At 59.9% G+C, this 112,753-nt stretch carries 119 protein-coding genes (2 of these 119 cut by a window edge); 25 read left to right on the top strand and 94 right to left on the bottom strand.

Annotated features, from left to right (window positions below):
- Positions 1–349: the 5' portion of a peptide-methionine (R)-S-oxide reductase MsrB gene (gene msrB / locus AC1DIH_RS03275; protein WP_477770577.1), read on the bottom strand. Its footprint begins 47 nt before the window's first position; the window shows 349 of its 396 coding nt (coding positions 1–349); it begins with the start codon at positions 347–349; its stop codon lies off the left edge, out of view.
- Positions 350–573: 224 nt separating this feature from the next.
- On the opposite strand from msrB, the gene AC1DIH_RS03280 reads away from it, so the two are divergent.
- Both AC1DIH_RS03280 and htpX read left to right on the top strand, forming a co-directional pair.
- Positions 574–1,785: a pyridoxal phosphate-dependent aminotransferase gene (locus tag AC1DIH_RS03280; protein WP_054596362.1), complete on the top strand. Its 1,212-nt coding sequence runs from the start codon at positions 574–576 to the stop codon at positions 1,783–1,785.
- A gap of 455 nt (positions 1,786–2,240) precedes the next feature.
- On the top strand, positions 2,241–3,128 hold the full coding sequence (gene htpX, locus AC1DIH_RS03285; RefSeq protein WP_427532814.1) for a protease HtpX: 888 nt from the start codon (positions 2,241–2,243) through the stop codon (positions 3,126–3,128).
- Between the two features lie 66 nt (positions 3,129–3,194).
- Here htpX and AC1DIH_RS03290 read toward each other — a convergent pair whose 3' ends face one another.
- Positions 3,195–3,851, bottom strand: coding sequence for a thiopurine S-methyltransferase (locus AC1DIH_RS03290; protein ID WP_477770578.1), 657 nt, complete (start codon positions 3,849–3,851; stop codon positions 3,195–3,197).
- A 103-nt stretch (positions 3,852–3,954) separates the two neighbouring features.
- On the opposite strand from AC1DIH_RS03290, the gene AC1DIH_RS03295 reads away from it, so the two are divergent.
- Complete coding sequence (locus AC1DIH_RS03295) at positions 3,955–4,722, top strand: DODA-type extradiol aromatic ring-opening family dioxygenase (protein ID WP_477770579.1); 768 nt, start codon at positions 3,955–3,957, stop codon at positions 4,720–4,722.
- Positions 4,723–4,910: 188 nt separating this feature from the next.
- Here AC1DIH_RS03295 and AC1DIH_RS03300 read toward each other — a convergent pair whose 3' ends face one another.
- A complete protein-coding gene (locus tag AC1DIH_RS03300) occupies positions 4,911–6,584 on the bottom strand; it encodes a DEAD/DEAH box helicase (protein WP_477770580.1) in 1,674 nt (557 codons plus the stop codon).
- A gap of 421 nt (positions 6,585–7,005) precedes the next feature.
- On the opposite strand from AC1DIH_RS03300, the gene AC1DIH_RS03305 reads away from it, so the two are divergent.
- Positions 7,006–7,797, top strand: coding sequence for a crotonase/enoyl-CoA hydratase family protein (locus AC1DIH_RS03305; RefSeq protein WP_477770581.1), 792 nt, complete (start codon positions 7,006–7,008; stop codon positions 7,795–7,797).
- Between the two features lie 117 nt (positions 7,798–7,914).
- Here AC1DIH_RS03305 and AC1DIH_RS03310 read toward each other — a convergent pair whose 3' ends face one another.
- Complete coding sequence (locus AC1DIH_RS03310; RefSeq protein WP_427543522.1) at positions 7,915–8,670, bottom strand: spermidine synthase; 756 nt, start codon at positions 8,668–8,670, stop codon at positions 7,915–7,917.
- A 156-nt stretch (positions 8,671–8,826) separates the two neighbouring features.
- Between AC1DIH_RS03310 and AC1DIH_RS03315 the strand changes: the two genes are divergently transcribed.
- Positions 8,827–10,173, top strand: coding sequence for a class II 3-deoxy-7-phosphoheptulonate synthase (locus AC1DIH_RS03315; protein ID WP_103315665.1), 1,347 nt, complete (start codon positions 8,827–8,829; stop codon positions 10,171–10,173).
- A 134-nt stretch (positions 10,174–10,307) separates the two neighbouring features.
- Here AC1DIH_RS03315 and AC1DIH_RS03320 read toward each other — a convergent pair whose 3' ends face one another.
- The gene (locus tag AC1DIH_RS03320; RefSeq protein ID WP_477770582.1) at positions 10,308–11,537 is read right to left on the bottom strand and encodes a winged helix-turn-helix domain-containing protein; all 1,230 of its coding nucleotides are present in this window, start codon (positions 11,535–11,537) and stop codon (positions 10,308–10,310) included.
- Between the two features lie 64 nt (positions 11,538–11,601).
- Positions 11,602–11,817, bottom strand: a complete 216-nt coding sequence (locus tag AC1DIH_RS03325) for a DUF1127 domain-containing protein (protein ID WP_477770814.1) — start codon at positions 11,815–11,817, stop codon at positions 11,602–11,604.
- Between the two features lie 97 nt (positions 11,818–11,914).
- Between AC1DIH_RS03325 and AC1DIH_RS03330 the strand changes: the two genes are divergently transcribed.
- A complete protein-coding gene (locus AC1DIH_RS03330) occupies positions 11,915–12,769 on the top strand; it encodes a LysR substrate-binding domain-containing protein (RefSeq protein WP_031319598.1) in 855 nt (284 codons plus the stop codon).
- Here AC1DIH_RS03330 and AC1DIH_RS03335 read toward each other — a convergent pair.
- Positions 12,759–13,493, bottom strand: a complete 735-nt coding sequence (locus AC1DIH_RS03335) for a sulfite exporter TauE/SafE family protein (protein ID WP_477770815.1) — start codon at positions 13,491–13,493, stop codon at positions 12,759–12,761. The genes AC1DIH_RS03330 and AC1DIH_RS03335 overlap by 11 nt on opposite strands.
- 121 nt (positions 13,494–13,614) lie before the next feature.
- Between AC1DIH_RS03335 and AC1DIH_RS03340 the strand changes: the two genes are divergently transcribed.
- Together AC1DIH_RS03340 and AC1DIH_RS03345 are read left to right on the top strand one after the other, a co-directional pair.
- The gene (locus tag AC1DIH_RS03340) at positions 13,615–14,076 is read left to right on the top strand and encodes a MarR family winged helix-turn-helix transcriptional regulator (RefSeq protein WP_477770583.1); all 462 of its coding nucleotides are present in this window, start codon (positions 13,615–13,617) and stop codon (positions 14,074–14,076) included.
- 242 nt (positions 14,077–14,318) lie between these two features.
- Entirely contained in the window at positions 14,319–14,738 is a 420-nt protein-coding gene (locus AC1DIH_RS03345) for an organic hydroperoxide resistance protein (RefSeq protein WP_477770584.1), read from the top strand.
- 76 nt (positions 14,739–14,814) lie between these two features.
- On the opposite strand, the gene AC1DIH_RS03350 is transcribed toward AC1DIH_RS03345, so the two are convergent.
- Both AC1DIH_RS03350 and earP read right to left on the bottom strand, forming a co-directional pair.
- On the bottom strand, positions 14,815–15,384 hold the full coding sequence (locus AC1DIH_RS03350; protein WP_007943632.1) for an elongation factor P: 570 nt from the start codon (positions 15,382–15,384) through the stop codon (positions 14,815–14,817).
- 48 nt (positions 15,385–15,432) lie between these two features.
- Complete coding sequence (gene earP / locus AC1DIH_RS03355) at positions 15,433–16,566, bottom strand: elongation factor P maturation arginine rhamnosyltransferase EarP (protein WP_477770585.1); 1,134 nt, start codon at positions 16,564–16,566, stop codon at positions 15,433–15,435.
- 122 nt (positions 16,567–16,688) lie between these two features.
- Here earP and AC1DIH_RS03360 point away from each other — a divergent pair, with 122 nt between their 5' ends.
- Both AC1DIH_RS03360 and AC1DIH_RS03365 read left to right on the top strand, forming a co-directional pair.
- Entirely contained in the window at positions 16,689–17,090 is a 402-nt protein-coding gene (locus AC1DIH_RS03360) for a hypothetical protein (RefSeq protein WP_477770586.1), read from the top strand.
- A 2-nt stretch (positions 17,091–17,092) separates the two neighbouring features.
- Positions 17,093–17,575 carry a GreA/GreB family elongation factor gene (locus AC1DIH_RS03365; protein WP_019692926.1) on the top strand — a complete coding sequence of 161 codons (483 nt, stop codon included), beginning with the start codon at positions 17,093–17,095 and terminating at the stop codon, positions 17,573–17,575.
- A 5-nt stretch (positions 17,576–17,580) separates the two neighbouring features.
- Here the strand turns inward: AC1DIH_RS03365 and cysB are convergent, their stop codons facing one another.
- The 5 genes from cysB to AC1DIH_RS03390 form a co-directional block, all read right to left on the bottom strand.
- Positions 17,581–18,555: an HTH-type transcriptional regulator CysB gene (gene cysB / locus AC1DIH_RS03370; protein WP_007955684.1), complete on the bottom strand. Its 975-nt coding sequence runs from the start codon at positions 18,553–18,555 to the stop codon at positions 17,581–17,583.
- Positions 18,556–18,668: 113 nt separating this feature from the next.
- Complete coding sequence (locus tag AC1DIH_RS03375) at positions 18,669–19,169, bottom strand: universal stress protein (protein ID WP_054596346.1); 501 nt, start codon at positions 19,167–19,169, stop codon at positions 18,669–18,671.
- Between the two features lie 93 nt (positions 19,170–19,262).
- Positions 19,263–20,168: a 5'-nucleotidase gene (locus AC1DIH_RS03380; RefSeq protein ID WP_477770587.1), complete on the bottom strand. Its 906-nt coding sequence runs from the start codon at positions 20,166–20,168 to the stop codon at positions 19,263–19,265.
- Positions 20,169–20,192: 24 nt separating this feature from the next.
- On the bottom strand, positions 20,193–21,155 hold the full coding sequence (locus tag AC1DIH_RS03385; protein WP_477770588.1) for a putative 2-dehydropantoate 2-reductase: 963 nt from the start codon (positions 21,153–21,155) through the stop codon (positions 20,193–20,195).
- Complete coding sequence (locus AC1DIH_RS03390; protein WP_427533080.1) at positions 21,152–21,538, bottom strand: thioredoxin family protein; 387 nt, start codon at positions 21,536–21,538, stop codon at positions 21,152–21,154. Before AC1DIH_RS03390 ends, AC1DIH_RS03385 begins: the two co-directional genes overlap by 4 nt.
- On the opposite strand from AC1DIH_RS03390, the gene AC1DIH_RS03395 reads away from it, so the two are divergent.
- Positions 21,537–21,968: a PilZ domain-containing protein gene (locus AC1DIH_RS03395; protein ID WP_477770589.1), complete on the top strand. Its 432-nt coding sequence runs from the start codon at positions 21,537–21,539 to the stop codon at positions 21,966–21,968. The genes AC1DIH_RS03390 and AC1DIH_RS03395 overlap by 2 nt on opposite strands.
- Before the next feature lie 143 nt (positions 21,969–22,111).
- Positions 22,112–23,188: a 3-deoxy-7-phosphoheptulonate synthase gene (locus AC1DIH_RS03400; protein ID WP_427543492.1), complete on the top strand. Its 1,077-nt coding sequence runs from the start codon at positions 22,112–22,114 to the stop codon at positions 23,186–23,188.
- Positions 23,189–23,253: 65 nt separating this feature from the next.
- On the opposite strand, the gene AC1DIH_RS03405 is transcribed toward AC1DIH_RS03400, so the two are convergent.
- The gene (locus tag AC1DIH_RS03405) at positions 23,254–23,535 is read right to left on the bottom strand and encodes a GNAT family N-acetyltransferase (RefSeq protein ID WP_019692933.1); all 282 of its coding nucleotides are present in this window, start codon (positions 23,533–23,535) and stop codon (positions 23,254–23,256) included.
- Between the two features lie 635 nt (positions 23,536–24,170).
- Between AC1DIH_RS03405 and oprI the strand changes: the two genes are divergently transcribed.
- Positions 24,171–24,422 (top strand): outer membrane lipoprotei OprI, encoded by a 252-nt coding sequence (oprI, locus tag AC1DIH_RS03410; protein WP_002553018.1) that lies wholly within the window; start codon positions 24,171–24,173, stop codon positions 24,420–24,422.
- 124 nt (positions 24,423–24,546) lie between these two features.
- Here the strand turns inward: oprI and AC1DIH_RS03415 are convergent, their stop codons facing one another.
- The 3 genes from AC1DIH_RS03415 to AC1DIH_RS03425 all read right to left on the bottom strand — a co-directional run bounded on the left by AC1DIH_RS03415 (position 24,547) and on the right by AC1DIH_RS03425 (position 26,575).
- Positions 24,547–25,515: a L,D-transpeptidase family protein gene (locus AC1DIH_RS03415; protein ID WP_477770590.1), complete on the bottom strand. Its 969-nt coding sequence runs from the start codon at positions 25,513–25,515 to the stop codon at positions 24,547–24,549.
- 103 nt (positions 25,516–25,618) lie between these two features.
- On the bottom strand, positions 25,619–25,912 hold the full coding sequence (locus tag AC1DIH_RS03420; RefSeq protein WP_427533087.1) for a hypothetical protein: 294 nt from the start codon (positions 25,910–25,912) through the stop codon (positions 25,619–25,621).
- A 57-nt stretch (positions 25,913–25,969) separates the two neighbouring features.
- A complete protein-coding gene (locus tag AC1DIH_RS03425) occupies positions 25,970–26,575 on the bottom strand; it encodes an arylesterase (RefSeq protein WP_477770591.1) in 606 nt (201 codons plus the stop codon).
- A gap of 10 nt (positions 26,576–26,585) precedes the next feature.
- Here AC1DIH_RS03425 and AC1DIH_RS03430 point away from each other — a divergent pair, with 10 nt between their 5' ends.
- Genes AC1DIH_RS03430 through greB form a run of 3 tightly spaced genes read left to right on the top strand, consistent with a single transcriptional unit; the run spans position 26,586 to position 30,308 of the window.
- A complete protein-coding gene (locus tag AC1DIH_RS03430) occupies positions 26,586–27,272 on the top strand; it encodes an ABC transporter ATP-binding protein (protein WP_477770592.1) in 687 nt (228 codons plus the stop codon).
- Complete coding sequence (locus AC1DIH_RS03435; protein WP_477770593.1) at positions 27,272–29,776, top strand: ABC transporter permease; 2,505 nt, start codon at positions 27,272–27,274, stop codon at positions 29,774–29,776. Before AC1DIH_RS03430 ends, AC1DIH_RS03435 begins: the two co-directional genes overlap by 1 nt.
- Before the next feature lie 34 nt (positions 29,777–29,810).
- Positions 29,811–30,308 carry a transcription elongation factor GreB gene (gene greB / locus AC1DIH_RS03440; protein WP_054596336.1) on the top strand — a complete coding sequence of 166 codons (498 nt, stop codon included), beginning with the start codon at positions 29,811–29,813 and terminating at the stop codon, positions 30,306–30,308.
- A gap of 14 nt (positions 30,309–30,322) precedes the next feature.
- Here greB and AC1DIH_RS03445 read toward each other — a convergent pair whose 3' ends face one another.
- From AC1DIH_RS03445 to AC1DIH_RS03455, 3 genes are all read right to left on the bottom strand, one after another.
- On the bottom strand, positions 30,323–30,631 hold the full coding sequence (locus AC1DIH_RS03445; RefSeq protein WP_477770594.1) for a class I SAM-dependent methyltransferase: 309 nt from the start codon (positions 30,629–30,631) through the stop codon (positions 30,323–30,325).
- Positions 30,632–30,881: 250 nt separating this feature from the next.
- Positions 30,882–31,316 carry a DoxX family protein gene (locus AC1DIH_RS03450; RefSeq protein ID WP_477770595.1) on the bottom strand — a complete coding sequence of 145 codons (435 nt, stop codon included), beginning with the start codon at positions 31,314–31,316 and terminating at the stop codon, positions 30,882–30,884.
- A 103-nt stretch (positions 31,317–31,419) separates the two neighbouring features.
- The gene (locus tag AC1DIH_RS03455) at positions 31,420–32,841 is read right to left on the bottom strand and encodes an MltF family protein (RefSeq protein WP_477770596.1); all 1,422 of its coding nucleotides are present in this window, start codon (positions 32,839–32,841) and stop codon (positions 31,420–31,422) included.
- Positions 32,842–33,074: 233 nt separating this feature from the next.
- On the opposite strand from AC1DIH_RS03455, the gene AC1DIH_RS03460 reads away from it, so the two are divergent.
- The 3 genes from AC1DIH_RS03460 (at position 33,075) to AC1DIH_RS03470 (ending at position 36,028) form a co-directional block, all read left to right on the top strand.
- Positions 33,075–33,881, top strand: coding sequence for a TatD family hydrolase (locus AC1DIH_RS03460; RefSeq protein ID WP_477770597.1), 807 nt, complete (start codon positions 33,075–33,077; stop codon positions 33,879–33,881).
- A 101-nt stretch (positions 33,882–33,982) separates the two neighbouring features.
- Positions 33,983–35,464, top strand: a complete 1,482-nt coding sequence (locus AC1DIH_RS03465; RefSeq protein ID WP_477770598.1) for a methyl-accepting chemotaxis protein — start codon at positions 33,983–33,985, stop codon at positions 35,462–35,464.
- Between the two features lie 201 nt (positions 35,465–35,665).
- A complete protein-coding gene (locus AC1DIH_RS03470; protein WP_477770599.1) occupies positions 35,666–36,028 on the top strand; it encodes a terminase in 363 nt (120 codons plus the stop codon).
- A 5-nt stretch (positions 36,029–36,033) separates the two neighbouring features.
- On the opposite strand, the gene AC1DIH_RS03475 is transcribed toward AC1DIH_RS03470, so the two are convergent.
- The 3 genes from AC1DIH_RS03475 to AC1DIH_RS03485 all read right to left on the bottom strand — a co-directional run bounded on the left by AC1DIH_RS03475 (position 36,034) and on the right by AC1DIH_RS03485 (position 38,097).
- Positions 36,034–36,831 carry an acyl-CoA thioesterase gene (locus AC1DIH_RS03475; RefSeq protein WP_477770600.1) on the bottom strand — a complete coding sequence of 266 codons (798 nt, stop codon included), beginning with the start codon at positions 36,829–36,831 and terminating at the stop codon, positions 36,034–36,036.
- A gap of 122 nt (positions 36,832–36,953) precedes the next feature.
- Positions 36,954–37,721: a CHAD domain-containing protein gene (locus AC1DIH_RS03480; protein WP_477770601.1), complete on the bottom strand. Its 768-nt coding sequence runs from the start codon at positions 37,719–37,721 to the stop codon at positions 36,954–36,956.
- 97 nt (positions 37,722–37,818) lie between these two features.
- Positions 37,819–38,097, bottom strand: a complete 279-nt coding sequence (locus AC1DIH_RS03485; protein WP_054596327.1) for a hypothetical protein — start codon at positions 38,095–38,097, stop codon at positions 37,819–37,821.
- 224 nt (positions 38,098–38,321) lie between these two features.
- Between AC1DIH_RS03485 and AC1DIH_RS03490 the strand changes: the two genes are divergently transcribed.
- A complete protein-coding gene (locus tag AC1DIH_RS03490; protein ID WP_477770602.1) occupies positions 38,322–39,359 on the top strand; it encodes a patatin-like phospholipase family protein in 1,038 nt (345 codons plus the stop codon).
- Positions 39,360–39,493: 134 nt separating this feature from the next.
- On the opposite strand, the gene AC1DIH_RS03495 is transcribed toward AC1DIH_RS03490, so the two are convergent.
- From AC1DIH_RS03495 to kdpF, 6 genes are all read right to left on the bottom strand, one after another.
- On the bottom strand, positions 39,494–40,192 hold the full coding sequence (locus tag AC1DIH_RS03495) for a response regulator (RefSeq protein ID WP_477770603.1): 699 nt from the start codon (positions 40,190–40,192) through the stop codon (positions 39,494–39,496).
- A 48-nt stretch (positions 40,193–40,240) separates the two neighbouring features.
- Positions 40,241–42,892 carry a DUF4118 domain-containing protein gene (locus tag AC1DIH_RS03500; protein ID WP_477770604.1) on the bottom strand — a complete coding sequence of 884 codons (2,652 nt, stop codon included), beginning with the start codon at positions 42,890–42,892 and terminating at the stop codon, positions 40,241–40,243.
- Between the two features lie 131 nt (positions 42,893–43,023).
- On the bottom strand, positions 43,024–43,569 hold the full coding sequence (gene kdpC / locus AC1DIH_RS03505) for a potassium-transporting ATPase subunit KdpC (protein ID WP_477770605.1): 546 nt from the start codon (positions 43,567–43,569) through the stop codon (positions 43,024–43,026).
- A 54-nt stretch (positions 43,570–43,623) separates the two neighbouring features.
- Positions 43,624–45,702, bottom strand: coding sequence for a potassium-transporting ATPase subunit KdpB (kdpB, locus tag AC1DIH_RS03510; RefSeq protein ID WP_477770606.1), 2,079 nt, complete (start codon positions 45,700–45,702; stop codon positions 43,624–43,626).
- Between the two features lie 11 nt (positions 45,703–45,713).
- Positions 45,714–47,408, bottom strand: coding sequence for a potassium-transporting ATPase subunit KdpA (gene kdpA / locus AC1DIH_RS03515; protein WP_477770607.1), 1,695 nt, complete (start codon positions 47,406–47,408; stop codon positions 45,714–45,716).
- 8 nt (positions 47,409–47,416) lie between these two features.
- Positions 47,417–47,506: a K(+)-transporting ATPase subunit F gene (kdpF, locus tag AC1DIH_RS03520; RefSeq protein ID WP_019692955.1), complete on the bottom strand. Its 90-nt coding sequence runs from the start codon at positions 47,504–47,506 to the stop codon at positions 47,417–47,419.
- Between the two features lie 386 nt (positions 47,507–47,892).
- Here kdpF and eat point away from each other — a divergent pair, with 386 nt between their 5' ends.
- Entirely contained in the window at positions 47,893–49,257 is a 1,365-nt protein-coding gene (eat, locus tag AC1DIH_RS03525; RefSeq protein WP_477770608.1) for an ethanolamine permease, read from the top strand.
- Positions 49,258–49,422: 165 nt separating this feature from the next.
- A complete protein-coding gene (locus AC1DIH_RS03530; protein ID WP_427538990.1) occupies positions 49,423–49,590 on the top strand; it encodes a DUF2897 family protein in 168 nt (55 codons plus the stop codon).
- Positions 49,591–49,635: 45 nt separating this feature from the next.
- On the opposite strand, the gene AC1DIH_RS03535 is transcribed toward AC1DIH_RS03530, so the two are convergent.
- The 12 genes from AC1DIH_RS03535 to ccmA all read right to left on the bottom strand — a co-directional run bounded on the left by AC1DIH_RS03535 (position 49,636) and on the right by ccmA (position 58,599).
- A complete protein-coding gene (locus tag AC1DIH_RS03535) occupies positions 49,636–50,487 on the bottom strand; it encodes an urea carboxylase-associated family protein (protein WP_477770609.1) in 852 nt (283 codons plus the stop codon).
- Between the two features lie 15 nt (positions 50,488–50,502).
- Complete coding sequence (locus AC1DIH_RS03540) at positions 50,503–51,156, bottom strand: GntR family transcriptional regulator (RefSeq protein WP_477770610.1); 654 nt, start codon at positions 51,154–51,156, stop codon at positions 50,503–50,505.
- 126 nt (positions 51,157–51,282) lie between these two features.
- The gene (locus AC1DIH_RS03545; protein ID WP_427529987.1) at positions 51,283–51,684 is read right to left on the bottom strand and encodes a hypothetical protein; all 402 of its coding nucleotides are present in this window, start codon (positions 51,682–51,684) and stop codon (positions 51,283–51,285) included.
- A 14-nt stretch (positions 51,685–51,698) separates the two neighbouring features.
- A complete protein-coding gene (ccmI, locus tag AC1DIH_RS03550; protein ID WP_477770611.1) occupies positions 51,699–52,907 on the bottom strand; it encodes a c-type cytochrome biogenesis protein CcmI in 1,209 nt (402 codons plus the stop codon).
- Entirely contained in the window at positions 52,900–53,373 is a 474-nt protein-coding gene (locus AC1DIH_RS03555) for a cytochrome c-type biogenesis protein (RefSeq protein ID WP_477770612.1), read from the bottom strand. The genes ccmI and AC1DIH_RS03555 overlap by 8 nt, the downstream gene beginning before the upstream one ends.
- Positions 53,370–53,906: a DsbE family thiol:disulfide interchange protein gene (locus tag AC1DIH_RS03560; protein ID WP_019692351.1), complete on the bottom strand. Its 537-nt coding sequence runs from the start codon at positions 53,904–53,906 to the stop codon at positions 53,370–53,372. Before AC1DIH_RS03560 ends, AC1DIH_RS03555 begins: the two co-directional genes overlap by 4 nt.
- Positions 53,903–55,891: a heme lyase CcmF/NrfE family subunit gene (locus tag AC1DIH_RS03565; protein ID WP_477770613.1), complete on the bottom strand. Its 1,989-nt coding sequence runs from the start codon at positions 55,889–55,891 to the stop codon at positions 53,903–53,905. Before AC1DIH_RS03565 ends, AC1DIH_RS03560 begins: the two co-directional genes overlap by 4 nt.
- Positions 55,892–55,894: 3 nt before the next feature.
- Entirely contained in the window at positions 55,895–56,350 is a 456-nt protein-coding gene (gene ccmE / locus AC1DIH_RS03570; RefSeq protein WP_427529977.1) for a cytochrome c maturation protein CcmE, read from the bottom strand.
- The gene (gene ccmD / locus AC1DIH_RS03575) at positions 56,347–56,523 is read right to left on the bottom strand and encodes a heme exporter protein CcmD (RefSeq protein ID WP_019692354.1); all 177 of its coding nucleotides are present in this window, start codon (positions 56,521–56,523) and stop codon (positions 56,347–56,349) included. Before ccmD ends, ccmE begins: the two co-directional genes overlap by 4 nt.
- Positions 56,523–57,275, bottom strand: a complete 753-nt coding sequence (locus tag AC1DIH_RS03580; RefSeq protein WP_054596312.1) for a heme ABC transporter permease — start codon at positions 57,273–57,275, stop codon at positions 56,523–56,525. Before AC1DIH_RS03580 ends, ccmD begins: the two co-directional genes overlap by 1 nt.
- 77 nt (positions 57,276–57,352) lie before the next feature.
- A complete protein-coding gene (gene ccmB / locus AC1DIH_RS03585; RefSeq protein ID WP_054596311.1) occupies positions 57,353–58,021 on the bottom strand; it encodes a heme exporter protein CcmB in 669 nt (222 codons plus the stop codon).
- A complete protein-coding gene (ccmA, locus tag AC1DIH_RS03590; protein WP_477770614.1) occupies positions 58,018–58,599 on the bottom strand; it encodes a cytochrome c biogenesis heme-transporting ATPase CcmA in 582 nt (193 codons plus the stop codon). The genes ccmB and ccmA overlap by 4 nt, the downstream gene beginning before the upstream one ends.
- Positions 58,600–58,848: 249 nt before the next feature.
- Between ccmA and fliK the strand changes: the two genes are divergently transcribed.
- Complete coding sequence (gene fliK / locus AC1DIH_RS03595) at positions 58,849–60,420, top strand: flagellar hook-length control protein FliK (protein WP_477770615.1); 1,572 nt, start codon at positions 58,849–58,851, stop codon at positions 60,418–60,420.
- On the top strand, positions 60,417–60,746 hold the full coding sequence (locus AC1DIH_RS03600; protein ID WP_477770616.1) for an EscU/YscU/HrcU family type III secretion system export apparatus switch protein: 330 nt from the start codon (positions 60,417–60,419) through the stop codon (positions 60,744–60,746). Before fliK ends, AC1DIH_RS03600 begins: the two co-directional genes overlap by 4 nt.
- A gap of 132 nt (positions 60,747–60,878) precedes the next feature.
- Here the strand turns inward: AC1DIH_RS03600 and AC1DIH_RS03605 are convergent, their stop codons facing one another.
- From AC1DIH_RS03605 to flhA, 14 genes are all read right to left on the bottom strand, one after another.
- Positions 60,879–61,271: a DUF2802 domain-containing protein gene (locus AC1DIH_RS03605; protein ID WP_477770617.1), complete on the bottom strand. Its 393-nt coding sequence runs from the start codon at positions 61,269–61,271 to the stop codon at positions 60,879–60,881.
- Positions 61,272–61,757, bottom strand: coding sequence for a chemotaxis protein CheW (locus AC1DIH_RS03610; RefSeq protein ID WP_019692361.1), 486 nt, complete (start codon positions 61,755–61,757; stop codon positions 61,272–61,274).
- A gap of 76 nt (positions 61,758–61,833) precedes the next feature.
- Positions 61,834–62,730, bottom strand: coding sequence for a CheW domain-containing protein (locus AC1DIH_RS03615; protein WP_477770618.1), 897 nt, complete (start codon positions 62,728–62,730; stop codon positions 61,834–61,836).
- Between the two features lie 33 nt (positions 62,731–62,763).
- Positions 62,764–63,552: a ParA family protein gene (locus tag AC1DIH_RS03620; RefSeq protein ID WP_054596306.1), complete on the bottom strand. Its 789-nt coding sequence runs from the start codon at positions 63,550–63,552 to the stop codon at positions 62,764–62,766.
- Between the two features lie 50 nt (positions 63,553–63,602).
- Positions 63,603–64,490, bottom strand: coding sequence for a flagellar motor protein MotD (gene motD / locus AC1DIH_RS03625; RefSeq protein WP_477770619.1), 888 nt, complete (start codon positions 64,488–64,490; stop codon positions 63,603–63,605).
- A gap of 12 nt (positions 64,491–64,502) precedes the next feature.
- Positions 64,503–65,243 carry a flagellar motor protein gene (locus AC1DIH_RS03630; RefSeq protein WP_054596304.1) on the bottom strand — a complete coding sequence of 247 codons (741 nt, stop codon included), beginning with the start codon at positions 65,241–65,243 and terminating at the stop codon, positions 64,503–64,505.
- On the bottom strand, positions 65,243–66,370 hold the full coding sequence (locus AC1DIH_RS03635) for a protein-glutamate methylesterase/protein-glutamine glutaminase (protein ID WP_054596303.1): 1,128 nt from the start codon (positions 66,368–66,370) through the stop codon (positions 65,243–65,245). Before AC1DIH_RS03635 ends, AC1DIH_RS03630 begins: the two co-directional genes overlap by 1 nt.
- Before the next feature lie 49 nt (positions 66,371–66,419).
- Complete coding sequence (locus AC1DIH_RS03640; protein WP_477770620.1) at positions 66,420–68,654, bottom strand: chemotaxis protein CheA; 2,235 nt, start codon at positions 68,652–68,654, stop codon at positions 66,420–66,422.
- A gap of 53 nt (positions 68,655–68,707) precedes the next feature.
- A complete protein-coding gene (locus AC1DIH_RS03645; protein WP_477768447.1) occupies positions 68,708–69,496 on the bottom strand; it encodes a protein phosphatase CheZ in 789 nt (262 codons plus the stop codon).
- A 31-nt stretch (positions 69,497–69,527) separates the two neighbouring features.
- The gene (locus AC1DIH_RS03650) at positions 69,528–69,899 is read right to left on the bottom strand and encodes a chemotaxis response regulator CheY (RefSeq protein ID WP_003183998.1); all 372 of its coding nucleotides are present in this window, start codon (positions 69,897–69,899) and stop codon (positions 69,528–69,530) included.
- Positions 69,900–70,065: 166 nt separating this feature from the next.
- Complete coding sequence (gene fliA / locus AC1DIH_RS03655; protein ID WP_007894214.1) at positions 70,066–70,806, bottom strand: RNA polymerase sigma factor FliA; 741 nt, start codon at positions 70,804–70,806, stop codon at positions 70,066–70,068.
- On the bottom strand, positions 70,803–71,633 hold the full coding sequence (gene fleN, locus AC1DIH_RS03660) for a flagellar synthesis regulator FleN (protein WP_019692370.1): 831 nt from the start codon (positions 71,631–71,633) through the stop codon (positions 70,803–70,805). The genes fliA and fleN overlap by 4 nt, the downstream gene beginning before the upstream one ends.
- A 114-nt stretch (positions 71,634–71,747) precedes the next feature.
- On the bottom strand, positions 71,748–73,079 hold the full coding sequence (gene flhF / locus AC1DIH_RS03665; protein ID WP_477770621.1) for a flagellar biosynthesis protein FlhF: 1,332 nt from the start codon (positions 73,077–73,079) through the stop codon (positions 71,748–71,750).
- Between the two features lie 11 nt (positions 73,080–73,090).
- Positions 73,091–75,220: a flagellar biosynthesis protein FlhA gene (gene flhA / locus AC1DIH_RS03670; protein ID WP_427539037.1), complete on the bottom strand. Its 2,130-nt coding sequence runs from the start codon at positions 75,218–75,220 to the stop codon at positions 73,091–73,093.
- Between the two features lie 590 nt (positions 75,221–75,810).
- Here flhA and AC1DIH_RS03675 point away from each other — a divergent pair.
- Positions 75,811–76,098 (top strand): DUF3077 domain-containing protein, encoded by a 288-nt coding sequence (locus AC1DIH_RS03675; protein WP_477770622.1) that lies wholly within the window; start codon positions 75,811–75,813, stop codon positions 76,096–76,098.
- 233 nt (positions 76,099–76,331) lie between these two features.
- Here the strand turns inward: AC1DIH_RS03675 and flhB are convergent, their stop codons facing one another.
- From flhB to AC1DIH_RS03865, 38 genes are all read right to left on the bottom strand, one after another.
- Positions 76,332–77,471: a flagellar biosynthesis protein FlhB gene (flhB, locus tag AC1DIH_RS03680; protein WP_477770623.1), complete on the bottom strand. Its 1,140-nt coding sequence runs from the start codon at positions 77,469–77,471 to the stop codon at positions 76,332–76,334.
- Positions 77,472–77,474: 3 nt separating this feature from the next.
- Positions 77,475–78,257: a flagellar biosynthetic protein FliR gene (gene fliR / locus AC1DIH_RS03685; protein WP_477770624.1), complete on the bottom strand. Its 783-nt coding sequence runs from the start codon at positions 78,255–78,257 to the stop codon at positions 77,475–77,477.
- Positions 78,258–78,260: 3 nt separating this feature from the next.
- Positions 78,261–78,530 (bottom strand): flagellar biosynthesis protein FliQ, encoded by a 270-nt coding sequence (gene fliQ / locus AC1DIH_RS03690; protein ID WP_477770625.1) that lies wholly within the window; start codon positions 78,528–78,530, stop codon positions 78,261–78,263.
- A 24-nt stretch (positions 78,531–78,554) separates the two neighbouring features.
- The gene (gene fliP / locus AC1DIH_RS03695; protein ID WP_071551272.1) at positions 78,555–79,304 is read right to left on the bottom strand and encodes a flagellar type III secretion system pore protein FliP; all 750 of its coding nucleotides are present in this window, start codon (positions 79,302–79,304) and stop codon (positions 78,555–78,557) included.
- Positions 79,304–79,735: a flagellar biosynthetic protein FliO gene (gene fliO / locus AC1DIH_RS03700; RefSeq protein ID WP_103315621.1), complete on the bottom strand. Its 432-nt coding sequence runs from the start codon at positions 79,733–79,735 to the stop codon at positions 79,304–79,306. The genes fliP and fliO overlap by 1 nt, the downstream gene beginning before the upstream one ends.
- Positions 79,736–80,197 (bottom strand): flagellar motor switch protein FliN, encoded by a 462-nt coding sequence (fliN, locus tag AC1DIH_RS03705; protein ID WP_054598271.1) that lies wholly within the window; start codon positions 80,195–80,197, stop codon positions 79,736–79,738.
- Between the two features lie 69 nt (positions 80,198–80,266).
- Positions 80,267–81,235 carry a flagellar motor switch protein FliM gene (fliM, locus tag AC1DIH_RS03710; RefSeq protein WP_054596292.1) on the bottom strand — a complete coding sequence of 323 codons (969 nt, stop codon included), beginning with the start codon at positions 81,233–81,235 and terminating at the stop codon, positions 80,267–80,269.
- A gap of 9 nt (positions 81,236–81,244) precedes the next feature.
- Positions 81,245–81,745 carry a flagellar basal body-associated protein FliL gene (gene fliL, locus AC1DIH_RS03715; protein WP_477770626.1) on the bottom strand — a complete coding sequence of 167 codons (501 nt, stop codon included), beginning with the start codon at positions 81,743–81,745 and terminating at the stop codon, positions 81,245–81,247.
- A 170-nt stretch (positions 81,746–81,915) separates the two neighbouring features.
- Positions 81,916–83,334 carry a flagellar hook-length control protein FliK gene (locus AC1DIH_RS03720; protein ID WP_477770627.1) on the bottom strand — a complete coding sequence of 473 codons (1,419 nt, stop codon included), beginning with the start codon at positions 83,332–83,334 and terminating at the stop codon, positions 81,916–81,918.
- Between the two features lie 105 nt (positions 83,335–83,439).
- Positions 83,440–83,784 (bottom strand): Hpt domain-containing protein, encoded by a 345-nt coding sequence (locus AC1DIH_RS03725; RefSeq protein ID WP_477770628.1) that lies wholly within the window; start codon positions 83,782–83,784, stop codon positions 83,440–83,442.
- A 30-nt stretch (positions 83,785–83,814) separates the two neighbouring features.
- Positions 83,815–85,521, bottom strand: a complete 1,707-nt coding sequence (locus AC1DIH_RS03730; protein WP_477770629.1) for an ATP-binding SpoIIE family protein phosphatase — start codon at positions 85,519–85,521, stop codon at positions 83,815–83,817.
- A 5-nt stretch (positions 85,522–85,526) separates the two neighbouring features.
- A complete protein-coding gene (locus tag AC1DIH_RS03735; RefSeq protein ID WP_477770630.1) occupies positions 85,527–85,835 on the bottom strand; it encodes an STAS domain-containing protein in 309 nt (102 codons plus the stop codon).
- A gap of 77 nt (positions 85,836–85,912) precedes the next feature.
- A complete protein-coding gene (gene fliJ / locus AC1DIH_RS03740; protein ID WP_216741855.1) occupies positions 85,913–86,362 on the bottom strand; it encodes a flagellar export protein FliJ in 450 nt (149 codons plus the stop codon).
- A gap of 6 nt (positions 86,363–86,368) precedes the next feature.
- Positions 86,369–87,727, bottom strand: coding sequence for a flagellar protein export ATPase FliI (fliI, locus tag AC1DIH_RS03745; protein ID WP_103315615.1), 1,359 nt, complete (start codon positions 87,725–87,727; stop codon positions 86,369–86,371).
- Entirely contained in the window at positions 87,717–88,526 is an 810-nt protein-coding gene (gene fliH, locus AC1DIH_RS03750; RefSeq protein ID WP_477770631.1) for a flagellar assembly protein FliH, read from the bottom strand. Before fliH ends, fliI begins: the two co-directional genes overlap by 11 nt.
- 4 nt (positions 88,527–88,530) lie before the next feature.
- Positions 88,531–89,550, bottom strand: coding sequence for a flagellar motor switch protein FliG (gene fliG, locus AC1DIH_RS03755; RefSeq protein WP_019692390.1), 1,020 nt, complete (start codon positions 89,548–89,550; stop codon positions 88,531–88,533).
- Entirely contained in the window at positions 89,543–91,330 is a 1,788-nt protein-coding gene (gene fliF / locus AC1DIH_RS03760; protein WP_477770632.1) for a flagellar basal-body MS-ring/collar protein FliF, read from the bottom strand. Before fliF ends, fliG begins: the two co-directional genes overlap by 8 nt.
- 14 nt (positions 91,331–91,344) lie before the next feature.
- Positions 91,345–91,674: a flagellar hook-basal body complex protein FliE gene (fliE, locus tag AC1DIH_RS03765; protein WP_427529933.1), complete on the bottom strand. Its 330-nt coding sequence runs from the start codon at positions 91,672–91,674 to the stop codon at positions 91,345–91,347.
- Positions 91,675–91,841: 167 nt separating this feature from the next.
- The gene (locus tag AC1DIH_RS03770) at positions 91,842–93,242 is read right to left on the bottom strand and encodes a sigma-54-dependent transcriptional regulator (protein WP_477770633.1); all 1,401 of its coding nucleotides are present in this window, start codon (positions 93,240–93,242) and stop codon (positions 91,842–91,844) included.
- Positions 93,242–94,441, bottom strand: a complete 1,200-nt coding sequence (locus tag AC1DIH_RS03775; protein WP_477770816.1) for a sensor histidine kinase — start codon at positions 94,439–94,441, stop codon at positions 93,242–93,244. Before AC1DIH_RS03775 ends, AC1DIH_RS03770 begins: the two co-directional genes overlap by 1 nt.
- A 128-nt stretch (positions 94,442–94,569) precedes the next feature.
- Positions 94,570–96,045 (bottom strand): sigma-54 dependent transcriptional regulator, encoded by a 1,476-nt coding sequence (locus AC1DIH_RS03780; protein ID WP_103315610.1) that lies wholly within the window; start codon positions 96,043–96,045, stop codon positions 94,570–94,572.
- 170 nt (positions 96,046–96,215) lie between these two features.
- The gene (gene fliT, locus AC1DIH_RS03785; RefSeq protein ID WP_477770634.1) at positions 96,216–96,512 is read right to left on the bottom strand and encodes a flagellar protein FliT; all 297 of its coding nucleotides are present in this window, start codon (positions 96,510–96,512) and stop codon (positions 96,216–96,218) included.
- A 10-nt stretch (positions 96,513–96,522) separates the two neighbouring features.
- A complete protein-coding gene (gene fliS / locus AC1DIH_RS03790) occupies positions 96,523–96,918 on the bottom strand; it encodes a flagellar export chaperone FliS (protein WP_477770635.1) in 396 nt (131 codons plus the stop codon).
- Positions 96,919–97,047: 129 nt separating this feature from the next.
- Positions 97,048–98,475, bottom strand: coding sequence for a flagellar filament capping protein FliD (fliD, locus tag AC1DIH_RS03795; RefSeq protein WP_477770636.1), 1,428 nt, complete (start codon positions 98,473–98,475; stop codon positions 97,048–97,050).
- 82 nt (positions 98,476–98,557) lie between these two features.
- Complete coding sequence (locus AC1DIH_RS03800; RefSeq protein ID WP_477770637.1) at positions 98,558–98,920, bottom strand: flagellar protein FlaG; 363 nt, start codon at positions 98,918–98,920, stop codon at positions 98,558–98,560.
- A 73-nt stretch (positions 98,921–98,993) separates the two neighbouring features.
- Entirely contained in the window at positions 98,994–99,845 is an 852-nt protein-coding gene (locus AC1DIH_RS03805) for a flagellin domain-containing protein (protein ID WP_477770638.1), read from the bottom strand.
- 231 nt (positions 99,846–100,076) lie between these two features.
- Positions 100,077–100,352, bottom strand: coding sequence for a hypothetical protein (locus tag AC1DIH_RS03810; protein WP_477770639.1), 276 nt, complete (start codon positions 100,350–100,352; stop codon positions 100,077–100,079).
- A complete protein-coding gene (locus AC1DIH_RS03815; protein ID WP_477770640.1) occupies positions 100,349–101,641 on the bottom strand; it encodes a motility associated factor glycosyltransferase family protein in 1,293 nt (430 codons plus the stop codon). Before AC1DIH_RS03815 ends, AC1DIH_RS03810 begins: the two co-directional genes overlap by 4 nt.
- Before the next feature lie 81 nt (positions 101,642–101,722).
- Complete coding sequence (locus tag AC1DIH_RS03820; RefSeq protein WP_427529919.1) at positions 101,723–102,649, bottom strand: ketoacyl-ACP synthase III; 927 nt, start codon at positions 102,647–102,649, stop codon at positions 101,723–101,725.
- 226 nt (positions 102,650–102,875) lie between these two features.
- Positions 102,876–103,928 (bottom strand): pseudaminic acid synthase, encoded by a 1,053-nt coding sequence (gene pseI, locus AC1DIH_RS03825; RefSeq protein ID WP_477770641.1) that lies wholly within the window; start codon positions 103,926–103,928, stop codon positions 102,876–102,878.
- 1 nt (position 103,929) lies between these two features.
- Entirely contained in the window at positions 103,930–105,426 is a 1,497-nt protein-coding gene (gene pseG / locus AC1DIH_RS03830) for a UDP-2,4-diacetamido-2,4,6-trideoxy-beta-L-altropyranose hydrolase (protein WP_477770642.1), read from the bottom strand.
- The gene (pseF, locus tag AC1DIH_RS03835; RefSeq protein ID WP_477770643.1) at positions 105,423–106,130 is read right to left on the bottom strand and encodes a pseudaminic acid cytidylyltransferase; all 708 of its coding nucleotides are present in this window, start codon (positions 106,128–106,130) and stop codon (positions 105,423–105,425) included. The genes pseG and pseF overlap by 4 nt, the downstream gene beginning before the upstream one ends.
- On the bottom strand, positions 106,127–106,747 hold the full coding sequence (locus tag AC1DIH_RS03840) for a pseudaminic acid biosynthesis-associated methylase (RefSeq protein ID WP_477770644.1): 621 nt from the start codon (positions 106,745–106,747) through the stop codon (positions 106,127–106,129). The genes pseF and AC1DIH_RS03840 overlap by 4 nt, the downstream gene beginning before the upstream one ends.
- 31 nt (positions 106,748–106,778) lie before the next feature.
- The gene (gene pseC, locus AC1DIH_RS03845; protein ID WP_477770645.1) at positions 106,779–107,936 is read right to left on the bottom strand and encodes a UDP-4-amino-4,6-dideoxy-N-acetyl-beta-L-altrosamine transaminase; all 1,158 of its coding nucleotides are present in this window, start codon (positions 107,934–107,936) and stop codon (positions 106,779–106,781) included.
- The gene (gene pseB / locus AC1DIH_RS03850) at positions 107,933–108,934 is read right to left on the bottom strand and encodes a UDP-N-acetylglucosamine 4,6-dehydratase (inverting) (RefSeq protein ID WP_477770646.1); all 1,002 of its coding nucleotides are present in this window, start codon (positions 108,932–108,934) and stop codon (positions 107,933–107,935) included. The genes pseC and pseB overlap by 4 nt, the downstream gene beginning before the upstream one ends.
- A 30-nt stretch (positions 108,935–108,964) precedes the next feature.
- Positions 108,965–111,880 (bottom strand): TIGR00180 family glycosyltransferase, encoded by a 2,916-nt coding sequence (locus AC1DIH_RS03855; protein ID WP_477770647.1) that lies wholly within the window; start codon positions 111,878–111,880, stop codon positions 108,965–108,967.
- Positions 111,881–111,936: 56 nt separating this feature from the next.
- Entirely contained in the window at positions 111,937–112,674 is a 738-nt protein-coding gene (locus AC1DIH_RS03860) for a cephalosporin hydroxylase family protein (protein ID WP_477770648.1), read from the bottom strand.
- Positions 112,675–112,690: 16 nt separating this feature from the next.
- Positions 112,691–112,753, bottom strand: partial view of a class I SAM-dependent methyltransferase gene (locus tag AC1DIH_RS03865; RefSeq protein ID WP_477770649.1) — the 3' portion only. 1,008 nt of this gene lie beyond the right edge of the window; the window shows 63 of its 1,071 coding nt (coding positions 1,009–1,071); the start codon falls outside the window, past its right edge; the stop codon is at positions 112,691–112,693.

Below are 112,753 nucleotides of genomic sequence, written 5' to 3' on the forward strand. Positions count from 1 at the left end.
GCAAGCCGGTCGGTGGCGGGCCATCCGGGAATACATGCCCCAGGTGCGCGTCGCACTTGGCGCAGACCACTTCGGTACGAATCATGCCGTGGCTGATATCGCGAATCTCGACCATGGCGCCCTCGCCGATCGGCTCATAGAAGCTCGGCCAGCCACAGCCTGAATCGAACTTGGCGTTTGAGTCGAACAGCGGTTCGTCGCAGCAGATGCAGTGATAGACACCATCGGTCCTGGTGCCGTTGTACTTGCCCGAGAACGGCCGTTCGGTGCCCTTCAGACGACAAACGTTGTACTGCTCCGGGTCGAGCATCGCGCGCCATTCTTCCAGGGTTTTTTCCAACTTTTCCATTGTCATACCTCTGCATCTGAAAAAGCCTGATCTGTATCTTTTCCACGGATCAGGCGGCACGTATGATTGCGCCTCGTTAAACGCCAGTCTGGCAGCCGCGTTACCCGCATTCAAACGGATTTTGGTGCGGTGACCCCAGGCACCAGGCCCGTGTGAAAACGCAGGATTCCCAGTACGGTAGTTCAAACAGCGTCTGGATCGTTCATTTTCGGGAACACATCGCCATGCAGGTCAGCAAATCGAACAAGCTCGCCAACGTCTGCTACGACATTCGCGGCCCAGTGCTCAAGCACGCCAAGCGCCTGGAAGAGGAAGGCCATCGCATCCTCAAGCTGAACATTGGCAACCCGGCGCCTTTTGGTTTCGAAGCGCCCGATGAAATCCTCCAGGACGTGATCCGCAACCTGCCGACCGCCCAGGGCTACAGCGACTCCAAAGGCCTGTTCAGTGCGCGCAAGGCCGTCATGCAGTATTACCAGCAGAAACAGGTAGAAGGTGTCGGCATCGAAGACATCTACCTGGGCAACGGCGTTTCCGAGCTGATCGTGATGTCGATGCAGGCGCTGCTCAACAACGGCGACGAAGTGCTGGTCCCGGCCCCCGACTATCCGCTGTGGACCGCTGCGGTCAGCCTGGCAGGCGGTAATCCGGTGCACTACCTGTGCGACGAACAAGCCAACTGGTGGCCGGACCTGGCCGACATCAAGGCCAAGATCACCCCGAACACCAAGGCGTTGGTCATCATCAACCCGAACAACCCGACCGGTGCGGTGTACTCCAAGGAAGTCCTGCTGGGCATGCTGGAACTGGCTCGCCAGCACAACCTGGTGGTGTTCTCCGACGAGATCTACGACAAGATTCTGTACGACGATGCCGTGCACATCTGCACCGCGTCCCTGGCGCCGGACCTGCTGTGCCTGACCTTCAACGGCCTGTCCAAGTCCTATCGGGTTGCCGGTTTCCGCTCCGGCTGGATCGCCATTTCCGGCCCCAAGCATCACGCCCAAAGCTACATCGAAGGCATCGATATGCTGGCCAACATGCGCCTGTGCGCCAACGTGCCAAGCCAGCATGCAATCCAGACCGCACTGGGCGGTTATCAGAGCATCAATGATCTGGTGCTGCCGCAAGGTCGCCTGCTGGAACAGCGCAACCGCACCTGGGAACTGCTCAACGACATCCCGGGCGTCAGTTGCGTCAAACCGATGGGCGCGCTCTACGCGTTCCCGCGGATCGACCCTAAAGTCTGCCCGATCCACAACGATGAAAAGTTCGTCCTCGACCTGCTGCTCTCGGAAAAACTGCTGGTGGTCCAGGGCACGGCCTTCAACTGGCCATGGCCGGACCACTTCCGTGTCGTGACCCTGCCGCGGGTGGACGACCTGGACATGGCTATCGGTCGGATCGGCAACTTCCTCAAGTCCTATCGCCAGTAAGCGCGATGACGCCGAGGGCTTCTAGGGTCTGTACGAAAACTCGCCGAGCGGCGATCAGGCAAGGCAAAAACAGGCGAGGAAGCGGAGTTTAGGCCCCTAAATGAGCATTCCGAGCCTGTTTTTAACGCAGCCTGGTCGACGCGCAGGCAGTTGTCGTACAGAGCCTAAAAGCCCTCGGCGATTAATTCAGCAACACATCTCCACTCTTCGACTGCGACAGCGCCTTGAGTGCTGGCGGATTTACGCGACTGCCGGTTACGCCCAATAGAGGCGGGACTTGTGAAAGCAAAATCCAGCCAAATATCTCTTCAGGTGACGTCGGAAATGCCCTGCAAGCATCTAGAATCCAGCTGTAGGACACAGTTTGAAATAGTCACCCGGTTGAATAGCCTGGTGCGGCACCTTATATACCCCGCTGTACGCTACATATTTAGCACGAGGAGATTTCTACAACCATGATGCGCATCCTGCTGTTTTTGGCCACTAACCTGGCGGTCGTGCTGATTGCCAGCATCACCCTGAGCCTTTTCGGCTTCAACGGGTTCATGGCGGCCAACGGGGTTGATCTCAACCTCAATCAGCTGCTGATTTTCTGTGCGGTCTTTGGTTTCGCCGGCTCGCTGTTCTCACTGTTCATCTCCAAGTGGATGGCGAAGATGAGCACCAGCACCCAAATCATCAGCCAGCCGCGCACTCGCCATGAACAATGGCTGCTGCAAACCGTCGAGCAACTGTCTCGTGAAGCCGGAATCAAGATGCCTGAAGTCGGGATTTTCCCGGCCTACGAGGCCAACGCCTTCGCCACCGGCTGGAACAAGAACGACGCGCTGGTCGCGGTCAGCCAGGGCTTGCTCGAGCGTTTCTCGCCCGATGAAGTGAAAGCCGTCCTGGCCCACGAAATCGGTCACGTGGCCAATGGCGACATGGTGACGCTGGCACTGATTCAGGGTGTGGTGAACACCTTCGTGATGTTCTTCGCGCGGATCATCGGTAATTTCGTCGACAAGGTGATCTTCAAAAACGAAGAAGGCCAAGGCATTGCCTATTATGTCGCGACCATCTTCGCCGAGCTGGTACTCGGTTTCCTGGCCAGCGCGATTGTCATGTGGTTCTCGCGCAAACGCGAATTCCGTGCAGACGCAGCCGGCGCCCAATTGGCCGGCACCAGCGCCATGATCGGCGCCCTGCAGCGCTTGCGCTCGGAACAGGGTCTGCCGGTGCACATGCCGGACACCCTGAATGCCTTCGGCATCAACGGTGGCATCAAACAAGGGTTCGCTCGCATGTTCATGAGCCACCCGCCACTGGAAGAGCGGATCGACGCCTTGCGTCGTCGCGGCTGAGTGGTTCTGCAGTGATACTAAAGGGGCGATCTGATCGCCCCTTTTTTATGCCGATGCTTTTGCTGTTTAGCGAGCCATCAATCTATATACCCGCTCTTCAAGGCGCGTAACGCCCGCCTGGAGGAACTTCCAGCTCTCCCCCAGAATGTCCCGCACCTCACAGAAATCAAGCTGCCAGCGACCGCCCAGCAACGCCTGCACGTTTTCATCCGTCACGGCAAAGGGCGGCCCGTCCATCTGCGCCTGGTCGTAGTCCATCGTAATCAACAAGCCTTCACAGGCTGACGGCAAAATCCGGCTCAGGTGCGCTGCGTATTGCTCGCGCATGAGCGGTGGCAAGGCAATCAGCGCCGCCCGATCATAGACGGCCACACAATCTGTCACATCGTCTGCGGTCAGCCCGAAAAAATCTCCGCACCACACTGCCAAGGGCCCCGCCTGGTAGACCTTGAACGCACCCTGTTCGGTGATCTGCGGTGTGAGTTGCTGCTCGCGAAAAAACTCCTCCACGGCTTTTTCCGATAACTCGACACCCAACACCCGATGCCCCTGACCGGCCAGCCACATGAGATCAAGACTTTTCCCACAGAGCGGCACCAGCACCTGCGAGCCCTTCGTCAGATTCAATTGCGGCCAGTATTGCTGTAAATAAGGATTAACCTCTGACTGATGGAAACCGATCTGATTGAGCTCCCAACGCTTTTGCCAAAACTCCGGCTGCATAAATCCCCCTGATAATTCGATCTATATGCCCTAAAACTTATATTAGATTTAGATCAATGATCTGACTGAAGATGCTCCTATCTTAACGCTCAGGACGTTACTCATGTTCCCCAGCCTGTTTATCTCTCACGGTTCACCCATGCTGGCGCTGGAGCCCGGTGCCAGTGGCCCGGCGCTGGCACGCCTGGCCAGCGAGCTGCCGAAACCCAAGGCCATCGTGATCGTTTCCGCACACTGGGAAAGCCAGGACCTGCGCGTCGGCAGCGCTGAGCAACCGGAAACCTGGCACGACTTCGGCGGATTCCCCGCCGCGCTGTTCGCGGTGCAATACCCCGCACCCGGCCAGCCGGAACTCGCGGCGCAGGTCGCCGAATTACTCAAGGCTGATGGCTTGCCGGCACAGCTCGATAACCAGCGCCCGTTCGATCATGGTGTTTGGGTGCCATTGTCTCTGATGTATCCGCGAGCCGACATTCCGGTGGTGCAGGTGTCGCTGCCGAGTCGTCTTGGCCCAGCCCTGCAAACCCGCGTCGGTCGCGCGCTGTCCAGTCTGCGCGAGCAAGGCGTGCTGTTGATTGGTTCCGGCAGCATCACCCATAACCTGCGCGAGCTGGACTGGCATGCCGGCCCGGAAAGCGTCGAGCCCTGGGCCAAGGCCTTTCGCGACTGGATGATTGAAAAGCTCGCCGCAAACGATGAAGTCGCCCTGCACGATTATCGCCAGCAAGCCCCGAATGCCGTGCGCAGCCATCCCAGCGACGAGCATTTGCTGCCGCTGTACTTCGCCCGCGGCGCCGGTGGCGATTTCAGCATCGCCCACCAGGGATTCACCATGGGTGCGCTGGGGATGGACATCTACCGATTCGGCTGACCGATATACCGCGTCGCCCCTATCGCGAGCAGGCTCGCTCCCACACTTGAACTGCGGCACCTGTGGGAGCGAGCCTGCTCGCGATGGGGACGACACCGCTCGAAAGGCCAGACACAAAACTGCAGGCAAAAAAAATCCCCGAACCAGTCGGGGATTTTTTATGTGCGATCAATCAGCCCGAAAGCGGATCAATCTTCGCGATAGCGACGCAGTTTCAGCTGCTTACCGGCAACGCGAGTGTCCTTCAGTTTGGTCAGCAGACGCTCCAGACCATCTTCCGGCAACTCGACCAGGCTGAAGCTGTCACGCACCTGGATACGACCGATTGCTTCACGCGCCAGACCACCTTCGTTGAGGATGGCGCCCAGCAGGTTCTTGGCAGCGATACCATCACGCGCACCCAGCGCGGTACGGCAACGAGCACGGCCTTCGGCCAATGGGATCGGAGCGCGACGCTCACGGTCACCACGTTCCGGACGATCACCGGAACGCTCTGGACGATCGCCACGCGGTGCATTGTTCGGCACCAGCGGACGTTCTTTCTCGATGGCAGCCAGGGTCAATGCCTGACCGTTGGTTGCCTTGCGCAGCAGCGCAGCAGCCAGTGCACGCGGGGTGCAACCGATGTCGGCAGTCAGGCGATCCAGCAGGTCACCGTGAGTCGATTCGGCATCGGCCACCAGCGGCGACAGGCTGTTGGTCAGTTTCTTGATGCGTGCATCGAGAACGGCTTGAGCGTCTGGCAGGCGAACTTCAGCAACCTTTTGACCGGTTACACGCTCGATCACTTGCAGCATGCGGCGCTCACGCGGAGTCACCAGCAGCAGTGCACGACCTTCGCGACCGGCACGGCCAGTACGGCCGATACGGTGAACGTAGGACTCTGGGTCGTACGGCATATCAACGTTGAAAACGTGAGTGATACGCGGAACGTCCAGACCACGAGCAGCAACGTCGGTCGCCACAACGATGTCCAGACGGCCATCCTTGAGGGAATCGATCACGCGCTCACGCTGGTTCTGGGCAATGTCACCGTTCAGCGCAGCGGCTTTGTAGCCTTTGGCTTCCAGGGCGCTGGCCAGGTCCAGGGTCGCTTGCTTGGTACGCACGAACATGATCAGCGCGTCGAAGTCTTCCACTTCCAGCAGGCTCAATACAGCCGAGGTCTTCTGGTCAGCGTGAACCAACAGGTGAGCCTGTTCGATCGCGGTAACGGTCTGAGTCTTGGTCTGGATCTTCACGTGCTGCGGATCACGCAGATGACGCTCGGCGATGGCACGGATCGACTGCGGCAGGGTAGCCGAGAACAATACGGTCTGACGGGTTGCCGGCAAGGCCTTGAAGATAACTTCCAGGTCGTCCATGAAGCCCAGTTTGAGCATTTCGTCAGCTTCGTCGAGAACCAGGTGGTTCACGGTTGCCAGTACTTTTTCGTCACGACGCAGGTGGTCGCACAGACGGCCCGGAGTGGCGACAACGATCTGTGCGCCATTACGGATTGCTTTCAGTTGCGGGCCCATAGGCGCGCCGCCGTAAACGGCCACAACGGTAACGCCCGGCATTTGCTTGGCGTAGGTTTCGAAAGCGGTTGCTACTTGCAGCGCCAACTCACGGGTTGGCGCCAGGATCAGGGCTTGCGGTTCGCGCTTAGCAGGATCGATGCGGTGCAGGATCGGCAGGGCGAACGCGGCGGTTTTACCCGTACCGGTTTGCGCCTGACCAATCATGTCGTGACCGGCCATGATGATCGGGATCGATTGCTGCTGAATAGCCGAAGGCTCTTCGTAGCCAGTCGCGATGACGGCTGCAAGAATATTCGGATTAAGGTTAAAAGCGGCGAAGCCGCCGGTTTCCTGGGTCATGGGTCTGCCTCTAAGTGCATCCGCAAAGACCCATGCTCCAAAGCTGCGCATGCCGTGTAAGACTCAAGAGTCGCCCTGGCTGCTTTGTCGGCGGGGATTTGCGAAAACGAATGAATGAAAAAGATTCGTCAAGGAAGAGTCCGCTGTGCGGACGTGCAGCCGAAGCTGACTTCGGGGAATTGCGCTACCTAAACGCGGCCTGGCTAAAGACCGGCGCGCACTATACCGGAATTCGCCAAAAAAGGGAGCTTTATTTGTCGGAAAAAACCCGCATACACCGTTGTGTCGCAGGCTTTGCGGATAATCGCGCAACGGTCTATTTTTCAAAGGCCCGGCCCTGTTGGTCATGACGCTTAAACGGTTCATCTTTCAGGCCATGACCTTTGGCCTGTAGCCCCCTCCCCGCCCGAGGAAATACCCCATGAAGCAAGCAGATTGCAGTCGCGTCAGCCGGGAACGACGCGGACATGTCCTGTTGATCGGGCTGGACCGGGTGGCCAAGCGCAATGCATTTGACCTCGATCTGCTCAACGCRCTGAGCCTGGCCTATGGCGAGTTCGAAGCCGACAGCGAGGCTCGCGTTGCGGTGGTGTTCGGTCATGGCGAGCACTTTACCGCCGGACTGGACCTGGCGAGCGTCAGCGCTGCATTGGCCGAAGGCTGGCAAGCACCGGCCGGCGGTTGCGATCCGTGGGGGGTGTTCGTTGGCCCCAGGGTCAGCAAACCGGTGATTGTTGCGGCCCAGGGCTATTGCCTGACCATTGGCATCGAACTGATGCTGGCCGCCGATATCAACCTCTGCGCCAGCAACACCCGCTTTGCGCAAATGGAAGTACAGCGCGGCATCTTCCCCTTTGGCGGGGCAACCTTGCGCCTGCATCAGGTAGCCGGCTGGGGCAACGCCATGCGCTGGCTGCTGACCGGCGATGAGTTCGATGCCCACGAAGCGCTGCGCCTGGGGCTGGTGCAGGAGGTCATGGCCAGCGAAGACCTGTTACCGCGTGCGATCGAGCTGGCAGAACGCATTGCCAGGCAGGCGCCGCTGGGGGTTCAGGCGACCTTGCAGTCCGCGCGCCAGGCTCATCTGGAGGGCGAAACAGCGGCGGCATTGGCTTTGCCACCGCTGGTCAAGAAGTTGCTCAACAGTGAAGACGCCAAGGAAGGCGTGCGATCGTTGATCGAGAAACGCCCGGGCGTGTTCAAAGGGCTTTGAGGGATGTGTTGGCAGTTAAAAAGGCATCGCGAGCAGGCTCGCTCCCACAGGGTTTTGTGAACACCGAAAATACACTGTGGGAGCGAGCCTGCTCGCGATGGCGATCTGACAAACGACTCAGGTCGCCGGGCGAATCGCCTTGATCAGCGGCTGCAACGAATAACCCAATCGCGGCGCCAGCGCTTCGGCACGGGCGGTCAATCCTTGCATGTCCAGTTCCTGGTCAAGGTCGGCTGGCACTATCAGGATCACGTTGCCCTCCTTCACCGGCAGCTCCCAATAATGCCGGTGATAGAGCCCACGCAGTAATGCTGCACCCAACGGCTTGCCGTCATCGGTCGCCCATTGATTGATCACCAGCCAGCCGCCCGGATTCAGGCGTTTCTGACAGTTTTCCAGAAAGCCCCAGGCCAAATGGCCGACGCCCGGCCCGACATCGGTATAAAGGTCGACGAAAATCAGATCCGCCGACTCAGCCGTCTCGAGCAACTCGAGGGCGTCGCCGATGCGGATATACAGACGAGGATCGTCGTCCAGCCCCAGGTACTCGATGGCCAGGCGCGGTACATCCGGGCGCAACTCGATCGCTTCGACGTCTTCCAGCGGCAGGAACTTCAGGCACGCCTGAGTCAGGGTGCCCGCCCCCAGACCGAGAAACAGCGCGCTTTCCGGCTGTTCATGGCACAGCGCACCAATCAGCATCGCGCGGGTGTAGTCGTACTCGAGCCAGCTCGGATCGGCAGTGAACACGCAGCTCTGCTCGATGGCATCGCCAAATTCGAGAAAACGGTAATCCGCCACTTCCAGCACCCGGATCATGCCGAATTCATCGTGCACCTCGGCGAGCAGATGCTCGACGCGCTCCTCAGTCATTTCGTCTCCTGGTCGTTGTCGGGCTGATCCCCGGCAACGCAATCATTCGTTCCGCTTGGCGCGGCAAAGGCGCGATTGTCCGCCAAGCGTCGGGAACAGGTCACGCACTAATTGCTGATAACATAAACGTCCGATCGTAAAACATTAGAGTCCACGATGAGCCAACCCTGGAGTCCTGACAGCTGGCGCGCCCTGCCGATCCAGCAACAACCCCATTACCCTGACGCTGCGCATTTGCAACAGGTCGAGCAAAGCCTGGCCAGCTATCCGCCATTGGTGTTTGCCGGTGAGGCCCGGGAGTTGCGCCGTCAGTTTGCCGAGGTGACCCAGGGCCGGGCGTTTCTGCTGCAAGGCGGTGATTGCGCGGAAAGCTTCGCCGAGTTTTCGGCGGCGAAAATCCGCGACACCTTCAAAGTCCTGTTGCAAATGGCGATTGTCATGACCTTCGCCGCCGGTTGTCCGGTGGTAAAAGTCGGGCGTATGGCCGGGCAGTTCGCCAAACCGCGCTCGTCCAATGACGAAACCATCAACGGCGTGACCTTGCCGGCCTACCGAGGCGACATCGTCAACGGTATCGGTTTCGACGAAAAAAGCCGCGTACCCGACCCGGATCGCCTGTTGCAGTCCTATCACCAGTCCACTGCGACCCTGAACCTGCTGCGGGCCTTTGCCCAGGGCGGTTTTGCCGATTTGCATCAAGTGCATAAATGGAACCTGGACTTCATCGCCAACTCGGCGCTGGCCGAAAAGTACAGCCACCTGGCCGACCGTATCGATGAAACCCTGGCGTTCATGCGCGCCTGCGGCATGGACAGCTCGCCGCAATTGCGCGAAACCAGTTTCTTCACCGCCCACGAAGCGCTGCTGTTGAACTACGAAGAAGCCTTCGTACGCCGCGACAGCCTGACCAACGATTACTACGATTGCTCGGCACACATGCTGTGGATCGGCGATCGCACGCGTCAGCTCGACGGCGCTCATGTCGAGTTCCTGCGCGGGGTGAACAACCCGATCGGGGTCAAGGTCGGCCCGTCCATGAACACCGAAGAACTGATTCGCCTGATCGATGTGCTCAACCCTGACAACGATCCAGGCCGCCTGAACCTGATCGCGCGGATGGGCGCAAACAAGGTCGGCGACCATCTGCCGCAGCTGATTCGTGCAGTCGAACGCGAAGGCAAGAAAGTGCTCTGGAGCAGCGACCCGATGCACGGCAACACCATCAAGGCCAGCAGTGGCTACAAGACCCGGGATTTTGCGCAGATCCTTGGCGAGGTGAAGCAGTTCTTCCAGGTTCACGAGGCGGAGGGCACCTATGCCGGTGGCATCCATATCGAAATGACCGGGCAGAACGTCACCGAATGCATCGGCGGTGCACGACCGATTACCGAAGATGGTTTGTCGGACCGTTACCATACTCACTGCGACCCGCGGATGAATGCCGATCAGTCGCTGGAGCTGGCGTTCTTGATTGCCGAGACCCTGAAGCAGGTTCGGCGTTGAGTCAGTAAGTCTTTGGTTGACTGATACACCGCCATCGCGAGCAGGCTCGCTCCCACATTCGATCTATGTTGCTCGCAAATTTGCGACTCTACTCGGTCAATTGTGGGAGCGAGCCTGCTCGCGATGGCGTCAGATCAGGCACCGCCAATCTGCGCCAACGCCACCCGCAACCGCGCTGCACTGGCCCTTGGGCAATTGAGCTGAATCTGTTCCAACCCCAACCAATCGGCCATCTGCCGAAGATTCGCCGCCAACGCACACATCCCCTGCTCATCCAAACCTTGTTCCTCTTCATGCACCGCATGCACCGCCAACCGACCCAACGCCCTTTCCGCTCGAAGGTCAACCCGCGCGGCAATCCGCTCGTTGTGCAAAAACGGCAGTACGTAATAGCCGTAAACCCGTTTGCCCGGCGGCGTGTAGATTTCCAGTCGATAACGAAAATCGAACAACCGCTCGGTTCGACTGCGTTCCCAGATCAACGAATCAAACGGTGAAAGCAACGCGCTGGCTTCAACCTTGCGCGGCACTTTTGGCTCCGGCAGGCAGTACGCCGGCTGCTTCCAGCCCTGCACCCCGCACACCCGCAACTCACCATTTTCAACCAGCTCGGCCAGGCCGTTGCGGCACTCTGCCAGGCTCAAGCGAAAATAGTCGCGCAGATCCTTTTCCGTGCCGACACCCAGCGCATTGGCTGCATGCAACAGCAATCCGCGTTGCGCCTCGGTTTCGCCGAGCAGCGGTTGCTTGAGTATCGATTCGGGAATCACCCGCTCCGGCAAATCGTAAAGACGCTCGAAGCCGCGACGCCCCGCCACCGTCACTTCGCCGGCCGCGAACAACCATTCCAGCGCATGCTTTTCAGCGCTCCAATCCCACCATGGACCGGCCCGTTCCTGGCGCGTCGACAAACTGCCGGCACCCAGCGCGCCCAACTCCTGGACCGAAGCCAGAACACGGCGAATGGTCTCTGGCTGTTCGCGACCGAAACGCGCCATCTGCTGATAAATCCCCTCGCCTTGCGCCGCGCGCTGCATGCGCCAACGCATCAAGGGATACATCGACAGCGGTAACAACGATGCTTCATGCCCCCAATACTCGAACAACGTACGCCGTCGGCCCTGGCTCCAGGCGGCCTGGTCGAGCAAGTCGGCGGAGTAGTTGCCAAGACGCGAGAACAGCGGAAGATAGTGCGAGCGCACCAGTGCGTTGACCGAATCGATTTGCAGAATACCCAAGCGTTCGATCAGGCGGTTGAGCTGAGCGGGCTTGATCGCCGCTGGCGGCTGGCGCCCGGTGAAACCCTGGGCGGCCAGTGCCAGACGCCGAGCCTGTTTGAGGGATAAGGACAGTTCTGCGGGCATGTGCTTCTCCTTGTCTGCTCGCAAACTACCTCAGTGTGAAGCTGCTTGTGTAGCGGTTCGGTACTCATTTGTGCATCGGGTCATCCCAGAATGGCCGGACGACTTCATGCTCGACATCGGCGCGGCTGATACCGATATCCTTGAGCGCTTCGTCACTCATGCTCGCCAGCAATGCGCGCTCACGGTGGAGTTGATGCCAGCGGAGGATTTTCTCCAGCCAATGGCTCATAGAAAACCCGTGAAACTTCCCAACCAGCACATAACCTTTTTGACCTTTCATCATCTTGCCCTCCGTTGTAGATGACTGAAGTCTCGCGCCGGAGCTAAGATCAATCCAACGAATGTTTCTTATGCAATACATCTCGGAGATTGATGAATTGAGCCACTACCCGAGTATCGATACGGAAGTCCTGCGCACCTTCGTTGCCATTGCCGACCAGGGTGGTTTCACCCGCGCTGGCGAACTGGTCAATCGCACGCAATCGGCGGTGAGCATGCAGATGAAACGGCTGGAAGAGGACGTGCTGCAACGCCAGTTGTTTCAGCGCGACGGCCGTCAGGTGAAGCTGACCGCCGAGGGTCAGGTGTTGCTCGGCTATGCCCGGCGGATCCTGAAACTCCACAGCGAAGTGTTCAACACCCTGCGTGAGCCGCACATGGTCGGCACGGTGCGCATCGGCACTCCGGATGACTATGTCATGCGCTTCCTGCCGGGCATCCTCTCGCGCTTTGCCCAGGCCTACCCGCTGATCCAGATCGAGGTCCATTGCGAGTCGTCCAAGCAATTACTGCTGCGTCAGGACCTGGACCTGTCGATCGTCACCCGCGAACCCGGCAGTGAGATCGGCCAACTGCTGCGCAAGGAGCGATTTGTCTGGGCGCAGGCGCAGTGCTTCAGCCCCAACGAGCAAACACCGTTGCCACTGGCAATGTTCAACAGTGATTGTTTTTGCAGGATCTGGGCCTGCAATGCGCTGGACGCTTCCGGGCGCGAGTACCGGATCGCCTACAACAGTTCGAGCCTGTCGGCGATCATGGCGGTGGTCAGCGCCGGGCTGGCGGTCACCGCGCAACTGGAAAGCCTGATCACCCAGGACATGCGCATCCTCGGTGAGGCTGAAGGCCTGCCCTTGTTGCCCGAAGCCAGCATCATGCTGGTGCGCAACCTGAACAACCCTTCACCCATCACCGAATGCCTGGCGGAGCACATTGTCGAAGGCTTCAAACTTTAAAGGCGAGCATCACCGCGCAGAGCACCAGAAAGGCGCAGAACAATCCGCGCAGCAAACGCTCCGGCATGGCGTGGGCGATCTTCACGCCCCAACTGATGCTCAGTAAACCGCCGACAGCCATCGGCAGTGCGATGCCCCAGTTCACTTGATGATGGACCGCGTAAGTCACCAGCGTGACGCCGGTGCTGGGCAAGGCCAGCGCCAGTGACAATCCTTGAGCCACCACTTGCGTGGTGCCAAACAGGCTGGTGAGGACCGGCGTCGCCACCACCGCACCGCCCACGCCGAACAACCCGCCCATGGTCCCCGATGCGGCGCCCAACACGCCCAGCCAAGGCCACGAGTAACGCATCTGCGAGGCGGCCGGCGCAGTGGCCATGAACATGCGCAGCAGGTTGTAGGCCGACAACGCGATCAGGAACGCCACAAAACCGATGCGCATCAGCTGTGCATCAATGCCCACCGCCCAGATCGAGCCGATCCAGGCAAAGCAGAAGCCCATCGAGGCCAATGGCAATGCGTGGCGCAGTTCGATGCGATTGCGCTGGTGATAACGCCACAGCGCCAGCATCACGTTAGGCACCACCATGACCAGCGCCGTGCCCTGGGCAATTTGCTGATCCAGACCGAACAACACGCCCAACGCGGGAATCGCGATCAAACCACCGCCAATCCCGAACACACCGCCTACAGTGCCCAGCGCAGCGCCGAGCACCAGATACATGACTAACTCAATCACTGACGACTCCCTCTCAAATCAGGCCTCGCATCCTAAACCAAAAATTATCTGGCGCATTAAAGACTCGACCGCTAAATTCATGGCGATGAATGATCAAGGTTTAGACATGAGCACCCAACGCAACACCCCGGACAACTGCGACAACCTGCTGCTGGATAACCAGCTGTGCTTTGCCCTGCACTCAACGTCACTGCTGATGACCAAGGTCTACAAACCCTTGTTGCAAGCACTGGGCCTGACCTATCCGCAATACCTGGCAATGATGGTGCTGTGGGAGCGCGACGGGCTGACCGTCGGCGAAATCAGCACGCGCCTGCTGACCGACCCCGGCTCCCTGACGCCACTGCTCAAACGCCTGGAAGCCGAAGGACTGCTGAGCCGTACCCGCAGCCGCGAAGATGAGCGCGTGGTGATTGTCGAGCTGACCGAACAAGGTCGCGCCCTGCGGGAAAAAGCCCAGGAGATTCCGCCGTGCATCCTCGGCGCCAGCGGCCAGACCCTGGAACAAATGCGCAAACTGCAGGCCGATCTGCAAAATCTACGCAGTCATCTGCAAGACAGCCTCTAACCCTCAAACCATCAAACATCCCCTGTGGGAGCGAGCCTGCTCGCGAAGACTGCGTGTGATTCAGCATTGATGTTGGCTGACACACCGCTTTCGCGAGCAGGCTCGCTCCCACATTTTTTTGCGCGGCTAAATTTTAAAAATTTATATTGCGCGCAAAACATTCGCGAGCTACATTTATTTTGCAATTACTTAGCGCGCAAACATTTAGCGCAAAACAACCAATCCCGAACGAGGCTCACACCATGCAAGCTCTCTATACCGCAGTTGCAACCGCTACCGGTGGCCGTGATGGCCGTGCCGTTTCCAGCGACAACATCCTCGACGTCAAACTCGCCACGCCAAAAGAACTTGGCGGTGCCGGCGGTGCAGCGACCAACCCTGAGCAACTGTTCGCGGCCGGTTACTCGGCTTGCTTCATCGGCGCGCTGAAGTTCGTCGCCAGCCAGACCAAGCGCAAAATCCCTGATGACGCCTCGATCACCGCTCACGTCGGCATTGGCCAGATTCCGGGTGGTTTCGGTCTGGACATCGACCTGAATGTCAATCTGCCCGGGCTGGAGCAGGCCGACGCGCAAGCGCTGGTCGACGCCGCGCACCAGGTCTGCCCGTACTCCAACGCCACGCGCGGCAATGTAGACGTTCGCCTGCACGTGACTGTCTGAGTGTTCGCACCCGACAGACGCGCACAAAAAAGCCCGACTCAATGGTCGGGCTTTTTCTTTCCTGCAAAAACTGCGCTTATTTAGCGCGGCCTTTGTAAGAACCGCCTTCGCGGGTATCGATCTCGATCATGTCGCCGATTTCGATGAAGTCGGCAACCGACAGCTCGGTACCGTTCTTCAGTTTGGCAGGCTTCATCACCTTGCCGGAAGTGTCACCGCGAGCGGAACCTTCGGTGTAGTCAACCTGACGCACGATAGTGGTCGGCAGTTCTACGGAAACCAGGCGCTCTTCGAAGAAGATCGCTTCGCAAACATCGGTCATGCCTTCTTCAACGAAAGGCAGAACAGCTTCGATGTCTTCGGCGTTCAGCTCGTACATGGTGTAGTCAGTGGTGTCCATGAACGTGTAGGTGTCGCCGCTGATGAACGACAGGGTCGCTTCTTTGCGGTCGAGGATTACGTCGTCCAGTTTGTCGTCAGCGCTGTAAACGATCTCGGTCTTGTAACCGGTCAGCAGGTTTTTCAGCTTGGTCTTCATGATCGCGCTGTTACGACCGGACTTGGTGAATTCAGCTTTCTGAACCAGCCAAGGGTCGTTTTCGAGACGGATCACCGTACCGGGTTTCAGTTCTTTACCAGTTTTCATTGCGAATATCCGAATTTGGATGGGATTTACAAAAATCTAGGCCGCGTATCATATCCAATTTAGGTAAAACTGCACCAGCGCCGAAGCAAGATCGGCCTGCAAAGCCTGTTCCAGACACCATGCCTGGGCGTGTTTTTGCAGTTCTGGCCAGTGTTCCTGTGCCGCAACCCATGCCTGAGCCATTCCAGCGCCCGTGTTCCAGGCTCGCCATAACCCGACGAGTGCCGCTTTTGCCGCCGGTGAAAGGCCTGCGGTGTACAGCGTCAGAAAGGCTTCGAGTTTGTCCAGGTGGACATCTTCTTCCTGTTGATAAATATGCCACAGCATTGGCCGGGCCGCCCATTGCGCGCGGACGAACGAGTCCTCGCCACGCACCGCGTTGAAATCACAACACCACAGCAGCAGGTCGTATTGATCCTGTCGGACGAACGGCAACACCTGCACGGTCAACGCACCGCGCACCTGTAATGCGCCGACACCAAGCCCTTCAACGCCCAGCCAGCGCTCGACATCGCCCAGGATCCGGCCCTCGGGTACCAGCAGATGAGTGGCATGAACGTCACCCGCCATGACGTCCAGCCAATCGGCCAACCCGGTATTCTCGTAGGCAAACAACGAAATCAGCCGTGCACCGTCGGCGCGATCGACGCCCAGCCCTTGCAGGAATTCGCGCTGAGCCTCAGTGCTGTGTTGAAACTGCTCGCGCCGTTCCAGCAACCCACGCTCGCGCAGCAAGCCGCCCGTACTGGCCTGAAACCCCGGGAAGAAGAAGTACTTCTGCACCTGCTTGTACTTCACCGACGGCAAGCCATGACAGCCGACGATCCAGTCTTCGGCGCTCAAATAATCGAGGTTCATCCACAGCGGAGTCTTTTCGCCCGCCGCCATTGCCTCCATATAGGCATGCGGCAACTGGCATGCAAACGCAGCGATCACCACATCGGCGGCCTCTGTCGGCGCCCAGTCGGCCGGCCAATGGCAGACCTCGACGCCTTGCTGCCACTGCCGGGCAGCAGTGATGTCGAGTTCCGGGCACAAGCGTTCGAATGCCCGCAGGTCATCGACCCACAGCCGTACCGCGCAGTGATGCTCGGCCACTAACTGCCTGGCCAGACGCCAGGTCACGCCGATGTCGCCGTAGTTGTCGACGACCGTGCAGAAAATATCCCAGTCGACTTTCATTCCGGGCTCCGTGGGGCAAAGACCTCAATTGTCCGCATAAATCGTTGCGCGCAGAAGAGCCGACGCCGATTAATCTTCATGCGACAATCGCCGCAGCCCACAACCCTCGCCAGGAAGCAGCCATGCCCTACCGTCCACACGTTCGCCGCACGGTGTCCATCACACTCAGCCCATTGCAACTGATTGCCAGTATCGCCGTGGGTTTGTGGCTGGGTTTTTTGGCCATCGCGCTGACCTGCTGGCTGGCGTCGAAACTGCTGTTCAGCGAACAACTCGCCCCGCTTGCCGAGGCGGCGCATCGAATAGCACAACCCAAGCCTGCGGCGGTTGAACCGGCACCCGAGAATCCGATGTTCGAGCAGTACAAGGAAAACCTGCGCAAACAGGCGCAACAGCAAATGCTCGATCAGGCACGCAGCAATACCCGCAACCTGTCCAACCCGAAATGCCAGTTCTGGCTGCAGCAAGACCAAACCGCGTCCAGCGAAAAAAGCCGCGCCAACGTCCAGCAATTCTGCGATTGATCATGAACAAACACACGGTCCACCAGCTGATCCTGGAAAAGCTAGCGGTCGATCTCGACATCGCCGAACGTGCAGCACAAACCGCGTACGAAACCGCGACCCACGAAGAAAACATCGCCGAGAACAAGTACGACACCCTGGGACTGGAAGCGTCTTATCTGGCAGCCGGACAAGCCAAGCGGGTGGAGGAAATCCGTCAGTCACTGGTGCTGTGCCAGAACCTGACACTGCGCTCTTATGACGATCAGCGCGGGATTGAAGTCGGTGCGCTGTTGGGCCTGGAAGACGAAAAGGGGCGCGAACAGTGGCTGTTCCTGGCCCCTGATGCAGCCGGTTTGAAGGTTGATCTGGTGGGGCAACTGATTACCGTCATCACCCCGCGCTCACCGCTGGGCAAAAGTTTGCTGGGCAAGTTCGAGGGCGATGAGGTGGAGATCGTGGTGGCGGGCACTCGGCAACAGTTCGCTGTCACCGAGGTGGTCTAGTCAGTTCAATGAACTGGTAGTTCAACGCCTTCGAACAGCTCTTCCAGTTCCTGCTTGTTGTGGCACTGGATGGCTTTGGCCATGACTTCGCGAGTCAGGTGCGGGGCGAATTTCTCGATGAAGTCGCACATGAAGCCACGCAGGAACGTCCCGCGACGGAAACCGATTTTGGTCACGCTGGACTCAAACAGCTCGCTGGCGTCGAGCACCACCAGGTCGTTGTCGAGTTTGGTATCGACGGCCATTTTCGCCACGATCCCGACACCCAGCCCCAAGCGAACGTAAGTCTTGATCACGTCGGCGTCGGCGGCGGTGAACACCACTTTCGGGGTCAGGCCGCGATGGCTGAAGGCTTCGTCTAGTTTCGAGCGACCGGTGAAACCGAACACGTAGGTCACGATCGGGTATTCAGCCAGGGCTTCGAGGGTCAGCTTCGGCAGCTTGGTCAGCGGGTGACCTTGCGGCACGACTACGCAACGGTTCCAGCGGTAGCACGGCATCATCACCAGGTCGCCGAACAGCTCCAGCGCTTCAGTGGCAATGGCAAAATCCACGGTGCCGTCAGCGGCCATTTCGGCGATCTGCATCGGTGAACCCTGGTGCATGTGCAGGGCAACGTCCGGGTATTGCTTGATGAAATTACTGATCACCGGCGGCAGTGCATAACGCGCCTGGGTGTGGGTGGTGGCAATCGACAGTGTGCCTTTCTTCTCGTTGGAGAATTCCTGAGCGATCTGCTTGATGCTTTCGACCTTGCGCAGAATTTCACCAGCCGTGGTGATGATTCGCTCACCGGCCGGGGTCACTCGGGTCAGGTGTTTGCCGCTGCGCGCAAAAACCTCGACACCCAACTCGTCTTCCAACAGACGGATCTGCTTGCTGATGCCCGGCTGCGAGGTGTACAGGCTTTGAGCAGTAGCGGAAACGTTGAGGTCGTGGTGCGCCACTTCCCAGATGTAGCGCAATTGTTGAAGCTTCATATGAATCCCTCAAAGCAGATAGACGCCACGGGCATCAGCGACGGTATATAACTATATTAATGGCTTGAAGAATAAATCTAGAACTTTTTCATCAAAAGGCCAGCATTCTCGCCTTAAATATCGCCGTGACGCCGACGCTGCGACAATGGCACCAGGTAAACCGGCACGTGCGACAACTGCAGCACACGCGCAGCAGTCCGTCCCAACGGTGTTTCTCCACCGGCCCCATGGCTGTGACTTCCTAGGATCAACAAATCCACCGAGAGTTTCTGTGCCTGATCAAGAATGACCTGCGACGGGTCACCCTGAAATACTCTGACCGATTGAATCAGCTCCAGGTCCTGCTGCCCCTCCCCCAACTCTTCGCGGAAGCTGTCGAATACCCGCTGCTCGATATTGGCCATCACCGTGTTCAAACCCTGACTGTGAAATTCATTCAAGGCTTGTTCGTCGAGATAGCTCTGCAACACCGATTCGGCAAAAAGCCCCATGGGCTCAACAGCGTGTACCACGTACAGATCGGCTTTGAATGTTCGTGCCAATGCCAATGCATGCTGCATCACAAAGGGTGCGTACAGGCCGAGGTCAGTGGCATACAGCATCGAATGGATCATTTGATCTCCTCGAATGCAAAGATGGCGGCGATTAATTCAGCTTAGCAGCGCCACAGCGATACGACGTTCTGCGCAAGGCATTGAACGTTGGGCTTAAATCTTCAGTTCATTACTGATGCCGTGAGGGACGTGACCGGTGGCGACCACCTCACGCGCCAACTCGCAATGACCTGCCTGGTCGTCGAAAAATACGTCGGCGGCGAAGGCTTCAAGAAACGCCGATTTCGCCAGCCCGCCGAGAAACAGCGATTCGTCGAGTCGAATATCCCACTCGCGCAAGGTACGGATGACCCGCTCGTGAGCGGGTGCCGAACGCGCGGTCACCAGTGCAGTGCGGATCGGGCAACTGTCATCAGGAAACTCGCGCTGCAACAGATTGAGCGCGGCCAGAAAACCTTTGAACGGCCCACCACGCAACGGCTCGCGAGCGGCTTCGCGCTCGTTGGCCTGAAAGGCCTCGAGGCCACCCGACTGATAAACCCGCTCCGACTCATCGGAAAACAGCACAGCGTCGCCATCGAAGGCGATGCGTAACTCTTCGCTGGCGGCGCGGCTCGCACCACCGGACAGAATCGTCGCCGCGGCGAAGCCGGCATCGAGTGCGCTGCGCACGTCATCGGCATGGGTGGAGAGAAACAGATCGCAGCCGAAGGCCTTCAGGTACGGATAAGGACTGCGCCCGCCGACAAACGCCGCGCGAGAAATCGTCAGGCCGTAATGGTGAATCGAGTTGAAGACTCGCAAACCGGTGTCTGCGCTATTGCGCGACACCAGCACCACCTCGACCCGCGCCCGACCGAGGCTGGTATTGAGGTTCAACAGTTTTTGCACCAGTGGGAACGCATCACCCGGCTCGAGGATTTCGTCTTCGTGCTCGATCTGATACTGCCGATAAGCCTCGACGCCACTCGCCAGATAAAGCTTGTGGCTTTCGCTCAGGTCGAACAGCGCCCGCGAAGAAATCGCCAGCACCAGTTTGTCGCCAATCCCTTTTGCCATGCTGCTCCCCCCAGGTGAAACGACTTAAACGTTATGCCGATCGACAAAACTCAGGGCCTGATACAAGGCCTCGATTTTCGGCAACTCGCAACCGGCAGCCTTGGCTGCAGCCAATGGCCGCGCATAAATCGCGGCCAGTTCCAGCGGCCGTTTATGCTGGTAGTCGTGGTACATGCTCGGCCAGTAGTCGGGCATTTTTTCGGTGATCTTGAACAACTGCTCGGCATACCCCGGCGGCATGCTGTGGCCACAGGCAAGTGCGCCCTTCACCACTTCGGCCATCAACGCCTGAACCAGTTCGCGGCTGCTGTCGTCAGCCATCAGCGGTGTCGTGCTCGCGCCGAGCAAGACCGATAAACCGTTGTAAGGAACATTCCAGACCAGTTTTTGCCAGCGCGCCTGCTGAAGGTTGCTCATCGCCTGCGATTCAAGACCGGCGGTACGAAACAACCCTGCCCCTTGCTCGACAATCGCCTGACGCGCCGTCTCGTCATCAAGCGCCGGCCCACTGTGATAACCCACGTTTACCGCACCGAGCGCCTGATGTTCGATCACTCCGGGCCCCGCGCGATGCACGCAGATAAAGCACAGCCCCCCCAACAAGTGCAGTGAGTCGGGTAACAGATCGCGCAGGCTGTCTTCGACATCCAGGCCATTTTGCAGCAACAGGACCTTCGCCCCCGGCGCCGCGGCCTTGATGATCGCCGGTGCAAGCTCGGCGTTGCTGGTGGTTTTCGCGCCGACCAGCAACCAGTCGCACAGCGGCATATCGTCGGCCGACGAGTACGCCTGAACCGGATTCAAGGTCAATGCACCATAGGGCGCGCTGTTGAGTTGCAGGCCGTGTTCGGCGACCGCTGAAAACTCGCTGCGCAACAGAAAGTGCACATCGAACCCGGCGCGCGCCAGCATCACGCCGTAAAAGCCACCGATCGCCCCGGTGCCGATAATGCCGATTCTCGGCTTTTCAACTGCAGTGCCCGTCATGGCAACTCCTCTGGATTTCGACTCAGCGCCTGCCCCAGCGCAGCATTCAGTTCGGTACGGGCCAGGCGCGACTGTAACGCCCCATAAAACTCACCATCGCGCACGACAAACAGCGCGGGCAAATGAAAGACCTGATAACGCTCTACCGCGCCACCATTGTTCCCCGCGTCGATCCAGCACAGCTGATCGACATCAAGCTCCAGTTCCGGCAACTGCTGGCGCGCCCAACGGCAACTGGAACAGCCGACACTGGTAAAAATCACCAGCGACACACCACTCATCGCCAACAACCGCTGGTCGGCATCGAAATCAGTCAGCTCGCATTCGACAACTATACTGGGTGAAGCACTGTCGAATGACCGACACTTGGAGTCTGTGTTCATGGGGCGCTTTATTCCTCATCCTGACGATGTGCCTGTCGAGTTAACGTTGCGCAAGCATCAGTGTATTTCTCGGCAAGAACTGCACACTATCAGTCTCGGAGGCGTGGCTTGCAATTACCACCGCGCCTGGCGCAAAGGAACGGCACTGGAAGTGCGAATGCCGACCCTGAGCGAAAATGTCTGTTATCTGGGCTACGTGGCCTGGTGCCTGCGACGAAAGCACGGTTACCTGGTCGGCATCGCGTTCATCGACGAACAGACCCTGTTCAAAGCGCGGATGGGCGAGCAGGTCTGCCAGATTGAACGTTTTTGCCGTCAGCAAAAGCCCCAGGTCGAGCAGCAAGGCGTCGAGGCGCTGGCCCTCGAATGGCTCGACCAGCATGCCACCGAGTACTCCCACGAGACTGTCCGACAGGCCTTTGCGCAGTAAGCGCTGGATAAACCCGCGCCTGCCCATTGTCGAGCCACCGCGTAACGCGCTAAGGTTCGGCTCCCCGCTGCGCTTAAATCATGCTGTGCTCCGCCGCGCGGGGATCGCTGGCGGCCGGCACCCGTGACCTGACGAGTAACACGATGGCTGATTTACCGATCAATGACCTAAACGTCGCCTCCAACGAGACGCTGATCACTCCTGACCAGCTCAAGCGTGATATCCCTTTGAGCGATGCTGCCCTGCGCACCGTGACCAAGGGCCGCGAAGTGATTCGCAATATCCTGGATGGCACCGACCACCGCCTGTTCGTCGTTATCGGGCCTTGCTCGATCCACGACATCAAGGCTGCACACGAATATGCCGAGCGCCTCAAGGTACTCGCCGCTGAAGTGTCCGATACCCTGTATCTGGTCATGCGGGTCTATTTCGAGAAGCCACGTACCACCGTCGGCTGGAAAGGCCTGATCAACGACCCGTACCTGGATGACTCGTTCAAGATTCAGGACGGCCTGCACATTGGTCGTCAGTTGCTGCTGGACCTGGCCGAAATGGGCCTGCCAACGGCGACCGAAGCCCTTGACCCGATCTCGCCACAGTACCTGCAGGACCTGATCAGCTGGTCGGCGATTGGCGCGCGCACCACCGAATCCCAGACGCACCGTGAAATGGCTTCTGGCCTTTCCTCGGCAGTCGGCTTCAAGAACGGCACCGACGGCGGCCTGACGGTTGCCATCAACGCCTTGCAATCGGTTTCCAGCCCACACCGCTTCCTGGGGATCAACCAGGAAGGTGGCGTGTCGATCGTCACCACCAAGGGCAACGCCTACGGCCACGTGGTGCTGCGCGGCGGCAACGGCAAACCGAACTACGATTCGGTCAGCGTCGCGCTCTGCGAGCAAGCGCTGAACAAGGCGAAGATCAAGCCCAACATCATGGTCGACTGCAGCCACGCCAACTCCAACAAGGACCCGGCGCTGCAACCGCTGGTGATGGAGAACGTGGCCAACCAGATCCTCGAAGGCAACCAGTCGATCATCGGCCTGATGGTCGAAAGCCATTTGAACTGGGGTTGCCAGGCGATTCCGAAAGACCTCGCCGAGTTGCAATACGGCGTGTCGATCACCGACGCCTGCATCGATTGGACAGCCACCGAAAAAACCTTGCGCAGCATGCATGCCAAGCTCAAGGATGTGCTGCCGAAACGTCAGCGTACCTGAGCGCATTCAGCGCACACAAAAACGCCGGGCTAAGCCCGGCGTTTTTTTGTATTCGGTGATCCTGCTCAGAGCTTGGCTGCGTGCCGCTGGTGACGCTCCATGTAGCGCTCCACGTAGGAGCACGACGGAATGACTGTGTAGCCCATTTCCTCGGCGTACTGCAGCGCCTGCTCGGTCAACGCCGCCGCAATGCCGCGACCACGCAGCGCATTGGGCACGAAAGTACGATAGATATCCAAGGTCTGTTTCCCCAGATCCATATAGGTCAGGTAGGCACGATGACCGTCCACATTGGTCTCGAATTGATGACCAGCCTGGTCATGGTGGATGGACAACGCCTCGCTCATCACTACTCCTCGCGGGTCTTGAACTGACCCCTACCTTACCGATGTTTTCCCGGCGAAGGAACCTCTACGCCACCCCGTGTCTGTTTGGACACCGAGAAGAACTGCACCCATCTCGCGCAACCGGACACATTTCGAATAGTAGGCACCAAAGGCTGAAATGCTCAAGGCGCACTTGTCATCACGTCGATTGCGCCGATTCAGCGCAGGGCACGTAGTGGCGGCTCGACCGAACATCTCCCCTGGTCGATAGCCTGAACATTGCCGGATCTTGAGACTTAAGACGAACCGGGCTTGTTAAAGTCACCTCTACATGCACAAAGAGGCGTGAGCCGCACCGCAAATTCTGAACAAAAGTGTAGACGAATCGATATAGAGCGACTTTGGCTCTAGAGCGTGAAACAGTCGTATGCGCCAGCCAGCTATACAAGCAGGTCGCTCAGGGCGGGCTTCCCAGCTGACTAATTTTTATACAACACGATTAAAAGTTGCTCGAAAAAGATTCCGCGCCTACAATTTTTTTTGCTTCTTGCGCTACGTCAGTTTACTTACTACAAGTAATGGGTAGTATGTACGCCGGCTATTTCCTCACTCTGAGGAGACAGCTACTTAATAGAAAGTCCTTGAAGGGGAACACGATGAACAACGTTCTGAAATTCTCTGCTCTGGCTCTGGCCGCAGTTCTGGCTACCGGTTGCAGCAGCGTATCGAAAGAAACCGAAGCACGTCTGACTGCTACTGAAGACGCAGCAGCTCGCTCCCAGGCTCGTGCAGACGAAGCCTACCGTAAAGCTGATGAAGCTCTGGCTGCTGCTCAAAAAGCACAACAGACTGCTGACGAAGCTAACGAGCGTGCTCTGCGCATGCTGGACAAAGCTAGCCGCAAGTAATAGTCCTTCGGGATTGTTATCAAGCCGATCCATTTTTTGGGTCGGCTTTTTTTTGCCCGGGCTTTATCGAGGGCAATAAAAAACCCACCGACGCCATGAGGCCTCGGCGGGTCGTTTGAAGCGCTTACTGCAGGTCGATCGGTACAGCCGACGCCACAGGCACGGCGGTATTCGGTACGGCGATTTCCACCGGCATGCCATCTTCAGCGGCGACCACGTCGCGCACCATATCCCAGTTCATGCGCAGGTTCTTGGCCAGATCTTCACGCTTGAGCAAAGCATTGATCACCGCGGTGTGCTTGTCGACCACCGACGGGTTGCCAGTGTCGTCCAGCGGTGTATGCGCTTCCAGGTAAACCTTGCCGCCACTCACGCCGAACTTGTACGGGTCGTTGAGGATCCGCACAGACGTTCCCACCGGCACCATGCCGGCCATTTCCAGCACATTGTTGTTGAACATGCGGAAGCAGCCATGGCTGGTACGCATGCCGATACCGAACTTCTTGTTCGAACCGTGAATCAGGTAGCCCGGTGTGCCCAGCGTGAACTTGAACGGCCCCAGAGGGTTGTCCGGGCCGGCCGGCACGACGTTCGGCAGCGGATCGCCATCGGCGGCGTGTTCGGCCTTGATCGAGGCTGGAGGGGTCCAGGTCGGGTTCGGCGTCTTGGCAGTGATGCTGGTGTGGGCGATTGGCGAGCCCCAGCCTTCACGACCGATACCCAGCGGGAAGGTGTACACCACGTTCCGGCCTTTGGGGTAGTAGTAGAGGCGATACTCGGCCAGGTTGATCACGATGCCTTCACGCGGGCCTGGTGGCAGGATGAAGCGCGTTGGCAATACGACTTCGGTACCAGCACCCGGCAACCACGGATCGACGCCCGGGTTGGCGGCGACCATTTCCAGGTAGCCCAGATCGTAGGTGGTGCCCAGATCGGCAAAGGTGTCTTCGTACTTGGCTTTGATCGTTTGCACCTGGCCGACGATATCTTCGCCCGGTGGCGGTAAAGGCAGCTCCAATGCTGCAACGGGACCCGCTACACACAAGGCGGCAAGAGACAAGTAGCGGGTGACGGCAGGAAAGCGCGGCAACATCCGGAACATCCTTCGTATGATCAACAGAGGGTATGGGGGCAAGATTGTACACCGAAGGCCCCGAATTCGGGGAGTCGGGTCGATGGGCTGCCCTTTGGGGGCTTTACAGCTCGAAGCGCAACTCAGGCCAGATCGGCGATGTACCACGCTTTTGCGATTCCAGGATCGCCCGGCACAGCGAGCACAGTCGCTGGTCCTGGAACACCGTCCGGTCGACACTCGACCAGCGCGGTTGCGCCGGCAGCAAAGTGCCGCACAGGGTACGGTCGGCCGAGCCGCCCAACTCCAGTTGACGCGCCACCAGATGCACCCGGACTTCCTGGCAGGCGAACAGATCCAGCTGTTCGTCAGGCTCGATCAGTTGGTAGGCAAACAGGGACCAGGCAGGACGCGGCATCGGGGGCTCCAAATCAGGGGGCGCCACATTAGCCGAAAGACTGCCGCTAGAAAAGCGTCATAACAGCGGTTTTAGCGTAGGCCAGACATTTTCCAGCAACTTGCCCTGCGCCGCGACCGCCGGGTGAATACCATCGGCCTGCATCAGCTCGGGATTCCCGCCGATTCCCTGAAGAAAAAACGGCACCAGCGGGACTTTTTTCTCCTCGGCCAGATCGCTGTAGACCTTCGCGAAAGCTTCGGTGTAGCGCACCCCATAATTGGGTGGCAATTGCATACCGAGCAGCAGCACCCTGGCACCGCTGGCCCTGGCGTTGTCGATCATCGACGCAAGATTTTGTTGCAATTGCGTTGGCAGCATTCCGCGCAGCCCATCGTTGCCCCCCAACTCGAGAATCACCACCTCAGGCTTATGCTCCACAAGCAGCGCCGGCAGGCGTGCCTGGCCGCCGGCACTGGTGTCACCACTGATGGACGCATTGACCACCGTCTCGGTGAAACCTTCGTGCTTGAGCCGCTGCTCGAGCAACGACACCCATCCTTGCCGGGTATCCAGGCCGAAAGCTGCGCTGATACTATCGCCAACGATCAGGACTGTACCCGCCGCTGCGTTCTGGGCCATGCACATCAAGGCCAGGCCAGCACTCAAAAACCACACACGCATCGGACTCTCCATGGGCGCAAGCATTCTCACTGCGCGGAACCTTAGCAAAGTGGTTCCCAGCGCGGAAGGTAAACTGACCATCCTGCACGAACTCAGCCTGGAACTGAACAAGGGCGACAGCCTGGCCATCGTCGGCAGTTCCGGCTCTGGCAAATCCACCCTGCTCGGCCTGCTGGCCGGCCTCGATCTGCCCAGCAGCGGCGAAGTCACCCTTGCCGGGCAAGCCCTGAGTAACCTGGATGAAGACCAGCGCGCGCGGATACGCGCCGAGCATGTCGGTTTCGTGTTCCAGTCGTTCCAGTTGCTCGACAGCCTCAACGCCCTGGAAAACGTCATGTTGCCGCTCGAGCTGGACGGCCGCAAAGACGCCCGCGAACGCGCCACCGAACTGCTGCGCCGCGTCGGCCTGGGCCAACGCCTGAGCCATTCGCCGCGCCAGCTTTCCGGTGGCGAACAACAGCGCGTGGCGATCGCCCGGGCATTTGCCGCCGAACCCGACGTGCTGTTTGCCGACGAACCCACCGGCAACCTCGACACGCACACCGGCGAGCACATCAGCGATCTGCTCTTCGAACTCAATAAGGAAAGCGGCACGACGCTGGTCCTGGTGACCCACGACGAACGCCTGGCACATCGCTGCCACCGCCTGATCCGCCTTGAAGCCGGCCTGTTGGTCGTCGCCCCTCTGGAGCCTTGATGGCACGTTTGCCGCTGTTGCGCCTGTTCAGCCTCGCCCTTCGCCAATTGCTGCGCGATGCCCGCGCCGGAGAGCTGCGGGTGTTGTTCTTCGCCCTGCTGGTCGCCGTGGCGGCGAGTACCGCCATCGGCTATTTCGGCGCCCGCCTGAACGGCGCCATGCTGCTGCGCGCCACCGAATTCCTGGGGGCGGATATGCTGCTGGAAGGCAGCTCCCCCGCCCGCCCGGAACAAATTCAATCCGGCAAGGAGCTGGGGCTGCAACACGCTCAAGTGGTGGAGTTTTCCAGCGTCATCGCCACCGACAAAGGCATCCAGCTGTCGGGCATCAAAGCCGTCGACGGGGTCTATCCACTGCGCGGTCAGCTGAAAAGCGCACCAGCACCGTTCGCTCCCGAGGAGGCCGGAGGAAGTCCGAAACCGGGCGAAGCCTGGGCCGAGGCACGCCTGCTGACGGCACTGAATCTAAAGGTCGGTGACACCATCGACGTCGGCCTGAAAACCCTGCACCTGACTCGCGTGCTGACCTATGAACCGGACCGCGCCGGCAATTTCTACAGCCTCACGCCCCGGGTAATGATCAATCTTGCCGACCTGGCCGCCACCGGCGTGGTCCAGCCCGGCAGCCGGGTCAGTTACCACGAACTCTGGCGCGGCACGGCACCGGCCCTGGAAACCTATCGAGAGCTGATCAAACCGGGGCTGGCCGCCAACCAGCGCCTGCAGGACGCCCGCGACGGCAACCGGCAAATCGGCGGTGCGCTGGGCAAAGCCGAACGTTACTTGAACATGGCCAGCCTGGTCGCCGTGCTGTTGTCCGGCGTTGCCGTGGCGCTCTCGGCTACCCGTTTCGCCACCCGCCGTTTCGACGCCAGCGCGCTGCTGCGCTGCCTGGGTTTATCGCGTCGGGAAACCCTGCTGCTGTTCAGCGTACAACTGACTGTACTCGGCCTGCTGGCCAGCCTCAGCGGCGCCCTCCTCGGCTGGCTCGCGCAGTTGGGGTTGTTCGCCTTGCTGGGTGAATTGCTGCCCAGCGATGTACCGCCAGGCGGGCTGCTGCCGGCCGTCGCCGGGATCGGCACCGGACTGGTCGCACTCGCCGGATTCGCCCTGCCGCCACTGGCGGCACTGGGTCGCGTACCACCGCTGCGGGTACTGCGCCGCGACGTGCTGCCGATCCCTTCCAGCACCTGGATGGTTTACGGCACGGCACTGGCAGCCTTGGGGCTGATCATGTGGCGCTTGAGCCTGGACCTGCTGCTGACCTTCGCCCTGCTCGGTGGCGGTGTCATCGCCGCACTGGTCCTCGGCGGCCTGTTGCTGCTGGTACTCAACAGCCTGCGGCGCTTGCTGGCCCGTGCGTCCTTGCCATGGCGCCTGGGTCTGGGCCAATTGCTGCGTCACCCATTGGCGGCGGCGGGACAATCGCTGGCCTTCGGCTTGATTCTGTTGTCGATGGCGCTGATCGCCCTGCTGCGTGGTGAGTTGCTGGACACCTGGCAAAACCAGTTGCCAAAAAACGCCCCCAACTACTTCGCGCTGAATATCTTGCCCGCTGACAAACAGGCCTTCACTGATCGCCTGATCGAACTCTCTGCTCAATCCGCGCCACTGTATCCGGTGGTACCAGGACGGCTGATCAGCATCAACGGCCAACCGGTGCAAGGCATCGTCAGCAAGGACACCGAAGGTGATCGGGCCATCCAGCGTGATCTGAGCCTGACCTGGGCTGCCGACCTGCCCGCCGGCAACAGCATCACGGCCGGTAGCTGGTGGTCAGCGCAACCTGCCGGCGACGTGCCCGGTGTTTCGGTGGAAGGCAACGTGGCCGAGAGCCTGAAGCTCAAGCTCGGCGATCACCTGGTTTTCACCGTCGGCGGGGTCAACCGCGAGGCGCAGGTCACCAGCTTGCGCAAGATCAACTGGGACAACTTCCAGCCGAACTTCTTCATGATCTTCCAGCCCGGCACCTTGAAAGACCTGCCGGCGACCTACCTGACCAGTTTTTACCTGGCGCCCGGTCACGACCAACAGATCATCGATCTGGCGCGAGCGTTCCCGGCGGTGACCATTCTGCAGGTCGAAGCCTTGCTGGCGCAGTTGCGCAGCATCCTTGAGCAAGTCACGCTGGCGGTCGAGTACGTGTTGTTGTTCGTGCTGGCGGCCGGCATGGCGGTGCTGTTTTCCGGCTTGCAGGCGACGCTCGATGAGCGCATTCGCCAAGGTGCGCTGCTACGTGCGCTGGGTGCAGAACGGCAGTTGCTGGTCAAGGCGCGGCGGATCGAGTTCGGTTTGCTCGGTGCGGTCAGCGGTTTGCTCGCAGCACTGGGCTCGGAACTGGTGAGCCTGGTGCTTTACCGCTATGCGTTCGACCTTGCCTGGCATCCGCATCCGTGGCTGCTGTGGTTGCCGGTGATTGGTGCGCTGCTGATCGGCGGCGCGGGCGTGTTCGGCACTCGTCGGGCGCTGAATGCCAGCCCCCTGACAGTCTTGCGCGAGGGTTGATAAACTTGATGCCTCCTGACCAAAAGAAACCGCTATGAGCCGCTATCGCCCTCCTCGCACCGCCGGCACCGCCCTCATCACGCCCGAGGGCGAAGCGCGGATGCGTGCCGAGTTCCATGAGCTCTGGCATGTACGTCGCCCCCAGGTGACCCAATCCGTCAGCGAGGCGGCTGCGCAGGGCGACCGCTCTGAAAACGCCGAGTACACCTACGGCAAAAAGATGCTGCGCGAAATCGACAGCCGCGTGCGGTTTCTCACCAAGCGGCTGGAAGCGCTCAAGGTTGTCAGCGAAAAACCCAGTGACCCGAACAAGGTCTACTTTGGGGCCTGGGTGACCATCGAAGATGAACACGGCAAGGAATCGCGCTATCGCATCGTCGGCCCGGATGAACTTGATCTCAAACTAGGCTTGATCAGCATCGACTCACCGCTGGCGCGGGCCTTGATCGGCAAAGCACTGGATGCCGAAGTCCAGGTGCAGACGCCTACTGGCGAGCAGTTCGTGTATATCGTCGCAATCGACTATCCCTGAATCTCGGCAAGACCTCAGCGACGGGTAATCAACCCTTGGCGCGCAACACGCGTCAGTTGCCTGATCACTTCGACCGCATCTTCGGCGCTGGGCGACTGGATCACCGCCAGATCGAAGCTGTCGCTGGCAAAGCGCGCCAGCGATTCGCCGTCTTCGACAAACTGGATCAGGAACGCTGCAGGGCCGCCGGTACGACGTGGCCAGCCATCGAGATAACGCAGCAGGGTCGGCTGATGATTACCGCCAAGGAGGATTTTTGGATTGCGCTGGGTCGGGTGTGCCGTGATCGGCGCAGGACGTACTGGAGGGCGTAGTGCATTCATCGTGTCGTGTCTCTGCCTCGAAAGTCTGCATGGCAGGTGAGAGGCAACACCGAACCAGCGCTTTAGCGGTATTTCGAAGCCTGTTTCAAGCTTCTATCGGTAACTGGATGAATTACCTGGCGCCCCGCAAGTAGCTGTTTAAATCGGCGCATGGCAAACATCCTAGAGAAGCCGACAGGATAGTGTCAAGAATCTCGCGCAACAAAAAAAAGACCCGCACAAGGCGGGTCTTTTGGTTGAGTCAGAGCGGTCAGCCAGTGATGGCACGGTCTGCCGACAGCTTGCCGGCGCCTTCGATCAGTACGGCGATGCTACCGCCGAGCAAGGCCAGAGCGAATTCATAACCGTTGTTGGCCATGAACAGACCGTTGTGGATGTGCACCGATAGAATGGCGACCAGCGAAAGGAAGGTCAGCCCCAGCGCAGCCGGGCGTACCAGCAGGCCAATGATCAGCGCCAGACCGGCGAAGAACTCGGTACCACCGGCCAGGATTGCCATCAGGTGACCCGGGGCCAGGCCGACGCTTTCCATGTACTGCGCGGTGCCGGCAATGCCATAACCGCCGAACATGCCGAAGAGTTTCTGTGAGCCGTGGGCAGCGAAGATGATGCCGACGAAGATCCGCAGAACGGTCAGACCGTAGCCAGCGCGGGTGGACAGTACTTTGTTGATCAATGTGCTCATGCTATGTCATCCAGTGTGAGTGTGTGTTGGTTGACCGCTATATTAATCAGTAAACATAATGTTAAAAGCGTAATAAACCCGCCATAACAATCAGTTTATTCGATCATTTGCGTGAGGCAACTTTCTGCCCTTGAGGCTCCAATGACCCTCGCTCCCGGTCATATGCCAAAAAGTATTTATTCACACTATTAACATAGCTGACAGGACCCATTCCCACCTGCTCCATGGCGACGCGCTCGACCTGGAAAAACCACTGATTGGGGTTCAAGCCGCGGCGCCGGGCCTCGGCACGCATCCCCTGAACACGTTCCGGCCCAAGGTTGTAGGCCGCCAGAACGAATGCCATGCGCTCACGCTCATTGAGCTTGGGGCTGGCGAAAAACTTGCGACGGATCAGTGCCAAGTACTTGGCCCCGGCCTGCACATTGTTGTCCACGGATTGAATGTTATTGACCCCGACCCGTTGCGCCGCCGACGGGGTAATTTGCATCAGTCCGGTCGGACCGCTGCCGCTGCGGGCGCTGGGCTCCAGCGCCGACTCCTTGAACGCCAGCGCCGCCAGGTTCAACCAGTCCATGCCCTGTTCTCGAGCGTGCTTTTGCAAGACCGGGCGCAGCTTCTCAAGACGTTGGCGGTCGGCGCGATCCAACGGGTAGTGAACCTGATACAGGCGTCGGTAAATACGCAGGAAAGCCACATCCTCATCGGACGGGGTCTTATAGGCTTGCAGAAAACGATCAATGCTCGCTCGCAACATCGAGGCATCACGGCGGACGAACCAGTACTCCTTGCCCGGCTCACTGATGACCACCTGGCGATCGAAACGCAGCTTGGGCAGGATCTTGCCCCAGCGCTCGGCAATCGGTTGCTCGACGATGGTCAGGTGAAAAATCCCGCCCTGCACCATCTCCAGCACGTCTTCGACCGCCAGGCTCGGGTCGACCCATTCGACCTTGACCGGTGGCTGCTTGTGCAGCGCCAGCTTCTGATTGATCTGGTTGATCGCCTCACCGGCCGCGCTACCGGCGGGCAGCGCCAGGGTTTTGCCGGAAAGTTGTTCAAGACGGGTATAGCGGCGCTCGCCCTTGATCCCCACCAGCAGCAACGGCACGCTTGCGCCAATCGGCTCGCTGGTACTGACCGCGTGTGCGGACTGCGCATCGAGCAACTCCCCCGGTGCTACCAGGTCACCCTCGCCGCGCTGTAACGCGCCGAGCAATTGATCCTTGGCTTTGGGGATGATCTTGAGGGAGATTTCCTGGCCATCACGGGCATGGCCATTGAGGTACTGTTCGAAGGCTCGCAGGCGGTGATATTCAACGCCAATGGTCTGGCCCTGGACCTCGCCGGAGCTGTTGCGGCTCTGATTGACCAGCACCCGCAATACGCGGCTGCCGCGGATTTCCGCCAGATCGCGGACCTTGCCCGACTGAACGGCTTCCAAGGGACCCGCCAACCGCGCAACGGCCGGCATCGGCAGCAGCATCGACAAGCACAGCACTAGCAAAACCTGGAGTCGTGTCATCCGTTCTCCGGAAAGAATACTGTCCAACGTCTCGATATTTCGAGCCGTGGGTCGACAGAAACAGAGCGCCTGGAGCGCTGGCAGAGTGCGAAAGAGTGCAGCCGCGACGGCCAACTGGCCCGTCGAAGCTCTCTTCCGGCATCAAAAGACAGCTTTAACTCTTTGTAGTTCTTCGTTTTTATTATAAATCTACAGCTCTGGTATGCTTTCCGGCCAAAGGCTAGGGTCACACCATGCAACTCATCGATATCGGCGTCAACCTGACCAACCCCAGTTTCGCCGACAAACACCAGGCGGTACTCGACCGTGCCTATGCCGCTGGCGTCTGCCAATTGGTGCTCACCGGCACCAGTGTCGAAGGCAGTGAACAGGCCCTGGAGCTGTGCCAGCAACTGGACGAAACCGGGCAGCGGTTGTTCTCCACCGCCGGTATCCACCCGCATTCGGCCAGTGACTGGAATGCCGACAGCGCTCAGCGCCTGCGCAGTTTGCTCAAAGAACCCAACGTGCGGGCGGTCGGCGAATGCGGACTGGATTTCAATCGGGACTTCTCTCCGCGTCCACAACAGGAAAAAGTACTCGAAGAGCACCTGGCAATGGCCGTCGAACTGCAACTGCCGGTCTTCCTCCATGAGCGCGACGCCAGCCAGCGCCTGCTGGAAATCCTGCGCGACTACCGCGACCAGCTACCGGCCGCCGTGGTGCATTGCTTTACCGGCAAGAAGCGGGCGCTGTTCAGCTACCTGGATCTCGACCTGCATATCGGCATCACCGGCTGGATCTGCGATGAACGTCGTGGCACTCACTTGCACCCGCTGGTCCGCGAGATCCCGCGCGGGCGCTTGATGCTCGAAAGCGACGCACCGTATCTGTTGCCCCGCAGCCTGCGCCCCAAACCCAAGAACGGGCGCAATGAACCGGCGTACCTGACCGAAGTGCTGCGTGAGGTGGCCTTGCATCGTGGCGAAAGCCTGGAAGACGTAGCCGCTCACAGCACCGCGTGTGCACGAGCGTTTTTTGGCTTGCCGTCGGTTGAGTGAACCCGCCATCCTCATTGATCCACATCAAAAAGCCCTTCGCTGAATAGCGGCACAATGCTGGCACCTTGCCAATACTGTTTCCGCTATCAGAGAAGACCTCCATGGGTGCCTGGCTTAGCAACATTTCGCTGAAATACAAATTCTGGGCGGTCAACGCGGTCGCCTTCGTCACCACCCTGCTGCTGGTGCTGTATGCCGTGCAGCTGGAGCAACAAGCACGCAACCAGGCCTCACAGCAGTCGGCCGTCGCTCAAGCGCGGCTGATCAGCGGCTGGCCAGTCGGCCAGGCCTTGCCTGAGGCCAGTCATTTCCTGAGCTTTGGCAAAGGCCAGACTCCCCTGCTGAACCAACAGCCATTGCCCGAGTTGAATAACGCCAACGGCTGGGTCGACATCAATGACATGCCTCTGTTTGGCGAGAACCCGTTGATCGGTGCCGAGGTGCTTTCGCGCACCAACGGCGAGCAGATCGCCGTTCTGGCCTATGGCCCGAGTTTGAGTCAGGTGTTCGGCGAACGATTCGCCAACTACGCGGCAGCCGTGTTCATCCTGATGCTGGCGATGCTCGGTGCCTCGCAATTGTTGATCCGTTTTCTGCTCGCCCAGCTCAACACCCTCAAGGACGTGATGCTGCACGTCGAAAAAACCGGCGACCTGTCGGCTCGCGTACCGCTGGCGTGCACCGATGAGGTGGGCCAGATGGCCAGCGCCTTCAACGCCATGCAGGCGGGTTACCAGCGCGTGGTCAACACCGTGGCCAATACTGCCCGCCAACTGGATCTCGGCGCCGCGCGTCTGGCCGCCAGCATGAACGACGTACGCCACGGCATGCTCGGCCAACAAAGCGAAACCGATCAGGCCGCCACTGCGATCAATGAGATGTCGGCCATGGTCTATCACATCGCTCAACATGCCGGCGCCACTCGCGACCTCTCGCAAACCGCCGACACCCTCGCCGGCAGTGGCCAGGAGGTGGTCAGCCGGGTACAACAGTCCGTCGCTGGACTGTCCTCCGGGGTGCAGCAAACCGCTGAGATGATTCAGCGTCTTGCCGAAGATAGCCAGAAAATCAACGGCGTGGTCAGCGTGATTCACAGCATCGCCGAGCAAACCAACCTGTTGGCCCTGAACGCCGCCATCGAAGCCGCACGCGCCGGAGAAATGGGCCGGGGCTTTGCGGTGGTCGCCGATGAAGTGCGCAATCTGGCCAAGCGGGTGCAGACTTCTACTGATGAAATCACCAGCATGATCTCCGCGCTGCAAGCCGGTACACGGGATGCGGTGGACTTCATGCAGGAAAGCTCGTTCAAAGCCGACGACTGCGTACAGCAGGCTCAAGAGGCTGGCGCTGCGCTGGCAGAGATCACCGGTGCCGTGGCGCAGATGCGTGAAAGCAACACACAGATTGCCGTGGCGGCAGAACAGCAGAGCCAGGTGGCAGAGGAGATGAACCGCGCGGTGGTGAGTATCCGTGACGTCACCGTGAACACCGTGAAGCAGACGGTGGATTCAGCCAGCACCAGCAATGAACTGGCGACATTGGCGGGTGAGTTGAGCAAGGCGATCGGGCAGTTGAAGCTTTGAGGGCCCCATCGCGAGCAGGCTCGCTCCCACAGAGGAATGCGATCAAATGAGGGAGCGAGCCTGCTCGCGATGGGGCCAGACCGGTCAACATCAATATCAACCATGCCCCCTATCGCACCGATAGCCAACCTTGATTCGCCGCCTGCAATTGCCCCACCTATCCTTCAACCATGTGTTCAACACGGATCGAGGATTATCCACATGGGCAAACGTCACCCCAACCTTCCCGCCTGGCAATGGCGTGCATACCCGCAAAACCACCAGCACCCGACCAATCTGGTGTTGCACCTGATTGCCGTGCCGCTGTTCATCGTGGCGTTTCTGCTGATCGTTTCCGGTGTGTTCGGCCTGAGTGTTCTGAACGTCGCCATCGGAGTCGTCGGCCTGCTTGCCGCACTGGGCTTGCAACGCCACGGTCACAGCCTGGAGGCGCTAGCCTCCGAGCCGTTCAGTGATCGCAAAGATGCGGTGTCGCGCTTGCTGGTCGAACAATTCCTGACGTTCCCGCGTTTTGTCCTCAGCGGCGGCTGGTGGCGCGCCTGGCGCAAGCGCCATCACCGCTGAAGGTCTTACGCGAAAATAGTCACCGTCTGCCGGCTCAACGCAATCAACTGCCCTTCAGCGCTCCACAGCGCTGCGGCGGCGTGGCCATATCCGTCACGGGCGTGTTCGATTTCCACGAGATATTTGCACCAGTCCAGCGTGCTCAACGCCAGCAACGGCTGAATGAACTCGATGGTCCAGGTCAGGGTGCTGCCCGCCGCCGGTTTCTTCAGGTGCGGCAACAATGCCGGAGGCCAGGCATCCACCAGCGCCAGAATGTGCGCCTCGGTGACCGGCTCTTCCTTGACATCACCACGCAAGCGAACCCAGCCGCCCATATCCCGGGATTTATTACCGGTGAACGGCAAACCGCCGACACTCCAACGCATCGCCAGATGGCGCATGAACTCGGGTGTCACGCCTTTGATGTAGGGCAGTTCCTGACAATCGTCCCAGTGTTTCATCTCTGGCGCGGGCGCAGCCACCACCTCGACTTCGGAAGGACGCGAAGCGCCAAAGCTGCCCTGAACCAGGGTCACCACCTGGCCGTTCTGCACGGCTCGCCCCAGCACCTGGCTGACCGCTTTGCCTTCGCGCAGCACATCAACCTCAAAACTCACGGCCACGCCGGGTTCGACCGGACCGACAAAGGTGATCGCCAACGAACGCACCGGGCGATCCGCCGGGACTTTCGCGCGCATGGCTTCGTACTGTAACGCGGCGACCAGGCCGCCGAAACTGGCGCGGCCCTGGGCCCATTCCGCCGGAATAGACAGCTCATGCGGCGAACTGCGCACGGCGTCGAGCAAATCGGAAAAGCGCATGGAAACCTCAAGGCTGGGAAAGGATCGAAGGATCTTAACCAGCCAGCAGCGCCTGTACAGCACCTATTCCGGCCAAAGAGGCTGACAGATAGGCCGCCAACGGCGACGAAAAGCAATCCACGTCAGGCTTTGAAGCAAGCCGAGATGAGTTTGTCGAGCACCCGATCGGCGCGACTTTCAGCCTTGGTCATGGTTGTTCGCCAGTCGGCCACGCAAGGCAGCAAGTCGGGCTCATGCTCGGCACGTGCCAACCATTGCCAGCAATCGTGCCATTCGCCGAGCGCTTCCTGTGCCGACTTGAGACGTGGCATGGCGGCTTCGGGCAAGCGGTCCAGTTCGGGATAGGCTTCGATCGCATAGCGCACGCGCTTGATCAACAGACGCAGGCGATGGCGGTCATGCGCGGGATCGTGCAGGGCCGCATCCAGCGCTTTCCATTGTTTGGCCAGGCGCTTCTCGATGCGCGTACGCAAACCCTTGAGCAAACCTTGACGCTGGGAGGCGCGCAAAAAGCGTGGAAATGCGTCGAGAATCATCAATAGTTGCGCCAATTCCGGGCTGTCGGCCACCGCCGGATAGGCGTGCGCCATTTGCACCATTCGGCGCTTGGCCGCGTCCGCTTGACCGTGTGCCAGCAAGTACGCCGCCAGCACTTCACGGTCGCGCAGCGGCGTGGTCAGGCTTCCAACACCTGCCGCTGCTGCTTCGAGTTGTTCGACACCGGGCAAACCGCGCAATGGCCGCAGCAGACTGCGCAAACGGCGAACCGTCGTGCGCAAGTCATGCAGCGCTTCCGCGTCGGTGCTGGCGCTCAAGCGCGCCTGGCAGGCCAGCAAACGCACCTCCAGCCCCAACACCTTGGCCACCAACCGATTCACCAACGCAGACATCGCTCTCTCCCAAGTCGACAACCAGCATCAGATCGCTAGTTAACGCTCATGCTGGCGGTAAAACCAGGTGCCGACATTGCGTCAGATCATTGTGAATTCAACGCCCTGCGCGGGATTCGCGAATATAGAAGCGTGCTTTCTCGGCTTTTTTAGTGCAGCCCTCGTAGGCCTCGAACTGCTGCTGGGTCTTGGCCCCGGTCAGCAGCGAAAGCGCCTTGGAGTAACTCACGGTACCCGCGAAACCTTCGGCCTTGGCAATGTCCAGTTCCTGCCAGGCGGCATCCAGTTGACTACCGCAACTGTCGCGGTAAGCAGATTTTCCTGCGCAACCGGCAAGCACCAACGCGATCAATGGCAGACAGATCCAGGCTTTCATCAATGATTCCTCAAGGTATAAAAAACAATCGTGCAGGTAAGACGGCCAATGCCGCAAAAAGTGCCTTGGTCCACCCATTGAAACTATAGCGCCCGCGAGAATACTCATGTGCCGTTATTGAGTATCGAAAAAACGACGCTAATGGCCTGACTCAGAGTCAGCATGATTGAAGCACGCCCCTCATTGGGTGCATTGTTGAAGCCTGTTTGATGAAGGGGCGAGTCATGAAAAAGCGTGTCGCACTGGTGCTGGGCTCAGGTGGCGCCCGAGGCTATGCCCATATCGGCGTTATCCAGGAAATCGAAAGGCGCGGTTATGACATTGCCTGTATCGCCGGTTGCTCCATGGGCGCGGTGGTCGGCGGTATCTACGCCGCCGGCAAGCTCGACGAATACCGCGACTGGATCGAGAGCCTGGATTACCTGGATGTACTGCGCCTGGTGGACGTGAGCTTTCGTCTTGGGGCGATACGCGGCGAGAAAGTCTTCGGGCAGATCCGCAAGATTGTCGGCGAGATCAACATCGAAGAGCTGCGCATCCCCTACACGGCCGTCGCCACCGACCTGACCAACCAGCAGGAAATCTGGTTCCAGGAAGGCTGCCTGCACCAGGCGATGCGCGCCTCGGCGGCGATCCCCAGCCTGTTTACCCCGGTCATGCAAGGCAATCGCATGCTGGTCGACGGCGGCCTGCTCAATCCCCTGCCGATTGTTCCGGTGGTCTCGAGCCATTGCGACCTGATCATTGCGGTCAACCTCAACTCGACCAACCAGCGGCACTATCAACTGCCGGTGATCCAGCGCCCTGCCGCGTTCAGAAGCCGCTTCGACAACCTGCTCAACTCGCTCGGTTCACGCCTGCCGTTCCGCCGCAAACAGGCTGAACAATTGCTGCTTCTGGAACAGGAAGCACTGCGCAGTGAAGCCGCCGAAATCAACCCCTGGATCGAATCCGTCGATCCCGAAGCGCAACAACCCGCTGCCGCCCCGGAAGGCGATGGGGCGCCGAAATCCGCTACAGGCTCATTTATCATCGACAACGTTGGCCCTGCCTCATTGCTGGACTTGATCAACCAGAGTTTCGAAGTGATGCAAACGTCGTTGGCGCAGTACAAGATCGCTGGTTATCCGCCGGACATCCTGATCAATGTGCCAAAGCGGGTTTGCCGGTTTTTCGAGTTCTACAAGGCCCCGGAGCTGATCGCGCTGGGACAGGAGATTGCCCGGGATACGCTGGATCGGTATGAGAATGAACGCGATTAAGGATCAGGAGACTCTCGAGTGACTGTTCGGGCCTCTTCGCGGGCAAGCCCGCTCCCACATTGGATTTGTGGTGTATACAAAACCACTGTGGGAGCGGGCTTGCTCGCGAAGGCGCCGGATCAATCAATACAGAACTAAAACCTGCCCTCATTCAACAACCGATACCCCACCCCCGCCTCGGTCAGGATAAACCTCGGCCGAGTCGGGTCATCCGCCAGTTTCTGACGCAGATGACCGACCACAATCCGCAAGTAATGGCTGTCTTCGGTGTGGGTCGGGCCCCAGATGTCCTTGAGCAGTTGCTGCTGGGTGATGACCCGCCCGGCGTGACGCGCCAGTTGCGCCAGCACCGAGTACTCCTTGCGGGTCAGCGCCACCTCGGCACCGTCCAGCAATACCCGCCGGTACGCCAGATCGACCGTCAACGGGCCGAACTTGAGCGCCGCTTCCTGGGCTTCACCCGCTGGAGCCTGCCGCAACAAGGCGCGGATCCGCGCCAGAAACTCCTGAATGCCAAACGGCTTGGTCACGTAGTCGTTGGCGCCGCCATCCAGCGCCTCGACTTTCTGCCCTTCGCTGGCGCGCACTGACAGGACCAGCACCGGCACTGTCGACCATTCACGGAATTCGCGCAGCACTTGCTGGCCGTCCATGTCGGGCAGGCCGAGGTCGAGCACCAGCAAATCCGGCTTGTTCAGCGCAGCCTGGGCCAGGCCCTCGGTGCCGGTACCGGCTTCAAGCACTTTGTAGCCCTGGGAGGCCAGGCTGATGCGCAGGAATTTGCGGATCTGCGGTTCATCGTCAATGACCAAAATGGTCGTGGTCTGGCTCATGGTTTCAAATCAGGCAAAGTAAGTGGCGAGAGAGTAGCGCAGGCAGCGTCAGGCTTCACTTTCAAACCCCGGCTGCTCCTGCAATGGCAAATGAATGGTGATGCAGGTGCCGCGCCCACCGATACCATCGGCGACGCTGATCCGCCCGCCATGGGCGCCGACCATGCCCTGGCAGATCGCCAGGCCCAACCCGGTGCCCTGCCCGCCCCGATCACCACGGGCGGCGGTGTAGAACATGTCGAAAATCTTCGCGCGTTCCTCTTCGGGAATACCCGGGCCCTCGTCACTCACGGAAAAAAACAGCTCGCTGTCACTGGCGCCGGCACTCAGTTGCAAACGGCCATGGGCCGGCGAAAAGCGTGCAGCGTTTTCCAGCACATTCACCAGCGCCTGCTCGATCAATGCTGCATGCACATAGAGCAATGGCAACGCGCTCGGCACATCGGTGCTTACCTGCAACGGCGCCAGCACTGCACGCAAACGGTTGAGCGAACTGCCGACGATATCTGCCGGCGACACCCAATCGCGCGCCAGCTTCAAGGCGCCGTGGCCCAGGCGCGTCATGTCCAGCAGGTTCTGAATATAGCGGTCGAGCCGTTCGGCTTCATCACGAGTGCCTTCCAGCAACTCACGGCGATCCTCCAGCGGAATCGCCTCGCCCAGCGCCAGCAAGCTGTCGATGCTGCCGCGCATGGACGTCAGTGGTGTGCGCAAATCATGGGACACCGACGCCAGCAAAGCGCTGCGCAATTGTTCGGTTTCACCGTGCAGGCGCGCCGCCTCGAGATCGTCGGCCAACTGCGCACGGGCCAGCGCTTGAGCCAGCGGCTGACTTAATGCAGTCAGCAAACGCCGCCGCTGACCACTGAGCTGCTGACCCTCTTTCGGGCAAACGCCGAGCAAGCCCAGCGGCCCATCGTCGACCGACAACGGCCACCACCACCAGCGACCGAACGGTAATGTGCCAGTGCCCATGCCGGCCGGTTGATCGTGCTGCCAGGCCCAGTCGGCGGCAGCGCGCTCGGCTTCGGAAAACTGCAGCGGGCCACCGGTTTCGACCTTCCAGCCACCCTGCCCGTCACGGTTAACCAGACACAATTGCAGATCGTTCCAGCCCACCAAGTGTGCCGCCGCCGCGCTGATCACCGCTTGCCGGTCGGTGGCGGCGGTGAGCTTGCGCGACAGGTCGAGCAGTTCGCTGGTCTCTTGCTGCGTGTCGCGCAAGGCTTCCAGCTGGCGCCGCTGACGCGCCGCAAGGTTGCCGGTGAGCGCCGCCATCAGCAGGAAAAACAGCAGCGTCAACACGTCTTCCTCACGCTGAATCGCAAAGGAGAAGGTCGGCGGAATGAACAGGAAATCGTAGGTCAGAAATGACAACGCCGCACACGCCAGCGCCGGCCCGAGGCTGCTGCGTACCGCCACCAGCAACACCGCCGCGAGGAACACCAGCGAGATATTCGGCAGCGGCAAAATACTCGACACCGCCCACGCCAAAGCGCTGGCCAGCACCGTCGCCAACAGCGCCAGCGCATAGTCGAACCAGACCAACGAATGCACCGAACGCTGACGCGGTTGATGCTGTTGTTCATCGCTGTCGAGGACGTTGATTTCCAGGCCTCGGGCATTGCGCAACAAGCGTGAGGCCAAGCCGCCGCCGAACAGTCGACGACGCCAACGCTGACGCGACTGACCGACCAGCAGCAGGCTGGCACGCCGCTCAGTGGCGTGTTGAATCAGGGTTTTCGCCACTTCGCCAGCGCGCAGCAGCACCACTTCGCCGCCCAGCCGTTCAGCCAATTGCTGAGCGCTTTGCAGGCGCAAACGCGATTGCTCGTCGCGCACGCTGCCGTTGTCCACATGCACCAGGCTCCACGGCAAATGCCGACGCTGCGCGACCCGACTGGCATGCCGCACCAGACGCTCGGCCTGGGCGTCGCCATCGACCCCCACCAACAAGCGACCGCGCACGGCCGGAGCCGCCTGGCCCAACTGTCGGTAACCGCGACTCAGGTCATCATCGACCTGCGCCGCCGCGGTTTGCATCGCCAGTTCGCGCAGTGCCGTGAGGTTGGTTTGGGTGAAGAACGCATCGATCGCTGCGCGCGCCTGCTCCGGCACATAAACCTTGCCATCACGCAGCCGCTCGAGCAGCTCGCGCGGCGGCAGGTCGATCAACAGCAATTCGTAGGCTTCTTGCAGCACCCAGTCAGGCAGGGTTTCGCGCACTTGCACGCCGGTGATCCCGCGCACCTGATCGTTAAGACTTTCCAGGTGCTGGACGTTAACCGTGGTGTACACGTCGATGCCCGCTGACAACAACTCCTGAATATCCTGCCAGCGCTTGGCGTGGCGGCTGCCGGGGGCGTTGCTGTGAGCCAGTTCGTCGACCAGCACCAGTTTCGGCTTGGCCTTGAGCAGGCCATCGAGGTCCATTTCCTCGAGCATCACGCCACGGTATTCCGAGCGCACCAACGGCAACTGCGGCAAGCCGCCGAGCAGCGCTTCGGTTTCCGCCCGACCGTGGGTTTCCACCACCCCGGCCATGACTTTCACGCCTTGGCGCAGCTGGGTGTGGGCGGCTTGCAGCATGGCGTAGGTCTTGCCGACACCGGGGGCAGCACCGAGAAAAACCTTGAGCCGGCCACGGCCATCGCGGGGTAAATCTGCTAATAGTGCGTCGGCGCGGCCGGAGTCGCTCATGCTTGAAAATCTCTGTTTGTCTGTTGTTCAGGTGGTGATTGCACAACCGTCATCGCGAGCAGGCTCGCTCCCACAAGGACAGTGATGAACCTGTGGGAGCGAGCCTGCTCGCGATTGGCAGCCGCACAGTCTTACAACTTCTCCAGCGCGATGTTCAGTTCCAGCACATTCACCACCGGCGGTCCTACCAGCGGCTGCTCGATGTGCGCGTCCACCAACTGCTCGACCGTCGATATCGGCAGATTGCGCGCCGCTGCAACCCGCGACAGTTGATAGGCAATTGCCGCCGGAGGCAAGTGTGGATCGAGGCCGCTGCCAGAGGTGGTCAGCAACGCCAAGGGCACCGGCCCCTGGCCTGGCACCAGCAGTTTGTTGGCATCGTCGATCACCCGGGTCGCGAGTGCCGGATTACTCGGTGCCAGGTTACTTGCACTGCTCGATACGGTCGCAAATGCGCCCGCCGATGGCCGTGGATGGAACCACGCATCACCGGCAAAATCCTGGGCAATCAGGGACGAGCCGCGCACCTTGCCATCGGCGTCACGCACCAGGCTGCCATTGGCCTGATCAGGGAACGCCACCTGGGCGACACCGGTCACCACCAGTGGATAAGCGACGCCGGTGATCAGGGTCATCAGGACCAGCAGGCTCAAGGCCGGACGAATCATTGTGGACATCATCAAATCCTCAATTCAGGTAAAACGCCGCGCCCGGGGCGCGGCGTGCAGCAGTTACACCAAATGCAAAGCGGTCAGCAGCATGTCGATCAGCTTGATGCCCACGAACGGCACCACGATGCCGCCCACGCCGTAGATCARCAGGTTGCGGCGCAGCAGGTGTGCAGCGCTCGCGGCCTGGACACGTACCCCGCGCAGGGCCAACGGGATCAACCCGACGATGATCAAGGCGTTGAAGACGATGGCCGAGAGAATCGCGCTCTGCGGACTGCTCAGGTGCATGATGTTCAGCACGCCCAGTTGCGGGTAGATCGCGGCGAACAGCGCCGGCAGGATCGCAAAGTACTTGGCCACGTCGTTGGCGATGGAAAACGTCGTCAGCGCGCCGCGGGTCACCAGCAGCTCTTTACCGATCTGCACCACGTCCAGCAGCTTGGTCGGATCGCTGTCGAGGTCGACCATGTTCGCCGCTTCGCGCGCTGCCTGCGTCCCGTCATTCATTGCCATGCCGACGTCAGCCTGAGCCAGCGCCGGTGCGTCGTTGGCACCATCGCCGCACATGGCGACCAGACGCCCGTCGTTCTGCTCGTGACGAATCCGGGCGAGCTTTTTCTCCGGCGTCGCTTCGGCCAACACATCATCGACACCGGCTTCAGCAGCAATCGCCGCTGCGGTCAGCGGGTTGTCGCCGGTCACCATCACCGTGCGAATCCCCAACTTGCGCAGCTCGGCGAAACGCTCGCGAATGCCTGGCTTGACCACGTCCTTGAGGTGGATCGCACCGAGCAACTTGCCCTCGGCACACACCAGCAATGGCGTACCGCCGCTTTGGGCAATCTTGTCGATTTCCCGGGACATCGCCGGCAGTATCTCGGCACGCGTCAGGCCAACGAAGGCCAGCACCGAATCCACCGCGCCCTTGCGGTAGACACGGCCCTGATAGTCAACGCCGGACAAGCGGGTTTCGGCACTGAACGGCACAACGGTCAGCACCTCGGTGGACGGTTCGGCCTGTGGATAAAGTCCGCGCAGGTACTCGACGATCGACTTGCCTTCGGCCGTGTCGTCGGCCAGCGAAGCGAACAGCGCACCTTCCGCCAGCTCCTTGGCACTGACGCCCGGCGCTGCATAAATCGCGGTGCAGCGACGGTTACCGAAAGTGATGGTGCCGGTCTTGTCCAGCAGCAACACATGCACGTCGCCCGCTGCTTCTACCGCACGGCCGGATTTGGCGATCACGTTCAGCCGCACCAGACGGTCCATGCCGGCGATACCGATGGCCGACAACAAACCGCCGATGGTGGTGGGAATCAGCGTCACCAGCAGCGCCACCAGGAACACCAGCGGCAGGTTGCCATTGGCGAAGTGGGCGAACGGCTGCAAGGTCACGACCACCACCAGGAAGATCATGGTCAGGCCGATCAGCAGGATATCCAGCGCCACTTCGTTCGGGGTTTTCTGGCGTTTGGCGCCTTCCACCAGGGCGATCATGCGATCCAGCGTCGATTCACCGGGGTTCGCGGTAATGCGCACCAGCAACCAGTCGGACACCAGTCGAGTGTTGCCGGTGACCGCCGAGCGATCACCGCCGGACTCGCGAATTACCGGTGCGGATTCACCGGTAATCGCCGCTTCGTTGACCGCGGCAATACCTTCGATCACCTCGCCGTCACCGGGAATCATCTCGCCGGCTTCGACACGAACCACATCGCCTTTGCGCAGGCTGACCGCTGGCACTACCTGAAAGCTGCCATCGGCTTTCTTACGCCGAGCGCTCAAGCCTTCGCTGCCGGCCTTGAGGCTGTCGGCACGGGCCTTGCCACGACCTTCGGCCAAAGCTTCGGCGAAGTTCGCGAACAACACGGTGAACCACAGCCACAGGGCAATTTGTGCCGCGACAAACGTCGGCACTGCCGGATCTGGAATCACGCACAACACGGTGGTGAGGATCGCGGTCAGTTCGACCACCAACATCACCGGCGAGCGCTTCAACTGCCGTGGGTCGAGCTTGACGAAGGCTTGCACCAGCGCCGGCCGCCACAGGGCCGAGATCGCGGTTTTCGGTTGCTCGACAGGTTGCGCCGGCACAACGTGTGGTGCGGCTTTTTTCGATACACGAACGGGCATATTCATCATCAAATCCCTCAGAAGCCTATGCTCAAGTGTTCAGCGATAGGCCCCAACGCCAGGGTCGGCAGGAAGGTCAGGCCACCCACCAGCAAAATGGTCACCGTCAGCAACGTCACGAACAGCGGGCCATGGGTCGGGAAGCTGTTCTGGCCAATCGGTGCGGTTTTCTTCATCGCCAGGCTGCCGGCCAGGGCCAGTACCGGGAGGATGTAGCCGAAGCGCCCGATCAACATGCCCAGGCCCAGCATCAGGTTATGGAAGGGCGTGTTGGCGTTCAGGCCGCCGAATGCAGAACCGTTGTTGGCGCTGGCGGAGGTGTAGGCGTACAGCAACTGGCTGAAACCGTGGGGGCCAGGGTTGCTGATGGTTCCCGCAGGGCCAGGCAGGCTCGCCGCAATGGCACCCAGCACCAGCACGCCGATCGGCATCACCAGCAAGGTGACGACCAACAGTTGTACTTCCTTGGCTTGCAGTTTCTTGCCGAGGTATTCCGGTGTACGTCCGATCATCAGACCGGCGAGGAACACCGCGATCAGCACGTTGAGCAACATGCCATAGAGACCGGCACCGACGCCGCCGAAGATTACTTCGCCGACCATCATGTTGATCAGCGCGACCATGCCGCTCAGCGGGTTGAGGCTGTCATGCATACCGTTGACCGAGCCGTTGGAGGCTGCGGTGGTGGTCACCGACCAGAGCACGGTCGCCGTGGTACCGAAGCGTGCTTCCTTGCCTTCCAGCGGCGCAGCCTGTTCGACCGCGACGTTGTTCAGGGTCGGGTTCGGCTGGTATTCAGCCCACAGCGACACCGCGCCACCGATCAGGAACAGCGCGAGCATGCAGGCGATGATCGCCCGGCTCTGACGCAGGTCCTTGACGTAATGGCCGAAGGTGAACACCAGCGCCACCGGGATCAGGATGATCGACGTGACTTCGAACAGGTTGCTCCAGGCCGTCGGGTTCTCGAACGGGTGCGCCGAGTTGACGCCGAAGAAGCCACCGCCGTTGGTGCCCAGTTGCTTGATCGCAATCTGGCTGGCGGCAGGACCCAGTGGGATCACTTGATCCACGCCCTGCATGGTCAGCGCATTCACATAGTGCGCGAAGGTTTGCGGCACGCCCTGCCAGACCAGGAACAGCGCCAGCAGCAGGCAAATCGGCAACAGGCCGTAGAGGGTGGCACGAGTCATGTCGACCCAGAAGTTACCGAGGGTTTGCGCGGACTTGCGACCAATGCCGCGACACAAGGCAACCAGAACAGCCAGGCCGGTGGCGGCGCTGACGAAGTTCTGCACGGTGAGGCCGATCATCTGGCTCAGGTAGCTCAGGGACGCCTCACCGCTGTAGGACTGCCAGTTGGTATTGGTCATGAAGCTGACGGCGGTGTTGAACGCCTGCGTCCACTCCTGCCCCGGCAGGTTTTGCGGATTGAGTGGCAAGTAGTCTTGAAACAACAGGATCGCAAACAACAGCAAAAAGCCCGCGAGGTTGAACGCGAGCAACGCCAGGGTGTATTTCTGCCAACTCTGTTCGCTCTGCGGGTCGACCCCGGCCACGCGATAACAGCCGCGCTCCAAGGGCCCGAGGATCGGCGTCAGCCAGGTGCGCTGGCCTTCCATCACCTTGTAGTAGAACTTGCCCAGGAATGGTGCCGGAATCAGCACCACGGCGAAGAAGGCGAGGATCAGCCAATAGTCATAACTGTGCATAGCCGCTCCTAGTGCTGATCCGCGCGCAACAGCGCAACCAACAGATAAATGAACAGTCCCACCGCCAACAGCAGGGACACCCCGTCCAGAACACTCATGGAATTTCTCCGTCGTACGGCAACTGCCGCGTGTGGCGCAATTGTCCGCAGGAAGGCTGTAAAGGAACGAGACCGAGGGGTTGGGCGGGGCATAAAGAAAGCGTAAAGAGTGGGTTTATGCCTTCGTTACAGCGGTGTCCGGGCGGGCCTCTTCGCGGGCAAGCCCGGCTCCCACATTTGAAATGCGCTCCCCTGTGAGAGCGGGCTTGCCCGCGAAGGCGTCAGAACAGACACCACCGCCCCCAACTGGCGCACAAAAAGCGCACACTCAGGAGCGAACATCCTCGATACGACAGCTTTCTGCGCTTTACGACGTAACGAGCCGACATGGCACGCCCGCTGCACACGCCCTCCCGGGCTTTTCCAAATCGCAGCGGGAGAAACGCATGAACACACAACTCAAACCGACGTTGGGCACGCTGCATTTATGGGGGATCGCGGTCGGGCTGGTGATTTCCGGCGAGTACTTTGGCTGGAGCTACGGCTGGGGCGTAGCCGGAACGCTCGGTTTTCTGGTGACCTCTCTTATGGTCGCGACCATGTACACCTGCTTCATTTTCAGCTTCACCGAACTGACTACGGCGATCCCGCACGCAGGCGGCCCTTTCGCCTACAGTCGCCGCGCCTTTGGTGAAAAAGGCGGACTGATCGCCGGCCTGGCGACGCTGATCGAGTTCGTCTTCGCACCTCCGGCCATTGCCCTGGCCATTGGCGCCTATCTCAACGTGCAGTTCCCCGCCCTCGACCCGAAACATGCGGCGGTCGGCGCGTACATCGTATTCATGGGCCTGAACATCCTCGGGGTAAAACTGGCGGCGACCTTCGAACTGGTGGTGTGTGTACTGGCAGTCATCGAGTTGCTGGTATTCATGGGCGTGGTCGCCCCGGCGTTCAGCTTCAGCAACTTCGCCCTCAATGGTTGGGCCGGCGCCGATGCGTTCGGTGCACCGGCCATCGCCGGGATGTTCGCGGCAATCCCCTTTGCGATCTGGTTCTTCCTCGCCATCGAAGGCGCAGCCATGGCCGCCGAAGAAGCCAAGGACCCGAAACGGACGATTCCCAAGGCCTACATCAGCGGCATTCTGACCCTGGTGTTGCTGGCGATGGGCGTGATGTTCTTTGCCGGTGGCGTGGGTGACTGGCGGACCCTGGCGAACATCAACGACCCGTTGCCGCAAGCGATGAAAGCCGTGGTCGGTGAAAGCTCCGGCTGGCTGCACATGCTGGTGTGGATTGGCCTGTTCGGGCTGGTGGCAAGTTTCCACGGGATCATCCTTGGCTATTCGCGACAGTTCTTCGCCCTCGCCCGTGCCGGATACCTGCCGGCCTACCTGGCCAAGCTGTCGCGCTTCCAGACCCCGCACCGGGCAATCATCGCTGGCGGGCTGATCGGCATCGCGGCCATTTACAGCGACGGGCTGATCAACCTCAGTGGCATGACCCTGACCGCCGCGATGATCACCATGGCGGTATTCGGCGCCATCGTGATGTACATCATGAGCATGCTGAGCCTGTTCAAACTGCGTAAAACCGAACCGAACCTGGAACGGACTTTCCGTGCGCCCGGCTACCCACTGGTACCGGCGACCGCCCTGGCATTGGCGGTGGTGTGCCTGGTGGCGATGGCCTGGTTCAACGCGCTGATCGGGGCGATCTTCCTCGGCTTCATGGCGGTCGGTTTTGTCTACTTCCTGCTGACAGCGCAATTGCGTGCCGATGCGCCGGCGGATGCGATGTTGACCGGGCGTTGAGCAAGCACTGAAACGACGCTGATGACGTCGCCTACAAGGATGTGCGGCGTCTGCGGTATATCAGGCATAGAATGGAACCACTGCGAAAATTGATCGCTCAAAAGTGGTATGCACGATCGGTTGGTGAAGCCCTCGCCTACCGGCCTGCCCTTAAGGAGAACACCTATGCCCTGGTATGCCTGGTTGATTCTGGTGGTTGCTATCGGATCGATCGTCGGTGGCTTGATGTTGCTGCGCGACACCGCGAACAAAGTGGAATTGACCGACGAGCAACGTAAACGCGTCGCTGAGCGCAACGCCGAAGCGGACGCCAAGGATGCGAAGGATCGTTGACTGAACTGTGGCGAGGGAGCTTGCTCCCACGCCACAAAAACTTCTCTACTTCTCCCACGCGGCCTTGGCAATATGCAAGCCGTGCAGCCCCTTGTACGCGGCCCGCTCAGGCTGGCTCCAGCCTTTGAGCAACGTCTCCTCCAAACGATAGATTTCCACACCCAACGGCCGGCAGACACTTAACGGGTCCTGCGCATTCGGCCCCCACATCGGCAGCGACAAATCGCCCCCCGGGCAGGTCGACAATGCGCACAGCAGATCGATCTCGGCGAAGAACTCCAGGTAGTCGCCCTTCTGCGCCGGACAGGCCTTCATGAAGTACATATCGTCGTGATTGAGCCCCGTGCACTGAAAGATGTTCAGCACGTCATGCACGTCGAACTCGGTCAGACCGTGAGGTAACACGGCGCGGGTCAGGTTCGAATGGCAATGATGATGGAAATCCTCGCCGGTGAGCATTTTGTTCACATAGGGATCGCAGCGCGTACCCAGCAGATCATGCAAACGTCCGCCATGTTCGTCGATGCCATAGTTGGCCAGGCTGTCGTCGGTGATGGTCACCAGCGGTCGCAGAAAAGGCAGGTTCGACCAGAGCCGGTCATGGGTGCTGACATGAGCCCCCTGCAATTGCCGGGTCCGCGCAGCCCACAGCCGCTCGCGCGGGTCGTTGGCATTCCAGACGTTGAAGTCCCCCACTTGCGGGCCCACGGGTGTGGTCACACGAAACACATGCCCCGCCGGTACATGCCAGGCGCGTCCGGTGCGGATCGGCACTTCGAATTGCTCGATCAGCGTGCGCGCAGCCGGTGTATCGCGGATCCGCTCGTAGAAGGCTTTATCGACCTGCAACGCCGAGCCCTTACTGACCTGATAAGCCGCGGGATAGTCTTTGTACATGGCATGAGTCCTCGATCAATGACGGGAAGGATGGTTGAACAACTCAAGCAATTGCTGTTCGGAATCGTCGAGATAATCGCTCAAGGCGTCGTAAGCGCCGGGCTTGTCGCCCTCGACCAGCAAGTCGTGAATGTGCCGGTCGCGCTCAAGCCAGGGCGCCTGGAAGCGGGACTCGTCAGGTGCCGCACTGAACACCAGACGCAGTTGCGCAACGACATTGGTAAAGAATTCATCGAACAGCGGGCTGCGTAACAAACCGACAATGTGTTGATGAAAACGCAGGCTGTGGGTGCCGACAGCCCGCCAGTCTTCACGCTCGCGGGCCAACTGCGCGGCTTCAATGGCGTCGATCATGTGATCGGATTGGTATTCGCGCAGCGGTCGGCAGGCGCTGATGGCCTGTAGCTCCAGCGTGCGTCGGACCTGGAACAGGTCGCGCACCTGGTCGGTGCCGAGCTGGCGAACCATCACGCCTTTATTTCGAACATAAAGGGTCAGGCCCTCCTGCCCCAAGCGGTGCAGCGCTTCGCGGATGGTATTGCGCGAGGCGTTGTAGGCAAGCACCAGATCGCCTTCCACCAACGCCCGCCCCGGCAGCAAACGTCCGCCAATGATGTCGGCGCGCAACTCCAGTGTGATGTGGTCAGCCAGGGACAGTCCGCTGCTCATACTCATCGCCTCAGGATTGTTCAACAATCGTCAGTCAATGAGTAATCACTATTCGTGCCAGTTTCAACCTGCACGCCACGCCTGGCGCACAATGCAAAACGGCGACCCTTGGGTCGCCGTTTTTCGTTACTGACTGTATTGCTTGCCCAATCCTGGCGGTACGCCATGGATGTCGATCTCTTCCCACGGACCGTTCGGGCTGATGCTGCGGCTCCAACCGTTGTTCCAGCGGTAGTAGGTGCGCTGGCGGTAGAAGGTGTCGGTCTGGTTGTCGAGAACGTAGACGCCGAGTTTCGCATCCCAGTGGCTGTTGCCGCCCGGCGGTGGGGCAAAGCTTGCCGAGGTGCGCGGCTGCGGTTTGCCGGGTTTGTTTGGAGTCACCGGTTTGCCAGGGGCGGTCGTCGGTTTGCTGCCTGGGTACGATGACGGAATCGGCGGCAACCGCTCTTCATGTGACGGCGGCTGGACCGCACATGCACTTAACCCCAAGACAAGACTGAGCAGGGTGATACGAGCGATGGCGGTCATGGCGGATTTCCTGATTATTTGTCTGGGCTGTCGATGGTCAATTGTTGCGGCGCGGTAGTGCTGCTGGCCAAAGGCTCGCTGCGACCGACCCACTCGCCGGCAGTGGGTTGGCCAGCACGGGAAACGCGCGCGACCAGTTGGACTTCAGGAAAGTTCGACAGTTTCAATTGCGGCATCATTGCGTCGGCATCGCCCAGCTCGACGGTCGCTGGCAGATCGGCAACAGTCAGGCGTTTGGCTGCCAATGGTGCCGGTGGACCCGAGGTTGCGCGGGCGAAGATGAACACGCTGTCACCTGGCTGTACCTTGGCTTTCACGTTCGCCGCCAGATCAACCGTCACTTTCAGCAACGCTGCCGGCTTGGCCGCTACGACTGGCGCCTTGGCGACAGTACCGCCGCTCGCTTGCAGTTTTTCGGTCGCCCGTGCAATGCCACCTTCCAGCGCGCTGCGCGAGTTATCTTCGGGCGGCAGTTGTGCCAGCAGACGACCCCAGTAGTCGATGGCCTCCTGATAACGTTCGCCTTCGAAAGCCGCGATGCCCAACAATCCAAGGCTGGTGACTTCTTTAGGATCGGCCTTGAGTGCTTCGTCGGTCAGCGCCTGGATCTTGTCCGACCACTTTTTGTTGTCGGCAAAATACTGCGCCTGGGCCCATTGGCCGAGCAATTCAGGCTGACGGCCAGCCAATGCCACGGTGCGCTCGAAGATCTTCGCCGCGTCCGCTGGGCGGTCCTGAGCCATGTAGGTACGACCCAGGAAATACAGGCCTTCGGCCGAATCCGGTTGCGCCGCGACAGCGCGTTCGAGACGACGGGTCATCTCTTCCATCGATTGCGGTGCCTGGGCGAATTCGCGGGTCAGTTCGACCTTGTCGCTGGCGCCGAAATGCATGTACAGCCCCAGCCCCAACACCGGCACCAGGATCGCTGCCAGCAGTGGCAACGGCTTGCCCAGACGGGAAACCCGGCCCGTGTCGGCGCCTTCGGTATCGGCCAGCAGCTCACGAGCCGCTTCGTCACGCCCGGCGCTCATTTGTGTCGCATCGAGTACGCCTTCGGCCTGTTGAGCCTGTAACTCAGCCACGCGCTCCTGGTAAAGCGCCACGTTCAGCGCGGTACGATCCTCTTCACGCTGGGCGCGACGGCCACGCAGAACCGGAATCAACAGAAAACTCAGGGCAACCAGTAGAAGCAGACCTGCAGCGAGCCAGAAATCAATCATTCTTGGTGTTATCCAACAGTTGGTCGAGGCGCTTGCGCTCATCAACAGAAAGCGTGTCTGGACCGGTCGTGCGCTCGGCACGACGGCGACGGACGATCAAGGCGATCACCAGCACGCCACCGAGCAACAACCCGGCCGGGCCAAACCACAGCAACGCGGTCTTGCCGTTCAGGGCTGGCTTGTAGCGCACGAAGTCGCCATAGCGGTCGACCATGAAGTCGATGATCTGCTGGTTGTCCTTGCCCTCGCCGAGCATGCGGAAAATCTCTTTGCGCAGGTCAGCGGCGATCGGTGCATTGGAATCGGCAATGTCCTGATTCTGGCACTTGGGGCAACGCAGTTCCTTGGTCAGTTCGTGAAAACGCTCGCGCTCGGCGTCATTGGCGAACACGTAGGTGTCGATGGCCGCGTGAGCGACGCCGGCGATACTCAGGCCGAGTACGGCGGCAGCAATCCAGCGCTTCATGGCTTGGCCTCATCGACCAGCGCCTGATACTTGGCCGCCAGTTTTTCGCGCCAGACCACTTCGTCGATCACCCCGACGTACTTGTCGCGGATGATGCCTTTGGCATCGATGAAGAAGGTTTCCGGAGCGCCGTAAACGCCGAGGTTCAGGCCCAGGGAGCCCGCCTCGTCACGGATGTCCAGCAGGTACGGGTTGTGGAACTCGACCAGCCACTTCAAGGCATCGGTGTTGATGTCCTTGTAGTTGACGCCATAAATCACCACGCCCTGCTGGGCCAGCTTGTTCAGCACCGGGTGCTCGACCCGGCAGGAAATGCACCAGGTGCCCCAGACGTTGACCAGGGCCGGCTTGCCCAGCAGATCAGCGCGGGTCAAGGTCTTGTCGCCTTGCACGGCCGGCAGGGAAAACTCCGGGAACGGCTTGCCGATCATCGCCGAGGGCAGCTCGGCCGGGTCCAGGTAGAGGCCCCGGTAAAGAAACACCGCCACCACCAGAAACAGCGCCAGTGGCAACACCATTAACCAACGTCTCATGCAGTGGCTCCCGTCATGCCCAGCGCTTCACGCACGCGACTTTTCACCTTGACCCGATAACGACGATCCAGCGCCGCCAGCAACCCACCGAAACCTGTCAGCAAACCGCCGAACCAGATCCAGCGCACGAACGGCTTGACGTGCACGCGCACGGCCCAGGCGCCATTCTCCAGCGGCTCGCCGAGCGCCACGTACAGGTCGCGGGTGAAACCGGCGTCGATGCCGGCTTCGGTCATCATTGAATTTTGTACGGTGTACAGACGTTTTTCCGGGTGCAGCACCGCGACTTCCTTGCCCGACCGGATCACCCGAATGGTGCCTTTGTCGGAGGTGAAGTTCGGTCCTTCGAAGTGCTTGGCGCCCTCGAAAATGAAGTGATAACCGGCAAGGTCCATCGACTCGCCCGGCGCCAGGCGCAGATCGCGCTCGGCGCTGTTCTGGCTCGAAAGCACCACGCCCAAGGCGCATACGGCGATACCCAGGTGCGCAACCTGCATGCCCCAATAGCTGCGGGTCAGGCTCGGCAGGCCTTTGATCAGGCCCTTGTTGCGGGTCTTGTCGAAAATGTCACGCACACCGGCCAGCAGCACCCAGGCGGCGAGCATGAAGGTCGCCAGCACGGCCCAGTTGAAGTCGCCATAAGCGATCCCGGCGACGACCGCCAAAGCAGTGCTGCCGAGCAACACCGGGGTCAGCATGCTCATCAGCCATTTCACCGGCGTGTCTTTCCAGCGCACCAGCACACCGACGGCCATCACCACCATCAGCAACGCCATCAACGGAATGAACAACGCATTGAAATACGGCGGGCCCACCGACATCTTGGCGCCACTCAGGGCATCGAGCACCAGCGGGTACAAGGTGCCGAGCAGAATCATCGAAGCCGCGACCACCAGCACCAGGTTATTGCCCAGCAGCAGGGTTTCGCGCGACCACAGGTTGAAGCCGACGTGGCTCTTGACCACTGGCGCACGCAGGGCGAACAGCGTCAGCGAACCGCCGACCACAAACAGCAGGAAGATCAGGATGAACACGCCCCGCGCGGGGTCCGAGGCAAACGCGTGCACCGAGGTCAGTACACCGGAACGCACCAGGAAGGTTCCCAGCAGGCTCAGCGAGAACGCGGCAATGGCCAGCAACACGGTCCAGCTTTTGAACACACCGCGTTTTTCAGTCACCGCCAACGAGTGAATCAGCGCCGTGCCGACCAGCCAAGGCATGAACGAGGCGTTTTCCACCGGGTCCCAGAACCACCAGCCGCCCCAGCCAAGTTCGTAGTAGGCCCACCAGGAGCCGAGGGTGATGCCTATACCGAGGAACGCCCAGGCGACGATGGTCCAGGGCCGCGACCAACGAGCCCACGCCGCATCCAGACGACCGCCGAGCAAGGCCGCAATCGCGAAGGCGAAGGCCACCGAGAAACCGACATAGCCCATGTAGAGCATCGGTGGATGAACGATCAGGCCAATGTCCTGCAACAACGGGTTGAGGTCATGACCATCCGTGGGAATCTGCGGCAGAACCCGTGCGAACGGGTTCGAGGTGAGAATCAGGAACAGCAGGAAACCGGTGCTGATCATGCCCATCACCGCCAGCACGCGAGCCAGCATGACCTGCGGCAATTGCCGGGAAAAAATCGACACGGCGAAGGTCCAGCCGCCGAGAATCAAGGCCCAGAGCAGCAAGGAACCTTCGTGGGCACCCCACACCGCACTGAATTTGTAGTACCACGGCAATGAGCTGTTGGAGTTGTTGGCGACATACCCCACCGAAAAATCATCGGTCATGAAGGCGTAGGTCAGGCAGCCGAAGGCGAACACCAGAAAGGTGAACTGGCCCCATGCTGCTGGCTGGGCCAACCCCATCCACATGCGCTCACCGCGCCAGGCACCGAGCAACGGCACGGTGGCCTGAACGATGGCAAAGCACAGGGCGAGAATCATCGCCAGATGGCCCAACTCGGGAATGAAGATGCCTGAGGTCATGGATCAACCCTCCTTCGCGGGTGTTGGAGCGGATTGACCACTGTCTTTGAGCGCCTTGGTCACTTCCGGCGGCATGTATTTCTCGTCGTGCTTGGCCAGCACTTCGTCTGCCACCACTACGCCGTCTGCATTCAGTTTGCCCAGTGCAACGATGCCCTGCCCTTCGCGGAACAGGTCCGGGAGGATGCCGCGGTAGGTGATGGTCACGGATTTGTTGAAGTCGGTGACGATGAATTTCACGTCCAGCGAATCGCCGGAGCGTTGCAGCGAGCCCTTCTCGACCATGCCGCCAGCACGGATGCGCGTGTCTTGCGGGGCTTCGCCATTGGCGATTTGGGTCGGTGTGTAAAAGAGGTTGATGTTCTGCTGAAGGGCACTGAGGGCCAGGCCGACAGCAGCACCGACACCGACCAGGATCGCGAAAATAATGACAAGACGCTTTTTACGCAACGGATTCACTTGCTGTTCTCCCGGCGCAGACGGCGCGCCTCTTGTTGCAGGTAACGCTTGCGGGCCAGGATCGGCGCAGCCACGTTGAGAGCCAGTACCGCCAGGCAGATGCCATAAGCCGACCAGACATAAAGACCGTGATGGCCCATGGCGAGGAAGTCGCCGAATGAAGCAAAACTCATTACGCGGCCTCCAGGCTGTTTTGCACTTCGGCCTTGACCCAACTGGCACGGGCTTCGCGCTTGAGCACTTCAAGGCGCATGCGCAGCAACAGCACGGCGCCGAAGAAACAGTAGAAACCCAGTACCGTCAGCAGCAACGGCAGCCACATCTCGGCCGGCATTGCCGGTTTTTCAGTGAGGCTGAAGGTGGCGCCCTGGTGCAGAGTGTTCCACCACTCCACCGAGTACTTGATGATCGGGATGTTGATCACGCCGACAATCGCCAGCACCGCGCAGGCCTTGGCCGCGCTGTCACGATTGCTGATGGCGTTGCCCAGCGCAATGAGACCGAAGTACAGAAACAGCAGAATCAGCATGGACGTAAGTCGTGCATCCCAGACCCACCACGAGCCCCAGGTCGGCTTGCCCCAGATGGCCCCGGTGACCAGCGCCACGGCGGTCATCCAGGCACCGATCGGCGCTGCGCATTGCAGGGCGACGTCCGCCAGTTTCATCTTCCACACCAGCCCGACAATGCCGCAGACCGCCAGCATCACGTAGCAGGACTGCGCCAGCATGGCGGCCGGCACGTGAATGTAGATGATTCGAAAACTGTTGCCTTGCTGGTAGTCCGGCGGCGCGAAGGCCAGGCCCCAGACCACGCCGACGCCGATCAGCAGCAACGCCGCGACACTCAGCCAGGGCAGCAGTTTGCCGCTGATGCCGTAAAACCATTTGGGCGAGCCGAGCTTATGAAACCAGGTCCAGTTCATTGCTGTTTCCATCACGGTTGTTCTTCGCCATCACGAAGAACCAGGGTCTTTACTGGCTAAAATTTAACCAGACCTCATTATTCGCCGACGCTGATCTTCAGGCCAGCGGCTATTGCAAAGGGTGTCAGGGTTATCGCCAGGGCGGTCAGGCTACCAAGCCACAGCAAATAACCGGTTGCCGGCATGCCCTGCAAGGCAGCCTGCAAAGCGCCACTGCCGAGAATCAACACCGGGATGTACAGCGGCAGAATCAATAACGCCAGCAGCAAGCCGCCGCGCTTCAATCCGACCGTCAGCGCCGCGCCCACCGCACCGAGCAAGCTCAATACCGGTGTACCGAGCAACAGCGACAAGAGCAAAACCGGCAGACAGGCGGCAGGTAAACCGAGCATCAACGCCAATAACGGGGCAAGCAACACCAGTGCCAAGCCGGAAAACGCCCAGTGTGCCAGCACCTTTGCCAAAACCAGAAGAGGCAGGGGGTGCGACGAAAGGACCCACTGCTCAAGGGATCCGTCCTCGAAATCACTGCGGAAAAGCCCGTCCAGCGAGAGCAAAACCGATAAAAGGGCCGCGACCCAGACCAGTCCCGGTGACAAGGTTTGCAACAATTGTGTCTCAGGTCCGACCGCCAATGGAAACATTGAGACAACAATGGCGAAGAATACGAGAGGGTTGGCAAGCTCGGCAGGACGCCGACACAACAAACGCGCCTCACGGGCGACCAACAGTGCAAAAACACTCATACGGCCCACTGCCCCAAATCGATGTCGCGGTAACCGGCCGGCATCCGGGTCAATGTGTGGTGAGTGGTCAGAACCACCATGCCGCCTCGCTCGCAGTGTGCGGCCAGGTGTTCTTCCAACTGGGTGACGCCTTGTTTATCCAGCGCGGTGAATGGTTCGTCGAGAATCCATAGCGCCGGGCTGTCCAGATACAAGCGGGCCAGAGCCACGCGGCGTTGTTGACCAGCGGACAGGGTGTGACAAGGAACATCTTCGAAACCGCGCAGTCCTACCGCTGCCAGCGCCTGCCAGATCGCCTCATGCGTCGCCGGCTGATGCAACGCGCACAGCCAGCTGAGGTTCTCTTCAGGGGTCAGCAAGTCCTTGATTCCGGCGGCATGGCCGATCCACAACAGGTTATGGGCCAGCTCCGGACGCTGCGTGTTCAAAGGCTGGCCGTTGAGCAACACCTGGCCGCTGGTCGGCTGCATCAGTCCGGCGAGCAGGCGCAAAAGGCTGGTCTTGCCGCTACCGTTGGGGCCGCTGATCTGCAACATGTCACCGCGACCCAGACGCAACTCGAGGTTTTCGAAAAGCATCCGCCAGTCTCGCTCACAGGCGAGCGCTACGGCTTCTAGTAGAGGGCTGGTCAAGAGATCGCGGGCCTTTACGGTTCAAGTCGGCAATGGAGCGGCCGTTAAAGTGATGCAGCATAGATGCATTGACGGCCTGTTCTAGAGAGCTGCGTCAAACATTTGCGATGTTTTTGACACGCCTCCCGAAGACGGGCGGCATTATACATGTCATGTCCTACTCTCAAGAGGGCAATTTCGACAGGGTGTGACCTGATGACCGGCGAGATGAACATCCTTCCACTGCCCGCTACGACGCCGGCCACCTCGCGCCCGCTGGTGGTCGGTGGTGAGTTGCTCAAGCTGCAGACCCCGGTGGAAGGTTTGATCGCCGCGGGCCAAAGCGCAAGCGCTGAAGTGCTGTCGCTCAAACAGAACGACCAGACTTTCCAGCTGCTGCTCAAGGTCACTCTGGACGGTGGCCGTCAAACCACCGTGCAAGTCACCAGCAACCAGCCGTTGCCTCTGGGCACCAACCTGACGGTCAGCCAGCCTTCAGCCGGCAGCCTGGCGATTACCGTGCAACAGGCCATCGCCGCAAATGTCGCCACCCTCACCCGCCTTGATACGGCGCAATTGCCGGTTGGCACGTTACTGCAAGGTAAAGTCCTGACCACCCAGTTGATGCCGCAAACACCGGGGCAACCGGCGGTCTATCGCTCGCTGGTGAGTGTGCTCAATACCGCGCTCAGTGGCAGCACCCTGAGCATCGACAGCCCGCAGCCATTGCGCATCGGCAGCCTGCTCAGTGCCTTGGTCCAGGGCGCGCAAAGCCTGAGTTTCGTGCCACTGGCCAGTCGTCAGGAGCAACTGGCGGTGAGTCAGCAACTGCTGGCCCAGCAAAGTCGCCAAGGCTCATTGAGCGGGCTGATCGATGCCCTGCAAAACCTGCCAGACTCCGACACCACCTCCGACGACCTGCGCGCCGCCGTCGACAAACTGCTCGCCGACCTGCCAGACATTCAGCAACTGAGCACCCCCAAAGGTTTGGCGCAGGCGCTGGTCAACAGCGGGCTGTTTCTGGAAAGCAAACTGCTCACCGGACAGAACCCGGCCCTGACACCGGACCTGAAAGGCAATTTGCTGCGATTGATCGCACAATTGGCCCCCGACCTGCCGGCCAATACCAGTTTCAACGCAGTCATCGCCGCCAACACCCTGGCGCAGGCACTGCCAAGCTTTGTCCGCAGCGCCCTCGGCACCCTCGGGCAGGTCAGCGCCAAACCGCAGCCGAGCGGCTTCCCCCTGCCCTCGCGGTTGCTACAAAGCCTGGAGGGTGAAGGTGATCTGGAGCATTTACTGCGCCTGGCTGCAGCGGCCGTATCGCGCCTGCAAAGCCATCAACTGTCGAGCCTGGAACAGACCGGCATGACCGAGGATGGCAAGCTGCAAACCACCTGGCAGTTGGAAATCCCCCTGCGCAACCTGCAAGACATCGTGCCGTTGCAGGTGAAGTTTCAACGCGAGGACACACCGGAAAAGGAACAACACGAGAAACCTGTCGAGCGCGAGCCGAAGCAACGGCTCTGGCGAGTCGAGCTGGCGTTCGACATGGAACCGCTTGGGCCACTGCAAATCCAGGCACAGCTGGCCCAGGGAAAACTCTCCAGCCAGCTCTGGGCCGAACGGCCTTATACCGCCAGCCTGATCGAAAGCAACCTGGAGGGCTTGCGCGCGCAGCTGCTGGCATCAGGCCTGAATGTTGGCGACCTGAATTGCCACCTCGGCACACCGCCCCAAGGCAATCAAACCCGCCTCGAACAACGCTGGGTCGACGAAACCGCATGAACAACCCCACGCCACCGCGCCAGGCCATCGCCCTCAAATACGACGGCAGCCACGCCCCGACGCTCACCGCCAAAGGTGATGACGAACTGGCTGAAGCGATTCTGAAGATCGCCCGCGATTATGAAGTGCCGATTTATGAAAATGCCGAGCTGGTGAAGTTGCTGGCGAGGATGGAGTTGGGGGATAGCATTCCTGAAGAGCTCTACCGCACGATTGCCGAGATCATTGCGTTTGCCTGGAAACTCAAGGGCAAGTTTCCGCAAGGGTTTGGTTCTGAAGCTGCGATGGTGGAAAGGGATGTGACAGAACGCGGGGAGGATTACTGATGTTTCGAGGGCCTCATCGCGAGCAGGCTCGCTCCCACAAGGGATCGGTGGTGGACACAAAACGTGTGAACGCCGCCAATTCATTGTAGGAGCGAGCCTGCTCGCGATGGCAATCTCAGCCCAATCGCAAAATCAGTTCTTGTGCAACTTGCTCATCAACTCGGCCTCTGCCTGGGTCAGGCCGCAGGACTGGGTCAATTCGTCGACGCTGGCGCCCATCCCCACCAGGCGGGCGGCCTGGGCGAATGACAGGCTCGACGGGTCGCGCTGCTCAAGCTGGGCCAGCTTGTCCGGCAAGGGGCCGACCACCGCACGCAGTTCATGCAGGTCTTCACCCATGCGCACGTTACCGTTCTGGTAGTCGTCGACGCGCTTGGCCAGGTCCTTGATGCGCTGATCACGCAACGCATTGCCCTGGGCTTGCAGCGCTTCCAGCTCTCGCTGCTTGCGCGTGTAAGCCAGGAACATCGCCAGGGTCCCTACCCACAGGAGCCCCAGTACAATGACAGCAACCTCGAGAATCAATCAGATACTCTCCAGTTCCGACCACTCTTCTTCACTCATCATCTTGTCCAGCTCGACCAGGATCAGCAACTCGTTGTTCTTGTTGCACACGCCCTGGATGAACTTGGCCGATTCTTCGTTACCGACGTTAGGCGCGGTTTCGATCTCGGACTGACGCAGGTAAACCACTTCAGCCACGCTGTCGACCATGATCCCGACCACTTGCTTATCGGCTTCGATGATCACGATACGGGTGTTGTCGCTGACTTCGACAGTGCCCAGGCCGAAGCGCTGGCGAGTGTCGATCACGGTCACCACGTTGCCGCGCAGGTTGATGATGCCCAGCACGTAGCTTGGCGCACCCGGAACCGGAGCGATTTCGGTGTAGCGCAGGACTTCCTGAACGCGCATCACATTGATGCCGTAGGTTTCATTGTCCAGCTTGAAGGTTACCCATTGCAGGATCGGATCTTCGGAACCCTTTGCAGACGACGCCTTATCATTCATACCCTGACCCCTCGAAAAACCGCCTGTGGCGGTGTGTGTTCTGCCCGGCCGCACCGTGTATGCGGCCAGCTGCTTGTTATGTAGGTTTGTGGGCCGGCTTACCGCCGCCCATGTGCTTGGCACCACCGCTGGCGATCAACTCCGCCAGCTCCGAGACATCCAGCAACGCACACATGTGCTCGATCACCGTGCCGGCCAGCCATGGCCGTTGGCCCCGATGGCTGCGCCATTTGATTTCATTCGGGTCCAGGCGCAACGAGCGGCTGACCTGATGCACCGCCAGCCCCCACTCGTAGCCCTGAACCGAGATCACGTACTGCAGGCCCTGGCGGAAGTCATCGCGATAACGATCGGGCATGACCCAGCGCGCGGTATCCAGCACCTTCAGGTTGCCGGCCTGGCTTGGCAGAATCCCGAGGAACCATTCCGGCTGGCCGAACAACGGCGTCAGCTCATGACCGGCCAACGAGTAAATCGAACCGAGGCACACCAGCGGCACGGCCAGGGTCAAACCGGCGACGTCGAACAACAGGCATTCAAACGGTTCGGCAGCCCAGCTTGGCCGGTCATCGCCAACCACCGGCGGTGGCGTGTTGCTCGGCGGCAGATGGACTTCAACCACCGGCTCGACCAGCGCCTTGAGCAAGGGAGCAACCGTTGAAACCGGCGCCAGAATCGGTGCCGGCGCTTCCAGTACCGGCACGACAACGGGCGCCTCGGCAACCGGCGCTATAACGGAAGGTGCAACCGCTGGCTTTTGTGCATCGCGAGCCTGTTCTTCGAGCACCGCCGCCTGAAACTCGTCCAGTACGCCTTGCACCTCAATGGCTTCGACGACCTCGACGACTTCTACAACCTCGGGTAATACCTCGACTTCTGCCGGCCACTCCTCGGTCGCGTCCTGCAACAACGCATCCAGATAGGACTGCAACGCCAGTTGCGGTCGGCTGGTAATTTTTACTGGCCGGTTCATTGGCACCCCACCCCGGCAGAGAAAAGATTCACCTCAAGCCACCTGCGGAACAAGTTGTTGGGCCAGCAAGTGTTTGAGCAACGCACGATAAGCCAGCACTCCACGGCTTTTGCCGTCGAACTGCGAAGGAGTCAGGCCGGCACGGCTGGCATCACGCAGTCGGGTATCGACCGGGATGTAGCCTTGCCAGATTTCTTCCGGGTACATGTCGCGCAGCACCCGCAAGGTTCCCAGCGAAGCCTGGGTGCGACGGTCGAACAGGGTCGGCACGATGCTGAACGGCAGCGCCTGTTTGCGCGAACGGTTGATCATCGCCAAGGTGTTGACCATGCGCTCCAGCCCCTTCACCGCCAGGTGCTCGGTCTGCACCGGGATCACCAGCTGCTGGCTGGCCGCCAAGGCATTGACCATCAGCACACCAAGCAACGGAGGGCTGTCGATCAACGCGTAATCGAAGTCCTGCCACAATTGCGCCAGGCTCTTGGCGATCACCAGGCCCAGGCCACTCTGCCCCGGCGACTGGCGCTCGAGGGTGGCGAGCGCGGTGCTCGACGGCAGCAGGGAAATACGTTCGTCACTGGTCGGCAACAACAGTTGCCCGGGCAAGCCTTGCGGCACGCTGCCCTTGTGCAGAAACAGGTCGTAGCTGCTGTGTTCCAGGCTGTCGGGGTCRTAACCGAAGTAGCTGGTCATGGAGCCGTGCGGGTCGAGATCGACCACAACCACGCGCTTGCCCGCCTCGGCCAGCAAACCGGCTAAAGCGATGGAGGAAGTGGTTTTACCGACACCACCCTTTTGATTGGCAACTGCCCAGACTCTCATTCAGATAGTTCCTCCCGGTCGAGTCAATACAACCGAGAAATAGCTCAACGTTATAAGCCGGGTGACGGAGAATTGACGGCACTCGCGCGTCCCGGCGACTTGACAGTCGTCGGTGCAGTTTGTGTGCCAGCACGCTTCAATGCGGCGTCCGGTTTTGCATTAGCCGTTCCGGTACCGGTCAGGCTGCGGCGTACATCGAGATTGCGCGACACCACCAACACCACTCGCCGGTTACGCGCACGCCCTTCGGCGGTCGCGTTATTGGCCACTGGCTGGAATTCGCCGTAACCCACCGAGGCCAGACGCCCGGGGTTGACACCTTGCATGGCAAGCATGCGCACGATGCTCGCCGAGCGGGCCGAGGACAGCTCCCAGTTGGTCGGGTACTGCGCCGTACGGATCGGTTGATCGTCGGTGAAGCCTTCAACGTGAATCGGGTTGTCGAACGGCTTCAGAATGGCCGCGACCTTGTCGATGATGTTGAACGCGATATCGCTGGGCATGGCATCGCCGCTGCCGAACAGCAGGCTCGAATTGAGTTCGATCTCGACCCACAACTCGTTACCGCGCACGGTCATCTGATTGGAGCTGATCAAATCGCCAAACGCCGCACTGATGTCATCGGCAATGCTCTTGAGCGGATCCTTGCTGGCCTGGGCGATGCCGGCATCGATCTGCTCGCTGTCCTTGACCAGCGGTTTGGCCGGGGTGACCGTCTTCGGGCGTTCGTCACCGATAGGGATCGGCTTGAGGGCGTGGTCAGAGTTGGTAAAGACCCCGACCAGCGCTTCGGAAATTTCCTTGTACTTGCCTTCGTTGATCGAAGAGATGGAGTACATCACCACGAAAAAGGCGAACAGCAGTGTGATGAAGTCCGCGTAAGACACCAGCCAGCGCTCGTGGTTGACGTGTTCATCGTGCTGACGGCGGCGTGCCATGAGGTTATTCCCTTAGTCCATGAAGCCCTGAAGCTTCAACTCGATGGAGCGAGGGTTTTCACCTTCGGCGATCGACAGAATACCTTCCAGCAACATTTCACGATAACGCGACTGCCGCAACGCGATGGACTTGAGCTTGCTGGCAATCGGCAACAACACCAGGTTGGCACTGGCCACACCGTAGATGGTCGCGACGAAGGCCACGGCAATGCCGCTGCCCAGTTGCGACGGATCACCCAGGTTGCCCATGACATGAATCAGGCCCATGACCGCACCGATGATACCGATGGTCGGCGCATAGCCGCCCATGCTTTCAAAGACTTTGGCGGCTTCGATGTCACGGCTTTCCTGGGTGTAGAAATCCACTTCGAGGATGCTGCGAATCGACTCGGGCTCAGCGCCGTCGACCAGCAGTTGCAAGCCTTTACGGGAGTAGCTGTCCGGTTCGCTGTCCGCTACCCCTTCGAGCCCGAGCAAACCTTCCTTGCGCGCGGTGAGGCTCCAGTTGACCACACGGTCGATGCCGCCGGCCAGGTCGACGCGAGGCGGAAAGAGGATCCAGCGAAGAATCTGCATGGCGCGCTTGAAGGCACTCATCGGCGACTGTAACAACGCAGCGCCAATGGTCCCACCGAGCACGATCAGTGCCGCCGGGCCATTGGCCAAGGCACCGAGATGCCCGCCTTCCAGGTAGTTGCCACCAATAATGGCGATGAACGCCATGATGATCCCGATGAGGCTTAAGACATCCATCAGATGCACGCCTCGGCCAGGTGCTTGCCGATATCGTCGAGGCCGTAGATCGCGTCAGCCAGATCGGCTTTGACGATCGCCATCGGCATGCCGTAGATCACGCAACTGGCTTCATCCTGGGCCCAGACCGCACTGCCGCCCTGCTTGAGCAGTCGCGCGCCTTCGCGACCGTCGGCGCCCATGCCGGTCAGGACCACCGCCAGAACTTTGTCGCCGTAGGACTTGGCCGCCGAACCGAAGGTGATGTCCACGCACGGTTTGTAGTTCAGACGCTCGTCGCCCGGGAGGATTTTCACCGCGCCACGGCCGTCGATCATCATTTGCTTGCCACCCGGTGCCAGCAAGGCCAGGCCCGGACGCAGGATGTCGCCATCCTCGGCTTCCTTGACGCTGATCCGGCAGAGCTTGTCCAAACGCTCGGCGAAAGCCTTGGTGAAGGCCGCCGGCATGTGCTGGATCAGCACGATCGGCGCCGGGAAGTTGGCCGGCAGCTGCGTCAGCACCCGCTGCAAGGCAACCGGGCCACCGGTTGACGTACCAATGGCAACCAGTTTGTAGGCTTTGCGTTTCGGTGCCGGCGACGATGCGCTGGCAACCGGTGCACGCGCAGGAATTGGCGTCGGAGCCGGACGCACAGGCGCCGGCGCACTGCTGCCGAAACTCGACGGAGCCGGTGCCGGGGCTGGCGCGGCCGCTGGTGCCGGGGCGCTGTAGGCGCTGAAACGACGGTTACTGCGCGAAATGCTGTGAACCTTTTCGCACAGCAGTTGCTTGACCTTCTCGGGATTGCGCGAGATGTCTTCGAAATTCTTCGGCAGGAAATCCACCGCGCCAGCGTCCAGCGCATCGAGAGTGACCCGAGCGCCTTCGTGCGTCAGCGAGGAGAACATCAAAACCGGGGTAGGACAGCGCTGCATGATGTGCCGCACCGCTGTGATGCCATCCATCATCGGCATCTCGTAGTCCATGGTGATCACGTCTGGCTTGAGGGCCAGGGCCTGATCGATCGCCTCTTTACCGTTGGTCGCCGTACCGACGACCTGGATACTCGGATCCGCTGAAAGAATTTCCGAGACGCGGCGGCGGAAAAAACCAGAATCATCCACCACCAGGACTTTGACTGCCATAAACACTCCGTTAGACGGAGCGAGGCTCAGTCGCCCCGCTCCGCCAGAATCAAATACGCCGTGCGGCGTAACGCTTGAGCATGCTCGGAACATCGAGAATCAAGGCGATGCGGCCGTCACCGGTAATGGTGGCGCCGGACATGCCCGGGGTTCCCTGGAGCATTTTGCCCAATGGCTTGATGACCACTTCTTCCTGGCCCACCAGCTGATCGACGACGAAGCCGATCCGCTGAGTGCCCACCGAAAGGATCACCACATGGCCTTCACGCTGCTCTTCGTGAGCGGCGGAGCTGACCAGCCAGCGTTTGAGGTAGAACAATGGCAGCGCCTTGTCCCGTACGATCACCACTTCCTGACCGTCGACCACGTTGGTGCGCGACAGGTCGAGATGGAAAATCTCGTTGACGTTGACCAGTGGGAAAGCAAAGGCCTGGTTGCCGAGCATGACCATCAGCGTCGGCATGATCGCCAGGGTCAACGGGACCTTGATGACGATCTTCGAGCCCTTGCCCTTGGTCGAGTAGATATTGATGGTGCCGTTGAGCTGGGCGATCTTGGTTTTCACCACGTCCATGCCCACGCCACGACCGGACACGTCGGAGATCTCGGTTTTGGTCGAGAAACCCGGCGCGAAGATCAGGTTGAAGCAGTCGGACTCGCTGAGACGGTCCGCCGCATCCTTGTCCATCAAGCCTTTCTTCACGGCGATACCGCGCAAGACATCAGCGTCCATGCCCTTGCCGTCATCAGAGATGGACAGCAGGATGTGATCGCCTTCCTGTTCTGCGGACAGAATCACTTTGCCGCTGCGAGGCTTGCCCATCGCCTCACGATCGGTCGGTTCTTCGATACCGTGGTCGACCGAGTTGCGCACCAAGTGGACCAGCGGGTCGGCCAGGGCCTCGACGAGGTTCTTGTCGAGGTCGGTTTCTTCACCGACCAGCTCCAGGTTGATCTCTTTCTTCAACTGGCGCGCGAGGTCGCGAACCAGTCGTGGGAAGCGTCCGAAGACTTTCTTGATCGGCTGCATCCGGGTCTTCATCACCGCGGTCTGCAAGTCGGCCGTGACCACGTCGAGGTTCGACACGGCCTTGGACATGGCTTCGTCGCCGCTGTTGAGGCCCAGACGGACCAAGCGGTTACGCACCAGTACCAGCTCGCCGACCATGTTCATGATTTCGTCGAGACGTGCGGTATCCACACGTACGGTGGTCTCGGCTTCACTGGCCGGTTTTTCCGGGGGCGGTGAGGCCGGTGCGCGAGCTGGGGCCGGTGCAGCAGCGGCAGCAGGTTTAGGCGCTTCGGCTTTTGGCTCGGGCGCTTTAGCCACAGGTGCTGGCGCTGCAGCCTTGGCAACGGGTGCCGCCACCGAAGCCGCAGCCGTGCCGACCTCCGTGAACTTGCCTTTGCCATGCAATTCATCGAGCAGCGATTCGAACTCGTGATCGGAGATCAGATCGCTGCCAGCGGCCGCAGCCACAGGTGCCGCAGGCGCTGGAACAGCAGCAATCGCCGATTCCAGAGCATCAACGGCGAAGTTGCCTTTGCCGTGCAACTGATCGAGCAGTGCTTCGAATTCGTCGTCGGTAATATCGGAGCTGTCGCCTGCCGCTTTCGGGGCAGCCGGTGCGGCAGGTACTGCCGCCACCGCATCAGGGGCGAACTGGCCTTTGCCGTGCAATTGGTCGAGCAATGACTCGAACTCGGCATCGGTGATTTCATCGCTGCCGGCAGCCGCTTCAGGTGCCGAGGCAACGGATGCTTCGGCCTCAGCCTTGACCGCGTTCAGCGAGTCCAGCAGCAGTTCGAATTCATTGTCGGTGATGTCGCCCGATTCGCTTTCAGCGGCAGGTGCCTGGACAACCTCAGCAACCGGTTGTGCTTCGTCGGCTGTTTGCGGCTCGGCCAGACGGGCCAGCGCCGCCAGCAGTTCCGGTGTAGCCGCAGTGATCGGTGCACGTTCGCGGACTTCGCTGAACATGCTGTTCACGGCATCCAGCGCTTCGAGAACCACGTCCATCAGTTCCGAGTCGACGCGACGCTCACCCTTGCGCAGGATGTCGAACACGTTCTCGGCGATGTGACAGCACTCCACCAGCTCATTGAGCTGGAGGAAGCCGGCGCCCCCTTTTACAGTGTGAAAACCGCGAAAAATTGCATTGAGCAAATCCGCATCATCGGGTCGGCTTTCCAGCTCGACCAGCTGTTCGGACAGTTGCTCTAGAATCTCGCCGGCCTCAACCAGGAAATCCTGAAGGATCTCTTCATCGGCGCCGAAGCTCATTAAGGGGGTGCTCCTGAGGTCTAAAAACCTAAAAAACCTAAAATGCTAAAACTCTAAAATCCTAGGCTGGATAACAAATCGTCCACATCGTCCTGACCGGACACAACGTCTTCTCTTTTATCGGCATGAATCTGCGGACCTTCACCCTGAGAGAGATGTTTTTGCGGATCTTTTTCAGCCAGCATCGCTTCATGGTCATGTTCGATGCCCGCAAAGCGGTCTACCTGACTGGCCATGAGCACGAGCTTGAGCAGGTTGCTTTCGACTTCGGTGACCAGTTGAGTCACGCGCTTGATCACCTGACCGGTCAGGTCCTGGTAATCCTGAGCCAGCAGAATATCGTTGAGGTTGCCCGAGACGACCTGGCTCTCCTCGACGCTACGCGTCAGGAAACCGTCGACACGCCGGGCCAGTTCGCGGAACTCTTCGGCACCGACTTCGCGGCGCATGAAACGCCCCCAGTCGGCGCTCAAGGCCTGGGCGTCAGTGCTCAGGCCATTGACCAGCGGAGTACTGTTCTCGACCAGATCCATGGTCCGGTTCGCGGCTGCTTCGGTCAGCTTGACCACATAGGACAGGCGCTCAGTGGCATCCGTGATCTGTGAGACTTCCTCGGCTTGCGGCATGTGCGGGTCAATCTGAAAATTGACGATCGCGCTATGCAGCTCGCGAGTGAGCTTGCCCACCTCCTGGTACAGGCCGCGGTCACGGGTCTGATTGAGCTCATGGATCAGTTGCACAGCGTCACCGAACCTGCCCTTTTCAAGGCTTTCGACCAGTTCGTGAGCGTGTTTTTTCAGGGTCGACTCGAAATCGCCCTGTGAAGATTCTCTTTGCTCCATAGCTCCCCCCGTGGCGCAGTGGCTCAGCACATCAACCGATGCGTTCGAATATTTTTTCGATCTTCTCTTTCAACGCCTGGGCCGTGAAGGGTTTGACCACATAGCCGTTTACACCGGCTTGAGCGGCTTCGATGATCTGCTCGCGCTTGGCTTCGGCAGTGACCATCAGCACCGGCAGGTGCTTGAGCTTTTCATCGGCGCGCACATGGCGCAGCAAGTCGATACCGGTCATGCCAGGCATGTTCCAGTCCGTTACCAGAAAGTCGATGCTCCCGCTGTTGAGAACGGGAATGGCGGTAGTACCGTCGTCCGCCTCGACCGTGTTGGTGAACCCAAGGTCACGCAACAGGTTCTTGATGATCCGCCGCATCGTTGAGAAGTCATCAACGATGAGGATTTTCATGTTCTTGTCCAATTCGACCTCCAAGCAGTCTTAAACGCGTTCAGCACCTGAACACGCCATTCAATCAATCAGGCAGAGCACTCGACGACTGTCTGGAGCACAACGGATGAAGACCGGCACAGCGTTACGCCCTGCCTGTTTCGTTCGCAGTGTCCCCACACTGCTGTCAGCGCGCTCGCCACTCCCCCAAACGCCCCCGCAAACGGGCTGCGCACTGGCTGTGTAACTGGCTGACCCGGGATTCACTGACCCCAAGGACCTCACCGATTTCCTTGAGATTCAGCTCTTCGTCGTAGTACAGCGCCAACACCAGTCGCTCACGCTCCGGCAAATTGGCAATCGCGTCCGCCAGTGCAGCCTGGAAGCGTTCATCTTCCAGGTCGCGCGACGGTTCGAGATGAGCACTCGCGCCATCCTCGTGCAGCCCTTCGTGCTCGCCGTCCTGCAAAAGATCGTCGAAGCTGAACAGGCGACTGCCCAAGGTGTCATTCAAAATCCCGTAATAATCGTCGAGACTCAATTGGAGTTCGGCCGCAACCTCGTGATCTTTAGCGTCACGTCCGGTTTTAGCTTCAATTGAGCGAATCGCGTCACTCACCATCCGGGTATTGCGGTGGACCGAGCGTGGTGCCCAGTCCCCCTTGCGGACTTCATCGAGCATCGCACCACGGATGCGGATCCCCGCGTACGTCTCGAAACTCGCACCTTTGCTCGCGTCGTACTTGGTCGACACTTCAAGCAAACCGATCATGCCTGCCTGGATCAGGTCCTCGACCTGAACGCTGGCCGGCAAGCGCGCCAACAGGTGATAGGCAATACGTTTTACCAGTGGCGCGTAACGCTCGATCAGTTCGTACTGCGCGTCACGCGCCGACTTCTTGTACAGGTTGTAACCGCTGGCTGTCATAGAACCGGACCCGCAGTTTGCTGCACCAGACGCTCGACGAAAAACTCCAGGTGCCCACGCGGGTTGGCAGGCAACGGCCAGGTATCGACTTTCTGCGCGATGGCCTTGAACGCCAGTGCACATTTGGAGCGAGGAAACGCTTCATACACGGCGCGCTGCTTCTGCACCGCCTTGCGCACACATTCGTCGTAAGGCACCGCACCGACGTATTGTAAGGCGACGTCGAGGAAGCGATCCGTGACCTTGGTCAACTTGGCGAACAGATTTCGCCCTTCCTGCGGGCTTTGCGCCATGTTGGCCAGCACGCGGAAGCGGTTCATGCCGTAATCGCGGTTGAGCAGCTTGATCAGCGCGTAGGCGTCAGTGATCGAGGTCGGCTCGTCGCACACCACCAGCAATACTTCCTGGGCGGCGCGAACAAAGCTGACGACCGACTCACCAATGCCCGCCGCCGTGTCGATCACCAAGACGTCGAGGTTATCGCCAATGTCGCTGAATGCCTGAATCAGGCCAGCATGCTGGGCCGGGCTCAGATGAACCATGCTCTGGGTACCGGACGCTGCTGGAACAATGCGAATTCCGCCCGGCCCCTGAAGTAATACATCGCGCAGTTCACAGCGGCCTTCGATGACGTCGGCCAGCGTACGCTTGGGCGTGAGCCCCAGCAGGACGTCGACGTTCGCCAGCCCCAGGTCGGCATCCAGCAGCATGACGCGCCGGCCGAGCTCAGCAAGAGCCAGGGACAAGTTCACTGACACATTAGTCTTCCCGACGCCACCTTTGCCGCCGGTCACTGCGATCACCTGTACGGGATGCATGCTGCCCATGTTCGTTCTTTACCTTGTCTTGCTTAGACGCGGACTACATGACTGGCTGCGCGCTCACGTGTGAACAATGCATGGCAGGCCATCGATGTAGATACAAATCTATTCATTATTACCTCAGCCGACACGCTTGGCCGGGCTGTGGTAGAGGTCAGCGAACATATCAGCCATGGCTTCTTCGCTGGGTTCTTCCTGCATCTGCACGCTTACGGCGCGACTGACCAACTGATGCCGGCGCGGTAAATGTAGATCATCCGGGATCCGTGGCCCGTCGGTCAGATAAGCGACAGGTAATTCGTGGCTGATTGCCAGGCTCAACACCTCGCCCAGACTCGCTGTTTCATCCAGTTTAGTCAGAATGCAGCCTGCCAGCCCGCACCGCTTGTAACTGTGATAAGCGGCAGTCAGCACCTGTTTCTGGCTGGTAGTGGCCAGCACCAGATAATTCTTCGACTTGATCCCGCGACCGGCCAGGCTTTCCAGCTGCATGCGCAACGCCGGATCACTGGCCTGCAGACCTGCCGTATCGATCAACACCACACGCTTGCGCAACAGTGGATCAAGTGCTTGCGCCAGGGACTGGCCCGGGTCGACATGAGTCACCGAGACATTGAGGATACGCCCCAGGGTCTTGAGCTGTTCCTGGGCACCAATACGGAAGCTGTCCATGCTCACCAGCGCGATGTTCTGCGCGCCGTACTTGAGCACGTAACGTGCGGCCAGCTTGGCCAGCGTGGTGGTTTTGCCCATGCCGGCAGGGCCGACCATGGCGATCACGCCACCCTCTTCCAGTGGTTCGATCTCGGGAGTCACGATCATCCGCGCCAGGTGCGCCAACAGCATGCGCCAGGCCTGGCGGGGTTCTTCAATGTCAGTAATCAGTTCCAGCAGATCGCGCGACAACGGACCGGACAGGCCGATGCGTTGCAGGCGACGCCACAGGTTGGCTTGCTGCGGGCGACTGCCTTGCAGCTGGTTCCAGGCCAGCGAACCCAACTGTACTTCGAGCAGCTCACGCAGGCCATTGAGTTCAAAACGCATCGAGTCGAAAGTCCGCGGATCGACCCCGGCAGAATGCACAGGCGCTGGAGCAGGACGCGGCCGCTCAGCAAAGGTCGGCTCGATCAAAGGTTCCGCAGCGGTCAGCGGCAGGCCGGCAAACAACTGGCGATTGGTGCTGGCGCTCGCGTCACCTTCACCGTCGCCACGCAGGCTCAATTCAGCCTGAGCCGTGACGATACGTGACTGGGTCTTGCGCAACTCGTCTTCGAGTTCAATGTTCGGCACACGCGGGGCCAGCGCCGACAGTTTGTAATCCAGGGCAGCCGTCAGCTCGACACCACCGGCGATCCGGCGATTACCGATAATGGCCGCATCAGCGCCCAGCTCATCACGAACCAGCTTCATGGCCTGACGCATATCGGCGGCGAAAAAACGCTTAACTTGCATAAACCACTACCTCAGCCGTTGGGCCCTACTGTCGCAACGATGGTCACTTGCTTGTTGTCAGGGATTTCCTGATACGCCAACACATGCAACCCCGGCACTGCCAGACGTCCGAACCGCGAGAGCATCGCGCGTACCGGACCTGCTACCAGCAGAATCACCGGTTGACCTTGCATTTCCTGACGCTGCGCGGCGTCGATCAACGAACGTTGCAGCTTCTCTGCCATGCTTGGCTCCAGCAGAACGCCCTCTTCCGAGCCTTGTCCTGCCTTCTGAAGACTATTGAGCAATATTTGTTCCAACCTTGGCTCCAAGGTGATCACAGGCAGCTCGGACTCAGTGCCTACAATGCTTTGGACGATAGCGCGCGATACGCCAACCCGCACGGCGGCCACCAGAGCGGCAGTATCTTGACTCTTGGCGGCATTGTTCGCGATGGCTTCGGCAATGCTGCGAATGTCGCGAACCGGCACCTGCTCGGCCAACAAGGCTTGCAGCACTTTGAGCAACTGCGACAGCGAAACGACGCCCGGCACCAGCTCCTCGGCCAGTTTTGGCGAGCTTTTGGCCAGCAATTGCATGAGCTGCTGAACTTCTTCGTGGCCGATCAGCTCGCTGGAGTGCTTGTACAGAATCTGGTTGAGGTGAGTCGCCACCACCGTACTGGCATCGACCACGGTGTACCCCAGGGACTGCGCCTGCGGGCGCTGACTGATTTCGATCCAGACCGCCTCCAGGCCAAAGGCCGGATCTTTGGCGGTGATGCCATTGAGCGTGCCGTAGACCTGCCCGGGGTTGATCGCCAGTTCACGATCCGGATAAATCTCCGCCTCGGCGAGGATCACCCCCATCAGGGTCAGGCGGTAGGCACTCGGCGCCAGGTCGAGGTTGTCGCGAATGTGCACGGTCGGCATCAGAAAGCCCAGATCCTGGGAAAGCTTCTTGCGCACGCCCTTGATCCGCGCCAGCAACTGACCACCCTGGTTGCGATCCACCAGCGGAATCAGCCGGTAACCGACCTCCAGGCCGATCATGTCGATCGGGGTCACGTCATCCCAGCCCAGCTCTTTGGTTTCCATGGCCCGCGCCGGCGACGGCAGCAGCTCCTGCTGGCGCTTGACCTCTTCCAGAGCCTGAACCTTGACGATGTTCTGTTTTTTCCAGAACAGATACGCGGCGCCCGCCGCCACGGCCGCCATGCTGAGAAAGGAGAAGTGCGGCATGCCTGGCACCAGGCCCATGACCGCCATCAAACCGGCCGCCACCGCCAACGCCTTGGGCGAGGCGAACATCTGCCGATTGATCTGCTTGCCCATGTCTTCCGAACCGGAAGCACGAGTCACCATGATCGCCGCCGCAGTAGACAACAGCAGTGATGGCAATTGCGCCACCAAACCGTCACCGATGGTCAACAACGCGTAGACCTTGCCGGCATCGCCGAAGCTCATGCCGTGCTGGAAGATCCCGACCGCCATGCCGCCAATCAGGTTGATGAACAGAATCAGCAGACCGGCGATGGCGTCACCGCGCACGAACTTGCTGGCACCGTCCATCGAACCGTAGAACTCGGCCTCCTGGGCCACTTCCATACGGCGTAGCTTGGCTGCGGGCTGGTCGATCAGGCCGGCGTTCAAGTCGGCGTCGATGGCCATCTGCTTGCCCGGCATCGCATCGAGGGTAAAACGCGCACTGACCTCGGAAATCCGCCCGGCACCTTTGGTCACCACGACGAAGTTGATGATCATCAAAATCGCGAAGACCACGATACCGACCACGTAGTTACCGCCGATCACCACCTCACCGAAGGCCTGGATCACCTTGCCGGCGGCGGCATGGCCGTCCTGACCGTGGAGCATCACCACCCGGGTCGAGGCCACGTTCAACGCCAGTCGCAGCAACGTGGCGACCAGCAGAATGGTCGGAAACACCGCAAAATCCAGCGGCCGCAAGGCATAGACACAGACCAGCAGCACGACGATCGACAGCGCGATGTTGAAGGTGAAGAACACGTCGAGCAGGAACGGCGGGACCGGCAACATCATCATGGCCAGCATGACCAACAGCAACAGCGGCACACCCAGATTGCCTCGACTGAGGTCTGCCAGGTTGCTGCGGGCACTGTTGATTAACTGAGAGCGATCCACCGGTATTCCCCGTTCCTTGAAGCAAACTTTTGACGCCTGAAGCGGGCGCAAGCCGGCTATTGCAAGAAGCCTTCCAACTTTTGCGGAGTTAGGAAATAGAGGGGGTTTGCAGGAAGATTTGTGGTGTCTGGCCGGACCTCATCGCGAGCAGGCTCGCTCCCACAATGATCGTAGCAAACCGCGAAATCAGCGTTCGACATACATCCACTGTGGGAGCGAGCCTGCTCGCGATGGGGCCGGAACATTCAACGCCCGCCCTAAGAATGCGACCACAAATCTGAAAAACAGCGGGAAACGTCCGACAGGTTTTCAAGGTTGCCCCTCGGAAATCGCATCACTAGTCTTCGGTGGTCGCTGCCAAATCAGCGACCGGGCCTGGAAACCCGTTTGAGTAAGACTTAACGATGTGCCACATGACATACTGCCGAGCGCTTTTTCTCCAGCAGTTCTCTGTTATGGCGGCTGTGTGCGGGAGACCTTCGGGTCTGCCGAGTTTGGTCTCCTCCTCGGTTTTCCAGCCCGCTCACAGCTGCCACCCTTCGCCTGGAAACGAATGGGACAGCTCCAGCCTGTACTCGAGGAGCTACACAATGCACAAAGTCACCTCCACTCAAGACCTGAAAACCGCCGGCCTCACCCCCTTCTCCATCCACAACGATCAAGCCTTGTTCCGAGTCAACAGTGGCGTCCCTCTGCTCACTGCCTTGTCCCATGTCTCCGATCTGCTCCACCTCTCCAGGATGCTGGCCGAAGATGCAGCGATGGAGCGCAAAACCGACCGCTATGCCTGGGCCTCCCACTACTTGCAGGAGATGAGCAAAGCCGTCATCGATGACGTGGTGAAAGTGCTGGGGGCGCCAGGTAATAATCGCGATTGAATAAAAAGCCCCGCGCTTCTCTTGAAGGCGGGGCTTTCAGGTGTTTGGTCATCAGCTCAAACGGCTATTAGCGGTTTTCCTGATACACCGCGGTGCGGCCTTCGCGAGCAAGCTCGCTCCCACAATTTTGATTGGGGTACATCTGCAAGAGATAGGCCGGCTGTCAGGCCGCCTTCGCAGGCAAGCCAGCTCCCATAGTTTTTATCGGAGTACACCGTCAAGAGATAAGCCGGTCAGGAATCGCGGCGCAGATCCGGTGGAATCGGCAAATCATCCTTGAGCGGATCCGGACGCTTACCCTTGCCGGCACGGTACTGGCGGATCTGATAAACGTAAGCCAGCACCTGAGCAACCGCCAGATAAAGCCCACCAGGAATTTCCTGATCGAGCTCGGTGGAGTAATAGATCGAACGCGCCAGGGCCGGCGACTCAAGCAGCAAGACTTCATTAGCCACCGCAATTTCGCGGATCTTCAGCGCCAGGAAGTCGCTGCCCTTGGCGACCAGCATCGGCGCCCCACCCTTCTCCGGATCGTACTTGAGCGCCACCGCGTAGTGGGTCGGGTTGGTAATGACCACATCAGCCTCAGGAATGGCCGCCATCATCCGCCGCTGGGACATCTCGCGCTGCAACTGGCGAATCCGCTGCTTGACCTCGGGGCGACCTTCCTGATCCTTGTGCTCGTCGCGCACTTCCTGCTTGGTCATCAGCAGCTTCTTGTGACTCTGGTAAAGCTGAACCGGCACATCGACCGCCGCGATCAGAATCAACCCGCACGCCATCCATAAGGTGCTCCAACCCACCAGCTGCACACTGTGGATAATCGCCTGCTCCAGCGGCTCATGGGCGATTCGCAACAAATCGTCGATGTCCGAGCGCAGCACGCTCAGCGCGACGAACAGCACCAGCAGGAACTTTGCCAGGGCCTTGAGCAGCTCGATCAGCGCCGTGGACGAAAACATCCGCTTGAGGCCGTTGGCCGGGTTCATTCGACTGAACTTGGGCGCCAGGCTACTGCCGGCGAACAACCAGCCGCCCAGGGAAATCGGACCAATGATCGCTGCCAGCAGCAAGGTGAGCAGCACCGGTTGCACCGCGATAATCGCGATCTTGCCCGACTTCAGCAAATACAGGCCCATGGCGTCCGGGGTCAGCACCACTTCACGCGGCAGGGAGAAGTTCAGGCGCATGATTTCAAGCAGGTCCAGCGCCAGACCGCCGCCGTAGATCAGCAATCCACCCGCACCGGCCAGCATCACCGCCAGGGTATTGAGCTCTTTGGAGCGCGCGATCTCGCCCTTTTCACGGGAGTCCTTCTTGCGCTTGTCCGTGGGGTCTTCTGTCTTGTCCTGACCGCTCTCGCTTTCAGCCATGACTCAGCGCGCCTGTGCCATATCACGCAACAACTGCAAGGCCTCGGTGGCCAGCGGTTGATACTGGTTGAGGATATCCCCCAGGCTGACCCAGAAAATCACCAGGCCCAACACCAGGGTCAGCGGAAAACCGATAGAGAAGATATTCAGTTGCGGCGCCGCGCGGGTCATGACCCCGAAGGCAATGTTGACCACCAGTAGCGCGGTGATTGCCGGCAATACCAGCAGCATCGCCGCCCCCAGTACCCAGCCCATCTTGCCGGCCATTTCCCAAAAATGATTGACCAGCATGCCACTGCCCACCGGCAGGGTGGTGAAGCTTTCCGTGAGGACTTCAAACACCACCAGATGGCCATTCATCCCCAGAAACAGCAACGTCACCAGCATCGTCAAGAACTGCCCGATGACAGCCGCCGACACGCCGTTGGTGGGGTCGACCATGGACGCAAAGCCCATGCCCATCTGAATCGAAACAATCTGCCCGGCCACCACGAACGCCTGAAAGAACAACTGCAAGGAGAACCCCAGCAGCGCGCCAATCAGGATTTGCTCGGCAATCAGCAGCAGACCGCTCAAGTCCAGCGGATTGACCTGCGGCATCGGCGGCAGGCCCGGCGCGATGACCACCGTTATCGCCACTGCGAAATACAGTCGGATACGCTTGGGCACCAGGGTCGTGCCGAAGACCGGCATGGTCGTCAGTACCGCGCCAACCCGAAATAGCGGCAGCATGAAGCTGGCCACCCAGGTACTGATTTGCGCGTCGGTCAGCGCCAGCAATGACATGGTTTAGCCGATCAACTGCGGAATGCTGGTGTACAAGCGCAAGATGTATTCCATGAAGGTTTGTATCAGCCACGGGCCGGCAACGATCAGCGTGATCAGCATCACCAGCAAACGCGGCAGGAAGCTCAGGGTCTGTTCGTTGATCTGCGTGGCCGCCTGAAACATCGCCACCAGCAGCCCCACCAGCAAACTCGGAACGACCAATATGGCGACCATCACGGTGGTCAGCCAGAGCGCTTCACGGAACAGGTCTACCGCAACTTCAGGAGTCATATCGCCCTACCCGCCCACTTATGCCTAAACACCGCCGAAACTGCTCGCCAGCGTACCGATGATCAACGCCCAGCCATCCACCAGCACAAACAGCATGATCTTGAACGGCAGCGAAATGATCAGCGGCGAGAGCATCATCATGCCCATGGCCATCAGCACACTGGCAACGACCAGGTCGATGATCAGGAACGGAATGAAGATCATGAAGCCGATCTGGAACGCGGTTTTCAGCTCCGAGGTCACGAAGGCCGGTACCAGAATGGTCAGCGGCGCCTGATCCGGCGTCGCGATGTCGGTGCGCTTGGACAGGCGCATGAACAACTCAAGATCGCTGCTACGGGTCTGCGCCAGCATGAAGTCCTTGATCGGTACTTGTGCCTTGGCCACTGCATCCTGAGCCGTAAGTTTTTCGGCCAGATACGGCTGCAAAGCATCCTGATTCACCCGATCAAAGACTGGCGCCATGATGAACATGGTCAGAAACAGCGCCATGCCGGTAAGGATCTGGTTCGACGGCGTCTGCTGCAAACCCAGGGCCTGACGCAGGATCGAGAACACGATGATGATCCGGGTGAAACTGGTCATCAGCATGACGAACGCCGGGATGAAGCTCAGCGCGGTCATGATCAGCAGGATTTGCAGGCTGACCGAGTATTCCTGAGCGCCATTGGCGTTCGTGCCCAGGGTGATCGCCGGAATCGACAACGGGTCGGCAGCGAACGCCAACGGCGCGGCCAGCATCAGGACCAGTGTCAACAGGATGCGCAACGGCATTACTTCTTATCCTTATCTTTACCCAGCAACTCCATCAGGCGCTGGGCAAACTCGGGGGTCGCCTGCTCGGTGCTCGGCACTTGCACCGGCTCCTTGAGCACATGCAACGGGGTGATAGTGCCCGGGGTCAGCCCGAGCAAAATCTGCTCGTTACCGACTTGCACCAGCACCAGACGATCACGCGGCCCGAGGGCGCGCGAGCCGATCAGCTCGATCACCTGCCCTTTGCCGGCAGGACCCGCCTGCTGGACGCGGCGCAACAACCAGGCGAGGAAGAAGATCAGGCCCAGCACCAGCAGCAACCCCAGCACCAGCTGAGTCAACTGCCCGGCCACGCCGCTGCCGACCGCAGGTGTCGCGACCGCCGCTACCGGTTCCGCCGCCCATGCACTGAGCGGCAAGGCCAGCAATACGCCAAGAAACGCCTTCACTCAGCGCAGCTTCTTGATGCGTTCGCTTGGGCTGATCACGTCGGTCAGGCGGATGCCGAACTTCTCGTTGACCACCACCACTTCGCCGTGAGCGATGAGCGTGCCATTGACCAGCACGTCCAGCGGTTCGCCGGCCAGGCGGTCAAGTTCGATCACCGAGCCCTGGTTGAGCTGCAGCAGGTTACGAATGTTGATATCGGTGCTGCCGACTTCCATGGAAATCGACACCGGGATGTCCAGAATCACGTCCAGGTTAGGACCGTCGAGGGTCACTGGCTCGTGGTTCTTCGGCACGCTGCCGAACTCTTCCATTGCCAGACGGCTGGAGGACGACGAACTCGCCGCATCGGCGGCCAGCAAGGCGTCAATATCGTCCTGCCCGGCATCACCCGTTTCTTCGAGCGCCGCAGCCCATTCATCGGCCAGCGCCTGGTCGTCCTGGGTATTCATTTCGTCAGCCATCATTTGTCCTCAGCGGGCACCCCATCAAATGGACGCCGTCAATTAAAAGCGAATGTGTGCGAACGCAGATCAGCGTCGCTCGATCGGCTCGATCACTTGCAACGCCAGGTTGCCCTTGTGGGAGCCCATCTTGACCTTGAAGGCCGGTACGCCGTTGGCGCGCATGATCATCTCTTCCGGCATATCGACCGGGATCACATCCCCAGGCTGCATGTGCAGGATGTCCCGCAGACGCAACTGGCGACGGGCAACCGTGGCACCGATCGGCACGTCGACGTCGAGCACGTCCTGACGCAGGGCGTTGACCCAGCGTTCGTCCTGATCGTCGAGGTCCGACTGGAAGCCGGCATCGAGCATTTCGCGGACCGGCTCGATCATCGAGTACGGCATGGTTACGTGCAGATCACCGCCGCCGCCGTCGAGTTCGATGTGGAAGGTCGAGACCACCACCGCTTCGCTCGGCCCGACGATGTTGGCCATGGCCGGGTTCACTTCCGAGTTGATGTACTCGAAATTGACTTCCATGATCGCTTGCCAGGCTTCTTTCAAATCAACGAAGGCCTGCTCCAGCACCATGCGCACGACGCGCAATTCGGTCGGGGTGAATTCACGGCCTTCGATCTTGGCGTGACGACCGTCACCACCGAAGAAATTGTCCACCAGCTTGAACACCAGCTTGGCGTCGAGGATGAACAACGCAGTACCGCGCAGCGGCTTGATCTTGACCAGGTTGAGGCTGGTCGGTACGTACAGCGAATGCACGTATTCGCCGAACTTCATCACCTGCACGCCACCGACAGCAACGTCCGCCGAACGCCGCAGCATGTTGAACATGCTGATGCGCGTGTAACGGGCAAACCGCTCGTTGATCATTTCCAGGGTCGGCATGCGTCCACGGACGATGCGATCCTGACTGGTCAGGTCATAGCTTTTGACACTGCCCGGTTCAGCAGCGTTGTCGGTCTGTACCAGACCATCGTCGACGCCATGCAACAGCGCATCGATCTCATCCTGGGACAGCAGGTCCTGCACGGCCATGTCGTGTTCCTACTGCAGTACGAAATTGGTAAACAGCAACTGGTCGATAACGACTTTGCCGACTTCTTTCTGCGCGACTTCCTGCACACTGGCAGTGGCTTTCTGGCGCAGCATTTCCTGACCGACCGGAGTCGCCAGGGTGTCGAAACTCTGTGCGGAGAACAGCATGACCAGGTTGTTGCGAATCACCGGCATATGCACTTTCAGCGCATCCAGATCAGCCTGGTTACGCGCCTGCAGGGTAATGCTCACCTGCATGTAGCGCTGACGGCCATTCTGGTTGTAGTTGGCAACGAAGGCCGGAGCCATGGACTCATAAATCGCCGCAGGCTTGGCATTACTGGCGGTTTCGGCCGTAGGCGCAGGCTTGCTCTGGGCGCTGTGCATGAAGTACCAGGTCGCCCCCACGGACAGACCGATCGCCAGCAGCACGGCCAGCACAATCACGAGAATAAGCTTGAGTTTGCCTTTCCCGGCGGGGTCTTTCACTGCTGCTTCGCTCTTCGCCATGCCAATAATCCGTCACTATTCGAGTTTTCACAGGTGCACGGCAAGGCAAGAGCAAGTGTTATGCCAGAAGTGTCAGGAGGGGGATGGTGGGGATTGAGCGCAACCTGCAAAACACCACAAGACCAATGTGGGAACGCCGCCCGGCTGCTCCCACAGGGTTTGACGTTTGGTCAGGCGTAGTAATCGACTGCGCTGGAACCGATGACGCTGGTCGTGTTGGCAGCCGCTTCAGCCACGTTTGCCGCCAGCTCTTCATCTGCCGAGTCCAGACGACCACCGCTGGCAGTCGTGCCGGCGCCCTGGCCTTGCTGGGCCTGCTGCTGCCCCTGCCCTTGCCAGCCGCGGGACTGGTCGGACACGTTGACATCGACTTGCCCCATGCCTTGCTGGGCAAACATGTCGCGCAGGCGATGCATCTGGCTGTCCAGCGCCTCACGTACGCCCACGTGAGCACTCATGAAAGTCACTTGAGTCTGCTGATCGGGAACCATGTTCACCCGAATATCCAGGCGACCCAATTCCGCCGGCTGAAGCTGAATATCGGCTGCCTTGAGGTTGGCACTCGACAGGTACATGACCCGATTGACCACTTCCTCGGTCCAGCCGCTCTGATGCATGGCGATCGGCTGATTCACCGGCAACGCATTCGCGGTCTTTGGCGTGGCGGCCTGGGTCAGCGCTGCCAGGCGATTGGCGAAATCGTCAACGCGCGTGTCGCTGGTTGCCGACTTCAGATCCTTGAGCCCGTCATCGATCAATCCGCTGAAGGACTTTTCGCCGCCCTGGCTGGTACTGTCCTTGCTGGTTTGCACATCAAGCATGCTCACCATGCCATTGGCAAAGTTTTGCGCCGCGGTGGGTTCGCTATCGGCCTGATCCGGTGTCGCTTTGGTCGGGGACTGGCTGGAGGCCGACACGTGACCACTTTGCTCCAGTGCCAGGCGCACGGCCGGCATCGCGTCCAAAGGATCGGATGCAGGATCGAACGAAGGATCAGTCGCAGCCACAGGCTGAGCCGGTGCAGGCGTCACCGTCGCCGCAAGAGCCGGATCGACCTGAGGCTGGGCCTGGACCTGAACCTGAGCGACCACGGGCGGTGCTTGTGGATCGGGTACCGCCACTGGCACCGGCGTCGGCTGCACCGCCTGCGCCAATGCCGGATCGAGAGTGGGGTCGAGCGGAGTGCTATCAGCTACCGGGGCATCCTTGGCTGCTGTCGAATCGCTCGCGCCGCTTACGTCGCTTGTGGCCTTGTCGCTTGTGGCCTTATCACTGGTATCCGCCGGCTTGTCGGCGGGCAAGGATTTGCCGCTATCGGCAACGCTCGCCTGCGGGGCGGCAGGCTTGTCGCCAGTCGCCACTTTTTTGCCGGTGCTGTCAGCGACTTTGTCACGCGCGCTTTTACCGGCACCGTCGGCGCTTGACGCCGGGGTAGCTTGCGCCTGTTTGGCGTAGACCTGAGAAAAGCTGGCGGCCTTATCCCGGGGCTCTGCTGGCGCTGCCGGCGCATTGACAGGCACGCTGGCAGACACAGACGGAGTCTTGGCCTGCGAGGCGGTCTGAAGAAGCGAATTCGGGGCGAGGGGCATAACGGTCTCCGCTGCACTAGGATCGTAGGTACAGTTGAGAAACTAAGCTGCAAGGGTCGAGCCAGGTTTGCTCAGGCGCTGGAAAAACCTGCAACGATGGCGCTTTCAACAATGAAAACGCTGGCGCTCTTCACGGTACAAGCGTCGGACGATGGCAAATTCGCCGTCGATTTCGCCGACCAGCTCTTCAATTCCCGCAAGGCTTTTTTGTTTGGCTCGCTGCTCCAGTTCATTGCACAGTTCAGCCAGGCGCGTAGCCCCCATGTTGCTGCTGCTGCCCTTGAAGCTGTGGGCGGTACTGAGCAGCTGGTCGGGGTCCTGAGTTTCGCGAAGTTGGGTCAAACGTGTTTCGGAATCCTGAAGGAAAGTATCCAGAAGTATCGGGTACTCATCCTCCATGACTTCTTGCAGCGCACTCAGTACGTCGTGATCCAGATGAATGTCAGTCACTTGCTCGCTCCTTGATCAAGAATGCACGGATTATGCCTGAGCCTCCCAGGAAAACTCCACGCGGGCACGCCGGCCATTGTCCGACCAACTGGCGCTGTGACTCAACTGACGAATCAGGCTCACACCGCGACCCGACAAGCGGCCGCTGTCGACAGGTCGAGTCATGACCCGCTCTACGTCGAACCCTGCGCCACTGTCTTCGACTTCCACCACCAGACAGCCTCCCGCACCTTGCGGCGACAACTGCATATGCACCCGCAGGTAGCCATCCTCAAGCGCCTCCAGACGCGCATTGCGCTGCTCGTAATACCGCGCAAACCCGGAGGCATCGCGCTTGATACTCGAATCCAGGCCCAGTACACCATGCTCCAGCGCATTGGAATAGAGCTCGGCCAGCACACTGTAAAGCGCCCCGCTTTGCGCCCGCAACCCATGTACCTCAAGCAACAATTGCATCAGATAAGGCAAGGGGTTGAAGCGCCTGAGCGAGTCTGCACGAAATTCAAAACTCACCGACCAATCCAGCGGGCAAGACACACTGCTGTCGGAATACACCATGGCCGGCAGCGTGAGTTGCGAGGCGTCGAGCAGGCGAACCTCGAGCATGCTGACATCGTCACGCGCCTCGCCACGGAAATCCCGCAGCGCCTGCTCGATCTCCTCGAACAGTAGGTCCGGCTGGCGGTTGTCGGCAAACACCTGCTGCAACCGCTCGACACCAAACAACTGGTCGTTGGCATCACAGGTATCGATCACGCCGTCCGACAACAGGAACACCCGGTCGCCGAGGGCCATCGGCAACACCTCGGTGCGATCATCAAAGGTTTGCGCACTCAACACGCCCAGCGGCAGATGCCGCGCCGGTAATACGGTGCGTTTGTCGTTGGCGATATCATGCAGATAACCATCCGGCATACCGCCGTTCCAGACCTCCACAGAACGACGCTGAAAACTCAGGCACAACAGGGTCGCGCAACAGAACATATCCACCGGCAGGATACGCTTGAGCTTGGCGTTCATCTCGCACAGCATTTCCGACAGGCCGTAACCCTTGGCGGTCATACCGTAGAACACTTCCGCCAGCGGCATGGCGCCGACGGCTGCCGGCAGGCCATGACCGGTGAAATCCCCCAACAGCACATGCATGTCACCGGAAGGCGTAAATGCCGCCAGCAACAGATCGCCGTTGAACAGTGCATAAGGGGATTGTGAATAACGAATATTGGGAGCGCTCAGGCAACCGGAGTGAGCAACCTTGTCGAATACCGCCTTGGCCACCCGCTGCTCATTGAGCAAGTACTCATGGTGTCTGGCGATCAGATCGCGCTGCTCCAGGACCGTCGCCTGCAAGCGCCGCAAACGATCCATCGCCTTGATCTTGGCGCTGAGGATCACCTGGTTATAAGGTTTTGCCAGAAAGTCGTCGCCACCCGCCTCCAGGCAACGCGCCAAGGCTTCGCTTTCCGTCAGCGAGGTCAGGAAGATGATCGGCACCAGCGTTTCGCCTGCCAGCAGCTTGATCTGCCGCGCCGCTTCGAAACCGTCCATCACCGGCATCATCGCGTCCATCAACACCAGTTGCGGACGCTGCTGCTGGTACAACTCAACCGCCTCGGCGCCGTTGGCCACAGACAACACTTCATGCCCCTGGCGACGGACGATGCTCGACAGCAACAAGCGATCGGCCGCGCTGTCTTCTGCGATCAGCACGGTCAGTGGCTCGGGCAGCGTCGACATGAYGGTCAACTGATGTCGAACAGCTTGTCGAAGTTGGAGATGGCGAGGATTTTCTTCACGTCGGAACTGCTGTTGACCACGCGAATATCGGAGTTTTCTCCGCCAGCATGATCACGCAACAGCAGCAACATACCCAACGCCGAGCTGTCGAGGTAAGTCGCTTCTTTCAAGTCGACCACCACCGAGTTTGGCATCTGCCCGTCGGGACGCTCGTAGGACTCACGAAATTCCTGATGCTTGGCGAAATCGAACCGCCCCTTGACCGAAATCGTGAGTTTTTGCCCATCCGGAGATACTTCTGTAACGACTGACATGCTGCGGCTTCCCTGTCATTGGCAACGTGTAGAAGGTTTAGCACTTGCAGGGAGCATGAGCAAGGTCAAAAAATCGCTCAATAGGGGTCGTGGCGCGGCAAACGCTGGGAAAGTTCGTCGAGCAGCTTCTGCTCGCGCCGGTCTTCGAGTTGGCGAGCCTCATCAATGTAACGCTGCACCAGCTTGCGCAGCCCTTCAACCCGGGCAAACGCCTGCTGCCAGGTGTCACGCGCCTTGTTCAGGTTGTTCTGGTGCCAGGCCAGGCTTTGGCGCTGCTGATCGATCGCGGTGCCCAGTTGCGCGAGAAAGCCCTGATACCCCAGCAACCATTGCCCCGAGACGCCATGGCTGCCGCGTACGATCCATTGTTCCTGGTACTCGAGGCGGAAGCTTTCGAGGTCGGCGAGCTTGCTTTCGGCCAATCTCACCTGGCCCTGGAAGTGTCCCAGGCGCTGGGCAGCGGTCTTTTCGGCCTTTTCAGCCATATCGACCACGGGCGCCAGGCGCGCCGACCGGCTCTGGGCCATGAGGTGTTAGCCGCCAGCCGCCGGGGCGAAGATCGAGGCAAGGTATGCCTCGCTCTCGCCCAGGTTGATGCTGTCGTTCAGGCCCTGACGCAAGTACTTGGCCAACTGCGGCTGCAACGAGATCGCCAGATCGGTTTCCCGGTCGCCACCCGCTACATAGGCGCCGACGCTGATCAGGTCGCGACTTTGCTGATAACGCGACCACAGCTGCTTGAAGTACTGCGCACGGGTCATGTGGTCCGGGCTGACCACCGACGGCATGACCCGACTGATGGACGCTTCGATGTCGATCGCCGGGTAATGCCCCTCTTCCGCCAGGCGACGCGACAGGACGATGTGCCCGTCGAGCACGCCCCGCGCGGCATCGGCGATCGGATCCTGCTGGTCGTCGCCTTCGGACAGCACCGTATAAAACGCAGTGATCGAACCGCCGCCCGCCTCGGCATTACCGGCGCGCTCCACCAGCTTCGGCAGTTTGGCGAATACCGATGGCGGATAACCCTTGGTCGCCGGTGGCTCGCCGATGGCCAGGGCGATTTCCCGCTGCGCCTGAGCAAAACGGGTCAGTGAATCCATCAGCAACAGGACATTCTTGCCCTTGTCGCGGAAATACTCGGCGATGCGCGTGCAATACATCGCGGCACGCAGACGCATCAGCGGCGCGTCGTCCGCAGGCGATGCCACCACCACGGAACGCTTGAGCCCCTCTTCACCGAGGATGTGCTCGATGAATTCCTTGACCTCGCGACCCCGCTCGCCAATCAGCCCGACCACGATGATGTCGGCTTCGGTAAAGCGGGTCATCATGCCCAGCAGCACACTCTTGCCGACGCCGGTGCCGGCGAAGAGGCCGAGGCGCTGACCGCGACCGACTGTCAATAATCCGTTGATGGAGCGAATACCCACGTCCAGCGGCTGGCTGATGGGGTCGCGCTTGAGCGGGTTGATGGTCGGACCATCCATCGGCACCCAGTCTTCGGCTTTCATTCCGCCCTTGCCGTCCAGCGCACGACCGGCGCCATCCAGTACCCGCCCGAGCATGCTCATGCCCATCGGCAAGCGGCCGGCATCGGCCAGGGGCACAACCCTGGCGCCCGGGGCAATGCCGGCGACACTGCCGACCGGCATCAAAAATACCTTGCCGCCAGAGAAGCCCATGACTTCGGCTTCGACCTGTACCGGGTGATAACTGTCGTCGTTGATCACCATGCAACGGCTGCCCATGGCAGCGCGCAGGCCCTCGGCTTCAAGCGTCAGGCCGACCATGCGCAGCAAGCGCCCTTCGAGGATCGGTTGGCCGGGAAGCTCGGTGGCATGCGCATAAGTACTCAAGCGCTTGCCGAAGCTGGTGCGATCAAGGCGCATCAGCGATTTCCGGCTCTGGCTCAAGTGCTGCGACAGACGGCCTTTCGCTGACGGGAAGTTCCAGCGTCAAATCCGCCTCGGCCGGATGCAGCGCCTGATCGTGCAATTGATCGAACAGCTTGGCCATGATTTGCGTGATGCGGGTTTCTACGGTCGCGTCGATGCGGCTGTGCTCGGTCTCGACCCGGCATCCGCCCGGCAACATGGCTTCGTCTTCGACGATGCGCCAGGTCTCTTCATGGCGCTCGCGCAATGCCTTGACCAGCTCGAAGTCCTGCGGATTGACGTACAGCCGCACATTCTCGACGCCCAACGGCAGCAACTTCAGGGCTTCGCGCATGACGTGTTCGATCTGCGTCGAATCGATGGCCAGTTCGCGCTGAATCACCTGTTTGGCAATGTGCCGGACCAGCCCGACCAGAGACTTCTCGATCTGCGTATCCTGCTCGGCAATCGGTTCGAACAGATTGCCCATCAGCAATTCGAGGCTGGCGAGCTTCGCGCTCAGGGCCACGTCAGCTTCCTGGCGAACCTTGAGCGTGGTGCTGTGAAAACCTTCTCGCTCGCCGGTGGCGAAGCCTTCGTTGTAGGCTTCCTGACGAATGCTTTCGAGCTCTTCGAGGGTCAGTGGCTGGACTTCCTCCAGCGGCACTTCTTCCATCTCCGGCGGCTCGGGCTCAGGCTCGGGTTCAGGCTCCGGGACGTGCGGGTCGAAGCTGGGCAACGACCAGATATCAAAACCGCGGACATCACGCGCACGGATCAGGTCGGTGGGCGACTCATCACTCTTGGATGCCATGGCGTTAAATCATTTCCTCGCCACCTTTGCCGCCGAGAACGATTTCTCCGGCTTCGGCCATACGGCGGGCAATGGTGAGGATTTCTTTCTGCGCGGTTTCGACGTCGCTGACGCGGACCGGGCCCTTGGCCTCGAGGTCGTCGCGGAGCAATTCGGCCGCACGCTTGGACATGTTCTTGAAGATCTTTTCCTTGACGCCTTCGTCCGAGCCCTTGAGGGCCAGCACCAGCACGTCCGAGGAGACTTCGCGCAGCAATGCCTGAATCCCGCGGTCGTCGACGTCGGACAGGTTGTTGAACACGAACATGAGGTCTTCGATCTGACCGGACAGGTCTTCGTCGACTTCGCGGATCGAGTCCATCAGCTGACCTTCGATCGAGCTGTCGAGGAAGTTCATGATGTCGGCTGCACGCTTGATACCACCCAGGGTGGTGCGCGCGGCGTTGGAGTTACCGGAGAATTGCTTCTCGAGAATCTGGTTGAGTTCTTTCAGCGCGGCAGGCTGTACGGTGTTCAGTGAAGACACGCGCAAAATGATATCCAGGCGCACTTTATGGTCGAAGTTGCCGAGCACTTCGCCGGCCTGGTCCGGGTCGAGATACGCCACGACGATGGCCTGGATCTGCGGGTGCTCGTAACGGATCACGTCCGCCACGGCACGCGGCTCCATCCACTTCAGGCTGTCCAGACCGCTGGTGTTGCCACCCAGCAGGATACGGTCGATCAGGCCGTTGGCCTTGTCTTCGCCCAGCGCCTGGGTGAGCATCTTGCGCACATAGTCATCGGAGCCGACGCCGAGGCTGGTCTGATCGCCGACGATGTCGACGAACTCGCTCATCACCTGCTCGACCTGCTCGCGGTGCACGTTGCCCATTTGCGCCATGGCCACACCCACACGCTGGACCTCTTTAGGCCCCATGTGGCGCAGCACTTGCGCAGCATCGGTTGAACCCAGGGACAGCAGCAGAATCGCGGCTTTGTCGACCCGGCTGAGTTTGGCGATAGCGGCTCGGTTATCACTCATCTGCGTTAATCCACTCTTTCACGACCTGAGCCACACGACCCGGATCTTCGGCCACCAGGCTCTTGATTGCGTTCAACTGTGCGTCATAGCCTTCGCTCGGGCTAGGCAGCAGAATACTTTGCGGGCCACCGAGGCTGACGCGGTCGTTGGCCAGTTCGCCGTCCAGGCCGCCCATGCCACCGAGCTCGACATCGCTGCCAAGACCCGCCAGTTGCTTGCCTTTGCCGCCGCCGGTGATGTTGTTGAGCACCGGACGCAGCACGCCGAACACCAGCACCAGGATGAACAGCACGCCGAGCACCTGTTTCACCACATCCCAGAACCAGGGCTGCGAGTAGAACGGAATGTCGGCGATGACTTCGCCACGCTCGGCCGAGAACGGCACGTTGATCACGCTGACGCTGTCGCCACGGCTGGCATCAAAACCGACGGCGTCCTGCACCAGGCGCGTGAAGCGCGCCAATTCATCGGCGCTCCACGGTGCACGGGTGGTTTCACCGTTGGCCGCGTTGACCTTGACCTGATCATCCACAACGACCGCAACCGACAGGCGATTCAAACGGCCCTGCTGTTGCTTGGTGTGGCTGATGGAACGGTCGAGTTCGAAGTTCTTGGTGGATTGTTGACGCTTGTCCGCCGGGTACGGTGCCAGCATCGGCTGACCGGTTGCCGGGTCCATGATTTGCTGGCCGTTGGCATCCAGCAGCGGCTGACCTGGCTGCACCATGCCAGCGGAAGCGCTCGAGCCACCGGTGGTTTGTGGTGCTGACGCCGGCGATGGCGGCTGGTTGCTCAGCGCACCGGGAACGCCTTGCGGGCCGTTGCTGGCGGTGCGCTGCTCGGTAGTCGATTGCTCGCTACGCAGGGCCGGCTGATCCGGGTTGAACTGCTCCGAAGTCGACTCGACTGCACTGAAATCCACATCGGCTGAGACTTCAGCCTTGTAGCGATCGTTGCCCAGCACCGGCTGCAGAATATTGTGCACACGCTGGGTGAGCATGCTTTCCATGCGCCGGCTGTAATCGAATTGCTTGCCGGCCATGGTCAGTTCGGAGTTTTCCGCCTGATCGGAGAGCAAGGTGCCCTTCTGGTCGACGACGGTGATCTGCGACTTGCTCAACTCGGGAACACTGGTCGCCACCAGATTGATGATGGCCATGACCTGGCCGGGCTCCAGCGACCGACCGGAATAGAGCTCGACCAGTACCGATGCGCTTGGCTTGCGTTCATCACGCACGAATACCGAGCTTTTCGGAATCGCCAGGTGCACTCGGGCACCCTTGACGTTGTTCAGGCTGGAGATGGTCCGCGCCAGCTCACCTTCAAGGCCGCGACGATAACGGGTCGCTTCCATGAACTGACTGGTCCCCAGCCCCTGGTCCTTGTCGAGGATTTCAAAACCGATGTTGCCGTCGCTGGGAGTGACACCAGCCGCGGCGAGCTTGAGCCGCGCACGTGCCACATCATCGGCCTTGACCAGCAAGGCACCGGAGTTGGGCTCAATCGTATAGGGAATGTCAGCGGCGGCCAGGGTTGCCATGACCTGCTTGGCGTCCATACCGGCAAGGCTGCCGTACAGCGGCCGATAGTCGGGTTGCTGCGACCACAGCACCACGGCAAAACCAATCGCCACGCTCGCAGCCAGGCCAACCAACAGGCCTACCTGACGCAGCATGGTCATCTCGGAAAGGTTTTCCAGGAAGGACAGACCAAACAACGGCGGTTTTCCGTCGACAGGTGTGGCCTTGGCCGGAACGTTATCGGCGACTGCTTCTGCCATGACTCAATACTTCCTTAGACCGGCATCTGCATGATGTCTTGGTATGCCTGTACCAGCTTGTTACGCACTTGGGTCAACGCCTGGAAAGACACGCTGGCCTTCTGCGAGGAAATCATCACATCTGTCAGGTCGACGCCGCTTTTGCCAATTTCGAACGCATTGGCCAACTGGTTCGAAGCCTGCTGGGTATCGTTGACCTTGTTGACGGCCTTGCCGAGCAGGTCGGAAAAGCTGCTGCCGCCCATTTCCGGCACTGCAACGGCGGCTTTCGGCTGAGCCATGGCGTCCATTTGCATGGACCGCATGTCCAACATCAACCGATTAAATTCAATACCCTGGCTCATGGTCTACTCTCTCTGACGACCCGCAATTTTTTGACACTCACTCAGCGGATAGAGTGGTGTTAGCAACAAGGGTGCCAGCTCCATGGCGACCGTTCATAAAAGCCCGACACGGATCACCGCCCCTGTAGCAGCAGCCTCGCAAGCTCGACAGCTGCTACAGATACGGTTCAGGTCGCGAACAGATAACCTTCAACGTCCATTCCCGCATCGCGCATCTGCGCCAGCTTGTAGCGCAAGGTCCGCGGGCTGATACCCAGGCGCTCGGCCGCTTCCTTGCGCCGCCCGCGCTCGGAACGCAACGTATCGATGATCATCTGAAACTCGCGACGCCGCAGGTCATCGCCCAGCGCGCCGGCTGAATCGCCTTGCAGCGTCTCGACCTCAAGCACTCGTGACGACATCGGAACCGGCGCCAATGCCGGCAGTGGCGCACAAGCGACCGGCCCCGCAAGGCAAAAGTCCTGCGGCTGAATCAAACCACCCTGTTGCAAAATCAACGCCCGCTGAATGGCGTTGTCCAGCTCACGCACGTTGCCCGGCCACGGATAACCGATCAGGCAAGCCTGAGCTTCCGGCGACAGCCTGGCAGCGGCATGCTTCATTTTATTGACGTGCTTGGCCAGCAGACGCTCGGCCAGCGGCAGGATATCGGCGGTACGCTCACGCAACGGACGCCAGGCCAGCGGAAACACCGACAGGCGATAGTAAAGGTCTTCACGAAAGCGCCCCGCCGCCACCTCACCCGCCAGATCGCGGTTCGTGGTCGCAACCACCCGGATATCCAGCGCAATCGGCTTGCGCGCGCCCACACGCTCGACTTCACGCTCCTGTAACACGCGCAGCAGCTTGGCCTGAAGCCCCAGGGGCATTTCGGAAATTTCGTCGAGCAGAATGGTCCCGCCATCGGCCTGCTCGAACTTGCCGGCCTGAGCCGCAATAGCACCGGTGAACGAGCCCTTCTCATGCCCGAACAAGGTCGCCTCGAGCATGTTGTCCGGGATCGCTGCGCAATTGATTGCAATGAACGGCTGACTGGCGCGACGAGAGTGCTGGTGGATGTAACGCGCCAGCACCTCTTTACCCGTGCCCGACTCACCCGAGATCAACACCGTCGAATCACTGCGCGCCACACGGGCTGCCAGCTCAAGCAACTGCGCACTGGCCGGCTCGAATGCTACCGGACCTTCGCCCTCTGCGGTGCCGAGACAACCCAGGGCATGGCGCGCCACCAGATCCAGCAACGCCTTGGGCTCAAAAGGCTTGACCAGATAGTCTGCCGCCCCCTGACGCATCGCATCGACGGCACGCTCAACCGAGCCATGGGCGGTCATCAGCAAGACCGGCAACTGCGGCTGGCGAATTCGCAACAAACCCAACAACTGATGACCATCCATGCCTGGCATGTTGACGTCACTGACCACCAGACTGAACGACTCGCTCGCCACAGCTTGCAGCGCATCTTCGGCCGAACCCACTGCGGTGTAGTCATGACCGGCCAGCAGCAGCGTATCCGCCAATGCTTCGCGCAGCGAGCGGTCATCTTCGACCAGTAAAACCTTGATTGCCATCAGCCTCTTTCCACTCCTTGAGCGCTGGAGAACAACGGCAAGACCACCACCGCACACGTGCCGCGGCCCGGCCGCGAGCGCAGCTGCAATTCTCCCTGATGAGCACGGGCCACCGCCTTGACTACGGTCAGGCCAAGACCGGTGCCAGTGGTTTTAGTGGTGAAAAAAGGCTCGCCCAGGCGCGCAAGCACGGTAGGGTCGATACCGCCGCCGTTATCGCTGACGCACAGCCGAAGGGTGTTTTCACGGGTATATAGATGAACTTTAAGACGGACGTCGCCTGCACTGGCCTGAATCGCATTTTCAATCAGGTTCAGCAGCGCGCCGACCAGCGTGTCGCGATTACACAGCAACTCCCCGGCATGACTGTCGCACTGCCAACGCACCGGATAATCCTGAACATGCGTCGATGCCGCCGCTTGCAGCGCTTGCAGGAGCGCCCCGGGTGTCACTCGATCAGTCAACGGCAGCTCGCCGCGAGCGAACACCAGCATGTCCCGCACCTGATGTTCGAGTTCATGCAGGCGCTCTTTCAAACGCCCGGCAAACCGTTGCTGGGTAGCGACCGGCAACTCTTGCTCAGTCAAATGACTGGCGTACAGCAATGCCGCGGACAGCGGCGTGCGAATCTGATGCGCCAGGGAGGCGACCATCCGCCCGAGGGACGACAAGCGTTCGTGGCGAGCCAATTGGTCCTGCAAGTGCCGGGTTTCGGTCAGGTCGTTGAGCAGCACCAACTGGCCCGGCTCGGCATCCAGCGAGCGTGTGGCAATCGACAGGCGTCGACCATCCTTCAGGGAAATTTCATGACCGTCGTCTTCGCGTGGTGCAAAGCAGCGGGCAATCACATGACGCCACAACTCGCCTTCAAGCGGCAGACCCAGCAGTTCGCAGGCCGCCGGATTGGCTTCGCGCACCATGCCCTGGGCATCAATGACGATGACGCCACCGGGCAACAAATCGAGAAGGTTTTGCAGGCGGTTGGCCAGGCGTTCTTTTTCGGCCAGCTCCTGCATGCGCTGAGCGCTGACCACTGCCAGCTCACCCTTGAGCTCGGTGACCCGGGCTTCAAGCATGCTGTAGGAATCGGTCAGTTGGCTCGACATCTGATTGAACAGCGCGAACGCCTGCTCAAGGCCAAGCCGACTTGCCTGTTCTACAGGGGACGATTGCCCCGAGACGTCGGAGACAGGAGACATTTGGGCGGCGTGGGGCATCGTGCTCTCTCGCTTGGCTGACCGTCAGTTAAACGGAACGTTGCGAGGGACGTAGCAATACCCGTGCCTAAAAAAAACCGCCCATTATTCAGTGAGTTGAAAAACAGGCGTCAATCATCCGCCTGTTCATCACCTTCGCGACGGCTCATGCCGTACTTGCGCATCTTCTCGACCAGGGTGGTACGGCGAATGCGCAGGCGTTCGGCAGCACGCGCCACGATGCCATTGGCATCATCCAGCGCCTGTTGAATCAGGCCCTGCTCCAGACCACCGAGGTAGTCCTTGAGGTCCAGACCTTCTGGCGGCAGCATGGCGTTAGCGCTGAAGTCCGGAGTGTGGCCATTGATGGCTACCCGCTCTTCTAGATCGCTGCGCAAGCTATCGACCAGTTGCTCGTCTTCGTCATCGACATAACGGAATTTCTTCGGCAATTCGACCACACCGATCACGCCGTACGGGTGCATGATCGCCATGCGCTCGACCAGGTTGGCCAGCTCACGGACGTTGCCCGGCCAGCCATGACGGCACAGCGACATGATCGCTGCCGAGTTGAAGCGAATGGAACCGCGCTTCTCGTGCTCCATGCGCGAGATCAACTCGTTCATCAGCAACGGAATATCTTCGACACGCTCACGCAGCGGCGCCATCTCGATCGGGAAAACATTGAGGCGGTAGTACAGGTCCTCACGGAAGCTGCCGACCTCGATCATGCTTTCGAGATTTTTGTGGGTCGCGGCAATGATCCGCACGTCGACGCTCTGGGTCTTGTTGCTCCCCACGCGCTCGAAGGTGCGCTCCTGCAATACCCGCAGCAGCTTGACCTGCATCGGCAATGGCATGTCGCCGATCTCGTCGAGAAACAGCGTACCGCCGTTGGCCAGCTCAAAACGCCCGGCGCGGCTGGTGATAGCCCCGGTAAAGGCGCCCTTCTCATGGCCGAACAGTTCGCTTTCCAGCAGCTCGGCCGGGATCGCGCCGCAGTTGACCGGAACGAACGGCGCGTCGCGTCGCTTGGAGTGATAGTGCAGGTTGCGCGCAACCACTTCCTTGCCCGTACCGGACTCACCGAGGATCAGCACGCTGGCATCGGTGTCGGCCACTTGCTGCATCATCTGGCGGACGTGCTGAATCGCTCGACTGGTGCCGACAAGGCTACGAAAAAGATTGGGCTCACGGTGACGACCACGCTCGCGGGCCTGGTCGTACATCTCGCGATAAACCTGGGCGCGGTGCAGGGAGTCGAGCAACTTGCTGTAGCTGGGCGGCATTTCCAGTGTGGAAAGTACCCGGCGACGCTGGTCTTCCGGCAGGTCAATGGAAGAATTATCGCCCATTAACAAAACTGGAAGGAACTCATCCCAGGTAGCGAGTGTCTTTAACAGGCCCGGAAGTGATCCAGGCGCATTTACCGTCCCGATAAGGACGCAAATGACTTCACGACTTGATGACAAAGAGCCGACAGCCTGCTGCCAATCATGGCTACCACAGGGTAAATTTTCTTCGCCAAGAAAATTTAAAATCACCGCCAAATCACGGCGGCGGACGCTATCGTCATCAATCAGCAGAATTTTGGTTTCACGCCACATGCAATAGCAACTTCCCTAGTCAACTCAATGCCCGAAATGAGTGGGCAAGCTAGACGCTTGCAGGCACGTTAAGCCTGATAGACGCCTGAAATCTTCAAATAGCCACTAGTTAAGTCAAAAAACCGTGCACAGTCAAATTTATGGCGCACTACGGTTGGATTAACTGAGGATTAACCGAACAGATGGTAAACCTTTGCCGCGCTCTGTGCTTGATGGATCTGCGACATCTCGTCGACTATCGCCTGCCTCTCCCCCATTGCCGCTTCTAGAAGCTGCTTGTAGACACGCAGCAACTCCTCCAGATTATCGCGCAACGCTACTTCATCCAAAGAAGCCTCACTCAAGACATCTTCCATGCAGGAACGGCAATCAAGGTCCAATTGACCGATAGCTTCCCAATTGCGCTCGGCCAATGCACCGACCAGCGCTTCACGGGTTTGCTCGATTCGCTGCAATACAAGACTCATGACGATCTCCTTAAAACTGCGGACCTGGAGTGGCGATGGCATCCCAGCCTTCTTTCACCGTGCGAAGCAAACCGGCGACTTCGTCGAGAATCTGCGGGTCACTCTTGATGTTCGCCTCGGCGAGACGCGTCATCATGTATGAGTACAGACGGTCGAGCTCACCCACCGTTTCGGCTGACTTTTCAAGATCCAGGCCCTCGCGCAAACCACCGATAATTCCGATAGCCTTACTGATCGACACGCCCTTGCCGGGAATGTCCTTGCGCTCCATCGCGCCTTTGGCCTGAGCAATACGATCCAGGCCGCCCTCCATCAACATCTGCACCAGACGATGCGGACTTGCTTCGGACGCCTGGGCTTGCGCCCCCACCTTCTGATATTGCCGAAGGGCTAACATTGGATTCATGTTGTACCTCTTTGCCACAATGACTCGTATGGCCAGTGTATCGCCTGCGAGCCAGGAAACTTTAGATCAGAAGACAAAAACCCGGCACACGCCGAAAAGCGTAGCCGGGTTTTTGTCGTCAGCCCATTACTAGCCGTTGGACTTCTGAGCGTTCAACGACGCAAAGAAGCCGGTGATGCTGCTGGCAGTGGCCTTCATCTGGCCGACCAGCAGGTCCATCGCGTTGTACTTCGCGGTCAGGGTGGACGTCAGGTTAGCAACCCGCAGGTCCAGTTCCGACTGCTGATTACTCAAGTCTCTTTGGGTATTGTTCAGAACATTAGTACGCTTATCCAGAATACCGCCAGTCTGGGCGTAAACGTCGACAGCATTGTACATACGCTTGAGAAGGCCATTAGTGGCGGTGGTGCCGCTGAACAGCGCCTGTACCTTACCGCTCAACCCCTGCGTCGTCATCGCACTAGTGAACTTGGTGCTATCGAGAATCAACGTACCGGTCTTCTGATCCGTCTGAACCCCCAATTGCGCCAATACCGCCAACGGACTGCCCCCGGCATCGGCAGGGACATTGGTCAGCTGATCACGCATGGCTTGAATCAGGTTGCGCGGCAAGGAATCGCCGGTCATCGCATTGGAAACAGTAGGCTTGCCTTCACTGTCCAGGCTTGGCGTCGTATAGGCAGTCAGGGTGCTGATCACCTTGTTGTAGGCATCGACAAATGACTGAACACTGGTTTTCAGGCCATCAGTGTTGGTGCCTACCGTAACAACAACCGGCACCGCCGGGTTTGCCGCCAACAGGGTCATACTGATACCACCTACAGCCCCGCTGATGGTATTGCTTTTGCTGGTCATCGCCAGACCATCGACACTGTAAGACGCATCCATGGCCAGACCACCGATATAACCGGCACCTGTCGCGGTGCCGTCCATTTTGGTTGTGCCATTGACTTGAAGCCCGGCGATACCACTCATGGAAATATCGGAGCCGGCACCGGTGGTGGTCGAACCCACGACCAACCGCGAACCGTTCGCATCGGTCACGATGTTGGCGGTAATGCCCTTGGTTTGCAACGTGCTGTTGATTGCATCGCGGGTCGACTGCAAGGTCGCACCGGAAGCAATGGTGACGGGGTAGTCAATACCATTTTGACTGATGGTCAGAGTACCAGTCGGAATGGCACTGCTGGCGCCACCGGAAAATGCAGCAGTGGCCACTTTCGAGCCGGTGGCAAGGTTATTCACCAGGACACTGTAGCTGCCGTTGACCGCGGTATTGTCCGAGGTAACGGTCAGGGATGTCGGGGTACCCGAGGTCGCCGCAAACCCCGAAAAAGCCGGCGTTGTCCTACTGCCAAGGGTGTTCAGAGTTGTCTGGAAAGCCGCCAGGGCCGACTTCAACGCACCAGTCGCAGAAATCTTTGCGGTAGTGGTGGTTGTCTGAGTGGTGATCTGGGTCTGCTTGGCCGACTTGTCGGAGTTGACCAGCGCGGTCACGATCGAACCGATGTCGAGACCGGACCCGAGACCCGACCCCGGTAAAATTGGACTTGCCATGTACATCTCCCTTTGTATGTGCCGCCGGCCTTTTGACCACTATGTGCGATCAATGATCGTACACACACGTTTCATGCCAGTTTCAGGCTTTAGCGTCGAACAAGACGTTACTGGCGTTGTGCAAACTATCAGCCAGCTTGAGCGCTTCGGCTGTCGGAATCTGTCGTATCACTTCACCGGACTCACTGGCGATCACCTTGACGACGACCTGACCCGAGGTCTCATCAATGGAAAATTCCAGATTGCGCTTGACCGACTGAACGAATTTTTCGATTTCCTGAACGGCCATCTTCAATTTATCCGAACTATCGGAATCCGAACGATTACCTGTCGCAGCGCCAGCCTTGGCATCTTCCACACGAGGCGCTGCGGCCGGCGTATCGGTAACATTGACCGCCGGTTTCGCGGCTGGGTAAGACAAATTCAGCTTAACGCTCATGTCCATGACCATCACCTCCTAGAAAGTAAAAAGCGAGAGAGCACGCAAGCGCACCCCCCCGCCAAAACACAATCCGAAATTACTGAAGCAGTTTCAGTACGGCGGATGGCAGCTGGTTAGCCTGGGCCAGAACAGCGGTGGAAGCTTGTTGCAGGGTTTGCTGTTTGGTCAGGTTAGCGGTTTCTGCGGCGAAGTCGGTATCTTGTACGCGACCTTGTGCAGCAGTTACGTTTTGAGTGATGTTTTGCAGGTTGGAGATGGTGCTGGTCAGACGGTTTTGCGAAGCACCCAGGTTGGCACGGGTGGCACCGATAGCAGCGATAGCAGCGTCGATCGCGGTGATCGCGTTGTCGATGTTGGCTTGAGCGCCAGTAACCGATGCACCGGTCAGAGCCAGAGTAGCTTTGTCCACAGACATGCTGACGGCGTCGAATTTGCTGCTCAGTACCAAGTCGATGTGGTTGGCAGAACCGGTGTTCGAACCCACTTGCAGTTGTACAGTACCAGCCGAACCGTCCAGCAGGTTTTTGCCGTTCAACTGAGTCGAAGCAGCGATACGAGTCAATTCGTCAGACATCTGAGCGAATTCGGAGTTGGTTGCGGTCTGGTCAGCAGTGCCGTTGGTGCCGTTACGTGCTTGAGTAGCCAGTTCACGCATACGCTGCAGAATGTTGGTGGATTCTTGCAGAGCGCCTTCAGCGGTCTGAGCCAGGGAAATACCGTCGTTGGCGTTTTTAACCGCAACGTTCTGACCACGGATCTGGCTGGTCATACGAGTAGCGATCTGCAGGCCGGCAGCGTCGTCTTTAGCGCTGTTGATTTTCAGGCCGGAAGACAGACGGTTCATCGAAGTCGACAGAGCATCAGCTGCACGGTTCAGGTTAGTCTGAACAGCCAAAGACGTTACGTTAGTGTTTACTGTTAAAGCCATGACGAATTCCTCGTTGGTTGGGTACTGCGGCTTCCGGCCCTGGCAACCGCCGGGTATGGCCTAGAGAACCTTCGTAATAGTTATCGTCGGGTTGGCAAGTTGCTTGAGGGCTTTTTGAAAAAAATTTGCCATCACCCTGCCACCCCTAGAAAACAAAGGCTTTGCGCCCTGCCCCAACCGAAAAATGACGCCATGAAACCGTCAGACGCCCAAACGCCTTAACCAGAGCGGTTACTCGCTTTTGACCTGAAGGCTCTCCAGCAACCCCGTCAGCTCGTATTCCATGAAGTCGGCAAGCCCCAGCCAATCCTGGCGCTCCTGACACGCCAGCATTTGGGTGAGCAAGTACGCCCATGACTGCTGAGCGTCCTGGGGCGCCACCAGTAACAATCGTTGCGCCTCATCGAATACATCGACCATGGTCAACGCCGCTTCTACATCCCTCCCCAGACGAAACAGCTCGGCACACTGCCGGCATTCGCTGACACATTGCTCAAGCGCATTCACTGCACGAACTCCCGATTGTATTGCGTACCGGCGATCATCGCGCCTGCCCGGCTACTGTTATAGAAGCGCACCTCTGGATGCCCGGCGATGTAACGCTCCAGCTCACACAAGTAGCTGCGAAAATTCAGCTGCGTGCGAACCCGCTGTCCRTGTCCGTCGCGGACCCAGTGCCGCGCCAGGCTCACCCCGGGGCCCAGATCGCCATCCCCCCAACCGGCGTGAGTCTTGTTCATCGGAAAGGCAAAGTCGGCACCGAACAACGTGATGCGGCTTGCCCCCATCTTCACCGCCAGATCCACGGCCGGATGAATCACACTGCCGCCCACGTACAGTTCCGCCCTGGCGTGCTGACGACGCAATGTGGCGTAGATCGGACTGGCCGAGTAACCGCCGTAACGCTTGCCCTTCCAGGCCTTCAACACCTGCGGGTCGCTCATGGGCAGGTACACCAGTGGAATACCGTCAGAGTCTTCGAAGGGCAAATGCCGGAAGCTGATGCGCTGATCGATACTCACCACAAAGTCAGGTTTGATCCCATGTTCCCGCAGCGGTCGATAGGCTGTGTCGACACAAATGAACAGAGGCCGCTGTGCCTGTTCGCGCACCGCCGCCAACTGCTCGAAATGCGATTCCAGGCTGGGCCCTGTGCCGATTACGTAAATTTCCTGGCCTGAACAAGTCCCGAACAACGTTGCGACATCATCATCGGCGAGCAGCACTTCAAGGCTGTCCTGCAAGCGCTGGAGAATCGCCGGCGACTGTGGATCGAACTCACGATTATTGAAGGTCAGGTGCACTTCACTGACCAGTCGATCGCGAATCTTGGCGTTGAAGTCGTCCGCCAGCACCATTTCCGAAGGCAGCGCAAAAAACGGCGTGTAGATATCCGCTTGATCACCGGCGTACAGCAACTCCACGCGCGGGTCGTCGAGCCATTGCCGCTGGTCGAGCAATTGCAGCACCAACGCGAACAGTGCGCCATTCAGGATGTGCACATACAGCCGCTCAAGGTCGGTACGCTCCAGCAGGACGCCAGGCAAATCTCCCAGGCCGGTGCCGTAGACATGCAACTGCGCCTTGCCGGTCGGCAAACTGGCTGCCTGGACACGAGCTTCGAGAACACGATCATGACGACTGGTGAGTTGAATGCCGCCAATACTCAGCGTCGAACCCAGCCCTTCTGTCAGCTCGGCCTGGACCGAAGTACTGTCCTCCAGCATCAACCGCATATACAGCGCCGGCCAGCGGCGCTCTATCACCCGAGCATTGTCGTCAAAGCATTCGCTCATGCTGCCTCGCTCTTCATACAGGCAAAAAAATAGCGTTCAAGGTTAACCCTTGAACGCTATTTTTTGTATTGGGGTTGTCGCTCAAGGACGATAGATAATCGCCGAACCCCACGAGAGCCCTACACCAAAACCGCTCAGCGCTACGCGCTTCCATTTGGCGTCGAGTACGTGTTTTTCCAGCAGCAACGGAATGCTCGAGGACACGGTATTACCGGTCTCGACCATGTCCTTGATGAATTTCTCCGGATCACCTTCGAAACGCCGCGCCACGGCGTCAACAATCGCCGCACTGCCCTGGTGGATGCAGAACGCATCGATATCGTCAGCGTGCAGACCGGACTCATCGAGCAACTCGTGCAAATGCGCCGGGACTTTCAGCAATGCAAAGTTGAACACTTGACGACCGTTCATGAAGAACACCCCGTCAGTGACTTTCAGGTGCGGCGCACCAGAACCGTCGGTGCCGAACTTGGCCTTGCCCAACTGCCACGCAGCATCTTCGCCCATCCAGGTCGCGGTGGCGGCATCACCGAACAGCATGGTGGTGTTGCGGTCTTCGGGGTCGACGATTTTCGAGTAAGGGTCGGCAGTCACCAACAAGCCGTTCTTCAGGCCCGCGGCTTCCATGAAGCCCTTGATCGCGTAGATGCCGTACACGTAGCCGGAGCAGCCCAGGGAGATATCGAAAGCGGCAACGGTAGTCGGCAGGCCGAGCTTGTCCTGAACGATCGCTGCGGTGTGCGGCAGACCTTCTTCGTCGCCGTTCTGGGTAACAACGATCAGCACGTCGATCGATTCGCGCTTGAGCGCCGGGTTGTTGGCAAACAACGTATTGACCGCTTCGACGCACAGGTCCGAAGTTTCCTGCCCGGCGTCTTTACGCGGCAGGAAAGCGGAACCGATCTTGCCCAGGATGAACTCCTCATCCTTTTCGAATTTTGCACCTTGTGCGTAATTGTCCACGCCGGCTACAGGTACGTAGCTCGCAATGCTCTTTATGCCAATCATTACGGCTTCCCAATAATAAACAGCTGAATACCCCCGTTCGCACGAATCGAGGGGCGCCGACACATAGATTTTGCGTTGCCCGCAACGGGCAACCACGGAAAGCCTAAAGGGCTATCACTGAGCCGATTACCGGCCAGGCGCCATCTTTCCGATCAATACAATACAGTGAAGATGCCCGTTATGACTCACAGGTCACGCTATTTTGCGCAATCAGCCGCACAAGCGCTCATTCGATCAGCGACCAGGCCAGCGCTGTGCCGCGTTTTAAAGGCCCGCGTGCACGTCGTCCGATAATGCTTTCAGCGTGCTTGGGTGCCAGTCCCAACCCCGGGCGAATGGCTCGCAGGTTCTCTGATGTGAACACCTCACCGGCGGCCATGTCCCGGGCAACGTACAGCGAACGACGATACACCAGCGACTTCTGCTCGGCGTCCGTGACGCCATAACGCACCTGGCCCATGGCCTGCCAGGCGCGCTCGGTCTCGACCACCAGGCTAGCCAGCTCGGCCGGCTCCAGCGAGAAACTCGCATCGACGCCTCCGGCAGCCCGGTCCAGGGTGAAGTGTTTTTCCACCACCGTCGCCCCAAGGGCCACGGCCGCCACCGAGACCCCGACGCCCATCGAATGATCGGACAGCCCCACTTCGCAACCGAACAGCTCGCGCAGGTGCGGGATGGTTCGCACATTGCTGTTGGCAGGCGTGGCCGGGTAGGTGCTGGTGCACTTGAGCAGCACCAGGTCCTTGCAACCGGCCGCACGTGCCGCACGCACGGTTTCATCCAGCTCGGCAATGCTGGCCATGCCGGTGGAAATAATCAGTGGCTTGCCAGTGGCGGCGACCCGACGAATCAGGGGCAGGTCGGTGTTCTCGAAACTGGCGATCTTGTAGGCCGGCACGTCGAGACTTTCGAGAAAATCCACTGCGGTGTCATCGAACGGCGTCGAAAACGCCAGCATGCCCAGCTCTTTGGCCCGGGCAAAGATCGGCGCATGCCATTCCCACGGCGTATGCGCCTTCTCATACAGCGCATACAACGAAGTGCCGGCCCACAGGCTGTTGGGGTCCTTGATGAAAAACTCACCTTGATCCAGGTCCAGGGTCATGGTGTCGGCGGTGTAGGTTTGCAATTTCAAGGCATGCGCGCCGGCCTTGGCCGCCGCCTCGACGATCTGCAACGCAACGTCCAGCGACTGATTATGGTTGCCGCTCATCTCGGCGATGATGAATGGCGGCGCATCGGCACCGATCATGCGGTCGCCAATCTTGAAGCTGGTCATGTCAGTGTTCCTTCAATACGCGCGTGAACACGCAAGCGCTCTGGGTAAATCCGGCTTCGCGAAACAGGCTCAGCGACGGCCGGTTGGCAGGCAACACCTGTGCGGTGATGGTGCGTACTTGCGGCCAATGGGCCGTCACGAAGGCTTCGCCGCGGGCCAGCAGCGCCCTGCCCCAGCCCAGACCGAAACGACCTTCGAACAAATAAATCGAGACTTCGGCGCTCACCCCATCAAGGTCGTAGCGCAACACCCCAACCGGGCCATCACCGGCCTCGGCAATCAACAGCAAGCGCTGCTCATTGCTCAAACTCGCGGCCAGCCAGGCCTGGTGTGCTTGCCAGTCGATGCTGCGGTTGTCCAGCGACCAGCGCCGTACCGCCTCGGCATTACGCCCATCAAACAACAGGCGCGCATCATTCTGCGTCGCCTTGCGCACCGGCAGCACGGCACCGACCAGCGCTGCCGCGACCCGTTGCGCACCACGGCCATCAACCAGTTGCCGTGAGCGTTCGGCCAGACTCTGGCGCAGGCCCTGATTACCTGTGACAAAACCGATGGCCTGGCGCAGTTGCTCAACGCTGACCTGCTCCCGCGCGCCCAGGAACACATGGGCGCCCGAAGTCGCCATGACCTCGCCATTGGCTTGCTGATTGTTCGACACCGCAATGCAAATCGTCGGCAGCCCCATGGCCGCCCGCTCCCAACTGGTGCCGCCACCGGCGCCGATAAACAGGTCGGCTTCAGTCATCAGCCGGTAAAAGTCGCTGACAAAACGCTGCAAACGCCAGTTCGGGCGACTGGCCGCCAGCGCCTGCATCTGCTCCCACGCCGGGTTGTCGGCACCGGCGACGAAGTCGACTTCCAGCTCAGGGAAATCGGTCAACGCGAGCATCGCATGGTGAGTCTGCCTCGCCGCATCGAAGCCCCCGAAGTTAACCAGTACGCGTTTGGCCCGGGGTTTGATTTCAATCGCCGGGCAGCAGAATTCATCGCGCAGCATGGCGAAGCGCGGACCCAGCAACGTCTGGCACCCGGGGACAAGCAGCGAAGCATAGGCCTCTGGCGTGCCGGAAAGATTCTGGTTGAGCAGCAGATCGACGCTATAGGTGCGCGTCGCCAGATCATCCACTGCGCCGATCCGCGGCGCCCAGCGGCGGGCGGCAGTCTGCCAGTGGTGATCGAGGCCGTAATGGTCGGCAATGATCCAGTCGAACGCCGCCTGCTGCTCCAGAGCTTGCCCCAGCGCGGCGATGTCCGCCTGCCACGGCAACATGCTCTCGATGGCTTGCTGCGGGTCTTCGTCGGGATAACGCTCCGGCAGCGCGAAGGTTTCAAAGCCTTCAGCGGCAAGACTGTCGAGCCGATGCCCCGGTAACCGTCGACAAGCGAATGCCACGTGCGCGCCCATCCGGCGTAAGGCTCTGGCCAGGGTCAGGCAGCGGGCGATGTGGCCGCTGCCAATGGTCGGCGAGGCGTCGGCACGGATCAACACTCTCATTGCAGTTCACCGCCAGCCTTCAGTGCAGCGTACAGGTACTCGGCGCGCTTCCAGTCGTCGAGGGTGTCGATGTCTTGCACCAGATAGCGCGGCAGGATCACCGGCAGGCTCCGGGTTGAATACAACACATCGCCGCGCAACCAGGCACTGCTGCGGCCCCAATAGAACTGCCCGGCGTCCTGATAGGCCGGCGGCAAATCCTGGGAACGCGTGTTACGAAACTCCGGGTACAACGCGCTCAAGGCGCCCTGATCGTCGAGGGTCAGGGCACGTTGCACCGGAAAACCGAAGTCGCACACCGAGAACGCGAACGACTTGTCCGGGTGCTGTTCCAGTTGCTGCAAACCCTGTTGCAGAAACCGCGTTTGCAGCAGGGGCGCGGTGGCGTAAATGCAACAGGCGTAATCAAAGTCGCGGCCCTGTCGATGCAGTTCTTCCAGTGCATGGACAATCACCGCCGCCGTGCCGGTGAAATCATCGGCCAGGGTTGCCGGGCGCATGAACGGTACCTGAGCACCATTGGCGCGGGCCAGGTCGGCGATTTCATCATCGTCGGTGCTGACCACCACCTGGGCGAACAACCCCGAATCGAGAGCGGTTTTAATCGAACGGACAATCATCGGCACGCCGTCGAACGGCTTGAGGTTCTTGCGCGGTATGCGTTTGCTGCCACCGCGGGCCGGGATGATGGCGACGTTGCTCAACGGCGTTTTTCCAGAAGAAACCAGGTGATATCGTCTACCGGGAATTGCGGGTCGCGGTGGTAACCAAACCCGTAATCCACCAGTTGCAAGTCATCATAGCGATCAAGCATTTCGCCAGCAAAATCGCGCTTGAACAGCTTGCCGCTGTTACCGCGATACGACACCTCGACCGGCGCCGGGTTGTAGTACTCGGCGATCAGGATGTAGCGCCGGCTCAGTTCATACAGCTGCGCATAGGCCGCTGGCAGCAGCTGCGGTGCCAGGTGAATCAGCACGCCTTTGCTCAGGGTCAGGTCGAAGGTGCGCTCGCGGGGAAAATCGAACAACGAACCGTGCCAGATCTGCGCAATCCCCAGCGCCTGCGCCTGGGCACACGCGCTGGCATTGATCTCCACGCCAAACAGCTCGCACTGCGGCAACAACTGACGCAGCGCCTGCAGGTTATTGCCGGCATTGGTGCCCAGCTCCACCAGGCTTTCGATACGCCCGGCCCGGGTCAGTGCCTTGGCAAACAAGGCCAGGTTGGCCGCCACCAACGGCTGGCCGACGTTGCGGTCGACGTACTGGTTACCGAAATCGCCCTGCCAGAATTTTTCCTGCTCACTGAGTTCGCGCATCACACATTCCCATTCGCCGCCAGGGCAGCATTTATTCAGTCAGCCGGCGCAATTGCTCGACCACGTAGTCCTGCTGTTCATCGCTGAGTAACGGAAACAGCGGCAGGCTGATGGCCTCGGCGTAGTAACGCTCGGCCTGCGGGAAATCACCTTCGGCGAAACCCAGATCCCGATAGTACGGCTGCAAATGCACCGGAATATAGTGCAGATTCACCCCTACCCCGGCCGCTCGCAGACCTTCAAACACCTGTCGATGACTGAGGTTGATACGCTCGAGTTGCAGACGCACCACATACAGATGCCACGCCGACTCGGCCTCGGGCTGAGCGCTGGGCAAGGTCAGTGGCAGGTACGCCAGCAAGCGGTCATAACGCGCCGCCAACTCACGCCGGCGCTCGATGAAGTCATCCAGCTTGTTCAGCTGCGACAGCCCGAGGGCCGCTTGCAGGTCGGTGATGCGGTAGTTGAAGCCCAATTCCACCTGCTGGTAGTACCAGGGGCCGTGGCTGGGTTCGGTCATTTGCTCCGGGTCGCGGGTCATGCCGTGGCTGCGCAGGCGTTGCAGGCGCTCGGCCAGGTCCCGGCGATTGGTCAGGACCATGCCACCTTCGGCACTGGTGATGATTTTCACCGGATGGAAGCTGAACACCGTCATCGCCGCGAACTCACCACACCCCACCGGGCGCCCGGCATAAGACGCACCCACCGCGTGGGACGCATCCTCAATCACCGTGAAACCATAGCGCTCGGCCAGTTCGGCAATCAGGCGCAGGTCGCAGCTTTGCCCGGAGAACGCCACCGCCACCAGCACTTTAGGCAGCGTGCCGTTGTCCTCCGCCGCTTCCAGCTTCGCTTTCAGGGCGTAGGCATCGAGGTTCCAGGTCAGTGGGTCGATGTCGACAAAGTCCACCTCGGCGCCGCAATAACGACCGCAATTGGCCGAGGCCAAAAAGGTATTCGGCGTGGTCCACAAGCGGTCACCTGGCCCCAGCCCCGCCGCCAGACAAGCAATGTGCAAGGCCGCCGTGGCATTGCACACCGCCACCGCGTAATCCGCCTGGCAACGCTGGGCCATGGCCTGTTCAAAACGCTCGATGGTCGGCCCTTGAGTCAGCCAGTCGGACTGCAACACGGCAACCACTGCGTCGATGTCAGCCTGATCCAGGCTTTGCCGACCGTAAGGAATCATGCCGACAATCCGGCGTGCAACTCGGCGATCTGTCCGACCGAGAGGAAATGCGAGTTGGTGTCGGAGCGATACTCGAAATCTTCGCTCACGCGCCGCCCCTGCTCACCCACGCCGTCCAGCGAAAAATCAATGTCGACATGAGTGAAACGAATCGACGGCTCGATGGTGTAGTGGTCCTCGAATTCCAGGGTCATCCGCGCATCATCAAGCGGCACCATCAATTCATGCAGCTTTTCACCCGGACGAATCCCGACGACTTTGTGTGGCAAGTGTTCAGCCATGCCCTGTGCCAGGTCGACGATGCGGATCGACGGGATCTTCGGCACGAAAATCTCCCCGCCATGCATCCGCGCGAAGCTGTCGAGCACGAACTGCACACCGTGATCGAGGGTGATCCAGAAGCGGGTCATGCGCTCGTCGGTAATCGGCAGTTCTTTCGCGCCCTCGGTAATGAGCTTGCTGAAGAACGGCACCACCGAGCCGCGTGACCCGGCCACATTGCCGTAGCGCACCACCGCAAACCGGGTTTGCTGATCACCGGCGATGTTGTTCGCCGCCACGAACAGTTTGTCCGAGAGCAGTTTGGTCGCACCGTACAGGTTGATCGGGCTGGCCGCCTTGTCGGTGGACAGCGCAACGACTTTCTTCACACCGTTATCGATGGCGGCAGCAATGATATTTTCCGCGCCGTTGACGTTGGTACGAATGCATTCAGTGGGGTTGTACTCCGCCGCAGGCACCTGTTTCAGGGCAGCGGCATGCACCACGTAATCGATCCCGCGCATCGCCTGACGCAAACGCTCGGCATCGCGCACATCGCCCAAAAAGTAACGCATGCACGGTGCATTGAAGGTTTGCTGCATCTCGTACTGCTTGAGTTCGTCGCGCGAAAACACCACCACCCGCTTGGGCTGGTACTGCTCGAGCAAACGCCGGATGAACATGCGCCCGAACGAACCGGTGCCGCCGGAGATGAAAATCGATTTACCGTTGAACATGCCTAGAGTCCTTATACCTGTCAGCCAGGTTCATGCGAGCAGTTGCGCCCAATTGATCGGGGCGCTGTCACCCAAAACGAAACCTTTGCCGGTCAAGGCCAGGTTGGCGTTGTAGGCCTGGTCCTGAGCAAAGGCTGTGGACCATTTTTCACGCAACGCAGCAAGGGCCTGTGGTGCGCGCGACACGTCACCTTGGTGGATGACCTGCACCTGCGGCGTCCACACCGTGAGGTAACCGGCCTGCCCGGCCTTGAGGCACAGATCGACGTCGCTGTAGCCTTCAGCGAAGGTAACCTCATCCAGACCGCCCAAGGCGTCGAACAGCTCTTTGCGTACCATCAGGCACACCTTCGATACGGCAGAGTAGTTCTGCTCCACGAACAATCGTTGCATGTACACGCTGGCGCCATGCCGCTCGCCCACAAAAGCCGAGCCGACGCCATCATTCATCCCCAGAATCAGCCCGGCCTGGGCAATCTTGCCGTCGCGATCGACGAGCTTGGCACCGACGATGCCCACTTCCGGACGCTGCCCATGGTTGAGCAGCGACTCGATCCAGTTCGGGTTGACCACTTCACTGTCAGCGGCCAACAGCACCAGGTACTCGCCCTGCGCCTCTTGACTGGCAGCGTTGCACAAGGCCGCGTTGCTGAGTGTTTGATCGGCGTACAGCACACGCACCTTGGCGTTCTGCAGCGTGCCCAGCCAATCGTTGACGTCAGCCGACTGATTCGGGTTTGCCGCGAGCAGCACTTCATAGCGCGTATAGCGGGTCCTGAGCAGCACGCCGTCCAGGCAACGTTGCAATGCGGGCAGATCATCCCCGGCAGGCACGATGATCGACACCATCGGCCGCTCGGTATGGCGGTAATCGACCTGATAGGTACCCGGCGGTGTCGAGGTGATCCTGGCCTTGTAGCCGCGATTGCCCAAGTGGCGCAGCAGCGCCAGGCGCTCATGGGGGTTTTCTTCCTGTACCGGCACCGGGGTGATCAGCAATGGTTCGTCGAGGTGGGCCAGGCCGGCGAGGCCGCCCTGCTCGATGATGCGCAGCAGCAAATCGAATTCCAGCGCCTTGCTGAAGTCTGGCTGATAACCACCAACCTCGATCAACACGTCACGACGGATCAACCAATGCCGCGCCATCAGGGCCGGCAGACTTTGCAGCAGGTCGAGGTTGAAGCCCGGACGGAACACATCCACCAGTGCACCTTCGGCGGTGCGCTGGATTTCGTCGGTAGCGACGGCGCGACAATCAGCGGCAGACATCAACTCCAGGCTGGCGCGCAGCAAGCCGGCGGCGGTGAACTCATCGCCCGCTTGCGCCAGCAGCAGCCAGTCGCACGGCGACTGACGGGCGCTCTGGTTCAACTTGTCGACAAAGTTGTTTGGCGTGACCCGGACAAAGTGCAGGGTGTTTTGCGCGGTAGTCGCCGCTGGCGGCTCACCTGTGGTGAAGACGACAATCTTGAAGGCCTTGCTGTGACCTTCGACCAAGCTGTCGAGGCTGACCTGCAACTTGCCAACGTCGTTGTCCAGATCCAGCAGGAAAATGCCGAACTGTGGGCCGCCGCCGTTAGCCGCCAGATGCCGGGCAATCGACTCGGCCTGTTGTGCATCCGGCTCGCGCGACGCCAGCCACTTGAGCAGACGGCCGGAGCGCATCTTGTCGAACGTCGCGTGATGATCCTCAACCGACAATGTCTCAAGACGCGCGATCCAGTCCCGCAGGGTCTGCACCTCTTCAGCCTCGCCCAGCAGCTCCAGTTGCGCCGCCAGACGCTTGACCACAGTGCGGTTGAACGCGTTACGGTCGTGGGCCTGCCACAAACGGTCGACCACACTTTCCGGCGTGTCGTTGTTGCGCGTTCGCAGCAAGTGTTCCTGCTGCGTCCATACGCCTTCCAGGCCTTTGAGTTGAACATGCCCGGCCGGCATGGCGTGCAGCATGAGTTCAAGCTGGGTCAAGAGGTCGAAAAACGCCTGGTTGTAGAACGGCATCTCGACGTACTGGCGCGGCCCGAAACGACGGTCCGGGGCCTTGAGGGCCTGGTTCCAGGTGGACTCGAAGATCAGCTCCGCGGTCAGCGCCCGGCCCGTGACCAGGCTGTCGGTCATGGCCTCGAAACTCTCCAGCACAAACGCCTTGCCCTGCTCCGCGTCAAGATCCTTGATACCGGTGGGCAACGAGGCCAGGAATTCGGCAAAGGCCTCACGCTCGGCCACCGACTTTGCATCGGTATAGGCGAGCGAGTGATACACCTCGGTGCTGTGCTCGGAGTCGCCGTAGTTGATCTCGCGCACCACGTAAGCAGTCGGCAGGATTCGCGCCTTGGCGCAGGCCAGCATGTAGTACACGTGGCCGATTTCCTGCCATTGGAAACTGGTGCCCGGCGGCAATAGCGAATACCAGGATTTCATCAGCTCGGTGCGGGTCACGGCATAGAACGGCGGCAGGTACTGGCGCATGTAGTCCAACACGCGGTCCTGAGGCCGCTCGGACGAATAGTCCTCGCACACTTTCTTGTCACGGCGGTAGTAACTCACGCTGCCGGCGAGGGTCAGGTACATCAGGCAATAGCCGTGGCACATCCCGTAATCGCGGTTTTCTTCCAGGAAGCCCACCGACTCGGACAACGCGTCGTGCACGATGAAGTCATCATCGGCTGCCAGCACCATGTACGGGGTAGTCACTTGCTCCACACCATAAGCCAGTTTGGCCTGGAAGCCACTGTAGGCAAACTGCGGCACGTGCCGGTAATCGACCTCGGGGAGCTCGCCCTGGAAACGCTCAGTGGCGGAGTCCAGCACCAGGACTTTGCAAGGCAAGGCACCGTAATACTTCATCGCCCTGCGCAAAAAAGCCGGACGGTTGTGCGAAATCAGCACCACCGTCAGCAGCTCATTGAGTGGCAACGTGTGCTCAGAAACGGACTTGCCTTGCATAACCTCTCCCCACAACCGGCGAAACGCCTGATTAACGCTTTAATGATATGCCGAAATTAACGAACGCGACGCAGGTAGCCGTCCGGTGCCACGGTGAGCAGCAGTTTGTTCTGCATCTGCTGGTCGATTTCAAAGTCCTTGTTCTCTTCCAGGTATTTCCATACGGCGGTTTTCGGGTTGTCGCCCGGGCCCCATGGACGGTCCGGGAAAAAGTCGGCCGGCATGTCTTCAACCACGGTGTCCATCACCACGCAGTAGCTGTCCACCGACACCAGTGGCGCGTAGAGGCGCAGCTCTTCGAGCACGTGTTCGTGGGTGTGATTGGAGTCCAGCACCAGAATGACTTTCTTGCCTTCGGCCGCGGCACGCACCTGAGCAGCGATAGCCGGGTCGATGCTCGAACCTTCGATCATCGAAATGCGCTTGCTCATCGGGTGGCTTTCGATGGCTTCGCGATTGTGCGGGCGGATATCCAGGTCGATGCCCAGAACTTCGCCGTGGCCTTGCAGCTCCAGCAGCGACGCGTAGTAAATGATCGAGCCGCCGTGGGCGATCCCGCATTCAATCACCAGGTCCGGCTTGACCCGCCAGATGATCTCCTGCATCGCCAGCATGTCTTGCGGCAACTGGATGATCGGACGGCCCATCCACGAGAAGTGGTAGCTGTACTTGTGTTTAGCCGATTCGTTGAAGAAATCCCGAGCCAGACCGGTGAGTTTCTGGTCGTCGCCCTGACGGGCGATTTCTGCCTGGCATTCGGCTTCGAAGGCTTTATTGATGGTGTTGTCGGTCATTTTAAAATCTCAATAGTCACTGGAACGAAGCGCTGTCGACGGCGTGATAGACGTAGCGTCCACCGGTCATCCGCTTGAT

This window comes from Pseudomonas sp. 05N36 (assembly GCF_056397385.1).

Coding starts and splice junctions, on each gene's coding strand:
- AC1DIH_RS03555 (WP_477770612.1), bottom strand. CDS start 53,373: ATGAAGCGCTGGATTGCTGCCGCCGTACTCGGCCTGAGTATCGCCGGC.
- AC1DIH_RS03495 (WP_477770603.1), bottom strand. CDS start 40,192: ATGAGCCAGACCACGACCATTTTGGTCATTGACGATGAACCGCAGATC.
- AC1DIH_RS03460 (WP_477770597.1), top strand. CDS start 33,075: ATGCAACTCATCGATATCGGCGTCAACCTGACCAACCCCAGTTTCGCC.
- ccmI (WP_477770611.1), bottom strand. CDS start 52,907: ATGATTGATTTCTGGCTCGCTGCAGGTCTGCTTCTACTGGTTGCCCTG.
- AC1DIH_RS03600 (WP_477770616.1), top strand. CDS start 60,417: ATGAACAACCCCACGCCACCGCGCCAGGCCATCGCCCTCAAATACGAC.
- AC1DIH_RS03385 (WP_477770588.1), bottom strand. CDS start 21,155: ATGACGGGCACTGCAGTTGAAAAGCCGAGAATCGGCATTATCGGCACC.
- kdpC (WP_477770605.1), bottom strand. CDS start 43,569: ATGTCCACAATGATTCGTCCGGCCTTGAGCCTGCTGGTCCTGATGACC.
- AC1DIH_RS03535 (WP_477770609.1), bottom strand. CDS start 50,487: ATGTACAAAGACTATCCCGCGGCTTATCAGGTCAGTAAGGGCTCGGCG.
- fliM (WP_054596292.1), bottom strand. CDS start 81,235: ATGGCCGTGCAGGACCTGCTGTCCCAGGATGAGATCGATGCGCTGTTG.
- AC1DIH_RS03425 (WP_477770591.1), bottom strand. CDS start 26,575: ATGCGTGTGTGGTTTTTGAGTGCTGGCCTGGCCTTGATGTGCATGGCC.
- AC1DIH_RS03445 (WP_477770594.1), bottom strand. CDS start 30,631: ATGAATGCACTACGCCCTCCAGTACGTCCTGCGCCGATCACGGCACAC.
- fliJ (WP_216741855.1), bottom strand. CDS start 86,362: ATGGCCCAGAGCCGGTCGGCGCGCCTGGCGCCCGTGGTCGATATGGCT.
- AC1DIH_RS03530 (WP_427538990.1), top strand. CDS start 49,423: ATGCCCTGGTATGCCTGGTTGATTCTGGTGGTTGCTATCGGATCGATC.
- AC1DIH_RS03290 (WP_477770578.1), bottom strand. CDS start 3,851: ATGCAGCCGGAGTTTTGGCAAAAGCGTTGGGAGCTCAATCAGATCGGT.
- AC1DIH_RS03375 (WP_054596346.1), bottom strand. CDS start 19,169: ATGATCCATTCGATGCTGTATGCCACTGACCTCGGCCTGTACGCACCC.
- AC1DIH_RS03860 (WP_477770648.1), bottom strand. CDS start 112,674: ATGACCGACAACACCATCAATAAAGCCTTCGAAGCCGAATGCCAGGCA.
- AC1DIH_RS03470 (WP_477770599.1), top strand. CDS start 35,666: ATGGGCAAACGTCACCCCAACCTTCCCGCCTGGCAATGGCGTGCATAC.
- AC1DIH_RS03480 (WP_477770601.1), bottom strand. CDS start 37,721: ATGTCTGCGTTGGTGAATCGGTTGGTGGCCAAGGTGTTGGGGCTGGAG.
- fliL (WP_477770626.1), bottom strand. CDS start 81,745: ATGGCGAAGAGCGAAGCAGCAGTGAAAGACCCCGCCGGGAAAGGCAAA.
- AC1DIH_RS03565 (WP_477770613.1), bottom strand. CDS start 55,891: ATGACCTCAGGCATCTTCATTCCCGAGTTGGGCCATCTGGCGATGATT.
- AC1DIH_RS03610 (WP_019692361.1), bottom strand. CDS start 61,757: ATGAATGATAAGGCGTCGTCTGCAAAGGGTTCCGAAGATCCGATCCTG.
- AC1DIH_RS03300 (WP_477770580.1), bottom strand. CDS start 6,584: ATGACCCAGGAAACCGGCGGCTTCGCCGCTTTTAACCTTAATCCGAAT.
- AC1DIH_RS03450 (WP_477770595.1), bottom strand. CDS start 31,316: ATGAGCACATTGATCAACAAAGTACTGTCCACCCGCGCTGGCTACGGT.
- fliQ (WP_477770625.1), bottom strand. CDS start 78,530: ATGACTCCTGAAGTTGCGGTAGACCTGTTCCGTGAAGCGCTCTGGCTG.
- AC1DIH_RS03780 (WP_103315610.1), bottom strand. CDS start 96,045: ATGTGGCGTGAAACCAAAATTCTGCTGATTGATGACGATAGCGTCCGC.
- AC1DIH_RS03340 (WP_477770583.1), top strand. CDS start 13,615: ATGAGCACCCAACGCAACACCCCGGACAACTGCGACAACCTGCTGCTG.
- AC1DIH_RS03615 (WP_477770618.1), bottom strand. CDS start 62,730: ATGAACCGGCCAGTAAAAATTACCAGCCGACCGCAACTGGCGTTGCAG.
- fliS (WP_477770635.1), bottom strand. CDS start 96,918: ATGAATCCAATGTTAGCCCTTCGGCAATATCAGAAGGTGGGGGCGCAA.
- AC1DIH_RS03735 (WP_477770630.1), bottom strand. CDS start 85,835: ATGTCAGTCGTTACAGAAGTATCTCCGGATGGGCAAAAACTCACGATT.
- fliE (WP_427529933.1), bottom strand. CDS start 91,674: ATGAGCCAGGGTATTGAATTTAATCGGTTGATGTTGGACATGCGGTCC.
- AC1DIH_RS03415 (WP_477770590.1), bottom strand. CDS start 25,515: ATGTTGCCGCGCTTTCCTGCCGTCACCCGCTACTTGTCTCTTGCCGCC.
- fliD (WP_477770636.1), bottom strand. CDS start 98,475: ATGGCAAGTCCAATTTTACCGGGGTCGGGTCTCGGGTCCGGTCTCGAC.
- fliR (WP_477770624.1), bottom strand. CDS start 78,257: ATGTCATTGCTGGCGCTGACCGACGCGCAAATCAGTACCTGGGTGGCC.
- AC1DIH_RS03800 (WP_477770637.1), bottom strand. CDS start 98,920: ATGGACATGAGCGTTAAGCTGAATTTGTCTTACCCAGCCGCGAAACCG.
- AC1DIH_RS03650 (WP_003183998.1), bottom strand. CDS start 69,899: ATGAAAATCCTCATCGTTGATGACTTCTCAACGATGCGGCGGATCATC.
- AC1DIH_RS03280 (WP_054596362.1), top strand. CDS start 574: ATGCAGGTCAGCAAATCGAACAAGCTCGCCAACGTCTGCTACGACATT.
- ccmD (WP_019692354.1), bottom strand. CDS start 56,523: ATGAGTTTTGCTTCATTCGGCGACTTCCTCGCCATGGGCCATCACGGT.
- AC1DIH_RS03420 (WP_427533087.1), bottom strand. CDS start 25,912: ATGCCGCGTCCTGCCTGGTCCCTGTTTGCCTACCAACTGATCGAGCCT.
- AC1DIH_RS03435 (WP_477770593.1), top strand. CDS start 27,272: ATGGCACGTTTGCCGCTGTTGCGCCTGTTCAGCCTCGCCCTTCGCCAA.
- AC1DIH_RS03730 (WP_477770629.1), bottom strand. CDS start 85,521: ATGTCGACGCTGCCCGAGCCACTGACCGTGCTGATCGCAGAAGACAGC.
- AC1DIH_RS03350 (WP_007943632.1), bottom strand. CDS start 15,384: ATGAAAACTGGTAAAGAACTGAAACCCGGTACGGTGATCCGTCTCGAA.
- ccmB (WP_054596311.1), bottom strand. CDS start 58,021: ATGAGTGTTTTTGCACTGTTGGTCGCCCGTGAGGCGCGTTTGTTGTGT.
- fleN (WP_019692370.1), bottom strand. CDS start 71,633: ATGGGCAGCATGCATCCCGTACAGGTGATCGCAGTGACCGGCGGCAAA.
- pseB (WP_477770646.1), bottom strand. CDS start 108,934: ATGTTCAACGGTAAATCGATTTTCATCTCCGGCGGCACCGGTTCGTTC.
- AC1DIH_RS03645 (WP_477768447.1), bottom strand. CDS start 69,496: ATGGAGCAAAGAGAATCTTCACAGGGCGATTTCGAGTCGACCCTGAAA.
- AC1DIH_RS03770 (WP_477770633.1), bottom strand. CDS start 93,242: ATGGCAATCAAGGTTTTACTGGTCGAAGATGACCGCTCGCTGCGCGAA.
- flhB (WP_477770623.1), bottom strand. CDS start 77,471: ATGGCTGAAAGCGAGAGCGGTCAGGACAAGACAGAAGACCCCACGGAC.
- AC1DIH_RS03540 (WP_477770610.1), bottom strand. CDS start 51,156: ATGAGCAGCGGACTGTCCCTGGCTGACCACATCACACTGGAGTTGCGC.
- AC1DIH_RS03500 (WP_477770604.1), bottom strand. CDS start 42,892: ATGAGCGACTCCGGCCGCGCCGACGCACTATTAGCAGATTTACCCCGC.
- AC1DIH_RS03635 (WP_054596303.1), bottom strand. CDS start 66,370: ATGGCAGTCAAAGTCCTGGTGGTGGATGATTCTGGTTTTTTCCGCCGC.
- AC1DIH_RS03805 (WP_477770638.1), bottom strand. CDS start 99,845: ATGGCTTTAACAGTAAACACTAACGTAACGTCTTTGGCTGTTCAGACT.
- motD (WP_477770619.1), bottom strand. CDS start 64,490: ATGGCACGCCGCCGTCAGCACGATGAACACGTCAACCACGAGCGCTGG.
- fliN (WP_054598271.1), bottom strand. CDS start 80,197: ATGGCTGACGAAATGAATACCCAGGACGACCAGGCGCTGGCCGATGAA.
- AC1DIH_RS03580 (WP_054596312.1), bottom strand. CDS start 57,275: ATGAACTGGACCTGGTTTCATAAGCTCGGCTCGCCCAAATGGTTTTAC.
- AC1DIH_RS03405 (WP_019692933.1), bottom strand. CDS start 23,535: ATGAGCGAGGCGTTGTCCATCCACCATGACCAGGCTGGTCATCAATTC.
- AC1DIH_RS03315 (WP_103315665.1), top strand. CDS start 8,827: ATGAGCCAACCCTGGAGTCCTGACAGCTGGCGCGCCCTGCCGATCCAG.
- AC1DIH_RS03675 (WP_477770622.1), top strand. CDS start 75,811: ATGCACAAAGTCACCTCCACTCAAGACCTGAAAACCGCCGGCCTCACC.
- AC1DIH_RS03455 (WP_477770596.1), bottom strand. CDS start 32,841: ATGACACGACTCCAGGTTTTGCTAGTGCTGTGCTTGTCGATGCTGCTG.
- AC1DIH_RS03365 (WP_019692926.1), top strand. CDS start 17,093: ATGAACAAACACACGGTCCACCAGCTGATCCTGGAAAAGCTAGCGGTC.
- AC1DIH_RS03640 (WP_477770620.1), bottom strand. CDS start 68,654: ATGAGCTTCGGCGCCGATGAAGAGATCCTTCAGGATTTCCTGGTTGAG.
- htpX (WP_427532814.1), top strand. CDS start 2,241: ATGATGCGCATCCTGCTGTTTTTGGCCACTAACCTGGCGGTCGTGCTG.
- fliT (WP_477770634.1), bottom strand. CDS start 96,512: ATGAGTCTTGTATTGCAGCGAATCGAGCAAACCCGTGAAGCGCTGGTC.
- AC1DIH_RS03345 (WP_477770584.1), top strand. CDS start 14,319: ATGCAAGCTCTCTATACCGCAGTTGCAACCGCTACCGGTGGCCGTGAT.
- AC1DIH_RS03395 (WP_477770589.1), top strand. CDS start 21,537: ATGGGGCGCTTTATTCCTCATCCTGACGATGTGCCTGTCGAGTTAACG.
- cysB (WP_007955684.1), bottom strand. CDS start 18,555: ATGAAGCTTCAACAATTGCGCTACATCTGGGAAGTGGCGCACCACGAC.
- pseG (WP_477770642.1), bottom strand. CDS start 105,426: ATGAGAGTGTTGATCCGTGCCGACGCCTCGCCGACCATTGGCAGCGGC.
- fliI (WP_103315615.1), bottom strand. CDS start 87,727: ATGCGCCTTGATCGCACCAGCTTCGGCAAGCGCTTGAGTACTTATGCG.
- fliK (WP_477770615.1), top strand. CDS start 58,849: ATGACCGGCGAGATGAACATCCTTCCACTGCCCGCTACGACGCCGGCC.
- AC1DIH_RS03295 (WP_477770579.1), top strand. CDS start 3,955: ATGTTCCCCAGCCTGTTTATCTCTCACGGTTCACCCATGCTGGCGCTG.
- AC1DIH_RS03465 (WP_477770598.1), top strand. CDS start 33,983: ATGGGTGCCTGGCTTAGCAACATTTCGCTGAAATACAAATTCTGGGCG.
- AC1DIH_RS03485 (WP_054596327.1), bottom strand. CDS start 38,097: ATGAAAGCCTGGATCTGTCTGCCATTGATCGCGTTGGTGCTTGCCGGT.
- fliF (WP_477770632.1), bottom strand. CDS start 91,330: ATGGCAGAAGCAGTCGCCGATAACGTTCCGGCCAAGGCCACACCTGTC.
- fliP (WP_071551272.1), bottom strand. CDS start 79,304: ATGCCGTTGCGCATCCTGTTGACACTGGTCCTGATGCTGGCCGCGCCG.
- kdpA (WP_477770607.1), bottom strand. CDS start 47,408: ATGCACAGTTATGACTATTGGCTGATCCTCGCCTTCTTCGCCGTGGTG.
- ccmA (WP_477770614.1), bottom strand. CDS start 58,599: ATGCTTTTCGAAAACCTCGAGTTGCGTCTGGGTCGCGGTGACATGTTG.
- AC1DIH_RS03310 (WP_427543522.1), bottom strand. CDS start 8,670: ATGACTGAGGAGCGCGTCGAGCATCTGCTCGCCGAGGTGCACGATGAA.
- AC1DIH_RS03320 (WP_477770582.1), bottom strand. CDS start 11,537: ATGCCCGCAGAACTGTCCTTATCCCTCAAACAGGCTCGGCGTCTGGCA.
- flhF (WP_477770621.1), bottom strand. CDS start 73,079: ATGCAAGTTAAGCGTTTTTTCGCCGCCGATATGCGTCAGGCCATGAAG.
- AC1DIH_RS03400 (WP_427543492.1), top strand. CDS start 22,112: ATGGCTGATTTACCGATCAATGACCTAAACGTCGCCTCCAACGAGACG.
- AC1DIH_RS03380 (WP_477770587.1), bottom strand. CDS start 20,168: ATGGCAAAAGGGATTGGCGACAAACTGGTGCTGGCGATTTCTTCGCGG.
- oprI (WP_002553018.1), top strand. CDS start 24,171: ATGAACAACGTTCTGAAATTCTCTGCTCTGGCTCTGGCCGCAGTTCTG.
- AC1DIH_RS03840 (WP_477770644.1), bottom strand. CDS start 106,747: ATGCGCGAACTCAGTGAGCAGGAAAAATTCTGGCAGGGCGATTTCGGT.
- AC1DIH_RS03475 (WP_477770600.1), bottom strand. CDS start 36,831: ATGCGCTTTTCCGATTTGCTCGACGCCGTGCGCAGTTCGCCGCATGAG.
- pseC (WP_477770645.1), bottom strand. CDS start 107,936: ATGATTCCTTACGGTCGGCAAAGCCTGGATCAGGCTGACATCGACGCA.
- AC1DIH_RS03360 (WP_477770586.1), top strand. CDS start 16,689: ATGCCCTACCGTCCACACGTTCGCCGCACGGTGTCCATCACACTCAGC.
- fliA (WP_007894214.1), bottom strand. CDS start 70,806: ATGACAGCCAGCGGTTACAACCTGTACAAGAAGTCGGCGCGTGACGCG.
- AC1DIH_RS03490 (WP_477770602.1), top strand. CDS start 38,322: ATGAAAAAGCGTGTCGCACTGGTGCTGGGCTCAGGTGGCGCCCGAGGC.
- kdpF (WP_019692955.1), bottom strand. CDS start 47,506: ATGAGTGTTCTGGACGGGGTGTCCCTGCTGTTGGCGGTGGGACTGTTC.
- AC1DIH_RS03820 (WP_427529919.1), bottom strand. CDS start 102,649: ATGATTGGCATAAAGAGCATTGCGAGCTACGTACCTGTAGCCGGCGTG.
- earP (WP_477770585.1), bottom strand. CDS start 16,566: ATGAAAGTCGACTGGGATATTTTCTGCACGGTCGTCGACAACTACGGC.
- greB (WP_054596336.1), top strand. CDS start 29,811: ATGAGCCGCTATCGCCCTCCTCGCACCGCCGGCACCGCCCTCATCACG.
- AC1DIH_RS03855 (WP_477770647.1), bottom strand. CDS start 111,880: ATGCAAGGCAAGTCCGTTTCTGAGCACACGTTGCCACTCAATGAGCTG.
- AC1DIH_RS03430 (WP_477770592.1), top strand. CDS start 26,586: ATGGGCGCAAGCATTCTCACTGCGCGGAACCTTAGCAAAGTGGTTCCC.
- AC1DIH_RS03720 (WP_477770627.1), bottom strand. CDS start 83,334: ATGCCCCTCGCCCCGAATTCGCTTCTTCAGACCGCCTCGCAGGCCAAG.
- AC1DIH_RS03545 (WP_427529987.1), bottom strand. CDS start 51,684: ATGACCGCCATCGCTCGTATCACCCTGCTCAGTCTTGTCTTGGGGTTA.
- AC1DIH_RS03775 (WP_477770816.1), bottom strand. CDS start 94,441: ATGTCTCCTGTCTCCGACGTCTCGGGGCAATCGTCCCCTGTAGAACAG.
- AC1DIH_RS03325 (WP_477770814.1), bottom strand. CDS start 11,817: ATGAAAGGTCAAAAAGGTTATGTGCTGGTTGGGAAGTTTCACGGGTTT.
- AC1DIH_RS03335 (WP_477770815.1), bottom strand. CDS start 13,493: ATGTATCTGGTGCTCGGCGCTGCGCTGGGCACTGTAGGCGGTGTGTTC.
- AC1DIH_RS03560 (WP_019692351.1), bottom strand. CDS start 53,906: ATGAGACGTTGGTTAATGGTGTTGCCACTGGCGCTGTTTCTGGTGGTG.
- fliH (WP_477770631.1), bottom strand. CDS start 88,526: ATGGCATCCAAGAGTGATGAGTCGCCCACCGACCTGATCCGTGCGCGT.
- fliG (WP_019692390.1), bottom strand. CDS start 89,550: ATGAGTGATAACCGAGCCGCTATCGCCAAACTCAGCCGGGTCGACAAA.
- eat (WP_477770608.1), top strand. CDS start 47,893: ATGAACACACAACTCAAACCGACGTTGGGCACGCTGCATTTATGGGGG.
- pseI (WP_477770641.1), bottom strand. CDS start 103,928: ATGACCAGCTTCAAGATTGGCGACCGCATGATCGGTGCCGATGCGCCG.
- AC1DIH_RS03630 (WP_054596304.1), bottom strand. CDS start 65,243: ATGGATGTCTTAAGCCTCATCGGGATCATCATGGCGTTCATCGCCATT.
- AC1DIH_RS03390 (WP_427533080.1), bottom strand. CDS start 21,538: ATGAACACAGACTCCAAGTGTCGGTCATTCGACAGTGCTTCACCCAGT.